This is a genomic window from Citrobacter tructae (assembly GCF_004684345.1).
GTDB lineage: Bacteria > Pseudomonadota > Gammaproteobacteria > Enterobacterales > Enterobacteriaceae > Citrobacter > Citrobacter tructae.
Genome location: NZ_CP038469.1, coordinates 2,178,534 through 2,293,876 on the forward strand (window position 1 = coordinate 2,178,534; position 115,343 = coordinate 2,293,876).

At 52.4% G+C, this 115,343-nt stretch carries 107 protein-coding genes (1 of these 107 only partly in view); 47 read left to right on the plus strand and 60 right to left on the minus strand.

Features of this window, described 5'->3' with window-relative positions:
* The 3 genes in view from E4Z61_RS11310 to decR are tightly spaced (at most 44 nt apart) and all read right to left on the minus strand, a layout consistent with a single transcriptional unit that may run on beyond the window.
* Window positions 1–789: the beginning of a SmdB family multidrug efflux ABC transporter permease/ATP-binding protein gene (locus E4Z61_RS11310; protein WP_135322846.1), read on the minus strand. 990 nt of this gene lie to the left of the window's left edge; 789 of the gene's 1,779 nt are visible here — the first part of the coding sequence; its start codon is at window positions 787–789; its stop codon lies beyond the left edge, outside the window.
* A complete protein-coding gene (locus tag E4Z61_RS11315) occupies window positions 782–2,554 on the minus strand; it encodes a SmdA family multidrug ABC transporter permease/ATP-binding protein (protein ID WP_135322847.1) in 1,773 nt (590 codons plus the stop codon). Before E4Z61_RS11315 ends, E4Z61_RS11310 begins: the two co-directional genes overlap by 8 nt.
* Window positions 2,555–2,598: 44 nt before the next feature.
* Window positions 2,599–3,057 (minus strand): DNA-binding transcriptional regulator DecR, encoded by a 459-nt coding sequence (gene decR / locus E4Z61_RS11320; protein ID WP_167817550.1) that lies wholly within the window; start codon window positions 3,055–3,057, stop codon window positions 2,599–2,601.
* Between the two features lie 112 nt (window positions 3,058–3,169).
* Between decR and E4Z61_RS11325 the strand changes: the two genes are divergently transcribed.
* Entirely contained in the window at window positions 3,170–4,225 is a 1,056-nt protein-coding gene (locus E4Z61_RS11325) for a PLP-dependent cysteine synthase family protein (RefSeq protein WP_135322849.1), read from the plus strand.
* 51 nt (window positions 4,226–4,276) lie between these two features.
* Here E4Z61_RS11325 and cof read toward each other — a convergent pair whose 3' ends face one another.
* The gene (gene cof / locus E4Z61_RS11330; RefSeq protein ID WP_135322850.1) at window positions 4,277–5,095 is read right to left on the minus strand and encodes an HMP-PP phosphatase; all 819 of its coding nucleotides are present in this window, start codon (window positions 5,093–5,095) and stop codon (window positions 4,277–4,279) included.
* A gap of 226 nt (window positions 5,096–5,321) precedes the next feature.
* Between cof and E4Z61_RS11335 the strand changes: the two genes are divergently transcribed.
* Both E4Z61_RS11335 and queC read left to right on the plus strand, forming a co-directional pair.
* Window positions 5,322–7,022 (plus strand): SgrR family transcriptional regulator, encoded by a 1,701-nt coding sequence (locus tag E4Z61_RS11335; protein WP_135322851.1) that lies wholly within the window; start codon window positions 5,322–5,324, stop codon window positions 7,020–7,022.
* Window positions 7,023–7,086: 64 nt separating this feature from the next.
* Complete coding sequence (queC, locus tag E4Z61_RS11340; protein ID WP_135322852.1) at window positions 7,087–7,782, plus strand: 7-cyano-7-deazaguanine synthase QueC; 696 nt, start codon at window positions 7,087–7,089, stop codon at window positions 7,780–7,782.
* Window positions 7,783–7,882: 100 nt separating this feature from the next.
* On the opposite strand, the gene fadM is transcribed toward queC, so the two are convergent.
* The 9 genes from fadM to bolA all read right to left on the minus strand — a co-directional run bounded on the left by fadM (window position 7,883) and on the right by bolA (window position 18,366).
* The gene (fadM, locus tag E4Z61_RS11345) at window positions 7,883–8,281 is read right to left on the minus strand and encodes a long-chain acyl-CoA thioesterase FadM (RefSeq protein WP_016152055.1); all 399 of its coding nucleotides are present in this window, start codon (window positions 8,279–8,281) and stop codon (window positions 7,883–7,885) included.
* Between the two features lie 106 nt (window positions 8,282–8,387).
* Complete coding sequence (locus E4Z61_RS11350) at window positions 8,388–8,762, minus strand: helix-hairpin-helix domain-containing protein (RefSeq protein ID WP_135322853.1); 375 nt, start codon at window positions 8,760–8,762, stop codon at window positions 8,388–8,390.
* Window positions 8,763–8,908: 146 nt separating this feature from the next.
* Window positions 8,909–10,783, minus strand: coding sequence for a peptidylprolyl isomerase (gene ppiD, locus E4Z61_RS11355; protein WP_135322854.1), 1,875 nt, complete (start codon window positions 10,781–10,783; stop codon window positions 8,909–8,911).
* A 203-nt stretch (window positions 10,784–10,986) separates the two neighbouring features.
* Complete coding sequence (gene hupB / locus E4Z61_RS11360) at window positions 10,987–11,259, minus strand: nucleoid-associated protein HU-beta (protein WP_003021629.1); 273 nt, start codon at window positions 11,257–11,259, stop codon at window positions 10,987–10,989.
* Window positions 11,260–11,467: 208 nt separating this feature from the next.
* Complete coding sequence (gene lon, locus E4Z61_RS11365) at window positions 11,468–13,822, minus strand: endopeptidase La (RefSeq protein ID WP_016152052.1); 2,355 nt, start codon at window positions 13,820–13,822, stop codon at window positions 11,468–11,470.
* A 184-nt stretch (window positions 13,823–14,006) separates the two neighbouring features.
* Window positions 14,007–15,281: an ATP-dependent protease ATP-binding subunit ClpX gene (gene clpX / locus E4Z61_RS11370; protein WP_096758063.1), complete on the minus strand. Its 1,275-nt coding sequence runs from the start codon at window positions 15,279–15,281 to the stop codon at window positions 14,007–14,009.
* Between the two features lie 251 nt (window positions 15,282–15,532).
* Window positions 15,533–16,156: an ATP-dependent Clp endopeptidase proteolytic subunit ClpP gene (clpP, locus tag E4Z61_RS11375; RefSeq protein ID WP_096758064.1), complete on the minus strand. Its 624-nt coding sequence runs from the start codon at window positions 16,154–16,156 to the stop codon at window positions 15,533–15,535.
* Between the two features lie 247 nt (window positions 16,157–16,403).
* Window positions 16,404–17,702, minus strand: a complete 1,299-nt coding sequence (gene tig / locus E4Z61_RS11380; RefSeq protein ID WP_135322855.1) for a trigger factor — start codon at window positions 17,700–17,702, stop codon at window positions 16,404–16,406.
* A gap of 346 nt (window positions 17,703–18,048) precedes the next feature.
* Window positions 18,049–18,366 (minus strand): transcriptional regulator BolA, encoded by a 318-nt coding sequence (gene bolA / locus E4Z61_RS11390; RefSeq protein WP_135322857.1) that lies wholly within the window; start codon window positions 18,364–18,366, stop codon window positions 18,049–18,051.
* A gap of 306 nt (window positions 18,367–18,672) precedes the next feature.
* Here bolA and E4Z61_RS11395 point away from each other — a divergent pair, with 306 nt between their 5' ends.
* The 8 genes from E4Z61_RS11395 (at window position 18,673) to E4Z61_RS11435 (ending at window position 27,539) form a co-directional block, all read left to right on the plus strand.
* Entirely contained in the window at window positions 18,673–19,251 is a 579-nt protein-coding gene (locus tag E4Z61_RS11395) for a lipoprotein (protein ID WP_135322858.1), read from the plus strand.
* A 46-nt stretch (window positions 19,252–19,297) separates the two neighbouring features.
* Window positions 19,298–20,773 carry a muropeptide MFS transporter AmpG gene (gene ampG, locus E4Z61_RS11400; RefSeq protein WP_135324926.1) on the plus strand — a complete coding sequence of 492 codons (1,476 nt, stop codon included), beginning with the start codon at window positions 19,298–19,300 and terminating at the stop codon, window positions 20,771–20,773.
* A 459-nt stretch (window positions 20,774–21,232) separates the two neighbouring features.
* Window positions 21,233–22,180 carry a cytochrome o ubiquinol oxidase subunit II gene (gene cyoA / locus E4Z61_RS11410; protein WP_135322859.1) on the plus strand — a complete coding sequence of 316 codons (948 nt, stop codon included), beginning with the start codon at window positions 21,233–21,235 and terminating at the stop codon, window positions 22,178–22,180.
* A gap of 19 nt (window positions 22,181–22,199) precedes the next feature.
* On the plus strand, window positions 22,200–24,191 hold the full coding sequence (gene cyoB / locus E4Z61_RS11415; protein ID WP_135322860.1) for a cytochrome o ubiquinol oxidase subunit I: 1,992 nt from the start codon (window positions 22,200–22,202) through the stop codon (window positions 24,189–24,191).
* Window positions 24,181–24,795, plus strand: coding sequence for a cytochrome o ubiquinol oxidase subunit III (locus tag E4Z61_RS11420; RefSeq protein WP_135322861.1), 615 nt, complete (start codon window positions 24,181–24,183; stop codon window positions 24,793–24,795). Before cyoB ends, E4Z61_RS11420 begins: the two co-directional genes overlap by 11 nt.
* Window positions 24,795–25,124 carry a cytochrome o ubiquinol oxidase subunit IV gene (locus tag E4Z61_RS11425; protein ID WP_135322862.1) on the plus strand — a complete coding sequence of 110 codons (330 nt, stop codon included), beginning with the start codon at window positions 24,795–24,797 and terminating at the stop codon, window positions 25,122–25,124. The genes E4Z61_RS11420 and E4Z61_RS11425 overlap by 1 nt, the downstream gene beginning before the upstream one ends.
* Window positions 25,125–25,135: 11 nt before the next feature.
* On the plus strand, window positions 25,136–26,026 hold the full coding sequence (cyoE, locus tag E4Z61_RS11430) for a heme o synthase (RefSeq protein ID WP_100194043.1): 891 nt from the start codon (window positions 25,136–25,138) through the stop codon (window positions 26,024–26,026).
* A gap of 148 nt (window positions 26,027–26,174) precedes the next feature.
* A complete protein-coding gene (locus E4Z61_RS11435) occupies window positions 26,175–27,539 on the plus strand; it encodes an MFS transporter (RefSeq protein WP_135322863.1) in 1,365 nt (454 codons plus the stop codon).
* A gap of 45 nt (window positions 27,540–27,584) precedes the next feature.
* Here E4Z61_RS11435 and E4Z61_RS11440 read toward each other — a convergent pair whose 3' ends face one another.
* Window positions 27,585–28,076, minus strand: a complete 492-nt coding sequence (locus E4Z61_RS11440; protein WP_096758076.1) for a YajQ family cyclic di-GMP-binding protein — start codon at window positions 28,074–28,076, stop codon at window positions 27,585–27,587.
* Between the two features lie 174 nt (window positions 28,077–28,250).
* Here E4Z61_RS11440 and panE point away from each other — a divergent pair, with 174 nt between their 5' ends.
* From panE to E4Z61_RS11455, 3 genes are read left to right on the plus strand one after another with little or no spacing between them, the layout of a single operon-like run.
* Window positions 28,251–29,162, plus strand: a complete 912-nt coding sequence (gene panE, locus E4Z61_RS11445) for a 2-dehydropantoate 2-reductase (RefSeq protein WP_135322864.1) — start codon at window positions 28,251–28,253, stop codon at window positions 29,160–29,162.
* Window positions 29,125–29,715 (plus strand): protein deglycase YajL, encoded by a 591-nt coding sequence (gene yajL, locus E4Z61_RS11450; RefSeq protein WP_135322865.1) that lies wholly within the window; start codon window positions 29,125–29,127, stop codon window positions 29,713–29,715. The genes panE and yajL overlap by 38 nt, the downstream gene beginning before the upstream one ends.
* A gap of 32 nt (window positions 29,716–29,747) precedes the next feature.
* Window positions 29,748–30,830, plus strand: coding sequence for a polysaccharide deacetylase family protein (locus E4Z61_RS11455; protein ID WP_135322866.1), 1,083 nt, complete (start codon window positions 29,748–29,750; stop codon window positions 30,828–30,830).
* A 47-nt stretch (window positions 30,831–30,877) separates the two neighbouring features.
* Here E4Z61_RS11455 and thiI read toward each other — a convergent pair whose 3' ends face one another.
* Window positions 30,878–32,326: a tRNA uracil 4-sulfurtransferase ThiI gene (gene thiI, locus E4Z61_RS11460; protein WP_135322867.1), complete on the minus strand. Its 1,449-nt coding sequence runs from the start codon at window positions 32,324–32,326 to the stop codon at window positions 30,878–30,880.
* 196 nt (window positions 32,327–32,522) lie between these two features.
* On the opposite strand from thiI, the gene xseB reads away from it, so the two are divergent.
* From xseB to yajO, 4 genes are read left to right on the plus strand one after another with little or no spacing between them, the layout of a single operon-like run.
* Window positions 32,523–32,765 carry an exodeoxyribonuclease VII small subunit gene (gene xseB / locus E4Z61_RS11465; RefSeq protein WP_135322868.1) on the plus strand — a complete coding sequence of 81 codons (243 nt, stop codon included), beginning with the start codon at window positions 32,523–32,525 and terminating at the stop codon, window positions 32,763–32,765.
* Window positions 32,766–33,665, plus strand: a complete 900-nt coding sequence (ispA, locus tag E4Z61_RS11470; protein ID WP_135322869.1) for a (2E,6E)-farnesyl diphosphate synthase — start codon at window positions 32,766–32,768, stop codon at window positions 33,663–33,665.
* A gap of 24 nt (window positions 33,666–33,689) precedes the next feature.
* Complete coding sequence (gene dxs, locus E4Z61_RS11475; RefSeq protein WP_135322870.1) at window positions 33,690–35,552, plus strand: 1-deoxy-D-xylulose-5-phosphate synthase; 1,863 nt, start codon at window positions 33,690–33,692, stop codon at window positions 35,550–35,552.
* A 56-nt stretch (window positions 35,553–35,608) separates the two neighbouring features.
* On the plus strand, window positions 35,609–36,583 hold the full coding sequence (yajO, locus tag E4Z61_RS11480) for a 1-deoxyxylulose-5-phosphate synthase YajO (protein ID WP_135322871.1): 975 nt from the start codon (window positions 35,609–35,611) through the stop codon (window positions 36,581–36,583).
* A 49-nt stretch (window positions 36,584–36,632) separates the two neighbouring features.
* On the opposite strand, the gene pgpA is transcribed toward yajO, so the two are convergent.
* From pgpA to nrdR, 6 genes are all read right to left on the minus strand, one after another.
* Window positions 36,633–37,151, minus strand: a complete 519-nt coding sequence (gene pgpA / locus E4Z61_RS11485) for a phosphatidylglycerophosphatase A (protein ID WP_135322872.1) — start codon at window positions 37,149–37,151, stop codon at window positions 36,633–36,635.
* The gene (thiL, locus tag E4Z61_RS11490; RefSeq protein ID WP_135322873.1) at window positions 37,129–38,106 is read right to left on the minus strand and encodes a thiamine-phosphate kinase; all 978 of its coding nucleotides are present in this window, start codon (window positions 38,104–38,106) and stop codon (window positions 37,129–37,131) included. The genes pgpA and thiL overlap by 23 nt, the downstream gene beginning before the upstream one ends.
* A gap of 77 nt (window positions 38,107–38,183) precedes the next feature.
* Entirely contained in the window at window positions 38,184–38,603 is a 420-nt protein-coding gene (gene nusB, locus E4Z61_RS11495) for a transcription antitermination factor NusB (protein ID WP_096758086.1), read from the minus strand.
* A 19-nt stretch (window positions 38,604–38,622) separates the two neighbouring features.
* Window positions 38,623–39,093: a 6,7-dimethyl-8-ribityllumazine synthase gene (gene ribH / locus E4Z61_RS11500; protein WP_045440500.1), complete on the minus strand. Its 471-nt coding sequence runs from the start codon at window positions 39,091–39,093 to the stop codon at window positions 38,623–38,625.
* Between the two features lie 86 nt (window positions 39,094–39,179).
* A complete protein-coding gene (gene ribD / locus E4Z61_RS11505) occupies window positions 39,180–40,283 on the minus strand; it encodes a bifunctional diaminohydroxyphosphoribosylaminopyrimidine deaminase/5-amino-6-(5-phosphoribosylamino)uracil reductase RibD (RefSeq protein WP_135322874.1) in 1,104 nt (367 codons plus the stop codon).
* A 3-nt stretch (window positions 40,284–40,286) separates the two neighbouring features.
* Window positions 40,287–40,736, minus strand: a complete 450-nt coding sequence (nrdR, locus tag E4Z61_RS11510) for a transcriptional regulator NrdR (protein WP_096758088.1) — start codon at window positions 40,734–40,736, stop codon at window positions 40,287–40,289.
* 152 nt (window positions 40,737–40,888) lie between these two features.
* Here nrdR and E4Z61_RS11515 point away from each other — a divergent pair, with 152 nt between their 5' ends.
* A complete protein-coding gene (locus E4Z61_RS11515) occupies window positions 40,889–41,428 on the plus strand; it encodes a SadB/YajI family lipoprotein (RefSeq protein WP_135322875.1) in 540 nt (179 codons plus the stop codon).
* Between the two features lie 298 nt (window positions 41,429–41,726).
* A complete protein-coding gene (locus E4Z61_RS11520; RefSeq protein WP_003021561.1) occupies window positions 41,727–42,590 on the plus strand; it encodes a nucleoside-specific channel-forming protein Tsx in 864 nt (287 codons plus the stop codon).
* Window positions 42,591–42,635: 45 nt separating this feature from the next.
* Here the strand turns inward: E4Z61_RS11520 and E4Z61_RS11525 are convergent, their stop codons facing one another.
* From E4Z61_RS11525 to queA, 7 genes are all read right to left on the minus strand, one after another.
* A complete protein-coding gene (locus E4Z61_RS11525; protein WP_135322876.1) occupies window positions 42,636–43,328 on the minus strand; it encodes a helix-turn-helix transcriptional regulator in 693 nt (230 codons plus the stop codon).
* 22 nt (window positions 43,329–43,350) lie between these two features.
* Window positions 43,351–43,716 carry a VOC family protein gene (locus E4Z61_RS11530; protein ID WP_135322877.1) on the minus strand — a complete coding sequence of 122 codons (366 nt, stop codon included), beginning with the start codon at window positions 43,714–43,716 and terminating at the stop codon, window positions 43,351–43,353.
* Window positions 43,717–43,861: 145 nt separating this feature from the next.
* The gene (gene secF / locus E4Z61_RS11535) at window positions 43,862–44,833 is read right to left on the minus strand and encodes a protein translocase subunit SecF (RefSeq protein ID WP_135322878.1); all 972 of its coding nucleotides are present in this window, start codon (window positions 44,831–44,833) and stop codon (window positions 43,862–43,864) included.
* Window positions 44,834–44,843: 10 nt separating this feature from the next.
* Window positions 44,844–46,691 carry a protein translocase subunit SecD gene (secD, locus tag E4Z61_RS11540; protein WP_135322879.1) on the minus strand — a complete coding sequence of 616 codons (1,848 nt, stop codon included), beginning with the start codon at window positions 46,689–46,691 and terminating at the stop codon, window positions 44,844–44,846.
* Window positions 46,692–46,718: 27 nt separating this feature from the next.
* Window positions 46,719–47,051, minus strand: a complete 333-nt coding sequence (gene yajC, locus E4Z61_RS11545) for a preprotein translocase subunit YajC (protein WP_052283894.1) — start codon at window positions 47,049–47,051, stop codon at window positions 46,719–46,721.
* A 22-nt stretch (window positions 47,052–47,073) separates the two neighbouring features.
* On the minus strand, window positions 47,074–48,201 hold the full coding sequence (tgt, locus tag E4Z61_RS11550; protein ID WP_135322880.1) for a tRNA guanosine(34) transglycosylase Tgt: 1,128 nt from the start codon (window positions 48,199–48,201) through the stop codon (window positions 47,074–47,076).
* Window positions 48,202–48,254: 53 nt separating this feature from the next.
* Window positions 48,255–49,325, minus strand: a complete 1,071-nt coding sequence (gene queA, locus E4Z61_RS11555; RefSeq protein ID WP_135322881.1) for a tRNA preQ1(34) S-adenosylmethionine ribosyltransferase-isomerase QueA — start codon at window positions 49,323–49,325, stop codon at window positions 48,255–48,257.
* Window positions 49,326–49,415: 90 nt separating this feature from the next.
* On the opposite strand from queA, the gene acpH reads away from it, so the two are divergent.
* From acpH to fba, 7 genes are all read left to right on the plus strand, one after another.
* Window positions 49,416–49,997, plus strand: a complete 582-nt coding sequence (gene acpH / locus E4Z61_RS11560) for an ACP phosphodiesterase (RefSeq protein WP_135322882.1) — start codon at window positions 49,416–49,418, stop codon at window positions 49,995–49,997.
* 167 nt (window positions 49,998–50,164) lie between these two features.
* Window positions 50,165–50,767, plus strand: coding sequence for a peroxiredoxin (locus E4Z61_RS11565; RefSeq protein WP_135322883.1), 603 nt, complete (start codon window positions 50,165–50,167; stop codon window positions 50,765–50,767).
* A gap of 578 nt (window positions 50,768–51,345) precedes the next feature.
* Entirely contained in the window at window positions 51,346–51,789 is a 444-nt protein-coding gene (locus E4Z61_RS11570) for a PTS sugar transporter subunit IIA (protein ID WP_135322884.1), read from the plus strand.
* Window positions 51,790–51,794: 5 nt separating this feature from the next.
* Window positions 51,795–52,082 (plus strand): PTS sugar transporter subunit IIB, encoded by a 288-nt coding sequence (locus tag E4Z61_RS11575; protein ID WP_135322885.1) that lies wholly within the window; start codon window positions 51,795–51,797, stop codon window positions 52,080–52,082.
* A 20-nt stretch (window positions 52,083–52,102) separates the two neighbouring features.
* On the plus strand, window positions 52,103–53,494 hold the full coding sequence (locus E4Z61_RS11580; protein ID WP_135322886.1) for a PTS ascorbate transporter subunit IIC: 1,392 nt from the start codon (window positions 52,103–52,105) through the stop codon (window positions 53,492–53,494).
* Window positions 53,495–53,556: 62 nt separating this feature from the next.
* Window positions 53,557–54,519 carry a carbohydrate kinase family protein gene (locus E4Z61_RS11585; protein WP_135322887.1) on the plus strand — a complete coding sequence of 321 codons (963 nt, stop codon included), beginning with the start codon at window positions 53,557–53,559 and terminating at the stop codon, window positions 54,517–54,519.
* A gap of 30 nt (window positions 54,520–54,549) precedes the next feature.
* Window positions 54,550–55,410 (plus strand): class II fructose-1,6-bisphosphate aldolase, encoded by an 861-nt coding sequence (gene fba / locus E4Z61_RS11590; RefSeq protein WP_135322888.1) that lies wholly within the window; start codon window positions 54,550–54,552, stop codon window positions 55,408–55,410.
* A gap of 91 nt (window positions 55,411–55,501) precedes the next feature.
* Here the strand turns inward: fba and E4Z61_RS11595 are convergent, their stop codons facing one another.
* From E4Z61_RS11595 to E4Z61_RS11605, 3 genes are all read right to left on the minus strand, one after another.
* The gene (locus tag E4Z61_RS11595; protein ID WP_135322889.1) at window positions 55,502–57,370 is read right to left on the minus strand and encodes an amidohydrolase; all 1,869 of its coding nucleotides are present in this window, start codon (window positions 57,368–57,370) and stop codon (window positions 55,502–55,504) included.
* Between the two features lie 21 nt (window positions 57,371–57,391).
* Entirely contained in the window at window positions 57,392–57,937 is a 546-nt protein-coding gene (locus tag E4Z61_RS11600; protein ID WP_135322890.1) for an antibiotic biosynthesis monooxygenase, read from the minus strand.
* Window positions 57,938–58,030: 93 nt separating this feature from the next.
* Window positions 58,031–58,672 carry a hydrolase gene (locus E4Z61_RS11605; RefSeq protein ID WP_135322891.1) on the minus strand — a complete coding sequence of 214 codons (642 nt, stop codon included), beginning with the start codon at window positions 58,670–58,672 and terminating at the stop codon, window positions 58,031–58,033.
* Between the two features lie 273 nt (window positions 58,673–58,945).
* On the opposite strand from E4Z61_RS11605, the gene E4Z61_RS11610 reads away from it, so the two are divergent.
* Window positions 58,946–59,848 carry a LysR family transcriptional regulator gene (locus E4Z61_RS11610; protein ID WP_135322892.1) on the plus strand — a complete coding sequence of 301 codons (903 nt, stop codon included), beginning with the start codon at window positions 58,946–58,948 and terminating at the stop codon, window positions 59,846–59,848.
* Here E4Z61_RS11610 and malZ read toward each other — a convergent pair.
* From malZ to phoB, 5 genes are all read right to left on the minus strand, one after another.
* Window positions 59,842–61,659, minus strand: coding sequence for a maltodextrin glucosidase (gene malZ / locus E4Z61_RS11615; protein WP_135322893.1), 1,818 nt, complete (start codon window positions 61,657–61,659; stop codon window positions 59,842–59,844). The genes E4Z61_RS11610 and malZ overlap by 7 nt on opposite strands.
* Before the next feature lie 139 nt (window positions 61,660–61,798).
* Complete coding sequence (proY, locus tag E4Z61_RS11620) at window positions 61,799–63,172, minus strand: proline-specific permease ProY (RefSeq protein WP_135322894.1); 1,374 nt, start codon at window positions 63,170–63,172, stop codon at window positions 61,799–61,801.
* 81 nt (window positions 63,173–63,253) lie between these two features.
* A complete protein-coding gene (gene brnQ, locus E4Z61_RS11625; RefSeq protein WP_135322895.1) occupies window positions 63,254–64,573 on the minus strand; it encodes a branched-chain amino acid transporter carrier protein BrnQ in 1,320 nt (439 codons plus the stop codon).
* A 405-nt stretch (window positions 64,574–64,978) separates the two neighbouring features.
* A complete protein-coding gene (gene phoR / locus E4Z61_RS11630; RefSeq protein ID WP_135322896.1) occupies window positions 64,979–66,274 on the minus strand; it encodes a phosphate regulon sensor histidine kinase PhoR in 1,296 nt (431 codons plus the stop codon).
* A 50-nt stretch (window positions 66,275–66,324) separates the two neighbouring features.
* Window positions 66,325–67,014 (minus strand): phosphate response regulator transcription factor PhoB, encoded by a 690-nt coding sequence (gene phoB / locus E4Z61_RS11635; protein ID WP_135322897.1) that lies wholly within the window; start codon window positions 67,012–67,014, stop codon window positions 66,325–66,327.
* A 193-nt stretch (window positions 67,015–67,207) separates the two neighbouring features.
* Here phoB and sbcD point away from each other — a divergent pair, with 193 nt between their 5' ends.
* The 3 genes from sbcD to araJ all read left to right on the plus strand — a co-directional run bounded on the left by sbcD (window position 67,208) and on the right by araJ (window position 72,879).
* Window positions 67,208–68,410 (plus strand): exonuclease subunit SbcD, encoded by a 1,203-nt coding sequence (gene sbcD / locus E4Z61_RS11640; RefSeq protein ID WP_135322898.1) that lies wholly within the window; start codon window positions 67,208–67,210, stop codon window positions 68,408–68,410.
* Window positions 68,407–71,550, plus strand: a complete 3,144-nt coding sequence (gene sbcC / locus E4Z61_RS11645; protein ID WP_135322899.1) for an exonuclease subunit SbcC — start codon at window positions 68,407–68,409, stop codon at window positions 71,548–71,550. Before sbcD ends, sbcC begins: the two co-directional genes overlap by 4 nt.
* A gap of 159 nt (window positions 71,551–71,709) precedes the next feature.
* Window positions 71,710–72,879, plus strand: a complete 1,170-nt coding sequence (gene araJ, locus E4Z61_RS11650) for an MFS transporter AraJ (RefSeq protein WP_135322900.1) — start codon at window positions 71,710–71,712, stop codon at window positions 72,877–72,879.
* A gap of 6 nt (window positions 72,880–72,885) precedes the next feature.
* Here araJ and mak read toward each other — a convergent pair whose 3' ends face one another.
* Window positions 72,886–73,794, minus strand: a complete 909-nt coding sequence (gene mak / locus E4Z61_RS11655) for a fructokinase (RefSeq protein ID WP_135322901.1) — start codon at window positions 73,792–73,794, stop codon at window positions 72,886–72,888.
* Window positions 73,795–73,919: 125 nt separating this feature from the next.
* Between mak and rdgC the strand changes: the two genes are divergently transcribed.
* Window positions 73,920–74,831, plus strand: a complete 912-nt coding sequence (gene rdgC / locus E4Z61_RS11660) for a recombination-associated protein RdgC (protein WP_135324928.1) — start codon at window positions 73,920–73,922, stop codon at window positions 74,829–74,831.
* A 92-nt stretch (window positions 74,832–74,923) separates the two neighbouring features.
* Here rdgC and ppnP read toward each other — a convergent pair whose 3' ends face one another.
* The 5 genes from ppnP to E4Z61_RS11685 form a co-directional block, all read right to left on the minus strand.
* Window positions 74,924–75,208, minus strand: coding sequence for a pyrimidine/purine nucleoside phosphorylase (ppnP, locus tag E4Z61_RS11665; RefSeq protein ID WP_135322902.1), 285 nt, complete (start codon window positions 75,206–75,208; stop codon window positions 74,924–74,926).
* Between the two features lie 71 nt (window positions 75,209–75,279).
* Window positions 75,280–75,957, minus strand: a complete 678-nt coding sequence (locus tag E4Z61_RS11670; protein WP_135322903.1) for an AroM family protein — start codon at window positions 75,955–75,957, stop codon at window positions 75,280–75,282.
* A 223-nt stretch (window positions 75,958–76,180) separates the two neighbouring features.
* Window positions 76,181–76,372: a protein YaiA gene (gene yaiA / locus E4Z61_RS11675; RefSeq protein WP_096758106.1), complete on the minus strand. Its 192-nt coding sequence runs from the start codon at window positions 76,370–76,372 to the stop codon at window positions 76,181–76,183.
* A 26-nt stretch (window positions 76,373–76,398) separates the two neighbouring features.
* Entirely contained in the window at window positions 76,399–76,944 is a 546-nt protein-coding gene (aroL, locus tag E4Z61_RS11680; RefSeq protein ID WP_135322904.1) for a shikimate kinase AroL, read from the minus strand.
* A gap of 185 nt (window positions 76,945–77,129) precedes the next feature.
* On the minus strand, window positions 77,130–77,585 hold the full coding sequence (locus tag E4Z61_RS11685) for a YaiI/YqxD family protein (protein ID WP_135322905.1): 456 nt from the start codon (window positions 77,583–77,585) through the stop codon (window positions 77,130–77,132).
* Window positions 77,586–77,734: 149 nt separating this feature from the next.
* Between E4Z61_RS11685 and proC the strand changes: the two genes are divergently transcribed.
* Window positions 77,735–78,544 carry a pyrroline-5-carboxylate reductase gene (proC, locus tag E4Z61_RS11690; RefSeq protein WP_135322906.1) on the plus strand — a complete coding sequence of 270 codons (810 nt, stop codon included), beginning with the start codon at window positions 77,735–77,737 and terminating at the stop codon, window positions 78,542–78,544.
* A gap of 15 nt (window positions 78,545–78,559) precedes the next feature.
* On the opposite strand, the gene adrA is transcribed toward proC, so the two are convergent.
* The 5 genes from adrA to E4Z61_RS11715 all read right to left on the minus strand — a co-directional run bounded on the left by adrA (window position 78,560) and on the right by E4Z61_RS11715 (window position 83,402).
* Window positions 78,560–79,675 carry a diguanylate cyclase AdrA gene (gene adrA, locus E4Z61_RS11695; protein ID WP_135322907.1) on the minus strand — a complete coding sequence of 372 codons (1,116 nt, stop codon included), beginning with the start codon at window positions 79,673–79,675 and terminating at the stop codon, window positions 78,560–78,562.
* A 99-nt stretch (window positions 79,676–79,774) separates the two neighbouring features.
* Window positions 79,775–80,095 carry a phosphate starvation-inducible protein PsiF gene (gene psiF / locus E4Z61_RS11700; RefSeq protein ID WP_135322908.1) on the minus strand — a complete coding sequence of 107 codons (321 nt, stop codon included), beginning with the start codon at window positions 80,093–80,095 and terminating at the stop codon, window positions 79,775–79,777.
* 97 nt (window positions 80,096–80,192) lie between these two features.
* Window positions 80,193–81,608 carry an alkaline phosphatase gene (gene phoA / locus E4Z61_RS11705; RefSeq protein ID WP_135322909.1) on the minus strand — a complete coding sequence of 472 codons (1,416 nt, stop codon included), beginning with the start codon at window positions 81,606–81,608 and terminating at the stop codon, window positions 80,193–80,195.
* A 106-nt stretch (window positions 81,609–81,714) separates the two neighbouring features.
* Window positions 81,715–81,957 carry a sigma-S stabilization anti-adapter protein IraP gene (locus E4Z61_RS11710; protein ID WP_135322910.1) on the minus strand — a complete coding sequence of 81 codons (243 nt, stop codon included), beginning with the start codon at window positions 81,955–81,957 and terminating at the stop codon, window positions 81,715–81,717.
* A 248-nt stretch (window positions 81,958–82,205) separates the two neighbouring features.
* Window positions 82,206–83,402 (minus strand): multidrug efflux MFS transporter, encoded by a 1,197-nt coding sequence (locus tag E4Z61_RS11715; protein ID WP_135322911.1) that lies wholly within the window; start codon window positions 83,400–83,402, stop codon window positions 82,206–82,208.
* Between the two features lie 300 nt (window positions 83,403–83,702).
* Between E4Z61_RS11715 and ddlA the strand changes: the two genes are divergently transcribed.
* A complete protein-coding gene (gene ddlA / locus E4Z61_RS11720; protein WP_135322912.1) occupies window positions 83,703–84,797 on the plus strand; it encodes a D-alanine--D-alanine ligase in 1,095 nt (364 codons plus the stop codon).
* Between the two features lie 35 nt (window positions 84,798–84,832).
* Here ddlA and E4Z61_RS11725 read toward each other — a convergent pair whose 3' ends face one another.
* Window positions 84,833–85,051: a DUF2754 domain-containing protein gene (locus tag E4Z61_RS11725; RefSeq protein WP_135322913.1), complete on the minus strand. Its 219-nt coding sequence runs from the start codon at window positions 85,049–85,051 to the stop codon at window positions 84,833–84,835.
* A 262-nt stretch (window positions 85,052–85,313) separates the two neighbouring features.
* Here E4Z61_RS11725 and E4Z61_RS11730 point away from each other — a divergent pair, with 262 nt between their 5' ends.
* Window positions 85,314–85,637, plus strand: coding sequence for a DUF2755 family protein (locus E4Z61_RS11730; protein WP_135322914.1), 324 nt, complete (start codon window positions 85,314–85,316; stop codon window positions 85,635–85,637).
* Here E4Z61_RS11730 and E4Z61_RS11735 read toward each other — a convergent pair.
* Entirely contained in the window at window positions 85,622–86,725 is a 1,104-nt protein-coding gene (locus E4Z61_RS11735) for a DUF1615 domain-containing protein (protein WP_135322915.1), read from the minus strand. The two genes, E4Z61_RS11730 and E4Z61_RS11735, sit on opposite strands and share 16 nt — an antisense overlap.
* A gap of 14 nt (window positions 86,726–86,739) precedes the next feature.
* Window positions 86,740–87,960 (minus strand): peptide antibiotic transporter SbmA, encoded by a 1,221-nt coding sequence (gene sbmA, locus E4Z61_RS11740; RefSeq protein WP_135322916.1) that lies wholly within the window; start codon window positions 87,958–87,960, stop codon window positions 86,740–86,742.
* Between the two features lie 383 nt (window positions 87,961–88,343).
* Here sbmA and ampH point away from each other — a divergent pair, with 383 nt between their 5' ends.
* Window positions 88,344–89,501 (plus strand): D-alanyl-D-alanine-carboxypeptidase/endopeptidase AmpH, encoded by a 1,158-nt coding sequence (ampH, locus tag E4Z61_RS11745; protein ID WP_135322917.1) that lies wholly within the window; start codon window positions 88,344–88,346, stop codon window positions 89,499–89,501.
* 1 nt (window position 89,502) lies between these two features.
* Here the strand turns inward: ampH and iprA are convergent, their stop codons facing one another.
* Both iprA and ehaB read right to left on the minus strand, forming a co-directional pair.
* Complete coding sequence (gene iprA, locus E4Z61_RS11750) at window positions 89,503–90,126, minus strand: hydrogen peroxide resistance inhibitor IprA (RefSeq protein WP_135322918.1); 624 nt, start codon at window positions 90,124–90,126, stop codon at window positions 89,503–89,505.
* 89 nt (window positions 90,127–90,215) lie between these two features.
* A complete protein-coding gene (gene ehaB, locus E4Z61_RS11755; RefSeq protein WP_135322919.1) occupies window positions 90,216–93,146 on the minus strand; it encodes an autotransporter adhesin EhaB in 2,931 nt (976 codons plus the stop codon).
* Window positions 93,147–93,651: 505 nt separating this feature from the next.
* On the opposite strand from ehaB, the gene hemB reads away from it, so the two are divergent.
* The 11 genes from hemB (at window position 93,652) to fbpC (ending at window position 106,357) form a co-directional block, all read left to right on the plus strand.
* On the plus strand, window positions 93,652–94,626 hold the full coding sequence (gene hemB / locus E4Z61_RS11760) for a porphobilinogen synthase (RefSeq protein WP_135322920.1): 975 nt from the start codon (window positions 93,652–93,654) through the stop codon (window positions 94,624–94,626).
* Window positions 94,627–95,142: 516 nt separating this feature from the next.
* Window positions 95,143–95,784, plus strand: coding sequence for a PIG-L deacetylase family protein (locus E4Z61_RS11765; RefSeq protein ID WP_135322921.1), 642 nt, complete (start codon window positions 95,143–95,145; stop codon window positions 95,782–95,784).
* Between the two features lie 4 nt (window positions 95,785–95,788).
* Window positions 95,789–96,985 carry a glycosyltransferase family 2 protein gene (locus E4Z61_RS11770; RefSeq protein WP_135322922.1) on the plus strand — a complete coding sequence of 399 codons (1,197 nt, stop codon included), beginning with the start codon at window positions 95,789–95,791 and terminating at the stop codon, window positions 96,983–96,985.
* Window positions 96,924–97,553 carry an LbetaH domain-containing protein gene (locus E4Z61_RS11775; RefSeq protein WP_135322923.1) on the plus strand — a complete coding sequence of 210 codons (630 nt, stop codon included), beginning with the start codon at window positions 96,924–96,926 and terminating at the stop codon, window positions 97,551–97,553. Before E4Z61_RS11770 ends, E4Z61_RS11775 begins: the two co-directional genes overlap by 62 nt.
* Window positions 97,550–98,332, plus strand: coding sequence for a YaiO family outer membrane beta-barrel protein (locus E4Z61_RS11780; RefSeq protein ID WP_240703881.1), 783 nt, complete (start codon window positions 97,550–97,552; stop codon window positions 98,330–98,332). The genes E4Z61_RS11775 and E4Z61_RS11780 overlap by 4 nt, the downstream gene beginning before the upstream one ends.
* Before the next feature lie 229 nt (window positions 98,333–98,561).
* Window positions 98,562–99,191, plus strand: coding sequence for a response regulator transcription factor (locus tag E4Z61_RS11785; protein ID WP_135324929.1), 630 nt, complete (start codon window positions 98,562–98,564; stop codon window positions 99,189–99,191).
* On the plus strand, window positions 99,191–100,732 hold the full coding sequence (locus E4Z61_RS11790) for an MASE1 domain-containing sensor histidine kinase (protein ID WP_135322925.1): 1,542 nt from the start codon (window positions 99,191–99,193) through the stop codon (window positions 100,730–100,732). The genes E4Z61_RS11785 and E4Z61_RS11790 overlap by 1 nt, the downstream gene beginning before the upstream one ends.
* A gap of 85 nt (window positions 100,733–100,817) precedes the next feature.
* Window positions 100,818–102,122: an MFS transporter family glucose-6-phosphate receptor UhpC gene (gene uhpC / locus E4Z61_RS11795; RefSeq protein ID WP_135322926.1), complete on the plus strand. Its 1,305-nt coding sequence runs from the start codon at window positions 100,818–100,820 to the stop codon at window positions 102,120–102,122.
* Window positions 102,119–103,150, plus strand: a complete 1,032-nt coding sequence (locus tag E4Z61_RS11800; protein ID WP_135322927.1) for an ABC transporter substrate-binding protein — start codon at window positions 102,119–102,121, stop codon at window positions 103,148–103,150. Before uhpC ends, E4Z61_RS11800 begins: the two co-directional genes overlap by 4 nt.
* Window positions 103,151–103,220: 70 nt before the next feature.
* Window positions 103,221–105,299: an ABC transporter permease gene (locus E4Z61_RS11805; RefSeq protein WP_135322928.1), complete on the plus strand. Its 2,079-nt coding sequence runs from the start codon at window positions 103,221–103,223 to the stop codon at window positions 105,297–105,299.
* Between the two features lie 11 nt (window positions 105,300–105,310).
* Window positions 105,311–106,357, plus strand: a complete 1,047-nt coding sequence (gene fbpC / locus E4Z61_RS11810; protein ID WP_135322929.1) for a ferric ABC transporter ATP-binding protein — start codon at window positions 105,311–105,313, stop codon at window positions 106,355–106,357.
* 33 nt (window positions 106,358–106,390) lie between these two features.
* On the opposite strand, the gene mmuM is transcribed toward fbpC, so the two are convergent.
* The 8 genes from mmuM to E4Z61_RS11850 all read right to left on the minus strand — a co-directional run bounded on the left by mmuM (window position 106,391) and on the right by E4Z61_RS11850 (window position 115,181).
* Window positions 106,391–107,323 (minus strand): homocysteine S-methyltransferase, encoded by a 933-nt coding sequence (gene mmuM, locus E4Z61_RS11815; RefSeq protein WP_135322930.1) that lies wholly within the window; start codon window positions 107,321–107,323, stop codon window positions 106,391–106,393.
* 293 nt (window positions 107,324–107,616) lie between these two features.
* Window positions 107,617–108,831, minus strand: a complete 1,215-nt coding sequence (gene mhpT / locus E4Z61_RS11820) for a 3-(3-hydroxy-phenyl)propionate transporter MhpT (protein WP_135322931.1) — start codon at window positions 108,829–108,831, stop codon at window positions 107,617–107,619.
* A gap of 68 nt (window positions 108,832–108,899) precedes the next feature.
* Window positions 108,900–109,913 (minus strand): 4-hydroxy-2-oxovalerate aldolase, encoded by a 1,014-nt coding sequence (gene mhpE / locus E4Z61_RS11825; protein WP_135322932.1) that lies wholly within the window; start codon window positions 109,911–109,913, stop codon window positions 108,900–108,902.
* The gene (gene mhpF / locus E4Z61_RS11830; protein WP_135322933.1) at window positions 109,910–110,860 is read right to left on the minus strand and encodes an acetaldehyde dehydrogenase; all 951 of its coding nucleotides are present in this window, start codon (window positions 110,858–110,860) and stop codon (window positions 109,910–109,912) included. Before mhpF ends, mhpE begins: the two co-directional genes overlap by 4 nt.
* Window positions 110,857–111,666 (minus strand): 2-keto-4-pentenoate hydratase, encoded by an 810-nt coding sequence (gene mhpD / locus E4Z61_RS11835; protein WP_135322934.1) that lies wholly within the window; start codon window positions 111,664–111,666, stop codon window positions 110,857–110,859. Before mhpD ends, mhpF begins: the two co-directional genes overlap by 4 nt.
* Window positions 111,667–111,675: 9 nt before the next feature.
* Complete coding sequence (gene mhpC, locus E4Z61_RS11840) at window positions 111,676–112,542, minus strand: 2-hydroxy-6-oxonona-2,4-dienedioate hydrolase (protein ID WP_135322935.1); 867 nt, start codon at window positions 112,540–112,542, stop codon at window positions 111,676–111,678.
* Window positions 112,543–112,570: 28 nt separating this feature from the next.
* A complete protein-coding gene (gene mhpB / locus E4Z61_RS11845) occupies window positions 112,571–113,515 on the minus strand; it encodes a 2,3-dihydroxyphenylpropionate/2,3-dihydroxicinnamic acid 1,2-dioxygenase (protein WP_135322936.1) in 945 nt (314 codons plus the stop codon).
* Between the two features lies 1 nt (window position 113,516).
* The gene (locus tag E4Z61_RS11850; RefSeq protein WP_135322937.1) at window positions 113,517–115,181 is read right to left on the minus strand and encodes a bifunctional 3-(3-hydroxy-phenyl)propionate/3-hydroxycinnamic acid hydroxylase; all 1,665 of its coding nucleotides are present in this window, start codon (window positions 115,179–115,181) and stop codon (window positions 113,517–113,519) included.
* Window positions 115,182–115,343: the final 162 nt, after the last annotated feature.

The following is a 115,343-nucleotide window of genomic DNA, read 5'->3' on the forward strand; positions in this document are numbered from 1 at the left end:
GATCAGGGCGGAAAACAGGCTCAGCAGCGGACGCAGTAAAAAACCATCCAGTCGCAGGGTCTGCATGCGTGCCATATAGTGCGAACGGCTGGCCTCGCCCATGCGTTCCCCAAAGCGCGCCTGCTGGCGAAACTGTTGGATTACGCTCATACCGTTAATGACTTCGTTGAAACCATCGTTGATATCGGCCAGATAGGCGCGAACGCGGCGCACAATCGGCGTGCTGTAGCGCTGATAAATTATCATCACCACCATCACCGCCGGGAATATGGCCATTGCCACCAGCGCCATACGCCATTCCAGGCTAAACATCGCCACCAGCATGGCACCAATTAATGCCGCACTGCGCAACACCGTCGCCACGACCGTTACATACAGGTCGCGAATTACTTCGGTATCGTTAGTTACTCGAGAGATAAGCTGCCCGACGGGCTGGGTGTCAAATTCGCTCAGCGGCTGGCGCAGCGCGGCATCCATGACATCCGTACGCAGTTGTTGCACCACGCCGACAGCAGCCTGGTTAAACAACAGCGACTGCGCGTAGTGCAAGCCTGCCGCCAGCAGTTGCAAACCGATATAAGCCGCGACCAGACCGGCCACCATCGCCAGCGGCAGATTGTTTTTCGCCACCATGTTATCGATAAAATAGCTGATCAGCAGCGGGCCACTGACTTCTGCCGCCGCCGCCACCCACAGCATCACCACCGCAATAGCCAGTGGTTTTCGCCACGGTGAGCCATACCGCAACAGCCTTTTCAGGGTCGGCCATAATTGACCAAAACTACGCATTCGCCGCCTCCTTATTTGGCTCCGGGGCATCAGACAGCGCCGCTTCCAGTTGCTGATAGCGATACATATCGCGATACCAGCCGGGTTGCTGAACCAGCGCGTCATGCTCGCCACGCTGAGCAATATGCCCGTGCTGCATGACGATAATTTCGCTGGCTTCCGTCAGCGCCGACAAGCGGTGGGCGCTGATAATAACCGTTCTTCCCTCGCCCCACTGACGCAGGTTGTGCAAAATCTGGTGCTCAGTACGACCATCGACCGCCGACAACGCATCGTCCAGAATCAGAATCTCCGCATTAAGCAGCAGCGCGCGAGCAATAGAAATTCGTTGTTTTTGCCCACCCGAGAGCATCACGCCACGCTCACCCACTTCGGTGTCATAGCCTTGCGGAAGGCGTAAAATATCCTCATGCACGCTGGCGAGCCGCGCCACATGTTCAATTTCCGCCTGCGTGGCCTGCGGACGTCCAAGCGCAATATTGTTGGCAACCGTGTCTGAAAACAGGAACGGCGTCTGGCTAACAACCGCCAGCCGGCTGCGCCAGCTATCAAGCTGCAAACGCGTCAGCGGAATGTTATGAAGGCGCACGTCGCCCTGGGTGATATCAAAGTGACGCTGGATCAGCGACAGAATGGTGCTTTTACCCGCGCCAGTCGGCCCGCAAATGCCCAGCATCTGCCCAGGCTTAAGCTGAAAGTTGACGTTTTCAAGCGTAGGGTGCGTCATCAGCGGGTAACTGAACTGGCGAATCGCGACCGCCAGTTCCCCACGACCTTCCGGCACCGGTTCCGTGCCATCATTGACCACAGGGGCTTCAGCGAGCATGGCGCGGATACGACTGTAAGCGGCACTGCCACGCTCAACGATATTAAACATCCACGCCAGCGCCAGCATCGGCCAAATCATCAGCCCGAGATACATCATAAAGCTGGTCAACTGACCGAGCGTCAGCGAACCGTGAACCACCATCCAACTGCCGCCGCCAATCGCCAGCAGGTTCGCCATGCCAATGGCGATATAAATGGTGGGGTCAAAACGGGCATCAATGCGCGCGACGCGCATATTTTTCTTGCCGGTATCTTTGGCATCTGCAGCAAATAACGCCGACTGCCGGTCCTCCAGGCCAAAAGCTTTAATCATGCGAATGCTGGTCAGGCTCTCCTGGGTACGATCGTTAAGGCTGGAGAACGCCGCCTGCGCCAGCTTAAAGCGATTATGAAGCCGATCGCCGTAACGTTTTATCATCAACGCCATCACCGGCATCGGTAGCAGGGCAAACAGCGTCAGTTGCCAGCTGATTTGCGTAGACATCACGATCAGCACGGCACAGCCCATCACCAGCGAGTCCACCAGCGTCAGCACGCCTTCCCCGGCGGCAAACACCACCCGGTCAACATCGTTGGTGGCGCGCGCCATCAGATCGCCCGTGCGATGGCGCAGATAAAACTCTGGATGTTGACGACTCAGTTGGCGGTAATAATCTTCACGCAGCTCAACCGCCAGTTGGTAGGATGCGCCAAACAACAGCACGCGCCAGACGTAGCGCAGCAAATAGACCACTACCGCAATCAGGGCAATCGTGCCGACCCACATCAACAGCCGTTCGGTGGTGAAGCGCTGAGCCGTCACGCCATCCACAATAATGCCGACCACTTTAGGCGGGATAAGCTGAAGGATAGCGATGATGATAAGCAAGGCCACTGCCCCGAGGTAGCGACGCCACTCCCGGCGAAAATACCAGCTTAATTGAGCAAATAATCGCACGCGTTATATCCTGACATGGTTTCCGGCAATGAGCGCCGGGAGAATTATTCAATAGGTAGAGCAGTTGTGTATTTAATCTGTTCCATCGCAAAGCTTGAGGTGACGTCCGACAGCCCCGGCACGCTGTTCACCAGCCGCTTGTAGAAGTCATCGTAGCGTTTCATATCGGCGACCTGAACCCGCATCAGATAGTCATACTCCCCGGCCATGCGCCAGAATCCCAGTACCTCCGGCATCCCGGTCACTTCGGTAACAAAGCGACAGTACCATTCGCTGCTGTGATGCTGCGTTTTGATCAGTACAAAGGCGGTTAAACCCAGCCCCAACTTTTCGGGATCCAGCAGCGCGACTTTGCCAAGCAGAATGCCATCATCCTCAAGCCGCTTGAGTCGTTTCCAGCAGGGAGTGGTTGTCAGATTAACGGCATCCGCGAGAGCCTGCAAAGAAAGGGTGCAATCCTGTTGCAGCAAGCTGAGCAGCTTGCGGTCAATTTTGTCTAACATATCCACTCCACAGAGAAGAATTTTCTCCCTACATTCTATTTTAAAGGCTAAATGGCAACAATTTTTTCCGTGCTTTTCGCTAATCTGGGCACAAAATGACAAATGGATATTAATGATGAATAGCACCTGGGTTAAAAACGCCATCAATGAAATCAATGCGGATTATCAACGCTCCGCAGACACCCATCTTATCCGCCTGTCACTTCCGGCGTTCCCGGGTATTCAACTGTACCTGAAAGATGAAAGTACACATCCGACCGGCAGCCTGAAGCATCGACTGGCGCGTTCACTGTTCCTGTACGGGCTGTGCAATGGCTGGATCAAAGAAGGCACCACCATTATTGAGTCGTCTTCCGGCTCCACGGCGGTTTCTGAAGCCTATTTCGCCCGACTGCTGGGGCTGCCATTTATCGCCGTCATGCCGTCCTGCACGGCAAAACGCAAAGTTGAGCAGATTGAGTTTTACGGCGGTCGCTGCCATTTCGTGGAAAGCGCCTGCGAAATTTATGCCGCTTCAGAACAGCTGGCATGTGAGCTCAACGGGCATTACATGGACCAGTTCACTTATGCCGAGCGCGCCACTGACTGGCGGGGCAACAACAATATTGCCGACAGTATTTTCCGCCAGATGTCATGCGAGCCAAATCCCGTTCCCCGCCATATTGTGATGAGCGCCGGAACCGGTGGCACGTCAGCAACGATCGGGCGCTACATTCGCTGCCAGGGTTATGACACGCAACTGATGGTCGTTGATCCGGAAAACTCCGTTTTTCTGCCTTACTGGCAGGAGCGAGACGCAACATTACGCAGCCCGGTAGGCAGTAAAATCGAAGGTATCGGTCGTCCGCGCGTCGAGCCATCTTTCATTCCTGACGTGGTTGATGAAATGCTGCGCGTGTCGGATGCCGCCAGCGTCGCCACCGCGCACTGGCTGGAAACGCAGTTGGGCCGCAAAGTCGGCGCCTCAACCGGAACCAATATGTGGGGTACGCTGCAGCTTGCCGCCCGCATGCGCGATGCCGGAGAAACAGGCTCGCTGGTGACGCTGCTGTGTGACAGCGGAGAACGTTACCTGGACACCTACTACAACCCGCAATGGGTTAGCGCACAGATCGGTGATTTAACACCGTGGAATGCAGAACTCGCCAAACTCCTGAATGTCCGTTAAGCGGGTAAAAAAAAGCCAGACCCAAAGGTCTGGCTTGCTGGAAGGGATCTCTCATTCGGGGGAATAAGGTAGATGCGGATTGTCCAGCCAATGCGTCAAAAAGTGAGAGACGGCCTGATTGCGGCAGTGCCCAATTACCGATAAATGAGGCAGCGCGGCAATCAGTTGCGGCATGGCATTACCCATAATCAGACCGCGTCCAACGCTGCCCAGCATCTCGCGATCGTTCATAGCGTCACCAAACGCCATGCACTCGGCCATTGAATAACCTAAGTGATCGCTCAATACCGCCAATGCGGAACCTTTGTTGCAACCCAACGGCAGTACTTCGAGGCAGTCCACGGCGGAAAAACAGAGATTTGCCTGCTCGCCCAGCGCCTCGTTCAATTGAATACGCAAACGGATCAGATCTTCATGATCGCCGCAGAAGCAGATCTTCGTCACCTGATGCGCAGGGATACGTTTCACATCCACTATCTGATAACGAAACCCGCTGTAGACATGTGCCTTGAGGATCGACGGGATCTCCTGGCCGGTGAACCAACCGTTGTCATTAAAAACATGCATGCTGGCCTGGGTATCCCACGCCTGATGCAAGACGATATCTGCAACCTCGGGAGCCAAATCCTGACGATGCAGTACATCGCCCTCCAGCGAGTGAATGCGCGTCCCGTTACCCGTTATTAAAAATGCGTCCAGCGAGATGGCCCCTAATATATGGCGCATTTCCAGCACATGACGACCGGTAGCAAATGTCAGCGTGATGTCGCGTTCACGCAGGCGCGTCAGCGTCGAGAGCGTTTCATCACCTAAATGGTGATTCGGCATCAACAGAGTGCCATCCATATCAAATGCAGCCAGACGAGCCATTTCTTTCTCCACACTGTGACGCGGTTAACTTGTGATTCAGTATCACCTGAGATATACGGAAGTAATAGTGAATAGATAAAACAAATTGTTCCGGGTTTATTACACATAATCATTCAAGTTGCATCGAGGCGGCAAGTGAATGAACACCCAGGAGCATACACTTCAGTATGTGACTGGGGTGAATAAACGCAGCCAACAAAGAGGCAGCTTGAAGGATGAAGTGTATATGAGATTGTTGAATCGCCTGAATCAGTACCAACGCCTCTGGCAGCCCTCGAACGGAGAACCGCAGTCGGTCACCGTCGGCGAACTGGCTGAACGCTGTTTCTGCAGCGAGCGCCATGTGCGAACGCTCCTGCGCCAGGCTCAGGAGGCAGGCTGGCTGGAATGGGAAGCCCGTTCAGGGCGTGGAAAACGGGGACAGCTACGCTTTTTGGTGACGCCCGATTCGTTACGCAACACGATGATGGAGCAAGCACTGCAAAAGGGAGAACAGCTTAGCGTGCTGGAACTGGCGCAGTTGGCACCCGGAGAGTTAAGAACGCTGCTACAGCCATTTATGGGCGGCCAGTGGCAAAACGATACGCCCACCCTGCGTATTCCCTATTACCGCCCACTTGATCCCCTTCGACCCGGCTTTCTCCCTGGTCGCGCCGAGCAGCATCTGGCCGGGCAGATCTTCTCTGGGCTGACCCGCTTTGACAGTACGACTCAACGCCCCTGCGGCGATTTGGCTCACCACTGGGATATTTCCGCCGACGGTCTACGCTGGGATTTCTATATTCGCTCCACGCTGCACTGGCATAATGGTGACGCGCTCAGCACCGCGCAGCTACATCAACGCCTGCAACTGCTGCTGGACCTGCCCGCACTCAATAAGTTGTTTATCAGCGTGAAGTGTATTGAAGTGACACATCCTCAGTGCCTGACTTTTATTTTGCATCGACCCGATTTCTGGCTGGCACATCGCCTGGCAAGTTACAGCAGTCATCTGGCACACCCGGAACAGCCGCTCATCGGCACCGGTCCGTTTCGACTAACGCTGTTTACACCTGACCTGGTACGCATTGAGAGCCACGACCACTATCACCTTAGCCACCCGCTGCTGAAAGCCATTGAATTCTGGATAACACCGCAGCTTTTCGACCGGGATCTGGGTACCAGTTGCCGCCATCCGGTGCAAATTGCGATTGGTAAACCCGAAGAACTGCCCATGCTAAGCCAGGTCAGTAGCGGGATCAGCCTCGGTTTTTGCTATCTCACGCTGAGGAAGAGCGCACGGCTGAACGCGCTACAGGCTCGTCGGTTGGTCAATATCATCCATCGCTCTTCCCTGCTGCAGACGCTTGAGGTAGAAGAAAATCTAATTACTCCGAGCAATGCGCTGCTACCAGGGTGGAGCATTCCGCGATGGGATGACCTGGATGAAGTGACTCTGCCGGAAAAACTGACGCTGGCCTACCACCTGCCAGTAGAACTGCACGTCATGGCTGAACAGCTTCGTCAGACGCTGGCGAAGCTCGGCTGCGAGTTAACGCTGATTTTTCATAATGCCAAGAACTGGGACGGTGATCATCCTCTGGCCCAGGCCGATCTGATGATGGGTGACAGGCTGATTGGCGAGGCGCCAGAATATACGCTTGAACAGTGGTTGCGCTGCGATCAGCTCTGGCCGCACGTTCTGGATGCCCCGGCATTCTCTCATCTGCAGGCCACGCTGGATGCACTACAAATTCAGGCAGATGAGGACCATCGTCACTCGGCGTTACAGCAAGTTTTCGCCAGCCTGATGAATGACGCGACGCTGACGCCGCTGTTTAATTATCATTACCGCATTAGCGCCCCACCGGGCGTTAACGGCGTGCGACTTAATCCCAGAGGCTGGTTTGAGTTCGCCGAAGCCTGGTTGCCACCACCTTCGTCGTGAAGAAGCTGGTCGACGCCACGCCCAGGCGCTACCATAGGGTTTTCGTTATTTGTCAGGAAAAGCCATGAAACGTGCCGTTGTCGTATTTAGTGGAGGTCAGGACTCCACCACCTGTCTGGCGCAAGCGCTGCATCAGTATGATGAAGTCCACTGCGTGACCTTTGATTATGGTCAACGCCATCGCGCTGAGATTGATGTCGCACGTGACCTGGCCTTAAAACTGGGCGCGCGTGCGCACAAGGTTCTCGATGTCACACTGCTTAGCGAACTGGCGGTCAGCAGCCTGACTCGCGATAACATTCCGGTACCGGATTACGAACCAGACGCTAATGGTATTCCCAACACCTTTGTACCCGGGCGTAATATTCTGTTCTTAACACTGGCCGCGATTTACGCGTATCAGGTAAAAGCTGAAGCTGTCATTACTGGCGTTTGCGAAACTGATTTCTCCGGTTATCCGGACTGTCGCGATGAGTTTGTCAAAGCACTGAATCATGCCGTTAATCTGGGTATGGCAAAAGATATCCGCTTTGAAACCCCGCTGATGTGGATTGATAAAGCCGAAACCTGGGCGCTAGCCGACTACTGGGGCAAGCTGGACCTGGTTCGTGAAGAGACGCTGACCTGCTATAACGGTATCAAGGGCGACGGTTGTGGTCAGTGTGCCGCCTGTAACCTGCGCGCCAACGGCCTGAACCATTATCTGGCGGATAAACCGGCGGTCATGGCAGCCATGAAGCAGAAAACCGGGTTAAAGTAGTTTGATGCGTTGTGCCGGATGACAGTGCTTGCACCTTATCCGGCCGACAAAAAACATGCCCGTAGCCCTGATATGCGAAGCGCTATCAGGCAATCTTCGCTTACTTCACCATCTGCTCCAGTTTTTCCCGTAACTCCCCTTCCAACGGCAGTGCTTTTTGCGTTTTCAAATCAATACAGACGAAAGTAATCAACGCATCAGCAACGACCTGCCCTTCCGGCTCCAGTGTGATGGTCTGGTTTAATACGCCGCTTTTGCCATTTAGCTGTTGTACCTGGCTGGTTATGGTCAGCAAATCACTCAGCACAGCAGGACGGCGGTAGTTGATATTAATGTTAACAACCACAAAGGCGATGTTGTGCGCGGTCATCCATTGAAAACTGTCACTGTTTTCCAGGCCATCCCAACGGGCTTCTTCCAGAAACTCAAGATAGCGGGCATTGTTAACATGCTGATAGACATCAAGATGAAAACCACGGACTTTGATTTGTGTTTGCATAGCACAGGAACCTTAGTTTGTTTTTATAGGAATATACTTCAGGGTAGAAAGGTCATAACTGGTATGACCTCTACATTTTGGCAAACTTTCAGCACTCTGCAAGTTATTAAAGTGTTAAAACTGCCAAATTACGCTCTACCAGCGAACTGCCCATTCCCGGTACCTGCTTTAAGTCATCAACGGTTTTAAATGGCCCGTACTCCTCCCGATAGCTGACTATCGCCTGCGCCTTCTTCAGTCCGACACCGTTCATAACTCGCGCTAAATCCTCCGCTGAAGCGGTATTGATGCTTACCCTGGTGCCTTCATCGTCGCTCGCTTTCGTTGGTGCCGTCGCTTTGCTTTGCGCTGCGCCAGAGCTGTCTGCCTTAGTCTGGGCCACCTGGTTTTTGCCGACCGGCTCCGCAGCCAGTGCGCTTTGGCTCATGCCTGCACAGGTTAAAGAAAGGGTGATAAGCAGTGCTTTGATTCCATGTTTCATACTGTTTTCTCCTTGTTTGTTAACAGTGGAATCACGATAACGGGGTGTATAACGGCAGACAAATGGCAAAGTTCAGAAATGGAAAAGGCCGCGAAAGCGGCCTTTGGTGTATACAACTTTTTGCAATTATTTGCGAAGCGTCTCGATTATTGCTGCTGTTCCAGCGCATCACCGATTTTAATTTTTGCCGCTTTACGCAGGTTGCTCATCAGCGCTTCGAAGACAATCTGTGCATTGTTCTGGGTAATACCCTGAACCATTGCTTTCTTCTGCGCTTCAGGCATCGAACCGGCTTTCACCTCGTCCAGCGCCAGCAGAACAACGTTGCCCTGCATGTCGTTTGCCACGCCGTAGCTCGGCTTGTCCTTCGCTGGCAGGCTCAGGCCAAACGCCGCCTGGCTCAGCGGATCCTGACCGGTACGGCTCAGGGTTTTCGCTTCACCAAAGCTCAGACCCGCTGCTTTCATTGCATCAGTGCCTTTACCGGCTTTCAGCTCCGCCAGCAGTTTGTCGGCATCAAGCTTCGCCTGCTGCTCAGCTTTATTGTGCTTAACGAGTGCAGTAACCTGCTCTTTCACTTCAGCCAGAGGCTTAACGGCTTCGGCTTTGTGCTCTGCAATACGCAGCACAAACGCGCGATCGCCATCCACGGTGATGATGTCAGAGTTACTACCAGGCGTACCGTTCTCACCAACCAGACCGCCATTGAAAATGATGTCTGAAACAGGTTTGAAATTCAGCTCTTCCGGCAGGTTGTCACGGCTAAACCAGCCCGTTTCAACTGCTTTCATACCCGCAGCCTGCTCCGCACCTGCGAGGGATTCATTGTCGTTGCTTGCCGCATCGCTGACTTTCTGCTGCAGCGCATAATATGCGTCCAGCGCTTTTTCCTGCTTCACTTTCGCCGCGATATCATCACGCGCTTCGCTCAGCGGTTTAACCTGTGCTGGCTGGACATCATCCAGACGTGCCACGAGGAAACCCACAGAAGACTTGATTACGCCTGACAGCTGGCCTTTTTCTTTCAGGCCCGCATTCTTCAGCTCTTCTGGCGTGGTGGATTCTTCCAGCCATCCCATATCACCGCCGTTACGAGCAGAGATAATGTCGGCGGATTTTTCCTTCGCCAGAGCTGCAAAATCACCGCCTTTGTTTAGCGCATCCAGTACCGCTTTGGCTTCATCTTCCGTTTTGGTCTGGATGATGCTGTAGCGGTTACGCTGCGGTTGAGTGAACTGATCCTGATGCTGGTCATAATAAGACTGAATATCCGCATCGCTGGCCGTTTCCTGCATGGCTGCAGCATCCAGCTTGATGTAGCTCACGCGGAACTGCTCCGGCATCATAAAGTGGTTTTTATTTTGCTCGTAGTAGCTGGCAACTTCCTGCTCGGTCACCGTCTGTTTCGCCGCAAGGGCGTTAACGTCGATTGTCGCTTCACGCACAACACGCTGCTGTGCGACCAGCGCAGCCAGCTCGTCCGTTTCGCCTTTCAGCATGAAGTCAGTCCCGGCAACGCCGTTGATCAATTGCTGGGTAGTGAGCTGGTTACGCAGTGCCTGAGCATACTGGTCCGCAGTCATCCCCATCTGATTAACAATCGCGTTATAGCGGTTGTTATCAAATTTACCGTCAACCTGGAAAGCAGGCGTTGAGAAGATAGCCTGTTTAACCTGCTCATCGCTGATACTGAGTTTCAGATCGCGAGAGTATTGGTCCAGCAGCGCTTCGTCGACCAGACGATTCAGCACCTGCTGGCGCAACGTTTTCATGTAGCCTTCATTCGCCGCCAGCTCAGAGAACTGATCGCCCAGCTGTTGCTGCATGCGATTACGTTCACTGTTAAACGCATTCTCAAACTGCCCACGGCTAATTTCCTGGCCATTCACTTTTGCGGCGTAGTTGTTGCTTCCGCCAATCAGGTAACCACTCACGCCGGTCAAAATGAACGACACGATAATGATACCGAAAATAATCTTGAGCACGAGACTGTTAGCAGCCGTGCGTAAGCTGTCCATCATGGTGTAACCACACTCCGCTGTAGGTGACTGTATACCTCACGCAGCATAGCGTTTCCTGAACGCTGCGCGGAAAGGTCTATTGTGACAAGAAACAGGGGCAATTGTCAGCCCACAACACGTAGAAAGTCCCGGAATCACAAATAAAAAAGGCACATCTGTTGATGCGCCCTTGTACTTAGTCACATCCCCATAGGGGGAATCACTTAGTTTACCGCGTCTTTCAGTGCTTTACCTGCACGGAAACCCGGTACTTTAGCCGCAGCAATGGTGATCTCTTTACCAGTTTGCGGGTTGCGACCAGTACGGGCAGCACGCTCTTTAACGGCAAAAGTACCAAAACCTACCAGCGCTACGTCATCACCTTCTTTCAGGGATTCGGTAACAGAAGCAATAATTGCATCTAACGCACGTCCAGCCGCAGCTTTAGAGATATCAGCCCCTGCAGCAATTTTGTCGATCAGTTGAGATTTATTCACTCTTCTCTTCCTCTTTATAATTTATATCGCACCGGAATCCTTCAAAGTGCGAACGCGCAGCAGTTATATCAGGCCTGCCATGCCCTTACAACACCCGTTAATGATGGCAAGCCTAATCCGTCATCTAAATTAGCTATACAAAAAAAGGCTGGCAAGTCCGAAATGGCCTGCCAGCCCTATTTTTATTAGTGCTCTTTGCGCGAGGTCACTATTTTGCCGTCACAACCTGCATTCCAGACGGTTCGTTTTGCAGCGCAAGAGTAAGAACTTCCTCAATGCGTTTCACCGGATGGATGTCCAGATCGGCGATAACGTTGTCCGGAATCTCTTCCAGGTCACGTTTGTTTTCATCAGGAATTAAGACCGTTTTGATACCGCCACGGTGTGCTGCCAACAGTTTTTCTTTCAAACCACCGATCGGCAGAACCTGACCACGCAGGGTAATTTCGCCGGTCATGGCGACATCCGCACGAACCGGATTCCCGGTCAGACAAGAGACCAGCGCGGTGCACATGGCAATACCCGCGCTCGGGCCGTCTTTTGGCGTCGCCCCTTCCGGTACGTGAACGTGGATGTCGCGTTTTTCGTAAAAATCCGGATTAATACCCAGTTTTTCCGCACGCGCACGCACCACGGTCAGTGCAGCCTGAATGGACTCCTGCATGACTTCGCCCAGAGAGCCGGTGTAGGTCAGCTTACCTTTACCCGGTACGCAGGCGGTTTCGATGGTCAGCAGATCGCCGCCAACTTCCGTCCACGCCAGACCGGTCACCTGACCCACGCGGTTTTCGTTGTCCGCACGGCCATAGTCAAAGCGCTGTACACCCAGGTAGTCATGCAGGTTATCGCCGTTGATCTCAATATGTTTCAGCGACTTATCAAGCAACAGCTGTTTAACCGCTTTGCGGCACAGTTTGGAGATTTCACGCTCCAGGCTACGCACGCCCGCTTCACGGGTGTAGTAACGAATAATGCCCACAATGGCGCTATCGTCGACCGTCAACTCGCCTTTTTTCAGCGCATTACGCTCAATCTGCTTCGGCAGCAGGTGGCGTTTAGCAATGTTCAGCTTTTCATCTTCGGTATAACCAGACAGACGGATCACTTCCATACGATCCAGCAACGGTGCCGGAATGTTCATGGAGTTAGACGTCGCAACAAACATCACGTCGCTGAGATCGTAGTCCACTTCCAGGTAGTGATCGCTGAACGCCACGTTCTGTTCTGGATCCAGCACTTCGAGCAGTGCTGAAGCCGGATCGCCGCGCATGTCGGAAGACATTTTGTCGATCTCATCGAGCAGGAACAGCGGGTTTTTAACGCCCACTTTAGCCATTTTTTGGATCAATTTGCCCGGCATTGAACCGATATAGGTCCGGCGGTGACCACGGATTTCCGCTTCGTCACGTACGCCGCCCAGCGCCATACGGATGTATTTACGTCCGGTGGCTTTGGCGATGGACTGTCCCAGAGAGGTTTTACCCACCCCTGGCGGCCCAACCAGACACAGGATCGGCCCCTTAATTTTGTTAACACGGCTTTGAACCGCAAGATACTCAAGAATGCGATCTTTCACGCGCTCCAGACCATAATGGTCGGTATCAAGGATTTCCTGCGCCTGACGCAGATCTTTTTTGACCTTGCTACGCGCGTTCCACGGCACCTGTACCATCCAGTCGATGTAGCCGCGTACCACGGTGGCTTCAGCCGACATCGGAGACATCATTTTCAGCTTCTGCAGTTCTGCTTCCGCTTTCTCTTTTGCCTCTTTCGGCATTTTCGCCGCGTCGATTTTACGCTTCAGCGCTTCGTTTTCATCCGGCGCATCGTCCATCTCGCCGAGCTCTTTCTGAATAGCTTTCATCTGCTCGTTCAGATAGTACTCACGCTGGGATTTTTCCATCTGCTTTTTCACGCGGTTGCGAATACGCTTCTCAACCTGCAGCAGATCGATTTCAGACTCCATCATCGCCATCAGATATTCCAGACGTTCGTTAACGTCGGACATCTCCAGCACGGACTGTTTGTCCGCCAGCTTCAGCGGCATATGCGCTGCGATGGTGTCCGCCAGACGTGCAGGATCGTCAATGCTATTAAGCGACGTCAGCACTTCTGGTGGGATTTTCTTGTTCAGCTTGATATAGCCTTCGAACTGGCTGATTGCGGTACGCACCAGCACTTCCTGTTCGCGCTCATCAATGGCCGGCGAATCAAGGTACTCTGCTTTCGCAGAGAAATGCTCGCCGTTATCAGACAGCGCAGAAATACGCGCGCGCTGTAACCCCTCGACCAGCACTTTTACGGTGCCGTCAGGCAGTTTCAGCATCTGCAAAATAGAGGCCACGGTCCCGACGGTGAAAAGATCGTTTACACCCGGCTCATCCGTTGACGCTTCTTTCTGTGCGACCAGCATGATTTTTTTATCATGGTCCATGGCCGCTTCCAGACAACGGATAGATTTTTCCCGCCCTACAAATAAGGGTATGACCATGTGCGGATAAACCACCACATCGCGCAACGGCAATACGGGGATTTCAATGCGTTCAGAACGCTCAGGATTCATAGAGCTCTCTCTTAGTTTAGTGTCCGCCAGGTAATCAGATGGTAAAGCTGTGCTTCTTACCACCGTTAACATGTATGTCAGTATATGGGGATGTTTCCCACACATTCAACGCCATGTTTACGGAAAAATAAAAGGGGAGATAAAATCCCCCCTTTTTGATTAACCGATTGTATGAAATGGTTAATTATTCGCCAGACGCCTGCTGCGCTTCCGGCTTACCGTAAATCAGTAATGGCTTGCTCTGACCACCGATAACGGACTCGTCGATGACCACTTTTTCGACGTCTTCCATGGAAGGCAGATCGTACATGGTGTCGAGCAGTGCGGCTTCTACGATAGAACGCAGACCACGCGCACCGGTTTTACGTGCCATCGCTTTCTTGGCGATAGCATCCAGCGCTTCATCACGGAATTCCAGATCCACACCTTCAAGATTGAACAGCGCCTGATACTGCTTGGTCAGGGCATTTTTCGGTTCTTTCAGGATCTGGATCAGTGCGTCTTCGCTCAGCTCGGTCAGCGTTGCCACTACTGGCAGACGACCGATGAACTCAGGGATCAGACCAAATTTGATCAGATCTTCCGGCTCAACCTGCGACAGCAGTTCGCCTTCGCTGGCTTTATCAGACTGGGCTTTTACCGTCGCGCCAAAACCAATGCCGGAGCCGGTTTCAACACGGTTAGCAATCACCTTATCCAGACCGGCAAATGCGCCACCACAGATAAACAGGATCTTAGAGGTATCAACCTGTAAGAACTCCTGCTGCGGATGCTTGCGTCCACCCTGCGGCGGAACAGCGGCAACCGTACCTTCGATCAGTTTCAACAGCGCTTGCTGTACGCCTTCGCCGGAAACATCACGCGTAATCGACGGGTTGTCTGATTTACGTGAGATCTTGTCGATCTCATCAATATAGACAATACCGCGCTGCGCTTTTTGCACGTCGTAATCGCACTTCTGCAACAATTTCTGAATGATATTTTCAACGTCCTCACCCACATAACCCGCTTCGGTCAGGGTGGTGGCGTCGGCCATGGTGAACGGAACGTCCAGCAGGCGCGCCAGCGTTTCAGCCAGCAGCGTTTTACCGGAACCCGTCGGGCCAATCAGCAGGATGTTACTTTTGCCCAACTCAACGCCATTGCTGGTGTCGCCGTTGCGCAGACGTTTGTAATGGTTGTATACCGCGACCGCCAGCACTTTCTTCGCCTGCTCCTGACCGATAACGTAATCGTCCAGGTGGTTGCGAATTTCATGTGGCGTCGGCAGCGCACTGCGTTCACGGTGCGGTGCTACTTCCTTAATCTCTTCGCGAATGATGTCGTTACATAAATCAACACATTCGTCGCAGATATACACGGATGGTCCGGCAATCAGCTTGCGCACTTCATGCTGGCTTTTGCCGCAAAAAGAGCAGTACAACAATTTGCCCGAGCCATCTTTGCGTTTATCTGTCATGGGTCAAAACCTCTTCTTTGTTCTTTGTGCCGCACACGACGACGCAAATGCCATTCTCAGGCGCAAGCCGCTTGTCAGCGTTGTGCCGCCCTTCATTAGTATATACACAAAATCATTCGAGCTACATCGAGGCGGCGACTAAGTGACTCCCCAGGCGCTTACATAAGTAAGTAACTGGGGGGAGCGCTGGCAGCCAACAAATAGGTAGCGTGAAGGATGAAGTGTATAGCGGCACACTTGCGCCCTCGGCATCAATTACGATGGGTCAAAATCGAGTCGACCAGACCATACTCTACTGCTTCAGAAGCAGAGAGGAAGCGATCGCGCTCGGTATCACGTTCAATCTGCTCAAGCGATTGACCCGTATGATGCGCCATGAGTTCATTCATGCGCCCTTTCACTTTAAGAATTTCACGGGCATGAATTTCAATATCCGTTGCCTGGCCCTGGTAACCGCCCAGAGGCTGGTGGATCATGACGCGAGAATTAGGCAGGCAGAAACGTTTATCTTTTGCCCCTGCAGTCAATAAGAACGCGCCCATTGAGCACGCCTGACCCATACAAATGGTGCTGACGTCCGGCTTAATAAACTGCATGGTGTCATAGATAGACATCCCTGCGGTAATCACCCCACCCGGGGAGTTGATGTACAGGTAGATATCTTTTTCCGGGTTTTCCGCTTCCAGGAACAGCATCTGCGCCACGATCAGGTTAGCCATATGGTCTTCGACCTGGCCTGTCAGAAAAATGACGCGTTCCTTAAGTAGACGAGAATAGATATCAAAAGAGCGCTCGCCACGTGAGGTCTGTTCAATGACCATCGGCACCAGCGCCATATGGGGTGCAAAGTTATCTCGTTCGCCGCTGTATGACATTTCCGTCTCCTGGATAAAATTTGAAAAAACCTGCTGTGCTGATTGTAACCTTATGGACGGATTATCAGCTAGTCCCTCTGTAATGGGTACGACATCGCCATAATTCAAGCATAACAATCTTTTGTTGTAACGCTAACACTGAAACGGTGTTTTCGCACTCTTCCCATGCAAAATGCGTGACAAAAAAAAACCCGCCACCGGAAGGTGACGGGCTTATGTGCGAATTTCGTGCTAAAAAAGCAACGAATTACGCCTGCTGGTTCATCAGTTCATTGAAGGTAGTGGCTTTTTCAGACACTTTCGCTTTCGCCAGAACTGCTTCAACAGCCTGCTCTTCCAGAGCGACGTTGCGCATGTTTTCCATCAGCTCTTTGTTTTTGCTGTAGAATTCAACAACTTCTTTCGGATCTTCATAAGCAGAAGCCATCTCTTCGATCAGGCCTTTTACGCGTTCTTCATCAGCTTTCAGCTCGTTGGTACGAATCACTTCGCCCAGCAGCAGACCAACAACAACGCGACGCTTAGCCTGTTCTTCGAACAGTTCACGCGGCAGTTCCAGAGCTTGTTTCTCGTTGCCACCGAAACGCTGTGCAGCCTGACGACGCAGAACATCGATTTCGTTGTCGATCATAGCAACAGGAACGTCGATGTCGTTCGCTTTTACCAGACCTTCGATCGCCTGAGACTTAACGCGGTTACGCACGGCGCCTTTCAGCTCGCGTTCCATGTTTTTACGCACTTCAGCACGCAGACCGGCAACAGAACCATCTTCCACGCCGAAACGCTTGATGAATTCTTCAGTCAATTCTGGCAGTTCGCGTTCTTCAACTTTCTTCAGGTTGATAACGAATTTAGCCGCTTTACCTTTCAGGTTTTCAGCGTGGTAATCTTCCGGGAAGGTTACTTCGATAGTGAACTCTTCGCCAGCTTTGTGACCTTTAACGCCTTCTTCAAAGCCCGGGATCATACGACCCTGGCCCATCGCCAGTACGAAGTCAGACGCTTTGCCGCCTTCGAACTCTTCGCCGTCTACAGAACCAGTGAAGTCGATGGTGACGCGGTCTTCTGCATCAGCAGCGCCGTCTTTGTCTTTCCAGGTAGCCTGCTGCTTGCGCAGGGTATCCAGCATAACGTCAACGTCAGCGTCGGTGACTTCAACAACCGGTTTTTCAACTTCGATTGCGTCCAGACCGGTCAGTTCAACTTCCGGATAAACTTCAAATTCTACCGCGTAGGTGAAATCTTCACCCAGCTTGTATTCGCCCGGAACGTAGGTCGGGGAGCCAGCCGGATTAATTTTTTCTTTGATGATTGCATCAACGAAGTGACGGCTCATCAGGTCACCCAGAACGTCCTGGCGAACAGAAGCGCCATAACGCTGAGCAACAACATTCATCGGTACTTTTCCCTTGCGAAAGCCGTCAATACGCACTTTCTTCGCTACGTTGACCAGCTCGCTTTTCACAGCGGTCTCGATGCTGTCAGCAGCGATAGTAATCGTTACACGGCGGCCAAGGCCTTGAGTGGTTTCAACTGAAACTTGCATCTTGTTACCTCAAAAAATCACAGTGCTCGGTCAACTCTTCTCCGCAAGCACAGGTTGTTGGCTTCGCGGAACCGGGATGTTCTCATAATCAATCACATTCCCTGTCGTCAGAATCATCCCGAAGACATTCCGAAAAATAAGACGCGCATTATAGCGGCATCACTTTTATGAGTCGAGAACGGTTATCGCGCGTTGCTGCGGCTTTTTTCACAATTCCCGGCTAATTTTTGTCTGAATACTGTACGCCTGCCCCAGAATTCAGACAAAACAAAACGGCCCGCAGGCCGTTTTCACATAATCTGTAGCAACATACTGGAAAAGCGCCGGTTGTTGCAAATCCGTTTTTCTACGCGATGCTTCCCGCTCCACGACAGGGAGGCGATGCAAATATCGTGTCCTGCAACGCTTCCCACTCCTTAATGGTGTAGGTATGCAGGGCAAGCGCATGTACGGTTGTGGAGAGTTCCGCCGTTAACGTACTGTAAATCATCCGATGGCGATTAAGAAAACGTTCACCTGTAAAGCGATCGCTGACCAGCACAACCTTAAAGTGGCTTTCAGAACCTGCCGGAACATTGTGACGATAGCTTTCATCCACAACTTCGAGGAACACGGGTTGGAACGCTGCCCTTAATTTTTCTTCTATTTTCTCACGAATCATCATGAAATTTTTCCTCCGACAACGCTGAGATGTCACCCATCCCTTTAAATACTAGCCGCTTTTACCGTTTCCATTACACCTTAGCAACAAAAAATTAGCGTTTATCTGATTTTCTCATTCAAACGAATGAAGTTCACTGGTTCATCTGTTCGTTTTATTGCAAAAAGTCCATTTATAGTCTCACTAAAGTAGATAAACGGACAACACGATGAATTTACATGCGTTACCCACTTCCCCTCATCGTAGGCGATGTTATGATGGCGGGAATTTTCTCTAACCATACAATTTAGATTCGCTGAGACCCCTGGCATGTTTAAAAAAATCCTTTTTCCGTTAGTCGCGCTGTTTATGTTGGCTGGATGTGCAACCCCACCGACCACCATCGACGTTTCCCCGAAAATCACCCTGCCGCAGCAGGACCCAAGTCTGATGGGTGTGACCGTCAGCATTAACGGGGCCGATCAGCGTCAGGATCAGGCACTGGCAAAAGTGACTCGCGACAACCAGCTGGTTACCCTGACCGCTTCCCGCGATCTGCGCTTCCTGCTGCAAGAAGTGCTGGAAAAACAGATGACTGCGCGTGGTTATATGATTGGCCCGAACGGTGCAGTTAACCTGCAAATCATTGTTAGCCAGCTGTATGCTGACGTGTCTCAGGGTAGCGTGCGCTATAACATCGCCACCAAAGCAGACATCGCCATTATTGCAACCGCAGCTAACGGCAGCAAAATGACCAAAAACTACCGCGCAAGCTACTCTGTTGAAGGCGCATTGCAGGCCTCTAACAAAAATATTGCTGATGCCGTAAACAGCGTCCTGACCGATACCATCGCTGATATGTCTCAGGACACCAGCATTCACGATTTCATCAAGCAGAACGCTCGTTAATTTAAGCCCCTGACCCGGCATTGCGCCGGGTCAACTATAAATGCCCATGCCCAGTCACTACTTACGCATTTTTCAACAACCAAAATCAGCGATTCTGCTGATGTTGGGTTTTGCCTCCGGATTACCGCTCGCGCTGACCTCCGGCACGCTTCAGGCGTGGATGACGGTCGAGAACATCGATCTTAAAACCATTGGTTTCTTTTCCCTGGTCGGTCAGGCCTACGTTTTTAAGTTTCTCTGGTCCCCGGTGATGGACCGCTACACGCCACCGTTTTTGGGTCGACGTCGCGGCTGGCTACTCACCACGCAGATTTTTCTGCTCATTTCTATTGCCGCGATGGGTTTTCTTGAGCCCGGCACGCAGCTGCGCTGGATGGCGGCGCTCGCCGTGGTCATCGCCTTTTGCTCAGCGTCGCAGGATATCGTCTTTGACGCCTGGAAGACGGACGTTTTACCCGCCGAAGAACGCGGAACCGGCGCTGCCATCAGCGTACTCGGCTACCGATTAGGGATGCTGGTTTCCGGTGGTCTGGCCCTGTGGATGGCCGATCGCTGGCTGGGCTGGCAAGGCATGTACTGGCTGATGGCAGCCCTGCTGGTGCCGTGTATTATCGCCACCCTGTTAGCCCCCGAACCCACAGATGCTATTCCGGTTCCTAAAACGCTGGAACAAGCGGTTGCCGCACCGCTGCGCGATTTCTTTGGCCGTAACAACGCCTGGCTGATCCTGCTGTTGATTGTGCTGTATAAACTCGGTGATGCCTTCGCCATGAGCCTGACCACCACGTTTTTGATCCGTGGTGTTGGATTTGATGCCGGTGAAGTCGGCGTGGTCAATAAAACGCTGGGGCTACTGGCGACGATTGTTGGCGCACTGTACGGCGGGATCCTGATGCAGCGCCTGTCACTGTTTCGCGCATTGCTGATTTTCGGTATTTTGCAGGGCGCGTCAAACGCAGGTTACTGGCTGCTCTCCATTACCGACAAACATATGTTCAGCATGGGTGCGGCGGTGTTCTTCGAAAATCTGTGCGGTGGTATGGGGACCGCGGCATTTGTCGCCCTGTTGATGACGCTGTGTAATAAATCCTTCTCCGCAACGCAATTTGCCCTGCTTTCCGCGCTTTCGGCTGTTGGACGCGTTTACGTAGGCCCGGTGGCTGGTTGGTTTGTCGAAGCGCACGGCTGGCCCACGTTTTATCTGTTCTCGGTTTTTGCCGCGATCCCTGGCCTTATTCTGTTGCTGGTTTGTCGCCAAACGCTGGAGCATAGCTGGCAAAACGAAAGTTTTATCCCGCGCACAGAGTTTCGCGGCGCGTACAATCTGGCATTAATGACGCTGATAGTGGGTTGCTGTTTGCTGGCGGTCTGGCTGTTATTGCTGACGATGAACGCCCTGGATTACACTAACTTCTCTTTCCTGTCGGAACTGCTTGAAGTGGCAGTCGTGGTCGCCGTCTGCGGTGTGGTATTCGGTGGATTGCTGGATTATTTGGCGCTGCGCAAAACTCGTCTGGCGTAATCTGACCGGTTTATTTGGCCGTTGTAATAACCCTGCGTAATTATAACGGCTAAATAAACAACAATTAATAAAAATATAATTTGTTGTTTTGTGCGCCATAGATTTTGGAAATTATTGACGCCTTTTATAAATTCTATTTTCCTTACTCGATTCAGCCAATACCATTCTATTTCTTGCTCTCTAATTGTCTCTTTATTGATAATCAATTGTTAATTAATTGTTTTATTTTCACATTGGTTATACCAATTGCCCCCCACGTAGCCCCCACGCTCCCGCTTTCGTTATAACGTGATGATGCAACAGGTTCTTAATGTCAATGCTGCGTATATTGCAACATATGTGACATGCACGGCAGAACCCGGTAACACAGATCCAATGATGTTTACAGTAATGTAACCTTCCCGTAAAATGCCCTCACACTTTAAACGCCACCCGGTCCCGTGGAATTGAGGTCGTTAAATGAGACTCAGGAAATACAATAAAAGTTTGGGATGGTTGTCATTAATTGCAGGCACTGCATTACTCAGTGGCTGTAATTCTGCGCTGCTTGACCCTAAAGGACAGATTGGACTGGAACAACGTTCATTGATACTGACGGCATTTGGCCTGATGTTGATTGTCGTTATTCCTGCCATCTTGATGGCTGTTGGTTTTGCCTGGAAGTACCGTGCAAGCAATAAAGATGCAAAGTACAGCCCGAACTGGTCACACTCCAATAAAGTGGAAGCTGTGGTCTGGACGGTGCCGATTCTGATCATCATTTTCCTTGCTGTACTGACCTGGAAAACCACTCACGCACTTGAGCCAAGCAAGCCGCTGGCGCATGACGAGAAGCCCATTACCATCGAAGTGGTTTCCATGGACTGGAAATGGTTCTTCATCTATCCGGAACAAGGTATCGCTACCGTGAATGAAATCGCCTTCCCGGCGAACACTCCGGTTGAATTCAAAGTGACATCAAACTCCGTGATGAACTCTTTCTTCATCCCACGTCTGGGTAGCCAGATTTATGCCATGGCCGGTATGCAGACTCGACTGCATCTGATCGCCAACGAAGTCGGTACTTATGATGGTATCTCCGCAAGCTATAGCGGACCTGGCTTCTCCGGCATGAAGTTCAAGGCTATCGCAACAAAGGACCGCGCCGAATTCGACCAATGGGTTGCTAAAGCTAAACAGTCCACGAACACCATGAGTGATATGGCTGCGTTCGAAAAAGTGGCTGCGCCAAGCGAATACAACCAGGTGGAATACTTCTCCAACGTGAAACCCGATTTGTTTAAAGATGTTATTAACAAATTTATGGCTCACGGTAAGAGCATGGACATGGCCAAACCAGAAGGTGAGCACAGCGCACACGAAGGAATGGAAGGCATGGACATGAGCCACGCGGAATCCGCTCACTAAGGGGCCGAGGAAGAATACGATGTTCGGAAAATTGACACTGGATGCAGTCCCGTTCCATGAACCAATCGTCATGGTTACGATCGCTGCCATTATCATCGGTGGAGCGGCCTTACTGGGCCTTATCACTTACTTCGGTAAGTGGACCTACCTGTGGAAAGAGTGGCTGACTTCGGTTGACCACAAACGCCTTGGCATCATGTATGTCATCGTCGCAATCGTCATGTTGATTCGTGGTTTTGCCGACGCCATCATGATGCGTAGTCAGCAAGCGCTGGCTTCCGCAGGTGAAGCAGGCTTCCTGCCACCGCACCACTACGACCAGATCTTCACGGCTCACGGCGTGATCATGATCTTCTTCGTCGCAATGCCATTTGTTATCGGTCTGATGAACCTGGTGGTTCCACTGCAGATCGGCGCGCGTGACGTTGCCTTCCCATTCCTGAACAACCTGAGCTTCTGGTTCACCGTTGTCGGCGTTATCCTGGTTAACCTGTCTCTGGGCGTAGGTGAGTTCGCACAGACCGGTTGGCTGGCGTACCCGCCGCTCTCGGGAATAGAGTACAGTCCAAGCGTTGGGGTTGATTATTGGATATGGGCGGTGCAGTTGTCCGGTATTGGTACAACCTTAACCGGTATCAACTTCTTTGTGACCATCATTAAGATGCGTGCACCAGGTATGACGATGTTCAAGATGCCGGTATTTACCTGGGCATCTCTGTGCGCCAACATCCTGATTATCGCTTCTTTCCCAATCCTGACGGTTACCGTCGCGTTGCTAACCCTGGATCGCTATCTGGGCACCCATTTCTTTACCAACGATATGGGCGGCAACATGATGATGTACATCAACCTGATTTGGGCCTGGGGCCATCCGGAAGTGTACATTCTGGTTCTGCCGGTCTTCGGGGTGTTCTCCGAAATCGCTGCAACCTTCTCGCGTAAACGCCTGTTTGGCTACACCTCGCTGGTGTGGGCAACCGTGTGTATTACCGTTCTGTCGTTCGTTGTTTGGCTGCACCACTTCTTCACCATGGGTGCAGGCGCTAACGTTAACGCCTTCTTCGGTATTACCACTATGATCATCGCCATCCCGACCGGGGTGAAGATCTTCAACTGGCTGTTCACCATGTACCAAGGCCGTATCGTATTCCACTCAGCGATGCTGTGGACGATTGGCTTTATCGTGACCTTCTCAGTCGGCGGTATGACCGGCGTACTGCTGGCGGTTCCGGGTGCGGACTTCGTGCTGCACAACAGCCTGTTCCTTATTGCCCACTTCCATAACGTTATCATCGGCGGCGTCGTATTTGGTTGCTTCGCTGGTATGACTTACTGGTGGCCAAAAGCGTTTGGCTTCACGCTGAACGAAACGTGGGGCAAACGCGCATTCTGGTTGTGGATCATCGGCTTCTTCGTGGCATTTATGCCGCTGTACGTGCTGGGCTTTATGGGTATGACCCGTCGTCTCAGCCAGCAGATTGACCCGCAGTTCCACCCGATGTTGGTCGTTGCCGCCTGTGGCGCCGCGCTGATTGCACTGGGTATTCTGTGCCAGCTGATTCAGATCTACGTTTCTATTCGCGACCGCGAGCAGAACCGTGACCTGACCGGTGACCCATGGGGTGGCCGTACGCTGGAGTGGGCAACCTCTTCCCCGCCCCCATTCTATAACTTTGCCGTTGTGCCACACGTTCACGAGCGTGATGCCTTCTGGGAAATGAAAGAAAAAGGTGAAGCGTACAAGCAGCCTGCGCACTATGAAGAAATTCATATGCCGAAGAATAGCGGTGCCGGTATCGTCATTACCGCCTTCGCAACACTGTTTGGTTTCGCCATGATCTGGCATATCTGGTGGCTCGCGATCGCAAGCTTCGCTGGCATGATTATCAGCTGGATTGTGAAAAGCTTTGATGAAGACGTGGATTACTACGTGCCGGTCCCGGAAGTCGAAAAACTGGAAAATCAGCATTTCGACGAGATTACTAAGGCAGGGCTGAAAAATGGCAACTGATACTTTAGCGCACGCGAATGCCCACGCGCACGAACACGGGCACCACGATGCAGGCCAGACCAAAATCTTCGGATTTTGGGTCTACCTGATGAGCGACTGCATTCTGTTCTCTATTCTGTTTGCGACCTATGCCGTTCTGGTGAACGGCACCGCGGGTGGCCCAACAGGTAAGGACATTTTTGAGCTGCCGTTCGTACTGGTAGAAACTTTCCTGCTGTTATTCAGCTCCATTACTTACGGCATGGCGGCGATCGCCATGTACAAAGACAACAAGAGCCAGGTAATTTCCTGGCTGGCGTTGACCTTCTTGTTCGGTGCCGGATTCATCGGGATGGAAATCTATGAATTCCATCACCTGATCGTTAACGGTATGGGCCCGGATCGTAGTGGCTTCCTGTCGGCGTTCTTCGCGCTGGTCGGTACGCACGGTCTGCACGTCACCTCCGGTCTTATCTGGATGGCGGTGCTGATGGTGCAAGTTGCCCGTCGCGGCCTGACCAGCACTAACCGTACCCGCATCATGTGCCTGAGCCTGTTCTGGCACTTCCTGGATGTGGTGTGGATCTGCGTGTTTACTGTTGTTTATCTGATGGGGGCGATGTAATGAGTCATTCTAACGTGAGCGGCGGCGCATCCCATGGCAGCGTAAAAACCTACATGACAGGTTTTATCCTGTCGATCATCCTGACGGTCATTCCGTTCTGGATGGTGATGACAGGTTCTGCCTCTCCTGCCGTCATTCTGGGGACCATCCTCGCAATGGCAGTAGTACAGATATTGGTTCACCTGGTGTGCTTCTTGCACATGAATAGCAAATCTGATGAAGGTTGGAACATGACGGCCTTTGTCTTTACTGTGCTAATCATCGCCATTCTGGTTGTGGGCTCCATCTGGATTATGTGGAACCTGAACTACAACATGATGATGCACTAAGAGCGGCGATTATGATGTTTAAGCAATACCTGCAAGTAACGAAACCAGGCATCATCTTTGGCAACCTGATCTCGGTGATTGGTGGATTCCTGCTGGCCTCGAAAGGCAGTATTGATTATCCCCTGTTTATCTACACGTTGGTTGGGGTGTCACTGGTTGTGGCGTCGGGTTGTGTATTTAACAACTACATCGACAGGGATATCGACAGGAAGATGGAGAGGACCAAAAACCGCGTGCTGGTTAAAGGTCTGATTTCCCCTGCGGTCTCGCTGGTATACGCCACCTTGCTGGGTATTGCTGGCTTTATGCTGCTGTGGTTTGGCGCGAACCCTCTGGCCTGCTGGCTGGGGGTAATGGGCTTCGTGGTGTATGTGGGCGTTTATAGCCTGTACATGAAGCGCCATTCCGTATATGGCACGTTGATTGGCTCACTCTCCGGCGCTGCGCCGCCGGTGATTGGCTACTGCGCCGTAACCGGTGTGTTCGACAGCGGTGCGCTGATTCTGCTGGCTATTTTCAGCCTGTGGCAGATGCCGCACTCTTACGCCATTGCGATTTTCCGCTTTAAGGATTATCAGGCTGCCAACATCCCGGTTCTGCCGGTGGTGAAAGGCATTTCGGTGGCGAAGAACCATATCACACTGTACATCGTAGCATTTGCTATCGCGACCCTGATGCTCACTCTCGGTGGCTATGCCGGTTATAAATACCTGATTGTCGCGGCTGCAGTAAGTGTCTGGTGGTTGGGCATGGCGCTGCGCGGTTATAAAGTGGAAGATGACAGAGTCTGGGCGCGCAAGCTGTTCGGTTTCTCCATCATCGCTATTACTGCGCTCTCCGTAATGATGTCCGTCGACTTTATGGTGCCAAACTCGCAGAATCTGCTTACTTACGTCTGGTAAAAATCTGCTCATGCAAAAAGGGTGCTTCGGCACCCTTTTTTTATTCACATCATAAATACGACACAATGTCATATCTGTTAAATAACCACGTATTTACCCTGCCTGCATACCGCTTTACACTAGGCGCGAAATTAACACAGAGGTGGGAATGAACGATTATAAAATGACGCCCGGTGAGTTGCGCGCCACCTGGGGTTTAGGGACCGTATTCTCGTTGCGCATGCTTGGCATGTTTATGGTCCTGCCGGTTCTGACCACATACGGCATGGCACTACAGGGTGCCAGCGAAGCACTGATCGGACTTGCCATCGGCATTTATGGTCTGGCACAGGCCGTCTTTCAAATCCCCTTTGGTCTGCTCTCTGACCGCATTGGCCGTAAGCCGCTTATCGTCGGTGGGCTGGCGGTATTCGTTTTCGGTAGCGTGATTGCCGCGCTATCAGATTCTATTTGGGGAATTATTCTCGGTCGCGCATTGCAAGGTTCCGGGGCGATTGCAGCCGCCGTAATGGCGCTGCTGTCCGACTTAACCCGTGAGCAAAACCGAACTAAAGCGATGGCGTTTATCGGCGTCAGCTTTGGCATCACCTTCGCCATTGCGATGGTGTTGGGGCCAATCGTCACTCATGCGCTGGGGCTACACGCGCTGTTCTGGATGATTGCAGCTCTTGCTACCACGGGTATCGTGCTGACCATTTGGGTCGTTCCCAATAGCACCAACCACGTGCTGAACCGCGAGTCGGGCATGGTGAAGGGCAGCTTCAGCAAAGTTCTGGCTGAGCCCAAACTGCTGAAGCTCAATTTCGGTATCATGTGCCTGCACATTTTATTAATGTCTACCTTCGTCGCGCTGCCAGGCCAGCTTGCAAAAGCGGGTTTCCCTGCTGCCGAGCACTGGAAAATTTACCTGGTGACGATGCTGCTGTCCTTTGTTTCCGTGGTGCCGTTCATCATTTACGCCGAAGTGAAACGTCGGATGAAGCGCGTGTTCCTGTCGTGCGTGGTGCTGATCCTCATCGCAGAGATTGTGCTGTGGAGCGCTGACGTTCATTTCTGGGGACTGATTGCGGGCGTGCAGCTATTCTTCCTCGCCTTTAACCTGATGGAAGCCCTCCTCCCTTCGCTTATCAGCAAAGAATCGCCTGCGGGTTACAAAGGCACAGCGATGGGCGTTTACTCCACCAGCCAGTTTCTTGGCGTAGCGATTGGCGGATCGCTGGGCGGTTGGCTGGTCGAAATGTTTGATGGTCAGACCGTGTTCCTGGCTGGCGCACTGCTGGCGGCAATTTGGTTGTTGGTGGCCAGCACAATGAAAGAACCGCCGTATGTCAGCAGCCTGCGCGTGGAAATCCCACCTGAGATTGCCGCAGATGACACACTGAAACAACGACTGCTGGCAAATGAAGGCGTGAGCGAAGTGTTAATTGTGGCAAAAGAGCATTCTGCCTACGTGAAAATCGACAGCAAAGTGACCAATCGATTTGAAGTTGAGCAGGCAATAAGCCAGGCGTGATGATGAGATTGTCAGATGGCGGTTTGTGCCATCTGACATAACGACTTAGTCGCGGAAGTTCTTAAACTGGAACGGCTGGCCGAGATCACCACCGCGAACCAACGCCATGACGGATTGCAGATCGTCACGCGCCTTGCCGGTAACACGAATTTCTTCGCCCTGAATCTGCGCTTGCACCTTCAGTTTGCTGTCTTTAATCAGCTTGACGATTTTTTTCTGTACCGCGCTTTCAATGCCCTGCTTCAGTTTCGCTTCCACAAACCAGGTTTTCCCGCTGTGGGTGAACGTTTCCGGTACGTCCAACGACGTCCCTTCAATCCCACGCTTCAGCAGCTTGGCGCGCAAAATATCCAACAGCTGATTGACCTGAAAATCAGACTCGCTCAGCACCTTAATGGTCTTATTTGCTTCGTTCAGCTCAAAAGTGGCTTCAACGCCACGAAAATCAAAGCGTGACTCTACTTCACGGCTCGCATTATCGACCGCGTTACGCGCTTCCTGAAGATCAACTTCAGAGACAATATCGAAAGATGGCATCTTTTCCTCTCCCTTCGTTTTTGATGCGAAGCATAATACCTGCAAAGTTACTCAACAGACAGCGCTATACTAGGCTGTATCCCCTAATTGTACGTGGCAAAGGTAGCAGCGAACAATAATGGGATGCAGACGATATGGATTAACACCTGGTGCTGTTGCAGGTGAGGAGGATGAATGAGAATTACCGTACTGGGATGTGGAGCCTTAGGGCAGCTTTGGCTTACAGCGCTGTGTAAACATGGACATGAAGTTCAAGGGTGGCTACGCGTGCCACAACCTTATTGCAGCGTTAATTTGATTGACACGGATGGGTCGGTTTTTAATGAATACCTGACGGCAAACGACCCCGACTTTTTGGCAAAAAGCGATCTGTTGCTGGTGACGCTTAAAGCCTGGCAGGTTTCTGATGCGGTAAAAAGTCTGGCAACCATTCTGCCCAAAACCACCCCAATACTGTTAATTCACAATGGAATGGGCACTATTGATGAACTGCAAAGCATTGCGCAGCCACTTTTAATAGGTACCACCACGCATGCCGCACGCCGTGATGGCAACGTCATTATCCATGTGGCAAAAGGGACAACGCGTATTGGTCCGGCGCGTGAACAGGATGGTGATTTCAGCTATCTGGCTGAGATCCTGCAAGATGTGCTGCCGGACGTTGCCTGGCACGACAACATCCGCGCAGAACTGTGGCGCAAACTGGCGGTCAATTGCGTCATTAACCCGCTTACCGCGCTGTGGAACTGCCAAAACGGTGAGCTACGCCAGCACCCTGAAAAAATAGCGCTAATCTGTCAGGAAGTCGCGGCGGTTATCGAACGCGAAGGCCACCACACATCAGTGGATGATTTACGCTATTATGTCGAGCAAGTGATTGACAGTACGGCGGAAAATATCTCATCGATGCTGCAAGACATTCGTGCCCTGCGCCATACCGAGATCGATTACATTACCGGCTATTTGTTAAAACGCGCCCGCGCGCACGGCATCGCCGTCCCGGAAAATGCCCACCTGTTTGAAATGGTTAAGAGAAAGGAAAGTGAGTATGAGCGCTCAAGCACTGGTATGTCTCGCCCCTGGTAGTGAAGAGACCGAAGCGGTCACTACTATCGATCTACTGGTACGTGGAGGAATTAAGGTCACGACCGCCAGCGTAGCCAGCGATGGCAACCTGACAATTGTGTGCTCGCGCGGCGTAAAACTGCTGGCGGATGCGCCGTTGGTCGAAGTCGCTGATGGCGATTATGACATCATCATCCTGCCCGGCGGTATTAAAGGCGCGGAGTGTTTCCGTGACAGCCCACTGCTGGTTGAGACCGTAAAACAGTTTCACCGCTCTGGACGCATTGTCGCGGCAATTTGCGCCGCTGCCGCCACAGTGCTTGTCCCACATGATATTTTCCCCATCGGCAACATGACCGGTTTCCCGGCGCTGAAAGAGAAGATTCCAGCTGAACAGTGGCAGGATAAGCGCGTCGTGTGGGATCCGCGCGTTAACCTGTTAACCAGCCAGGGACCAGGCACCTCCATCGATTTTGGTTTAAAAATCATCGATCTCCTGGTGAGTCGCGAAAAAGCCCATGAGGTGGCATCACAACTGGTGATGGCTGCGGGAATTTATAACTACTACGAGTAAATCTTCAGGCCACTCTCTGACAAGGAATTATGATGAAAGGATATCTGAACGGAGTGGCTTTACTGCTCCTTTCCAGTTACGCGACAGCAGCCCAGCTTGAAATAAAGAACATTGAGTACCGTTATCCCAACAGCACTGAGATTCAGTATCGTGTGCCTTGGTTTACCTCAGCAGATAACCCGGCTGTCGCTAAACGCATTAACGATTATATTTTCGCAAGCTTCATCAATCAGCTACCGGGTAATAATCCGCAAACTACAGTGAATCAGTTTGCGAAATCAGAGATGAATCCCACTGCAAACCTTGACTACACGGTTGAGTATCGCGACACCAAGGTCCTGAGTCTGAACATGTTTATCGAAGGTTGCGGGGCGTATTGCGAGTCGTACAATGTGCCGCTGAGCTTCGATTTAGACAACGGCGCGGCAATTACCCTCAACGACCTCTTTTCTCGCTCCACGATGGCCGAATTAAACACCCGCATCAGAAAAGATATCCGTGGCCAAATCGACGCCTTTGTTGATGCGCATAAATCGCAGACGCCGGAGCAAATAAAAGACGAGAAAGGTGAAGATTTTAACTATGTAGAATTCTATGCATCGTGCGCAACCTACACCGACGGTTTGTACTACATCGATAAATTCTCACTGCAAAAAGACCATTTGGCGTTCCTGAACGGGCGCTGTAGCAACCACGCCAGCCGTGCACTCGACGAGTTGGGTGATTTCACAACAAAAATCCCAACCGCGGAACTGCGCGATCAGCTCACACCGTACGGCCAGTATTTGGCTGCTGCGAAGAGTACAAAACCGGTTTCGCCAGCACCAGGCATTGACGGCAAGGTGATGTACGGCACGTTGGGAAAAAGCATGCGCATCGTGTTGAAGGTAGACTGCAAATACGGTGATTATTTTGAAGGGGCCTACTTTTACCAAAAATTTGGCGCACCGATTGAATTAACTGGTAAGTGTGACACAGCTGACAATCAACATTATGAACTGAAGACGTCTGCCGCTGAACAAACGCAAGAAAAGATAACGCTGGATTTAAAAGACGGGGTTTATCAGGGCGTCTGGGAATCGAACGGGAAGACACTCCCCGTCCGTTTTGAATAGTCATCTATGCCCGGTAAACAACGCGTCACCGGGCAACCCTCGAACGACTACGGACGATACACCTTCACGTTTTCGAAGCCCTGCTCGCGCAGATAGAGCGCCTGCAGACGACTCATCACGCCACGTTCACACCACAGCAACCAGGTTTTATTCTGGTCCAGATCGCCGAATTTGGTGCTCAGCTTGTAGAACGGCAGAGAAACCACGTCCACACCTTCCACTTTCAGCGGTTTGTCATCCTGTTCATCGACAGAGCGAATATCCAGAATCACATCGTTCGGGCCAAAACCACTTACGGTTTCCACTTCCACCACAGTCTGCTGCGTCTGTTGGGCGATATCACGAATATCGATATTGTTCGCTTCTTCGACCACTTTATCGAGGATTGAGAAATCGAAGTTTTGTTCTTCGGCTTCAATCTTCGCTTTAATCGCTTTCACCGTCGGGCTTTTTGAAATCACGCCGCAGTACTCCGGCATGGTACGGGCAAAGTCTTCGGTACCGATTTCACGAGCCAGATCAATGATGTGCTCTTTGTCGTGCGAGATCAGCGGGCGCAGGATCAGGGTATCAGAAACGTTATCGATCAAACGCAGGTTGGTCAGTGTCTGGCTGGAGACCTGGCCCAGCGCTTCACCGGTTACCAGCGCCTGTACACCGTAGCGCTCAGCAACTTTCGACGCCGCGCGAACCATCATGCGCTTAAGGACAACGCCCATCTGCCCGTCGTCAACTTTCTCGAGGATCTCACCCACCACCGGTTCAAAGTTGATGGCGACAAAACGCACGCGATGCGAACTCCCGAAGCGGTTCCACAAGTAATGCGCCACCTGACGAACGCCGATTTCATGCGCAGCACCGCCGAGGTTAAAGAAGCAGTAATGTACACGGCAGCCGCGACGCATCAGCATATAGCTGGAAACGCCGGAGTCAAAACCACCGGAAATCAATGACAACACGTCTTCCTGCGTGCCAATCGGGTAGCCGCCAATACCTTCGTAGCGGCCTTTCACCAGCAGCAACCGGTCGTTTTCGATTTCAAGATTGACGGTCACATCTGGCTTCGTCAGCTTCACGCGCGCAGATTCAATATGTTGATTCAGCCCACCGCCAACATAACGTTCCACCTCAATGGAGCTAAACTCATGCTTACCGCGACGCTTAACGCGCACGCAGAAGGTTTTGCCTTCCAGCTGATCGCGATACTGCACCAGCGCTTTCTCGAAGATATCGTGCATATCGGTAAACGGCACGTCTTCTACTTCGAGAATATGGTGGATCCCCGGAATACGGGTCAGCGCGTCACGAATATCCAGACGCTGGGTTTCATCTTTAGCGCGAACCTCAACGTGATCCCAGTGACGGACAACGGCAAGGTCTTCATCATAGTGCTTTAAAACGTTACGGATGTTCCCTGTCAGAATTTTTATAAAGCGCAAACGCACAGATTGGCTTTTGATGGTGATTTCTGGGAACAATTTAATGATAAACTTCATGGCGGCAATGGTTCTTAGGCAAGTCTGAACGACTTGTAATGGAAAAAAATACAGCAGCCCATACCCGCGACTGCATCCAGGCGCGCAAGTATATCACCATCACACGGCTACTGTGCACATTGCGCGTTATTTGCTTATCAGTGCGAGTCCGTTACCATAGTCTTGTGCTGCCAATACAGAGAGTCAGACATTCATTATGCCGAAGAAAAATGAAGCGCCCGCCAGCTTTGAAACAGCGCTGAGCGAGCTGGAACAGATTGTTACCCGTCTGGAAAGCGGCGACCTGCCGCTTGAAGAAGCGTTAAACGAGTTCGAACGTGGCGTACAGTTAGCACGTCAGGGACAGGTCAAATTGCAGCAGGCTGAACAGCGCGTACAAATCCTGCTGTCAGATACTGAAGATGCCACCCTCACGCCTTTTACACCGGATAATGAGTAAATGGATTTTACGCAGCAGCTGCAGGCTTGCGTTGAGCAGGCCAACCAGGCACTGAGCCGTTTTATCACGCCATTGCCCTTTCAGAACACTCCCGTGGTCGAGACCATGCAGTATGGCGCATTATTAGGCGGTAAACGTCTGCGCCCGTTCCTGGTTTACGCAACAGGCCAGATGTTTGGCGTCAGCCTGAGCACGCTCGACGCTCCCGCCGCTGCGGTTGAGTGCATCCATGCCTATTCGCTGATGCACGATGATTTACCCGCGATGGACGATGATGACCTGCGACGCGGTCTGCCGACCTGCCACGTTAAGTTTGGCGAGGCAAACGCGATCCTGGCCGGCGATGCGCTGCAAACGCTGGCGTTTTCCATTATCAGCGACGCCCCGATGCCCGAAGTTTCTGACCGAGACCGCATCGCGATGATCTCTGAACTGGCCCAGGCCAGCGGTATTGCCGGTATGTGCGGCGGCCAGGCGCTGGATCTGGCAGCTGAAGGTCATCAGGTAGAGCTGGAGGCGCTGGAACGTATTCATCGTCATAAAACCGGGGCATTGATTCGTGCTGCCGTTCGTCTGGGTGCGTTAAGCGCGGGTGATAAAGGGCGAGAATGCCTGGCAATACTCGATAAATACGCAGAAAGCATCGGTCTGGCGTTCCAGGTTCAGGATGACATCCTGGATGTGGTAGGCGATACTGCAACATTGGGTAAACGTCAGGGTGCTGACCAGCAGCTTGGCAAAAGTACCTATCCTGCACTTCTGGGTCTTGAGCAAGCCCGGAATAAAGCCCGGGATTTAATCGAAGATGCCCGCCAGTCGCTAAGTCTGCTGGCCGCACAGTCACTCGATACCTCGGCACTGGAAGCGCTAGCGGACTACATAATCCAGCGTGATAAATAAACCAACATATCCCATGAGCTTGCGATGAGTTTTGATATAGCCAAATACCCGACCCTGGCGCTGGTCGACTCCACTCAGGAGTTACGCCTGCTGCCAAAAGAGAGCCTGCCAAAGCTTTGCGACGAACTGCGCCGCTATTTGCTCGACAGCGTGAGCCGTTCCAGCGGGCATTTCGCCTCTGGTCTGGGCACGGTGGAACTCACCGTCGCGCTGCACTACGTCTACAATACCCCGTTTGACCAGTTAATCTGGGATGTGGGACATCAGGCTTATCCGCACAAAATCCTGACTGGTCGCCGCGATAAAATCGGCACCATCCGTCAGAAAGGTGGCCTGCATCCGTTCCCTTGGCGCGGAGAGAGTGAGTATGACGTACTAAGCGTCGGACACTCCTCGACCTCCATCAGCGCTGGAATCGGCATTGCGGTTGCTGCCGAGAAAGAAGGCAAAGAACGTCGTACTGTCTGCGTGATTGGCGACGGTGCCATCACCGCTGGCATGGCGTTTGAAGCCATGAACCACGCGGGCGATATTAAACCCGACATGCTGGTTATTCTGAACGACAACGAAATGTCGATTTCAGAAAACGTCGGCGCGCTGAACAACCACCTGGCGCAATTGCTCTCCGGCAAGCTCTATTCATCCCTGCGTGAAGGCGGGAAAAAAGTGTTCTCCGGCGTACCACCGATTAAAGAACTGCTCAAACGCACCGAAGAACACATTAAAGGCATGGTCGTGCCGGGCACGCTGTTTGAAGAACTGGGCTTTAACTACATCGGCCCGGTAGACGGTCACGACGTGCTGGGGCTTATCACCACGCTTAAGAACATGCGTGATCTGAAAGGCCCGCAGTTCCTGCACATCATGACCAAAAAAGGTCGTGGCTACGAGCCAGCGGAAAAAGACCCGATCACATTCCACGCGGTACCAAAATTCGATCCGTCCAGCGGATGTCTACCGAAAAGCAGCGGCGGCCTGCCGAGCTACTCAAAAATCTTCGGTGACTGGCTGTGTGAGACCGCCGCGAAAGACAACAAGCTGATGGCGATCACCCCGGCAATGCGCGAAGGTTCCGGTATGGTGGAGTTCTCACGTAAGTTCCCGGACCGCTACTTCGACGTGGCGATTGCCGAGCAGCATGCAGTGACTTTTGCTGCCGGTCTGGCAATTGGCGGCTATAAGCCGGTCGTTGCCATTTATTCTACCTTCCTGCAACGCGCCTACGATCAGGTGTTGCATGATGTCGCCATCCAGAAACTGCCGGTACTGTTCGCCGTGGATCGGGCGGGGATAGTTGGCGCAGATGGACAAACCCATCAGGGAGCATTCGATCTCTCTTTCCTGCGCTGCATCCCGGAAATGGTCATTATGACCCCGAGCGATGAAAACGAATGCCGCCAGATGCTGTTTACCGGCTATCACTACAACAACGGTCCAACGGTCGTGCGCTATCCGCGTGGTAACGCGGTGGGCGTAGAGCTGACACCGCTGGAACAGCTGCCAATCGGTAAAGGTATCGTAAAGCGTCACGGGGAAAAAGTGGCAATTCTCAACTTCGGCACTCTGATGCCGGAAGCCGCTCAGGTCGCAGAATCGCTGAACGCCACGCTGGTCGATATGCGCTTTGTGAAACCGCTGGATGAAAAGTTGATCCTGGAAATGGCAGCCCAACACGAGGTGCTGGTTACTATTGAAGAGAACGCCATTATGGGCGGTGCAGGCAGTGGTGTAAACGAAGTGCTGATGGCACACCGTAAACCCGTTCCGGTACTGAACATTGGCCTGCCTGATTTCTTTATTCCGCAGGGGACTCAGGACGAAGCTCGCGCCGATCTGGGTCTTGATGCTGCAGGTATAGAGGCCAAAATCAAGGCCTGGCTGGCATAATCCCCTACCCGCTCCTGCTATGCTTAATTAATCACGAGCTAAGCAGGAGTGGATTGATGAAATACAACACATTAGGAAAAACCGACCTACGGGTCTCCCGCCTTTGCCTGGGTTGCATGACGTTTGGCGAGCCCAATCGCGGCAACCACGCCTGGACACTACCTGAAGAAAGCAGTCGCCCGATAATCAAACACGCCCTGGAAGGCGGCATTAACTTTTTCGATACCGCCAACAGCTACTCCGCTGGCAGCAGTGAAGAAATTGTCGGCCGTGCGCTGCGTGATTTCGCCCGCCGTGAAGATATCGTGGTCGCCACGAAAGTGTTTCACCAGGTTGATGATTTAGCTGAAGGATTATCCCGCGCGCAAATCCTGCGCTCGATCGACGACAGCCTCAGACGCCTGGGTATGGACTATGTGGACATCCTGCAAATTCACCGTTGGGATTACAACACGCCGATTGAAGAAACACTGGAAGCCCTCAACGACGTAGTAAAAGCCGGTAAAGCGCGCTATATCGGTGCCTCATCGATGCACGCCTCGCAGTTTGCAGAGGCGCTGGCCTTACAGAAGCAACACGGCTGGGCGCAGTTCGTCAGCATGCAGGATCACTACAACCTTATCTATCGCGAAGAAGAACGCGAAATGCTGCCGCTTTGCTATCAGGAAGGCGTGGCTGTGATCCCATGGAGTCCGCTAGCGCGTGGTCGCCTGACACGCCCCTGGGGAGAAACAACAGCACGTCTGGTATCCGATGAAGTCGGTAAAAATTTGTACAGTGAGAGCGATGAAAACGACGCGCAAATCGCCGCACGGCTGACCGGCGTCAGTGAAGAACTGGGCGTAACGCGTGCGCAGGTGGCGCTGGCATGGCTGCTGAGCAAACCCAGCGTGGCTGCACCGATTATCGGCACATCGCGCGAGGAACAGCTTGATGAGTTGCTCAATGCGGTGGATTTAACACTGAAGCCGGAGCAGATTGCAGAGCTGGAAACACCATACAAACAGCATCCGGTAGTGGGATTTAAATAAGTCTCGGTTGGCCGGATAAGGCGATTACGCCACCATCCGGCAAACCCAATTAAATAATCCCTACCGGCCAGTGATGGCCGATAAAATACAGGATCCCGGCAGAAAGTATCCCGGCCACAATATCGTCGATCATGATCCCCGTACCGCCATGCACGTTACGATCGAACCAACGAATCGGCCACGGTTTCCACATATCCAGAATACGGAAAATCAAAAACCCGGCGGCAACCCACTGCCAGTCGTTAGTCGGTAGCGCCATCAGGGTTATCCACATCCCGACAAACTCGTCCCAGACAATACTACCGTGGTCGTGTACGCCCATATCTTTCGCCGTTTGATGGCACAGATAAACGCCGATACAGATAGACAGCATGACCGCCAGCGAATACAGCTGCCACGGCAAAAACGTCATTAAATACCAAAAAGGGATCGCCGCCAGCGATCCCATCGTGCCTGGAACAATTGGGCTCAGCCCGCTGCCGAATCCGGTGGCCAACAAGTGCCACGGATTGCGCATACTCAAGCGGCTTTTGGCGACATCTTTTTTAAGGCGCGGCAAAATGGTCATATCCTTTCCAGTCGAACGTGACGGGTTTTCCATCGCGCGTAAAGTGAATGCCTTCCACATCCGCGCTCATCTGTCCGATGCAGGTAAACGGTGTGCCGAGATGTCCCAGCGCCACGTCCAGTGCACCACGGTTAATTTCCGGTACGGTAAAGCATAACTCATAATCTTCACCGCCCGAGAGCGCCCAGCGAAGCGCCTGTTCCGGCTCAACGTGTTGGGCAAATACCGTGGAGTAAGGCAGCGCGTCGACGTTAACCCGCGCGCCGCAGCCGCTGGCATTAACGATATGCCCCAGATCGGAAATCAGGCCGTCAGAAATGTCGATAGCCGCACTGGCCAGATCGCGTAGTGCTTGTCCCTGCAAGATACGCGGCGTTGGTCGCAGGTGACGCTGAAGCAAATAGTCAGCGTCTTTTGTATTGGCAACCTGCAATCGGTTTTGCAGAATAGCTAAACCGGCTGCGCTGTCGCCCGGCGTGCCGGTGACGTAAATCCAGTCACCCGGCTTCGCGCCCGAGCGTTTTAAGGCTCGTCCAAGCGGAACATAGCCATGGATACCCAGCGTCATCGACAGCGGCCCACGCGTGGTATCACCGCCAATCAGCTGCATGCCATAGTAATTAAGAAGTTCAAACAGGCCATCGCTGAAGGCTTCAAGCCAGGGTTCATCGACGTCAGGTAACGTAAGTGCCAGCGTCAGCCATGCAGGGTCAGCACCCATCGCCGCCAAATCGCTTAGATTAACCGCCAGCGCTTTCCAGGCCAGGTCTGTTGGATCAATATCAGGAAGGAAGTGATTACCCGCCACCAGCGTATCGGTACTGATCGCCAGCGTTTGTTTTTCAGGGATGTTCAGGAGTGCGCAATCGTCACCAATGCCGGTTTCGACGTCAAGACGAGAGCTTCTAACACGGTCAAAATAACGGGCAATCAGGGAGAATTCGCCGCATGCCATACGTTATGCCTCAGCAGGAAAAAAGAAAAGGCCGGCGACAGCGGAAATATAATTCCGCCATCCTGCCGGCCTGGAGATCACTTTTTGTTGGGGCGAATCGCAGGTGCTGCTTTATCCAGTACGCCGTTGACGAACTTATGGCTATCTTCGGCGCCGAAGGTTTTCGCCAGTTCAATCGCTTCGTTGATGGCCACTTTATACGGCACATCACTACGTTTAGACAGTTCAAACAGTGCAATACGCAGTACGGCTTTTTCTACCTGACCCAGCTCTTCAAGCAGACGAGACAGGTAAGGCTTCATCAGTCCATCCAGGTACGCGCTGTTAGTCGCCACCCCGGACAGCAGTTCACGGAAATACAGAACGTCGACATCTTTTACGTCCTGTTCCGCCAGGAACTGGTATTCAACATCAGAGATGTCGTTCTGGGACAACTGCCAGGAGTAGAGCGCCTGGACGGCACACTCACGGGCGCGGCGACGAGCAGCAGGTTTCACGGATTTCCCCTTACAAAAATCAGGCCTTAATGGCTTTCAATACATTAATCATTTCAAGCGCGGTCAGAGCAGCTTCTGCGCCTTTGTTACCGGCTTTCGTGCCAGCACGTTCGATGGCTTGTTCAATACTTTCGGTGGTCAGAACACCGAAGGCTACCGGAATGCCGCTGTCCTGAGCGACATGCGCCAGGCCATTGCTAGCACCGCCAGCCACATATTCGAAGTGTGCGGTACCGCCACGGATCACCGTGCCTAACGCAATCACCGCGTCATATTTACCGGTTTTTGCCAGTGCGCCAGCCGCCAACGGCAACTCGTACGCGCCTGGAACCCAAACGACGGTAATGTTTTCATCTTTAACCTGACCAATACGCTTCAGGGCGTCGATCGCACCTTCCAGCAGGCTATCATTGATAAAGTTGTTGAAACGCGCAATGGTGATGGCGACGCGAGCGTCCGGAGTAGCAACGTTAGCTTCAATAATGTTCATATTCTTCCTTCGGATTCACTAGACCCCGCAGGGGGGCGGATTTTATCATAATAATCTGTGCGCTGCTTCCCTTTCGAACCGGGAGATCATGCGCTCACTAAATGCAGGCAAACGTCCGGACCTACATGGCGTATCTCGTTGAATTTGAAATGGGGGGCATCGGCCAGTTTCTCAAGGCCCGGCAGCACACATAATCCTCGCGCGTCACTTCCTAACAGTTTAGGCGCAACATAAACGATTAGCTCATCTACCAACCCAGCCTGTAATAACGCGCCAGCAAGTGTTGGGCCAGCTTCAACCCAAATGCTGTTAATTTGCTGCTTGCCCAGCTGCATCATCAACACCACCAGATCCAGATTCCCGTTATGTTCCGGCACCTTCAGACTGCGAACGCCCTCAGGCCAGTTGCGCGAATCGTCGTTGCTGCGGGCAATCCAGGTTTCTCCCGGCTGTTGCACAATACGATGCTCAGGCGTGACCAGGTTTTGGCGATCAAGAACAATGCGGATCGGCTGACGCAGGCTTTCCTGCGGATACAACGCCTGGGTTGATTCATCAAGCTCCGACCAACGGACGTTAAGCTGAGGGTCGTCCGCCAGTACCGTGGCGCTGCTGGTTAATATGGCATGGCTTTGCGCACGCAGGCGCTGAACGTCGCGACGCGCCTGTGGTGACGTTATCCACTGGCTTTCACCGCTGGCCATCGCCGTACGTCCATCAAGCGATGCGCCGAGCTTAAGCTGTAGATACGGAAATCCGGTGCGCATTCGCTTAAGAAAGCCTTTATTCAGCAGCTCAACTTCGCTCATCATCATGCCGTGGCTGACGTCAATGCCCGCCTGCTGTAAACGGTAAAGTCCGCGCCCAGCGACCTGCGGATTAGGATCCTGCATCGCGGCAACAACACGCGTCACGCCTGCGGCAATCAACGCATCGCAGCATGGCGGCGTACGCCCGTGATGACTGCACGGCTCAAGAGTCACGTAGGCGGTGGCGCCTTGCGCTTTATCACCGGCCATACGCAGCGCATGGACCTCGGCATGCGGTTCTCCCGCACGGTGATGATACCCTTCACCGACGATTTCCCCGTCTTTAACAATTACACAGCCCACATTGGGGTTGGGGTGAGTAGTAAAACGTCCGCGCGCAGCAAGTTTCAGCGCGCGCGCCATGTATAACTCATCCTGCATGGCTTAATCCTGTAGGCGAGCGATCTCTTCGCCAAATTCTTTGATATCTTCAAAGCTCCGGTAAACCGAAGCAAAACGGATGTAGGCGACTTTATCGAGCTTTTTCAGTTGCTCCATCACCAGATTACCGATCATTTTACTCGGAACTTCGCGCTCGCCTGTCCCGCGCAGCTGGGATTTTATATGGTTTAACGCCATTTCGACGTCATCTGCGCTGACTGGGCGTTTCTCAAGTGCTCTGAGCATGCCGCTGCGCAGCTTCTCTTCATTAAAGGGTTCACGCACGTCGTTACTTTTCACAACGCGCGGCATAACCAGTTCAGCCACTTCAAAAGTGGTAAAACGTTCGTTACAGACCAGACACTGCCGGCGGCGGCGTACTGAAGAGCCCTCGCCTACAAGACGAGAGTCAATTACCTTAGTGTCTACGGCGAAACAGAATGGGCAATGCATACGGCGTCCTGATCAGGTGGTTAATTGAAATCTATTTTACCCTGAACTGGCGTGACAACAAAGGCGGAGCGCTTTTGAGACAAAGGATCGATGCCTTCGTGCTCTGTGCACACTACCATTATGCTATCGCGACAATGAAGGAAGTAATCACAATGACAAGACGTTACCTAAGAATTCTCCTGGTGGGAAGCCTCTTTAGCCTTAGCGCCTGCGCACAGCAAGCCGAAGTACGTCAAATGCATCAAAGCGTTAACACGCTGAGCAAAGAGATGACGCAGCTCAATCAGGAAACGGTAAAAATAACGCAACAAAATATGTTGAATGCGAAATCCACCCGTGGCGTCTATTTATTACCCGGCTCAAAAACCCCGGCCCGGCTGAACAGCCAGATTGGTACGCTACGCATGTCGCTGGTGAATATTGCACCAAATGCAGACGGCACGCGCCTGACGCTGCGTATTCAGGGGGAATCCGACACGCCGCTACCGGCGTTTAGCGCCACCATAGAGTATGGACAAATTCAGGGCACCACAGACAACTATCAGGAAGTGGGGGTTAAGAATGAATTGATCACCGCCCCGGCAAGTCTTCTTGCCCCCAGCGACATAGACATTCCGCTGCAACTTAATGGTTTTTCGCCTGACCAACTCGGTTTTGTGCGCATCCATGACATCCAGCCTGTGACCCAATAAACTTTTTTGCGGAACGTTTTGTGCGTTCCGCAACACCACCTCCCGTCATTTTGTTACTCCGCTGACATCACCGAGATTTTTAGTAAAACTTGGCAACATTCACCGGAGTCAGTACAATTCGCCGCCTAAAGTACGCAAACGTGAACGCAATCGATTACGTAAATGATAGAACTGTGAAACAAGACATATTTTTGTGAACAATGATTTTTATAATAGGCTCCGAAGAAATACGAAATATTTAGAAACGCAATTTGCGCCTTTTTCACTCCCGAAAGGGATTTCAAACAGTGGCATACATATGAAAAAAACATTACTTGCAGCCGGTGCAGTGCTGGCGCTCTCCTCGTCTTTTACTGCCAACGCAGCAGAAAATGACAAACCGCAATATCTGTCCGACTGGTGGCACCAGAGCGTCAACGTGGTGGGTAGCTACCACACCCGTTTCTCCCCGAAACTGAACAACGACGTGTATCTGGAATACGAAGCGTTTGCCAAAAAAGACTGGTTTGACTTCTATGGCTACATCGATATTCCGAAAACCTTCGACTGGGGTAACGGCAACGATAAAGGTATCTGGTCTGATGGTTCCCCGTTGTTTATGGAAATCGAACCGCGTTTCTCCATCGACAAACTGACCGGCGCTGACCTGAGCTTTGGTCCGTTCAAAGAATGGTATTTCGCCAACAACTACATCTACGATATGGGTGATAACAAAGCCAGCCGCCAGAGCACCTGGTATATGGGTCTGGGTACCGATATCGATACCGGTCTGCCGATGGGTCTGTCCCTGAACGTGTATGCTAAATACCAATGGCAGAACTATGGCGCATCCAACGAAAACGAGTGGGATGGCTACCGTTTCAAAGTGAAATACTTTGTGCCGATCACCCAGGTTTGGGGCGGCCAGCTGACCTACATCGGCTTCACCAACTTCGATTGGGGCTCAGATTTGGGTGATGATCCGAACCGCACCAGCAACTCTATCGCTTCCAGTCACGTTCTCGCGCTGAACTACGATCACTGGCACTACTCCGTAGTCGCGCGTTACTTCCATAACGGCGGCCAATGGAAAGGTGGAGATACTCTGAACTGGGGCGAAGGCGACTTCAGCGCAAAATCTACCGGTTGGGGTGGTTACCTGGTCGTAGGTTACAACTTCTAATCCAGGCGATTTATCGCAGACAAGCCAGCTTAACCGCTGGCTTTTTTATGGTTGGTCTTCACAGCGGACTTTACGTAAAAAGTCACTTAGCGAGCGATCGGCGCGTTCGCGAAATTGCCTGTCGAGTGGGGTGATTTGCAGACAACGATCCACACGAAAACAGCGATAGTCTTCGCGCCTCTCACACCACGCAACCAGCAGCCAGTGCTCACCCCAGAAAAATAACCCCAGCGGCTGAACGTCGCGGCTGGAGAGATTCCCGGATTCATCGCGATAATGCAACGCCAGCGTCTGCTGCGCCGAAACCGCCCGGTGAATGAGATCAAACGCGCTGCGTGAATGTGGCTGGTTGCCAAAATCTGGGGCAAAAATCCGCGTTTGCTCCGCTCTGCGACGGCTCTCTTCTGGCAAGATCGCCAACACTTTTTCCTGCGCGGATTCCAGCTCGCGGGCGAGAGAATCCCCACCCCAAGTTTTCAGCAAACGGATAGCGACGATAAGTGCTTCCGACTCACGATGCGTAAGCATTAGGGGTGGTAGATCAAACCCGGCCAACAAGCAGTATCCACTACCCGCCTCACCTACGACGGGTACGCCGGATAATGATAGATCACAGATATCACGGTAGATCGTACGTGAGGAAACCTCGAGGCGTTCCGCCAGCTGCGCCGCCGTTGTCAGCCGCCTGCCACGCAGGATCTGCACAATCTGGAACAAGCGGTCGGCGCGTCTGGTCATCTTTGCTCTCTCTCAGGAATTATTACGCAGGCTGATGTAAGCCAACACGATTGCCTTCGCTGTCGGTAAATAACGCAATCGTGCCGATATCCTGCCCCAGTTCAAGTGGCCCAAACACACATTCGCCACCCGCCGTTGTGACACGATCGAGCGTCGCCGCCAGGTCGTCCGTATGCAGATAAATAATAGCGCCCTGCTGTGAAGGTGTAATACCGTCAAATTTTGCCAGTGCGCCGCCGGGAGCCGGATCCTGATGCGGGAATACCGCCAGATCGGCACAATCCATCTTCTCCCGGCGCAGCGAAACCTGCATCACCGGCTCATAAAATGCAACGGCACGATCCATTTCCACCACCGGAATTTCAAACCAGTTAATGACATTTTTCATACATCCTCCAGCCTTAATGAGTAAGTTCAGGAGGACTATAAAACAGGGCTACTGACAGCATACTGTCAGTAGTATTGTGACGATATACAGACAAAAAAAATCCCGACCTTGCGATCGGGATTCCAGTTCTTTTGCTCTTCGTCGATTAAGGCAGAATGGACGGTTGATCCGCCCCTTCCTTCTCAACCTTCTGCTGCAGCATGTGTTCGCGCTTCATACCCAGCTTCAGCGCCAGCGCCGATGCCACGTAGATAGACGACGCCGTACCGATGGACACACCAATAAGCATGGTCAACGAGAAGCCTTCCAGTACCGGACCACCGAAGAGGTACAGCATCAGAATAACCACTAATGTCGTACCAGAGGTAATCAACGTACGGTGCAGCGTCTGGGTCAGCGACACGTTAAAGATTTCGTAAGGTGTACCGCGACGGATTTTGCGGAAGTTCTCACGAATACGGTCAGAGACCACGATGCTGTCGTTTAGCGAGTAACCGATTACCGACATCAATGATGCGACGATAGTCAGGTCAATCTCGATATGGAACAACGACAGAACGCCAAGCGTGATGATCACGTCGTGCGCCAGCGAGATGACCACACCCGCCGCCAGTCGCCACTCAAAGCGGAAACCGACGTATACGAGAATAGAGATCAGCGCCACGATCAGCGCCATCGCACCGTTTTGTGCCAGATCGGCACCGACGCTAGGCCCAACGAATTCGATACGCTTCACAGCCGCATGCTGGTTGGTGGCTTCGTTAATGACGCTTAGCACCTTGCTACCCAGCACCTGCCCACCGTTTTCACCTTCGGTTGGCGGCATACGTACCATAATGTCATGGCTGCTACCGAAGTTCTGCAAAAGCGGCTCTACGAAGCCCGCTTTTTCCAGCGCATCGCGCATCACGTCCATTTCCGCCGGTTTTTCCAGCGTGATTTCAATGACCGTACCACCGGTGAAATCGAGACCCCAGTTAAATCCACGTACGCCCATTACGACAATAGCCGCAATCAGCAGGAAACCAGAGATGCCGAAAGCCCAGTAGTCCCAGCGCATAAAGTCGATGACTTTACGGCCGTGGTTCAATTGTTCAACAGTATATTCCTGTGCCACTTCGCACTCCTCAGATTGACAGCTTTTTGACGCGCTTGCCGCCATACAACAGGTTTACGATGGCACGTGTCCCGACGATCGCGGTAAACATCGACGTCGCCACACCTATACCGGTAGTAATCGCGAACCCTTTAATTGCCCCGGTACCGACTGCATACAGGATCAGAACTTTAATCAGCGTCGTAATGTTCGCATCGAAGATGGAACTAAATGCGCCCGCATAACCTTCGTTGATCGCCTGCTGAATCGAACGTCCGTTACTCAACTCTTCTTTGATACGTTCGTTGATCAGTACGTTAGCATCGACCGCTACGGCAAGGGTTAAGACGATCCCCGCTATACCCGGCATACTTAGCGTAGCGCCCGGCAGCAGCGACATGATACCGACAATCAATACCAGGTTCGCAATCAGCGCGCTGGTCGCAATCAGACCAAACTTCTTGTAGAAGAAGATCATGAACAGGATAGAAACCACCAGACCGGCCAGACACGCTTCCAGACCCTGTTTGATGTTTTGCATACCCAGAGTCGGACCGATAGTGCGTTCTTCAACAATCTGAATCGGCGCAATCAATGCACCGGCACGCAGCAGCAGAGAAAGCTGACGCGCTTCATTCGGGTTGTTGATACCGGTGATACGGAAGCTGTTGCCCAAGCGAGACTGGATGTTAGCGATGTTAATCACTTCTTCCTGTTTCACCAGCACGGCACGACCGTTGGCATCTTTCTTACCGCTGTCTTTGTACTCCACGAACAGGGTCGCCATCGGCTTACCGATGTTGTCCTTGGTGAAGTTAGACATGATGTTACCACCTGCGCTATCCAGCGAGATGTTAACCTGCGGCTGATTGTATTCGTCCTGGCTGGAAGTGGAGTCGGTGATATGGTCACCGGTCAGGATCACGCGTTTGTACAGCACAACCGGCTGTCCTTCGCGAGACTGTTTCACTTCTGAATCACCCGGTACACGCCCGGATGCCGCCGCTGACTGGTCCACGTTGGTATTTACCAGACGGAACTCCAGCGTCGCAGTCGCGCCCAGAATCTCTTTCGCACGCGCGGTGTCCTGAATACCTGGCAGTTCGACCACAATACGGTCTGCACCCTGGCGTTGAACCACCGGCTCAGCCACACCCAGTTGGTTAACACGATTACGCAGAATGTTGATGTTCTGCTGTACCGCATATTCACGGGCTTCGCTCAGACGCGCATCAGTCATCACCGCGCGCAGCGCATTGCTGCCCTGGCTTGAGATCACCAGATCCTGATGACGCTTACTCAGGTAAGAGATAGCTTCGTCACGGGCTTTGCCATCACGGAAGGTGATGCTCAGGCCGTAGTTATCTTCTTTACGCACAGTAGTATAAGGAATGCCTTTTTCACGCAGATCGCTGCGCAGGCTATCGATATTTTGTTCCTGCAATTTACTCAGCGCGGTGTCCATATCCACTTCCATCAGGAAGTGAACGCCGCCACGCAGGTCAAGACCGAGTTTCATCGGTTCTGCGTGAATAGCAGACAGCCAGCGAGGTGTTGCCGGAGCAAGGTTAAGCGCCACGACGTATTGATCACCCAGCACGCCCAGCAGCACTTCACGCGCGCGCAATTGGGTATCAGTGGAGTCGAAGCGCGCAAGAATAGCGCCCTCTTCCAGAGCCACAGACTTAGGTGTGATTTTTTCTTCTTGTAACGTTTTCTGGACCTGGATCAGCGTTTGCTCACTGGCGGCGGCACCGCGCACGCCAGTGATTTGAACAGCCGGATCCTCACCATACAGGTTGGGAAGTGCGTAAAGCAGGCCGACGATAATCACGACGACCAGCATGATGTACTTCCACAAAGGATAACGGTTTAACACGGCAGTTCCCTTTGGGAAAACGAAATATTACAGCGCCTTCATGGTGCCTTTCGGCAGAACGGCAGCTACGAAGTCACGTTTGATAACCACTTCAGTGGTGTCGTTCAGTGCGATAGAGATGTAGCCAGTTTCTGCTACTTTAGTCACACGACCAACCAGACCACCGTTCGTCAGGACTTCATCACCTTTGGCAATGGAGCTCATCAGGTTTTTATGTTCTTTGGTACGCTTTTGCTGTGGGCGCAGGATCATGAAATAGAAAATCAGACCAAACACCACCAGCATCAGAATCAGAGACATCGGGCTGCCCTGCGCCGGAGCACCTGTTGCCGCTACCGCATCAGAAATAAAAAAGCTCATTCAAATTCCCTCATTATTAATATTAATCAACGTTCAAAGGTGGAACAGGTCGACCCTGACGTTGGTAAAAATCGGTCACGAAGCTCTCTAATTTACCTTCTTCAATAGCCTTACGTAAACCCGCCATCAAACGCTGGTAGTAACGAAGGTTATGAATGGTATTGAGTCGCGCGCCCAATATTTCGTTGCAACGGTCAAGATGATGCAAGTAAGCGCGTGAATAATTGCGACAGGTGTAGCAATCACACTCGGCATCGAGCGGACTGGTGTCGCTTTTATGCTTCGCATTACGAATTTTTACCACGCCGTCAGTCACAAACAAATGACCATTACGGGCATTTCGCGTTGGCATCACGCAGTCAAACATGTCGATACCGCGACGCACGCCTTCAACCAGATCTTCCGGTTTGCCGACGCCCATCAGGTAACGAGGTTTATCTGCCGGAATTTGCGGGCAAACATGTTCCAGAATACGGTGCATGTCTTCTTTCGGTTCACCCACAGCCAAACCGCCGACAGCGTAGCCATCAAAGCCGATATCTACCAGACCTTTGACGGAGATATCACGTAAATCTTCGTAAACACTGCCCTGAATGATGCCAAAAAGCGCATTTTTGTTGCCGAGGCCATCAAAACGGTCACGGCTACGCTGCGCCCAGCGTAAAGACATTTCCATTGAGCGTTTAGCATAGTCCCAGTCAGCCGGGTATGGTGTACATTCGTCGAAAATCATGACGATATCGGAACCGAGATCGTATTGAATCTCCATCGACTTCTCAGGATCGAGGAAAATCGGATCGCCGTTGATGGGGTTGCGGAAATGCACGCCCTGTTCGGTGATCTTACGGATATCGCCCAGGCTGAATACCTGGAAACCACCAGAATCGGTGAGGATCGGTCCTTTCCACTGCATGAAGTCATGCAAATCGCCATGCAGCTTCATGATTTCCTGACCCGGGCGCAGCCACAGGTGGAAGGTGTTGCCGAGAATAATTTGTGCGCCGGTGGCTTCAACTTCTTCCGGCGTCATGCCTTTCACCGTACCGTAGGTACCCACAGGCATAAAGGCTGGCGTTTCTACTACGCCACGATCAAAAACCAGGCGGCCGCGGCGAGCGCGTCCGTCTGTGGTGTCCAGTTCAAATTTCATTTTAACTCCTGCGTCAGAAAAACAGTCTGACGTTAAACACTCATGCCGGGGATTTACTCCCCGACACGCTCGGAAATAGCTTGCGGATTGTACGTGATAAACATGGCATCCCCGTAACTAAAAAAGCGATATTCCGCTTTTACGGCTTCATGATAGGCGTTCATGGTGTTTTTATAGCCAGCAAACGCGGATACCAGCATAATCAATGTCGATTCAGGCAGATGGAAGTTAGTCACCAGCGCATCAATCACCCGGTATTTATAGCCTGGATAAATGAATATTTGCGTATCACCGAAGAACGGTTCGATCAGATCGTTTCTAGCCGCCTGGGCCGCGCTTTCCAGCGAACGAACTGACGTCGTCCCTACCGCAATAACGCGATTGCCGCGCGCTTTTGCCGCCAGCACTGCATCAACGACATCCTGCGGCACTTCGGCATATTCGGAGTGCATGATGTGATCTTCAATGGTGTCTACGCGCACCGGCTGGAACGTCCCCGCCCCAACGTGCAGCGTCACGAACGCCATCTCAATGCCTTTATCACGCAGTTTTGCCAACAACGGATCGTCAAAGTGCAGACCGGCTGTCGGTGCCGCCACCGCGCCAGGTTTTTCGCTGTAAACGGTCTGGTACAGTTCGCGGTCGGCATCTTCATCAGGACGGTCGATATACGGCGGCAACGGCATATGGCCGATGGCATTGAGGATATCCAGTACGCTACGTTCGTCGTCAAACTCCACTTCGAACAACGCATCATGACGTGCAACCATCGTTGCTTTAATGCTTTCATCGTCGCCAAGCAGCAGTTCAGCACCCGGCTTCGGCGCTTTAGAAGCGCGAATATGTGCCAGGATACGTTTATCATCCAACATACGCTCGACCAGCACTTCAATCTTGCCGCCACTGGCTTTACGACCAAATAGACGGGCTGGGATCACGCGGGTATTGTTAAAGACCAGCAAATCTCCAGGGTTGAGCTTGTCGAGCAAATCGGTGAAAGTACCGTGCGTCAGCGCGCCCGTCGGCCCATCCAGTGACAGCAAGCGGCAACTGCTGCGTTCAGCCTGCGGATAGTGAGCAATCAGGGATTCAGGAAGTTCAAAGGTGAAATCGGTAACGCGCATGACACTGACTCAGACTAAAATAAGAGGCGGGTAGTCTAGTGCCGGGGCGTCCTCCCTGCAACCTTTACCCCTCTGGATGAATATCAAACCATGAATTTTCTCGCTCATCTTCATCTCGCCCACCTTGCCGACAGCTCGCTTTCCGGCAATCTGCTGGCGGATTTTGTCCGGGGCAATCCGGAAACGCACTATTCACCTGACGTAGTGGACGGCATTTTTATGCATCGTCGAATCGACGTCATGACCGACAATCTGCCGGAAGTCCGTGAAGCCAAAGAATGGTTTCGCAGCGAGACGCGCCGCGTCGCACCAATTACGCTGGACGTGATGTGGGATCACTTTTTATCGCGCCACTGGTCAGAAATATCACCCGACTTCCCGCTAGCGGCCTTTGTGAGCTACGCCCATACCCAGGTTGTCACTATCCTGCCAGACTCGCCGCCGCGTTTTGTTAATTTGAACAACTATCTGTGGTCAGAGAAATGGCTGGAACGCTATCAGGATATGGATTTTATCCAGGATGTACTCAATGGCATGGCCAGTCGCCGCCCGCGCCTCGATGCCCTGCGCGACTCATGGTATGACCTGGATAGGCACTACGATGCCCTGGAAGAACGCTTCTGGCGTTTTTATCCGCAAATGATGGAACAGGCCCGCCGTAAAGCACTTTGATGACCTTATAGCTACGTGCCGGATAAGGCGACGCCGCCATCCGGCAAAACATTGATAGCCAAAACCTGTCTTATTGATTGTCAGCGCCTCTTTGTCTTATTCCCGAACACTCTCTATACTGGCCCGCGTTGCGTTCCAAAAACCCCTTAACTTTGCAGGAGAATTATATGGTACTGGTAACTCGTCAGGCTCCGGATTTCACAGCAGCTGCGGTACTGGGTAGCGGTGAGATTGTTGAGAACTTCAACTTCAAACAGCATACCAACGGTAAAACCACCGTTCTTTTCTTCTGGCCGATGGACTTCACCTTCGTTTGCCCGTCTGAACTGATCGCGTTCGACAAGCGTTACGAAGAATTCCAGAAGCGCGGCGTTGAAGTGGTTGGCGTTTCTTTCGACTCTGAGTTTGTCCACAACGCATGGCGTAACACCCCTGTCGACAAAGGCGGCATCGGTGCAGTGAAATACGCAATGGTTGCTGACATCAAACGTGAAATCCAGAAAGCCTACGGCATCGAGCACCCGGAAGCGGGCGTTGCTCTGCGCGGTTCTTTCCTGATCGACGCAAACGGCATTGTTCGCCACCAGGTGGTTAACGATCTGCCGCTGGGTCGTAACATCGACGAAATGCTGCGTATGGTTGACGCGCTGCAGTTCCACGAAGAGCACGGCGATGTTTGCCCGGCACAGTGGGAAAAAGGTAAAGAAGGTATGAACGCGTCTCCGGACGGTGTTGCAAAATACCTGACCGAAAACGTCTCTAGCCTGTAATTGGCATGAATTGAGAAAAGGCTCGCTAATGCGAGCCTTTTTTATGGCTTTATATCATCGTCTTTAGACCTCAAGCCAACAGCGCAAACAAGCCTCTTTATCAGGAATTATCGAGAGCTCTTCGAGGACGAAATTTATGCCGTATTCAATTAGAGTAGATTCTTATTTCTGTATTATTTCCCTTCGCCATACCACTGCTTTCCGTATATAGCAACCGTCAGATTTCTTCTCCATCTCATTGAGAGTTGGGTGTCCCCCCTGAATTTTGCAATCCATATCAAATTTTCATAAAAAAGCCTACTGAGATTTGTGAGCTACGACTCAATTACATGATGTAAATTTTCTGCAATTCTAAATCTCCTTCTCTTATATTTTTTCTATTTTGCGAATGAAAAACATAACATATTGATTAATATGAATTTATTCTCAATCATTTTTATCCGGTGACATCGCTAAAATTTCGACTAGTGTGATCTGTTTCAAAGTTGAAAAATTCAAATGTGATCTGACACATGATTTTCGTCAGTATCTTTATCCATAATTTAATTCACAAATATATCGGCGTTAAGGATGGGATTATGGAAATTATTTTTGACCCTACGCTAATTGCATTAAAACAAAACATTTCAACAGCCGAAGATGCGATCAGATCTGCGGGTTCGCTATTGGTGAAAAAAAATATTTGCCGCGCCGAATACGTAGAAGAAATGATAGAAGTCTACCAAAATTTTGGCCCAGCGATTGTCATCGATTATGGTCTGGCAATGCCTCATGCTCGCCCTGAGAAAGGCGCTTTGCGTACCGGATTTTCCTTAATTACAACCCAACAACCAATTAGTTTTGGTCATGATGAATTTGACCCGGTGAGCGTCATCATTGCTATTGCCGGTGCAGATGCAGATAGCCATATAAAAATGATTCAGGTTATTGCCAGTCTAATTGAGTCAGACATTGTTAATTTCCTTCAACAACATAACGATGTTAACTCAGCATTACATTTTATCCGAAAACAAATGGAGTAGTCATTATGTTAGTTATCAGAACAGTATGTGGTAACGGTATTGGCAGTTCATTAATGGCTGCAAATAACGTGAAGAAAATATGTGAAGAATTAGGAATAAAAGCAGACGTTGCCTCTGTGGATTTTGCTAATGCAGTCGGGGAAAAAGCCCATCTTTATATCACGATAAAAGAATTAGCAACTCAGTTTCCGGCACACTGCAATGTCGCTATTATTCGCAGTTATGTTCATAAAGCAAAAATTGCAGAAGATATTAGCGAAGCACTACAAAAACTTGCTGTTACTCATTCATAATAATTATTGAGGTAACGAACATGCAGGCTATACTCACTTTCTTATCAGAAATATTTAGTCAACCCGCATTTCTGATGGGGATCATCGCATTTGTAGGTTTAGTGGCGCTGCGCTCCCCAGGTAATAAATTACTAACTGGCACATTAAAACCGATATTAGGTTACTTAATGTTAAGTGCTGGCGCTGGCGTAATTGTTGCCAATCTTAATCCTCTTGGCGGTATTATCGAGGCTGGTTTTAATATCCGAGGTGTGATCCCAAATAATGAAGCAATTGTTTCTGTAGCACAAAAACTACTTGGCGTAGAGACAATGAGTATCCTATTGTTGGGTTTCATTTTTAATTTGTTGATCGCCCGTTTCACAAAATATAAGTACATTTTCTTGACTGGGCACCACTCCTTCTTCCTTGCCTGCTTATTTTCTGCGGTACTCCAGGCGGCGGAATTCCGTGGATGGATGCTTATCGTCATCGGCGGATTTTTACTGGGTTCATGGTCCGCTATCTCTCCCGCCATTGGTCAACGCTATACCAAACAGGTCACCGAAGATGGCGGAATTGCCATGGGGCACTTTGGATCACTAGGCTATTATATCTCCGCCTGGATCGCCAGCAAAACAGGTAATCCAGCAAATTCATTCGCTGATACCGAGATTTCAGAAAAATGGGGTTTTCTCCGCGACACCACAGTAACAACCGGTATTGTGATGTTTGTTATCTATTTTATTTGCAGCGCCGTCGCGGGCAACGAATACCTGAGTACAATCACTGACCAAAACATGCTGATTTTCTCTATTCTGACCGGTCTGCAATTTGCAGTGGGTGTTGCCATTGTTTACAACGGCGTACGCCTCATTCTGGGCGATCTGGTACCCGCCTTTCAGGGAATCAGCCAGAAGTTAATACCCAACTCAATTCCTGCCGTTGATTGTGCTGTATTTTTTACCTTTAGCCCTACAGCTGTCGTGGTCGGTTTCATCAGTTCGTTTATTGGCGGTCTGGTCGGCATGTTATTTTTGGGCGCATTCGGTATGGCGCTGATTATTCCAGGCATGGTACCCCACTTTTTCTGCGGCGGTACATCAGGCGTGTTCGCTGACAAACTTGGCGGGAAGCGTGGTTGCGTGATCGCCTCATTTATTGGTGGGATCTTCCTTGCGTTTCTTCCTGCGATGCTGCTACCAGCTTTGGGCAACCTGGGCTTCGAAAACAGCACTTTTGCCGATTTCGACTTTGCCGTATGGGGCATCATCATCGGTAATGCATTTACGCATTTTGGTCAAATTACGGTGTATATGATTTGTGCGGTGCTGCTTATCGCGCTGCTGGTGCCTTTCTGCTTCCGTTCTGTTCGTGTGGTGGGAGATACACTCAGCTATGAGGATCTCATCGCAGGGAAAAAAAATGAATAGGGTTTCATTTTTCCAGACGGGAAGGAAACTTCCCGTTACTGGTGACATTATCAGGAGTTGTTATGGCTATATTGTCCGTAGGGTTTTCATGTTTTGATCAGTTCTTTTTTCTCAATGAATGGCCCCAGGAGAACACGAAGAACTTTAGTCATGATTTTATTGAAAGCGGCGGCGGTCCCGCCGCAAACGCGGCGTGGTTGCTAGGACTATGGGGCGAAGACATTTACTACATAGGGCACTTAAATAAGGATATTTACGGGCAACGAATTATTGATGAGTTTGCCCAAGCGGGCGTCAATACCGATCACATCGTCTTTTCAGATGAAATGATCACCCCGTTAGCCTCAGTACTGGTTAATCGGTTAACAGGATCACGCACTATAATTACCCGTAAAATGCAAACGCTGCCGTCTCTGACCTATGACCAAAAATTAAAACTCGATGATTTAGCTGAAAGACTTATTTCCACAGAAGAGCCTGTCACATTATTAATCGACGGACATGAACCAGAAATAAGTGAGTACTTGTTAAAGAAGCTACCTAACGCTCGCGTGGTAATGGATGGGGGGTCATTGCGTGATAGCAATGTTAAGCTGGCTGCATGGACTGATTATTTCGTAGTCAGTGAACACTTCGCCCGCGACTATATGGGGTTAGCTTCTCTCAGCACTGAAACAGAACTAAAGTCGACCCTTATTGAATTAAATAAAATATGCCGTGGTGAAGCTTTTATTACACTAGGTGAAAAAGGATGTGCTTTTTTAAAAAACGGATTACTGCAAATTGTCCCAACCTGGGTGTGTAATGCAGTAGATACAACCGGTGCGGGTGATGTGTTTCATGGAGCATTTACCTACGGAGTCCATTACTCCTGGCACATTGATAATATTATTTTATTTGCTAGTTTGACCGCGGCCATTTCTATTGAGAAAAAAGGGGTTAGGGAATCAATGCCTGATCTGGCCGTCGTGCATAATTCATTAAATCACTACGAGAGGAATTTAAAGCAATACTTTGGCGATTAATTCTACGTTACTAAATATTCAGAGGTGATTATGTTAGTTTCTATGAAGGACATGCTTCAGCATGCCCTACGGGATGGCTATGCCGTAGGACAATTCAATATTAATAATCTGGAATGGGTCGGGGCAGTATTAAGTACCGCACAACGACTTCGCTCTCCTGTTATTTTAGGCGTTTCCGGTGGCACGGTTAAGCATATGCTGGGATTAAAATGCATCCATGATATTGTGGTTAATGCAATGGATTACCTACAGACAGATATTCCGGTGGCTCTGCATCTTGATCACGGTACAACCCAGGAAGCTTGTGAGGCCGCCATTGAGGCAGGTTTTAGCTCCATTATGTTTGATGGATCTCACCTTCCGTTCAGTGAAAACCTTGCAATCACCCGCAATCTCGTCGATATAGCTCACCGCAAAGGTATTTCAGTCGAAGCCGAACTGGGAACAATTGCTGGCAGCGAAGACGGCATCGTGAACTCAAACGTTATCTATGCAGACCCTCAAGAGTGCGCCACACTGGTGAAAGAAACCCAGGTGGACTGCCTGGCCGCAGCCCTGGGTTCGACGCATGGATTATATAAAGGCAAGGCTAAACTAGGGTTCACTGAAATGAAAGCTATCTCTGAGTTGGTCAAAGTTCCTCTGGTATTGCACGGTGGAACCGGAATTACCGACGAGGACATGCGTAGGGCTATCTCATGCGGTACAGCAAAAATTAACGTCAACACGGAAAATATGTATGCCTGGTGCCAGGCTGTGAAAGCAATATTTGCCGCAGATACGGGTCACGATGTGAATGATCCCCGGAAAGTGATTAACCTGGGGTTGGTGCCTGTACAGGAAATGATTGCCCAGCGAATTCATATTTTTGGTTCGCAGAACAGAGTGTAGATGTCTGTCCGGTATAGCAACCACGAAAAAATACGCTTTTTCGCGCGAATCCCCCCGGATACATTATCTCGGGGGGAATACGGTCATAACACTAGAACGCAAAGCACGAACATCCCAACGCGCCCCAGAACGCCCGGTCATCCGACACCGGAATACCAGATTGACGCGCAATCTCATGCTGGTGTCCATGTACGCCACAGCTTCCGCAACACTGATGCATCTGGACCATTGCGCCCACTTTCGCGGCAATTGGTGGTGCTGAGCGGTAGTGCCCCGGCACGTTCATCACCGGCGACCAGTCAGGTACCACTGGAATAGCAGGGGGCGCCAGCGGTGTGAAATGTCCGGCGGCATAAACGACTTTGCCGTCCACAATCGTCATCACCGACTCAATGCCTTTAATCTTCTCTTCTGGCACGGTGAAATAGTCTTTTGACAACACGACCAGGTCAGCAAGCTGATCTTTAGCAATGCGGCCTTTCTTGCCCTGCTCACTGGAGAACCAGGCACTGCCCGCAGTCCACAGCTCCAGCGCCACGTCGCGCGGTAAACGGTTGTCGTCGTCATACATGGCCATCCCCCCGACAGTGCGTCCGGAGACCAGCCAGTACAATGCCGTCCACGGGTTGTAGCTCGCCACGCGAGTCGCGTCAGTCCCCAAGCCTACCGGTACTTCCGCCGCCAACATTTTCGCCACTGGCGGCGTATGTTTCACCGCGTCTTTGCCATAGCGATCGACAAAATACTCGCCCTGGAACGCCATCCGATGCTGAACCGCAATCCCGCCGCCCAGCGCTTTCACGCGCTCGATATTTCGTTCGGTTATGGTTTCCGCGTGATCGAAGAACCAGTGCAGACCATTGAACGGGATATCGCGATTCACCTTCTCGAACACATCCAGCATGCGGCTGATCGATTCATCATAAGTGGCGTGCAGGCGGAACGGCCAGCGATGTTCCACCAGGTGGCGTACCACGCGCTCCAACTCATCTTCCATACCTTCCGGTAAATCCGGGCGCGGCTGCAGGAAATCTTCGAAATCTGCCGCCGAAAAGACCAGCATTTCACCAGCACCATTAGCGCGGTAGAAGTCGGTCCCCTGTCCTGGCTTGAGCATATCGGTCCAGCGTTCAAAGTCTTCCACTTCCTGCTTCGGACGCTGGGTAAACAGGTTGTAGGCGATGCGCACCGTCATCTGTTTATTGGCGTGCAATTGCTCGATTATCTCGTAATCTTCCGGGTAGTTCTGAAAACCGCCGCCAGCATCAATGGCGCTGGTTAGGCCCAGACGGTTCAGCTCGCGCATAAACTGGCGGGTCGAGTTCACCTGCATTTCCAGCGGCAGTTTTGGTCCTTTCGCCAGCGTCGAGTAAAGGATCATGGCGTTAGGTTTGGCGATCAGCATGCCGGTCGGGTTGCCATTTCCATCACGCACGATCTCACCCCCCGCCGGATCCGGCGTCGCTTTGGTATACCCCACGGCTTTCAGCGCCGCTCGGTTCAGCAACGCCCTGTCGTAGAGATGCAGAACAAAAACGGGCGTGTCCGGTGCGGCTTCGTTGAGTTCTTCCAGGGTCGGCATGCGGCGTTCAGCAAACTGAAATTCGCTCCAGCCGCCCACTACGCGAACCCACTGCGGCGACGGTGTGCGATCAGCTTGCTCTTTGAGCATACGCAGCGCGTCCGCCAGCGACGGAACACCTTCCCAGCGTAGTTCCAGATTGTAATTCAGCCCACCGCGAATCAGGTGCAGGTGTGAATCATTAAGACCCGGGATCACGGTATGACCTTGCAGATCGACAACCTGCGTACCTTCAGCGGCAAGGCTCATAACCCGATCGTGGCTACCTGTCGCCAGGATCTTCCCGTCGTTGATCGCCACCGCCTCCACCTGCGGGCATTGGCTTTCAAGGGTATGAATTTTTCCGTGAGTCAGAATCAGAGTGGCAGTTTGAGACATAACAATCTCCTGAGAAACCGGTCAGGCTTTTTTCAGCCATCCGGCAAACAGACGGGTTACGATGGGCATCCACAGCCAGACCACCAGCGCAACCACACAGGCATCATTAATCAGATGCAAGAGTAACGATCCCTTCAACGAGGGCAGCACCATGCCGGTTAACCACGGCACCAGGTTAGTGCTGGGAAAAATCACCAGCAGAGTGATCAGAAACTGTTTCCAGCGCCTGGGTTGGCGAACATGCACCACTGGCGGCGTAAACCAGAACGCCGCCTCGGTACGAACTTCCGTTTTATCGCCCTCGGCCAGCAGCGGTGCAATCTCCTCAACCAGCGCACGGCGCGTATCGGACTGGGTCCACTGATACAGATGCTCAAGGGTGTCGAAGCGGATAATTATGTTCCACAGATTTTGCCCATCAGTAGGACGAATAACATTCGCCCCCAAATGACCGGGGAACTCTGCGGCTACCGGCATAATTTTGCCCAGCCACTGCTCATACCGCTGCGCCTGCTCAGGCAACAGCGTGTGAGTAATCACCAACGTCACATGTTTGTTCTGCGCCATGAAAGGTTCCTTGCAAAAGAAGAATGGCGGAGTAACCCGCCATAAATGCCAATACACAACCTCATACGAGGCAACATGAAGGATGACGTGTATTTAGGCTTTGCGTTCCGGTGCACCATGCACCAGGGTATAGGCATAATCCACACCCATGCCGTACGCGCCGCTGTGTTCACGCACCAAATCCATCACCGCATCGTAAGTTTCTTTGCGTGACCAGTCGCGCTGGTATTCCAACAGCACCTGCTGCCAGGTAACCGGCACGGCACCCGCCTGCACCATGCGGTCAATAGAACGTTCATGAGCATCAACGGAAGTACCGCCAGAAGTGTCGGTCACCACATACACTTCATAACCCTCTTCCAGCGCCATCAACGCTGGGAAGGTCAGACAAACTTCCGTCCATAATGCAGAGATAATCAGCTTTTTACGCCCGGTCGCTTTCACCGCTTTCACAAACGCGGCATCTTCCCAGGAGTTCATCGACGTGCGTTCAATGGGCTTCACGTCAGGATGCACGGCTAATAATTCCGGCCAGATATAACCACTAAAGCTTTTGGTTTCAACGGATGTATAAATGACGGGCACATTAAATATTTTGCCGGCTTTGGCTAATGCAACAGTATTATTTTTCAGCATCTGGCGATCAATATTTGCCACGCCAAATGACATTTGTGGCTGATGGTCAATAAAAATAAGCGTCGAGTTTTGTGGGTCAATCAGTTCCCGAATAGACATAGCACACCTTCTTAATCAATAAGTTAAAAGGCAACGGTCTGTAACTGCCGTCAGCAGCAGGATCCTGAATCATAAAGCGTATTGAGTATAGCGGGAAATTTCTAACGAGTTATTAAAGAAAACTGACCATCCTGTGAAACTATTAATTCTGTGCTGCGATATATCCTAAACAACATCAAAAAAATACGCATGACTAATCTAATTTATTCACTGGCATTGTTTTTCTCCTTTCGGTACAACAGAGGGGTTTAATTTTCAGGATATTTTCCTCTTATGCGCATCAATCTGGACGTTCTGCTTATCCTCGACGCACTCGACAAACAGGGATCATTTGCTGCTGCGGCTGAATCGCTGTTTAAAACACCTGCGGCACTCAGCTATATGATTCAAAAGCTGGAAAGCGATCTGAATATAGAATTGCTTGACCGTTCCGGGCATCGGGCGAAGTTTACCGATACCGGACTGATGATGCTGGAAAAGGGACGTTTGCTGCTCAGCGCGGCCAAAGACCTCGAAAAACAAGCGTTACAGCTGAGCGCAGGCTGGGAAAAAGAACTGGCGATTGCGCTGGATGCCTCCTTTCCTTTTGCCGCCTTATTACCGGTAATCGATGCTTTTTACGCCCTCAATAAACAAACGCGTCTCAACTTTACCCACCATACGCTGGCGGGTTCGTGGGAAGAACTCACCCACAACGGCGCGGATATTATTCTGGGCGCGATTAATGAACCACCGACGTCCGCCGCCTGGTCTTACAAAATGCTCGGTACGCTGGATAACGTATTTGTTGTCGCGCCTGAGCATCCACTGGCCGCAGCACCGACTGACTTAACGAATGAACAATTGTGCCTGCACCGGGCGGTTGTGATCAGCGACAGCGCCCGCTTTTGTCATCCGTTACAAAGCAACCTGATGGAGGAGCAGGCACAAATTCGCGTCGATGATTTCCACAGTAAGGTGATGTTACTTCGGTCCGGAATAGGCTGCGGATTTCTTCCCCGCCATATTGCCAGCCCATGGCTTGCCACGGGCGAGTTGGTAGAAAAAACGGTGACTTCTTTTCGTCAAAAGGATGTCGCTTATATGGCATGGCGCAATAACAGCGACGGGCTGGCGCAGCGCTGGTGGCGGGAAACGCTGCTGGCAAGCCCGGGGATTACGGATTTATATCAATGACTCATCCACACCGAAGCCGAGATCGCGGGCAGCGTCAGCACATCGCCAACAACCTGACCTTTTCCCTCTTTGTGCTGCCACTGCGCGATATTTAGCAACGGCGACGACGGCAGCACCACCTCACAGGCGTGCCCCCGGTTAATCGCCACCAGGACACGCTGCTGGTTCAGAACCCGCACAAATACTACCACGTTATCCTCGGCGTAAATCACCTGACAACCGCCGTGGCGTAGCGCCTTACTGTGATGACGTAATTTCGCCAGCCGCTGGTACAGTGCCAGCAGTTCGCCATCCTGTTTTTCTTTCTGCCACGGGAACGGCTTGCGGCAAAACGGATCGTTATTCCCATCCAGTCCTACTTCATCACCGTAGTAAATACAGGGAACACCAGGCCAGGTAAACAGCCATACCACTGCCAGCGGCAGGCGCGCAACATCTTTGCCCAACAGCGATTTAAAGCGGGCAGTATCGTGGCTGTCGAGCTGGTTGAACATGCGCAACTGCTGCTGATGCGACAGACCCGCGCGATAGTTATCCATCCACGCCATACAGGTCTGGGCGTCAATAGACTGCGGATCGTAAGAGATATCGGTGTTGGCGAGAAATCCCCAGAGTGGGAAAGTAAAACCGCGATAGTTCATGGCGGCATCTTCAGCATCGGCCTGTAACCACTGGCGCGCATCACCAAAGTGTTCACCCACAACATAAACTTCTGGCTGCGTTTCTTTCGCCGCCTGGGTAATCCCGGCCACATGCTGCAGGTTGTTGCGTGCCCCACCGGCCTCCCCCAGCATGTGCACCACATCAAGCCGCCAGCCATCCATACTCCACGGCGCTTTTAACCAGTGCCGTACAATACTGTCTTCGCCGCGATAAATTTCATTCACCAGGCTTTCCGAGGCAAAGTCCAGCTTGGGCAAACTGGCATAACCCAGCCAGTCCAGCGCAACACCATTGTCAGAAAAATGGTACCAACCCCGCCAGGGCGAGTCCGGATTATGGCACGCCCCGTCTGTTCCCCGATTATGCCTGTCGAACCAGGCGTGCGAATCGCCGCTGTGATTGAATACGCCGTCCAGCACCAGGCGCATTCCCTGTTGCTGCGTGTTATGTCGCAGGCGTAATAGCGCCCTGTCGCCGCCAAATCGCGGGTCAACATGACGATAATCTTCGGTGTCGTATTTATGCACGCTCGGCGCGGTAAAAACCGGGTTCAGGTACAGCGCCGTTACCCCTAAGGTTTTCAGGTACGGCAGTTTCTCGCTGATCCCGTCCAAATCGCCGCCATAAAACGTCGAGCCTCCGGCCTGTGCGGTCAGCGGTTCTTCCCAGTCACGCTGCACAATATCCTGCCCAGCGGCGTGGTGATAGTAGACGTTATCCTGCCCCACATCACGCGACTGGCTGCGCGCAAAGCGGTCCGGGAAAATCTGATAGAAAACCTGGTCAGCCACCCATTGCGGACCGTTGTCCGGCACATCCACGGCAAACTGTTCCAGACGCGCGGGCGGAATGCGGCTGAACCCTTGCGGGGTAAACCACAGCTGGCGATCGAGCCAGAGCAGCTTAAAACCATAGCGTCGACGAGGCTGGCCGCAGGAGAGATCGATTGCCGTGCGCCACGCGGTCACTCCGGGCTGCGGCTGGCTGCGCTGCTTGTGCATGCAGAGCGAGATCTCTTCGTTATCATTTTCCGCACGTAACGTTACTCGCTGGGGCGGATTGTCCCCTGCCAGCCAGAGCGTAATCGTCAGTTTATCTTTGTTTTGCTTAACAAATGGGGCAACCGGAAGGTGCCAGGCGTTCAACATCACGTATCCCCTTTGATGAAAATGAAGTCACCTTGCCATAGGGAAGTTAAGGATCACTCATCATCTTAACGTTTATTGGGGGAGGAGTTCGGGGGAGGAGAAAAATGCCGGGTAACACAATACATTACCCGGCAGAGAATCAATTAACTTCAGCCAGTTGGCGCTCGCGACGGCGTTTGAATACCCAGCCGATCAGCAGCAGGGCAATCCACGCGAAACCGACGTACAGCGAAATACGGGTATCCGGATGGTAGCCGATAAGCCCGATGATAAAGACCAGGAAAATCAGACCAATCACCGTCGTGACCACGCCGCCCGGCACTTTAAACGTCAGTGCGTTAATCTCTTCTGGTGGTAAACGGCGACGGAAGGCAATTTGCGACAACAGGATCATAATCCACACCCACACCGTGGCAAACGTCGCCAGCGAGGCAATAACCAGGAAGATATTCTCCGGCATGATGTAGTTGAGATACACCGCAAACAGTAGCGCGACGGTCATCACCATCACCGTCACCCACGGCACGCCACGACGCGAGGTTTTGGCGAACATTTTCGGTGCGCTTCCCTGCTCCGCCATGCCGTGCAGCATACGGCCCACACCAAAGACGTCAGAGTTGATCGCCGACAGCGAGGCGGTCAGCACCACAAAGTTAAGGATACCTGCTGCAAAGGTAATGCCCATATGCTGGAACGTCAGGACGAACGGGCTACCGTCGGTGCCCACCTGGTTCCACGGATAAATAGACATAATGACGAACAGCGTCCCCACGTAAAACACCAGGATTCGCATCGGCACAGAGTTGATCGCGCGCGGAATGGATTTCTCCGGGTCTTTTGCTTCGCCAGCAGTAATACCGATAATCTCAATCCCGCCGTAGGCAAACATCACCATTTGCAGCGACATGACCATACCCAGCCAGCCGTTACTGAAGAAACCACCGTTGCTCCACAGGTTATGAATACCGGTCGGTTGCCCGCCGTTACCAATGCCCCAAATGATGATGCCGAAACCGGCAACAATCATGATGATGATGGTGGCAACCTTAAAGAACGAGAACCAGAACTCCAGCTCGCCAAACACCTTCACGCTCATCAGGTTGATGGCGCAGATAATCAGCACCACGCTCAGAACCCAGATCCAGTGCGGCACAGCCGGGAACCAGACGCCCATATAAATACCGAAAGCGGTCACGTCGGCAATGGCGACAATCAAGATTTCAAAACAGTAGGTCCAGCCGGTAATGTAGCCTGCCAGCGGTCCGAGGTTTTCCTGCGCATAGCGCGAGAACGAACTGGCTGCCGGGTTATGAACGGACATTTCGCCCAGCGCGCGCATGATAATGTACGCCGCCACGCCACCGATAAGATAGGCCAGCAACACACTCGGCCCCGCCATTTTGATGGCATCAGCTGAGCCATAAAACAATCCGGTACCAATTGCTGAACCTAATGCCATAAAGCGGATGTGCCGGGTGCTCAGCCCACGCTTTAGCTTGTTATTACTTTCCATCGATTCCTAACCTGTTAACACAATAAAAAAACCACGGGGCCATATTAATAGCCCCGTGGTTAAAACTTATTGTCAGTGATATTAGTGTGCGCTGGAGGTCACTTGTCGACCTGCTGCACGGTCCCAAATAACGGCCAGGACCACCATCACGACTGTTGGCATCAACCACGCCAGACCTTGCTCCGCCAGCGGTAAACGCTGGGTCCAGGCCGGTAAGACGTCGCCAATTGCAGAAGCTTTAATGCCATCAAGGATACCAAAAATCAGGCTGATAAACATCGCAGGTGCAATGACGCGGGAAGAATTATGCCACCATGAGCGGGTAAAGCTTAATACAACCAGTGCGATACATGGCGGATAGATAGCCGTCAGAACCGGAATCGAGATCTGAATCAGGTGGCTCAGGCCCAGGTTTGACACCACCATGGAGAAGCCGCCGAGGATAAACACCAGCGTACGATAAGACAGTGGAACGTACTGCGCGAAGAATTCAGCGCACGCACAGGTCAGGCCAACCGCCGTAACCAAACAGGCGATGAAAATAAGCGCCGCCAGCAGGAAGCTCCCAGCGCCACCAAAGGTGTGCTGAACATACGCATGCAGAATCGCCGCGCCGTTAGCAGACTGATCCACCAGAATCGCGCTATCTGAACCCAGACGGAACAGCGCGAGATACAGCAGCGTTAAGCCCACACCTGCCATCAAACCCGCCCAAACGGTGTAACGGGTCAGCAGACGCGCTTCAGTAACGCCACGCGAGCGAGCGGCGTTGACGATAACAATACCAAATACCATCGCGCCCAGCGTATCCATGGTCAGATACCCGTTCACGAAGCCATTAGAAAACGCTGCAGTTTGATAGGCTTCCATCGCATTGCTGATCGGGCCGGCAGGCCAGACAATCGCGGCAACAGACAGCACAATCAGCGCAAGGATTTTCAGCGGGGCGAGGAAATTGCCCACGGTATCCAGCAGTTTGCCCGGATAGAGCGACACCAGGATAACAATCGCGAAATAAACCACGCTGTAGATAAACAGCGGCAGCGCGGAGTCACCGGTCAGCGGGGCAATCCCCACTTCAAAGGAAACTGTCGCGGTACGCGGCGTAGCAAACAGCGGTCCGACGGCCAGATAGCAGACGGTGGCCAGCACTAAACCGGCGACTTTGCCGATCGGGGTGCTCAGGCTGTCTACACCACCACCGACTTTCGCCAGCGCCACAACGGTAAGCACCGGCAGGCCAACAGCGGTAATCAGAAAGCCAAAAGCTGCAGTCCAGACGTGCTCGCCAGCCTGCAAACCAACCATAGGGGGGAAAATAATGTTACCTGCACCAACGAACAGTGCAAATGTCATAAATCCCAGTGCGATGATATCGCGTGATTTTAACTGATGGGTCATAAAGTCTTACTGCCTGTGGATGTGGTGTTGTAAACGTTTAATTTTTGCCTATCCCTGAGGGACGATACAGCGGCATTTTTAATCAATTCCAGCGGGAAATTCTCCCAGCCTGGCGCGGCGAAGAATAGTTTTTCGATTTACCGCGTAAATGCAGTCGGTATGACAGCACATGGTGCGCAATTTAAACGCTTATAACGTTTTAAAGCAAGGTGGGATCCAAAAACCGGAACAATATAGTGATATGAAAAACAGAGCCAGCACAAAACACCATTTCCGGGAAAAAGGTATGGGTAATAGTTCGAACAAAAAACAATCAAACGTCGTAAAATTCAGGATGCATACATTGACCACATAAAAAAACCAGCTTGCGCTGGCTTTTTGGAAAGATAATCTTACGAAGAAGCGTCAATCGTTACTTTTGGCAAGTAAACGTTCCGCAAGCACAAAGCTAAACCGCGTCCCTTTGCCCGGCTGACTTTCAATATTCAATCGGCTGTCGTGATGATTTAAGGCGTGTTTCACAATAGCCAGCCCGAGTCCGCTTCCGCCCGTTTGCCGCGATCGCGCTTTGTCCACGCGATAAAAGCGCTCGGTCAAACGCGGAATGTGCTCCGCAGCAATACCTGGACCGTTGTCCTCAACACAAAACTCCGCCCCCGACGCGACATGCTGCCAGCGCACGGTGATGTGCGTTCCCGCAGGCGTATGGTTCACCGCGTTATACACGAGATTCGAGATAGCGCTACGCAGTTGCTCCTCATTGCCCATTACGCTCAGGCGATTATCCACGTCAAAGGTAAACGTGTGTTTATTCTGACTCAGCGTTTGCGCCTCATGTTCAACCACGCGCAGTATCACCGGCACATCGACTTTTTCATTCAACAGCAGCGCTGGTGCGGCCTCGATTCTCGACAATGTCAGCAGTTGCTTAACCAGCCCTTCCATACGCTGTGTTTGCTCACGCATGGTGTGCAGCGCTTTTTCTCGCGTTGCACCTTCCAGGGGATGTTCCTGCATCATTTCCAGATAGCCTTGCAGCACCGTGATTGGCGTACGCAGCTCATGGCTGGCGTTGGCAAAAAAGTTACGCCTCGCGCCTTCCAGTTGGTGCATCTGGGTGACATCACGCGCCACCATCAACAGTTGCTTGTCGGTATACGGCATCACGCGAATTTCCAGATGTCGTCCGGTATTGAGAACCAAATTGATCGGTCGACTAAAGTCGCGCGTTTTAAGGTACAACGTGAATTCCGGGTAACGCAGCAGGTTAAGAATATTTTGCCCGCTATCGTCCGGCCAACGCAGTCCCAAAACCTGCTGCGCCAGACCGTTACACCAGAAAATACCGCCTTCTTCGGTGGTCAGCACCACCGCATCGGGGAGTGACTCCGCCCCGCTGCGAAAGCGTTTAATCAGATTCCCCAGCTCACGACGGCGTTTTTTGTTACGCAGTTGCATTTGATGCAGGCCATAGAGCAACGGTTCCCAACTGCCACGCCCCGGCGGAGGCGTCATACTCATGTCGACCCATAACCACCAGGATAAACGCAGTAAATTCCAGAAATGCCAGATAAGCAGACCCGTTACCGATGCCAGTAAAAACCAGGGCAGGTAACCCAAAAAAGCACTAAGGATAAAAGCTGGTATGCAGCAAAGTATCAGCTCCAGTACCAGCCTTTTCCATGACAATCGTTCAAGCAAACGTCACACTCCATTTACAGCTTGATCTAATGGGCTATCTCACGTACCCGTCAGAAGCGGGTTGAAAAACGGTATCCCGTCCCACGTACCGTCTGCACCATGCGATCGTGGCCGCTGTGCTCCAGCGCCTTACGCAAGCGACGGATATGCACATCAACCGTCCGGTCCTCCACGTACACATTGGTGCCCCAGACATGATTAAGTAATTGTTCGCGGCTGTAGACGCGCTCGGGATGGGTCATAAAGAAATGCAGCAGTTTGAATTCGGTTGGTCCCATATCCAGCGGAGCCTCCCCGGTCATCACGCGATGCGAGGTGGGATCAAGACTCAGCCCCTGCATCTCAATGACTTCTTCAACCGCCATTGGCGAAATACGACGCAGCACGGCTTTAATACGTGCCACCAGTTCCTTGGGGGAAAACGGCTTGGTGATATAGTCATCCGCGCCGGTTTCCAGCCCACGCACGCGGTCTTCCTCTTCGCCTCTCGCCGTCAGCATCATGACAGGGATATCCCGCGTCATCGCCTCACGCTTGAGGTGTTTAATGAACTGCAGGCCCGATCCGCCGGGAAGCATCCAGTCAAGTAGGATCAGATCCGGCCAGGGTTCATTGAGTTGATTCACCGCACTGTCATAGTCTTCGGCTTCTACAGGTTGGAACCCGTTTTGCTCGAGCACGAAGCAGACCATTTCACGAATTGGAGCTTCATCTTCTACGACCAGAATACGTCTCGCCATGATTTGCCCTGTTTTTAATTTAATCGTTCATACCCTAAATACGCCGCCATTATGCGTCAGATTTATGACATTTTTATGAAAAAGATAATCCAGGTTTAACGAAGGTTGTTGAATTATGACAGCCCGGAAACAAGATATTCGCGCTGTTGCAAGGTTATAATCCCCTTTATCGCTTTTTCGTCATGGAACTCTTATGCGCATCCTTCACACCTCTGACTGGCATCTGGGACAAAACTTCTACAGCAAGAGCCGCGCCGCCGAGCATCAGGCTTTTCTTGACTGGCTGCTGGAAACGGCACAATCCCATCAGGTGGATGCCATTATTGTGGCAGGCGATATTTTTGATACCGGCTCACCACCCAGCTACGCCCGCGAGATTTACAACCGCTTTGTCGTTAATCTGCAGCAAACAGGCTGCCATTTGGTGGTGCTGGCAGGCAATCATGACTCCGTCGCCACGCTTAATGAATCGCGCGATATTTTGGCGTTCCTGAATACCACGGTGGTCGCAAGCGCGGGTCATGCGCCGCAAATACTGAAACACCGCGACGGTACGCCGGGTGCCGTACTGTGCCCAATTCCTTTTTTGCGTCCGCGCGACATCATCACCAGCCAGGCGGGACTGACCGGCAGCGAAAAACAGCAGCATCTGCTGGGGGCAATTACCGACTATTACCAGCAGCAGTACCAGGACGCCTGTAAACTGCGCGGTGAACTGAATCTGCCGATCATTGCGACAGGACATCTGACTACCGTCGGTGCCAGTAAAAGTGACGCGGTACGTGACATTTATATTGGAACGCTGGACGCCTTTCCGGCACAGAATTTCCCACCAGCGGATTACATCGCGCTGGGACATATTCACCGGGCGCAGGTTATCGGCGGGACGGAACATATTCGCTACTGCGGCTCGCCGATTGCCCTCAGTTTTGACGAGTGTGGCAAAAGCAAATGCGTCCATCTGGTGAGCTTCGACGAAGGGAAACTCAGCGCTGTCGAGAACCTCACCGTACCGGTGACGCAGCCGCTTGCGGTATTGAAAGGCGATTTAGCCGCCATTACCGCCCAGCTTGAGCAATGGCGCGGCGTAGAGCAGCAACCGCCCATCTGGTTAGATATCGAAATTACCACCGACGATTACCTGCACGATATGCAGCGTAAAATCCAGGCGCTGACGGAAGACCTGCCAGTAGAAGTCCTGCTGGTGCGTCGTAGCCGCGAGCAGCGCGAACGTATTATGGCCAATGAACGACGCGAAACGTTAAGCGAACTGAGCGTGACAGAAGTGTTTGACCGCCGACTGGCACTGGAAGAACTTGAAGAACCGCAGCGTGAGCGGCTTAATCAGCTGTTTAGCGCCACCTTGCAAACGCTCGCCGGGGAGGCTGAAGCATGAAAATTCTCAGCCTGCGCCTTAAAAACCTCAACTCCCTGAAAGGGGAATGGAAAGTCGATTTCACAGCAGAGCCTTTTGCCAGCAACGGCCTGTTTGCCATCACCGGGCCTACGGGCGCGGGGAAAACCACCCTGCTGGACGCGATTTGCCTCGCGCTGTACCACGAAACGCCGCGACTGAATAACGTGTCACAGTCGCAAAACGACCTGATGACCCGTGACACCGCTGAATGCCTGGCAGAAGTTGAATTCGAAGTTAAAGGCGAAGCCTACCGCGCATTCTGGAGCCAGAACCGGGCGCGCAATCAGCCTGACGGCAACCTGCAGGTCCCGCGCGTAGAACTTGCCCGCTGCACTGACGGAAAAATCCTCGCCGATAAAGTCAAAGACAAGCTGGAAATGACCGCCGCACTCACAGGGCTGGATTACGGACGCTTTACCCGTTCGATGCTGCTGTCGCAGGGGCAATTCGCCGCCTTTCTAAACGCCAAACCGAAGGAGCGTGCCGAGTTGCTGGAAGAGCTGACCGGCACCGAGATCTACGGACAGATTTCGGCGATGGTATTTGAAAAACACAAATCAGCGCGCACGGAACTGGAAAAGTTACAGGCCCAGGCCAGCGGTGTTTCGCTGTTGGCCGCAGAGCAGGTGCAATCCCTCACTGAAAGTTTGCAGGTACTTACTGACGAAGAAAAACAACAACTTGCCAGCCAGCAAACCCAGCAACAACACCTCAACTGGCTAACCCGGCAAAATGAGTTACAGGCAGAAATAAACCGTCACCGGCAGGCATTGCAAGCCGCGCAGCAGGCACAAGAACACGCACAGCCGCAGTTGGCGGCGCTCAGCCAGGCTTTACCGGCCAGGACATTACGCCCGCAGTGGGAACGCATAGGGGAACAATCCACTACCCTGATGCGAATTCACCAGCAGATTGAAGAAGTGAATACTCGCTTACAAGGCAGCTTAACGCTGCGTGGGCGCATCCGCCAGCAGGCGCAAAAACAGTCTGCTACCATGCTTGCCGAGCAGCAAACGCTCAGCAGTTGGCTGAACGAACATGACCGTTTCCGTTTATGGAACAGTGAACTGGCGGGATGGCGCGCGCTGTTAGCCCAACAGTCAGACGCCAAAAACCAGCTACGCCAATGGCAACAGCTACGGGAAAATGACGTCCGCAAGCTGGACGTTCTCCCGCACCCGGCGCTGACTCTTGCGCCAGAGGAAGTCGCAGAAGCGCTGGCGCAACACGCCCGGCACCGACCATTACGCCAGCGTCTGAGCACCCTGCATGGGCAGATTGCACCGAAGCAAAAGCAGCTGGCACAACTACACGCCACACTCCAGCATCGCCAGCAAGAACAGACCCAGCGTAACGCCGCCCTGGCAGAGAAACGCCAGCGGTATAAAGATAAAAATCAGCAGCTTGCTGATGTAAAAACCCTTTGCGAGCAAGAAGCGCGGATTAAAGATCTGGAAAGCCAGCGGGATTTATTGCAGTCAGGGCAACCATGTCCGCTCTGCGGCTCCACCACGCATCCAGCGATTGAGCGCTATCAAACGCTGGAACTGAGCGTAAATCAGGCTCGACGCGAAGCCTTAGAAAAAGAGGTCAAGGCGCTGGCCGATGAAGGCTCCACGCTACGCGGGCAGCTCGAGGCAATAACGCAGCAGCTACAACGCGAAGAAGGCGATGTGCAGAGGCTTTCTCAGGAGGAGCAAGCACTTACTCAAGAATGGCAAACGCTGGCCGCCAGCCTCAACATTACGCTACAGCCCCAGGATGACATCGCCCCCTGGCTTGCCGCCCAGGAAGAGCACGAACAGCAACTTCACCAATTGAGCCTGCGTCATGCCCTGCAGGCGCAAATCACCGCGCATTCAGAACAGATATCCCAACTTCAGCAGCACATTGAGCAACGCCACAACACGTTGCAGGCCGAGCTAACCCGTTATGGCCTGCAGATTCCTGCCGACGGTGAAGAGGCCGCGTGGCTTAGCGAACGCGCAAATGATGCACAAATGTGGCAGCGCCGCCAGACCGAGCTCAGTGATTTGCAGGCACGACTCCAGCAGCTTACACCGTTGCTGGAGACGCTGCCTGAAGGTGCTGCAACATGGGAAAGCAAAGATGATCTGTCGCTGGAAAACTGGCGACAGGTGCACGATGAGTGCCTTTCGTTACAGAGCCAGTGGCAAACATTGCAGCAGCAAGAGGCGCAGGAGGTTCAACGTGCTGCGGAAATACAGGCGCAGTTTGATGCCGCATTGCAGACCAGCATCTTTGACGATCGTGACGCCTTCCTTGCCGCCCTGTTGGATGAAGAGACCTTTAACCGCCTGGAGCAGTTGAAACAGTCGCTGGAAAGTCAGCAGCAGCAGGCGAAGACATTGCTAAGCCAATCAACACAGACACTGACAGCCCATCAGCAACAGCGGCGTGCCAGCATGGATCTCACCCTAACCCCAGAACACCTTCGCGATACGCTGGCTCTGCTGACACAACAACTGCGGGATAACACCACACGTCAGGGAGAAATTCGCCAGCAGCTCAAGCAGGACGCTGAAAACCGTCAGCAACAACAGACGCTGATGCAGGCGATCGAAAAAGTCTCGCAGCAGGTCGAAGACTGGGGCTATCTGAATGCGCTGATTGGCTCGAAAGAGGGGGATAAATTCCGCAAATTTGCCCAAGGGCTAACGCTGGATAACCTGGTCTGGCTGGCCAACAATCAACTGACTCGCCTGCATGGTCGCTATCTGCTGCAGCGAAAAGCCAGCGAAGCGCTGGAGCTAGAAGTTGTTGATACCTGGCAGGCCGACGCCGTTCGCGATACCCGCACGCTGTCCGGCGGCGAAAGCTTCCTTGTGAGCCTTGCACTGGCGCTGGCGCTGTCCGATCTGGTCAGTCACAAAACGCGCATTGACTCCCTGTTCCTCGACGAGGGTTTTGGCACGCTTGATAGCGAAACGCTGGATACCGCGCTGGACGCCCTGGATGCCCTGAACGCGACCGGCAAAACCATCGGGGTTATCAGCCACGTTGAGGCAATGAAAGAGCGCATTCCGGTGCAGATCAAAGTGAAGAAAATCAACGGACTGGGTTATAGCAAACTCGACAGGATGTTTTCGGTGGAATAAGCGTTAGCGCCATCCGGCACCTTATTTAGCACGATCGTGAATACACAAAGACGGATATGAAATGGCGCTTCACTTTGCTTAACCGCAAGCTATTCCCTCATTGGCGGCGACTGTTCGCCGCTGCGACGCTCAACCGGCGTCTTTTTGTTGGCAGGTGGTATGAAAAAAGTCATTTTCTCTTTAGCCCTCGGGACGTTTGGGTTGGGCATGGCCGAGTTTGGCATCATGGGCGTATTAACCGAACTGGCACGAGATGTGGGTATTACAATTCCTGCGGCGGGCCATATGATTTCGTTTTACGCCTTTGGCGTGGTGCTGGGCGCGCCGATTATAGCGATCTTTTCCAGCCGTTTTTCGCTGAAAAATATTCTGCTGTTTCTGGTCACGTTGTGTGTGTTGGGAAACGCCATTTTCACCCTCTCCTCATCCTATCTTATGCTGGCGATCGGCAGGCTGGTTTCCGGTTTTCCACATGGGGCATTTTTTGGTGTCGGGGCAATTATCCTGACTAAACTCGCTCGTCCAGGAAAAGTGACCGCCGCCGTTGCGGGAATGATCAGTGGGATGACCGTCGCCAACCTGGTGGGTATTCCCGTCGGCACCTGGCTGAGTCAAGCATTTAGCTGGCGCTACACCTTCCTGCTGATTGCCATTTTTAACATCGCGGTCATTGTGTCGATTGCTTTCTGGGTGCCCAACATCCGCGACGAAGCTAAAGGCAAATTGCGCGAGCAATTTCAATTTCTGAAAAGCCCGGCACCGTGGCTCATTTTTTCCGCCACCATGTTTGGCAACGCCGGTGTGTTCGCCTGGTTTAGCTATGTGAAGCCATACATGATGTATATCTCTGGTTTTTCCGAAGGGTTGATGACCTTTATCATGATGCTGGCTGGCTTGGGGATGGTGTTGGGCAACCTGCTAAGCGGGCGAATCTCGGGTCGCTATACGCCGCTGCGCATCGCGGTGGTGACCGACTTCGTGATCGTGCTGGCCCTGGTACTGCTGTTTTTCGTCGGCGATATGAAAGCCGCATCGTTGGCCTTCGCCTTTATTTGCTGCGCGGGTCTGTTTGCACTATCGGCCCCGCTACAAATTTTGCTCCTGCAAAATGCGAAAGGCGGCGAACTGCTGGGTGCCGCCGGGGGGCAGATGGCCTTTAACCTCGGTAGCGCGGTCGGTGCATACTGCGGCGGCATGATGCTGACGCTGGGTTTTGCCTACAACTACGTGACTATCCCGGCAGCCCTACTATCGTTTTCCGCGATGTCGTCGCTGCTGCTGTATGGTCGCCTGAAGCGCGGCGTGCAACAAGTTGCACCCGCGACCTAGAAACGATTACCCCTGCGGCCACAGCCAGGCCGCACCGCGTACCCCGCTTGAGTCACCGTGCAACGCCTTGCGTAAAGGCGTTTCACACTCGCCGCCGAAGACGAACTGTTTAATCAATAACGGAACGGTCTGATACAACCGGTCGACATTGCTCATCCCGCCGCCCAACACAATGACGTCCGGATCAAGGATGTTCACCACATGGGCTAACGATTTCGCCAGACGTAACTCATAGCGGCGTAACGCCTGCTCCGCCAGCGCATCCCCTTCGCTCACCAGACGAATTATTTCACTGCCTTTCAGCGGATTACCACTCAGGCGATGATAATCCGTGGCGAATCCCGTCCCGGAGATGAAGGTTTCAATGCAACCCTGCTTACCGCAATAACAAGGCACTTCCTGACGGTAGCGCAGCTCATCGGCATCCATCCACGGCAGCGGATTATGTCCCCACTCGCCCGCTGTACCATTGCCGCCCGCATGTGCCCGCCCGTTGAACGCCACACCGGATCCACAGCCGGTGCCGATAATCACCGCAAACACCGTTTGCGCGCCCGCCGCAGCGCCGTCTACCGCTTCAGAGACTGCCAGGCAGTTAGCATCGTTAGCCAAACGAACCTCACGGTTCAGACGCGCACTTAAGTCTTTGTCAAAAGGCTGACCGTTGAGCCAGGTCGAGTTGGCATTCTTCACCACGCCGGTATAAGGGGAAATCGATCCGGGGATCCCCATACCGACCGTTGCGCTCTGCCCGGTTGCTTGTTCCGCCATTTCCACCAGCGCAGCAATGGTTTCTATGGTTTGCCGATAATCATCACGCGGCGTGGGCAGGCGATGGCGAAAAAGCTGCTCCCCCGCATCGCCAAGCGCGATAACCTCTGTTTTCGTGCCACCTAAATCGATTCCTATACGCACACACTGTTCCTCATTTTTTGGGAATATCAACAGAGTAGAGGCGAGCATGGTGTTAGGCAATGCAAGCCCGCCGACAATTCGTTATTATGCCCGCTGGATTTAACGACAAGGCCGTGGAAATTATCATGCTGTGGTTCAAAAATTTAATGGTTTACCGTCTTAGCCGCGATGTATCTTTGCGTGCCGAAGAGATGGAAAAACAGCTAGCCTCAATGACGTTTACCCCTTGTGGTAGCCAGGATATGGCAAAAATGGGCTGGGTTCCGCCGATGGGATCGCACAGCGATGCATTGACGCATTCCAACAATGGCCAAATTATTATCTGCGCCCGCAAAGAAGAAAAAATTCTGCCGTCTCCGGTAATCAAACAGGCGCTGGAGGCCAAAATATTCAAGCTGGAAGCCGAGCAGGGTCGCAAACTAAAGAAGACCGAGAAAGACTCGCTGAAAGATGAAGTGTTGCACTCATTGCTACCGCGCGCCTTTAGCCGCTTTAGCCAGACAATGATGTGGATCGACACCGTCAATGACCTGATTATGGTCGACTGCGCAAGTGCCAAGAAAGCAGAAGATACGCTGGCACTGCTGCGTAAAAGCCTCGGCTCACTGCCTGTAGTCCCGCTGGCGCTGGAAAACCCGATTGAGCTCACGCTCACCGAGTGGGTCCGTTCCGGTACCGTTGCTCAGGGATTCCAGTTGCTGGATGAAGCCGAACTGAAAGCCATGCTGGAAGACGGCGGCGTGATCCGGGCGAAGAAACAGGACCTGGTGAGCGATGAAATTGCTGTTCACATTGAGGCCGGAAAAGTCGTCACCAAGCTGGCTCTCGACTGGCAGCAGCGCATTCAGTTTCTGATGTGCGACGACGGCTCAATTAAGCGTCTGAAGTTCAGCGATGAACTGCGCGACCAGAACGAAGATATCGACAGAGAAGACTATGGTCAGCGTTTTGATGCCGATTTCATCCTGATGACCGGTGAACTGGCCGCGTTGATTAAAAGCCTGGTGGAAGGATTAGGCGGCGAAGCGCAGCGCTAAGAATCAGTATTGCCGGATACATCGCTTGCGACTTATCCGGCCTACGCGATGTTGTAAGCCTGATAAGCGCATCGCTATCAGGCATTTCACAATTACAGGTAGCGGCAAAGATAGGATGTAGGCTCTGCCACCTGCAAATGAAATTCACTGTGTCCAGGCACGTTAAACACGTCCCCCGCAGCATACACTTTCCACTCGGTTTCGCCCGGCAGCAATACATTCAGCGCCCCACTCACCACCGTCATTTCTTCAGGTGCCGCGGTGCCAAAGGTGTATTCGCCTTCCACCATCACGCCAACGCTGGCGCGGCCAGTACTGCTGCTGGTAAAACCAATCGATTTTACTTTGCCGGAAAAGTATTCGTTACTTTGAAGCATACAACTGGCCCTGTCTCGTTATTAAGTTAACAACCAATATAGGGGCCTGACGTTCCACCTGTCACGCAAAATTACGCGAGCAACTCCGAAGCCAGTCGGGCGATCAGGACATTAGACAGCAGCACCGGAATATCCAGCGATTTTTGCAGTACATCACGATGACGTTGGTTGAAACCCAAACAATCCAGCATGATCACATCAGCGCCTTGTTCAAGGAGATCTTTCCCGGCATCAATCAACTGTTGTTCAGAGCCGTCAATGGGATTCGCCACGGCATAGACCGGCGGCGTTTGTAATACCTGCCATTTTTGCGTCTGGGCTTCCAGCAGCTCAGCAACCGGCACAATCACCCCAACCTGATGCCCTTCCACAATTGATGCCACTAAGGGGGGAATAATACGTAAGGGTTCCAGCAGGATGCTATTGCGGGCCGTCAGGCGGGCAATTGAGGCGGTGCTCATCAGCAAAATAACGTCAAACCCCTGGTTGTCCAGCACTTCAACGATGCTTTGCAGTGCGCGTTCCACTTTCTGGCGTGAGACATGAGCAAGTTGTCGGTCACTGAGCAGAGTTAATAACAACTCGTCACCCGGCGAGACCGCGTACTCGATCATCACATCTTCCCGCTGCATCTGCCCCAGCAGGCTATGGTGGGTAATGTGTTGCTCATCGATATATTCCGTCAGGAGCGGTAATACCTCACACATCGGCACAACGCCAATCGTGAGGATAGCCAACGACGTACTCATGTGTTGCTCCACCATCTTCTTACTTTGCGGTAAAATCCCGGACAAATACCGAGCGCTGACCTGCGTTATAAATGCTCAAAAGCGTAGCAGCAGATCAGCGATGCATTGTGTAAAGATTCCCAATCGCTCCAGTACTTTATTGTTATCGTTTAGTTTTCAATTTTCGCACTATCTGGTGACGTGCGAAAAATGTGATACAGATACAGACAGACAGCGTCTAACCTCAGGTTTTCTGCGGATCCTCATAGCGTTTTTTGGCATCCATCGCTTCCTGTGCGGACGGATGCTCGCTAATCAACGAATTAGGTTTAGGATGGTCAGCACGGAGTTGATACCAAGTTACTGTCTGGCCTGGAGTACCTTTTTCAACAGTAACAATCGTCGCTTTTCGTGGATAAGGGGGGTTTGTCGGCATAGCGCTTCCTTTTGAGGGGATGAGCGTTAAGTATAGACTCCACCCTGCAACCGTGGCGCGGCCTGCGACATTATCGCCAGAATATCGGCCACAACCTGTGAGGGTTCGTTGGTTGCATCAACGATAAAATGCGCCGCTGCGCGATACAACACATCGCGCTGTTCGAGGACTTCCTGCACCTCTTCGGTCAACGGTTTGCCAGTTAGGGTCGGGCGCAATCCCTCTTCAGGTGCTGCCTCCAGGCGATTCACCAGCACCGATACCGGTGCGCTTAAATAGATGACCATGCCGCTATTTCGCATGTAGTGACGATTATATTCGGTAAGAATAATGCCACCGCCAGTCGCAATAACCGTTGAGGGGGCAGTCACAGCCTGCAGAGCCGTCGTCTCCTGGGCGCGAAATCCTTCCCACCCCTCTCTTTCAACGATTTCGGCGACGGTCATTTGCACATGTGATTGCAGCCAGCGATCGGTATCAACAAACTGGAAGTCGATAGCTTTCGCCAGCGCCATACCGGTTGTCGTCTTACCACACCCCCGAGGGCCAACAAGAAAAAGAGGTTGCGTCATCGCAGAAATTCCCCAGAGAGCCGCCCACAAGCGGGATCTGATGCTGTTAAAGTTATAATCATACCATCAAACTAGTACATCGCCAAAACGTAAAGAATAAGTTCCACTTAAGACTAAGAAGCCCACCAATCCCTACTATAACAAGATTTCACAGCGATGAAAGTGTAAAAAATAGATTACAGTTGTTATTTTCTGCGTTGAACTTCCAGCCACCACTTATCCAGTTCAGCGGCAAAATGCTGCCTGTCGCGCGGCGAAAGAGTGTCAGGGCCTCCGGTCTGGATCCCACTGGCGCGTAACGTATCCATAAAATCACGCATTGTCAGACGTTCACGGATCGTGGATTCGGTATAGCGTTCGCCACGTGGATTGAGCGCAGCAGCCCCTTTTTCGATGACTTCAGAGGCCAGCGGGATATCCGCAGTAATCACCAAATCTCCGGCGCTACACTGGCGCACAATCTCGTTATCGGCGACATCAAACCCGGCAGGGACGCGTAATGTACGGATAAAAGGCGAAGGTGGCACGCGCAAACTCTGATTAGCAACCAAAATCAGCGGCATCTGCATACGCTCAGAGGCCCGGTACAAAATATCTTTAATCACATTCGGACACGCATCCGCATCCACCCATATTGTCATAACACCTCCTGTTTCCTGTGCAATCGCACATTGTCTCGTGCTTTTACTTTTCGGCAAAGTGCTGTTTCTCCTTCTGAACACATTCATTCCGCGCTAAGCTTAGCTTTCCCAGGTAAAACAATGAATATCACGCATAGGGAGTGACAAAGATGGACAAGAAAATTGGTTTTATCGGCTGCGGCAATATGGGCAAAGCCATTCTTGGCGGCATGATCGCCAGCGGCCAGGTTCTCCCCGGACAAATCTGGGTTTATACCCCCTCTCCTGATAAAGTCGCTTCGCTGCACGACCAGTACGGCATTAATGCGGCACAATCGGCACAAGAAGTCGCACAAATTGCAGATATTGTCTTTGGCGCCGTGAAGCCTGGCATCATGGTTAAGGTGCTGAGCGAAATCACCTCCAGCCTGAACAAAGATTCACTGGTCGTCTCTATTGCCGCAGGCGTCACGCTCGATCAGCTTGCTCGCGCGCTAGGCCATGACCGTAAAATTATCCGCGCGATGCCCAACACGCCGTCCCTGGTCAATGCCGGCATGACCTCCATAACGCCAAACGCGTTGGTGACGCCGGAAGATACGGCTGACGTATTAAATATCTTCCGCTGCTTTGGTGAAGCTGAAGTGATTGCAGAATCGATGATTCACCCGGTCGTCGGCGTCAGCGGATCCGCACCGGCATACGTGTTTATGTTTATCGAAGCCATGGCCGATGCAGCCGTTCAGGGGGGAATGCCCCGCGCTCAGGCGTATAAATTCGCCGCGCAGGCGGTGATGGGGTCCGCGAAAATGGTACTCGAAACGGGGAAACACCCCGGAGAGCTGAAAGATATGGTGTGCTCGCCTGGCGGAACAACCATTGAGGCGGTGCGCGTCCTGGAAGCGCGAGGCTTCCGTTCTTCAGTCATTGAAGCAATGGTTAAGTGCATGGAGCAATCGGAAAAACTCAGCAGATCCTGAGTGAGCAACCGGACGTCAGGCCGCCGCTTCAGTGCGGTTACGTCCGGAATTCTTTGCTTTGTAAAGAGCCATATCCGCTGATTTTAACCATTCTCGATAGTGTTCCGTTTCTGAGGTCAGGGGGGCGACGCCTACGCTGATACGCAGGGCAACCTGCGGGGCACAGGACAATCGCAATAGGCTGAGTCGTTCGTGGACACGCGACATTGCGGCGATGGCGCTGGCCGCCGGAGTGCCGCACATAATCACGGCAAACTCATCGCCACCAAAGCGCCCTATCACATCGCTGCCGCGCAATGTCATTTGCAGCTGGCGCGTCAGTGCCACAATGGCTTCATCGCCAACATCATGGCCCCAGGTATCGTTGATACTCTTGAAATGGTCGATATCGATAATCAGTAACGTCGCGTCACGCTGATGACGACGGCAATTATCAAATTCATTACGCAGTAAAAGCTCCCAATGGCGTCGGTTATACACACCAGTCATTCCATCCCGCGTACTCATCACCTGTAACCGACGCTTGTGCTCTGCCAGCTTGATGACCGTCTGGTAGCTCACCCAGGCAAACAGCAGCGGATATAACACCAGAACCGGCAGAGACAGCAGCACGCTCACCTGAGTACTGCTAAGCGCCACGGGGATATCCGTAAGCTGCAAGGTGACCAGACATGAAACGACCGTCAACACCAGACCCGCGAGGAACAATCGAATCCCCCCCGCCCCCATCAGGTTAATACAGATAATCATCAGCATCGCCGTTGACGGCAACAGGTTTGCCCCCATCAGCCCTATCCACATTCCCGCCAGGATCGCATCAGCTTTTAAGTTGGTGAATTCGCTATGCAGCGGGTCGTCTGCTTTACCGGCCAGCTGCCATGCCAGATGCGGCCAGACAAAGGCCCATCCCACCAGCAAAAGCCACCAGCCTCCGGTAATTGGCTGTGACACTAAGACCGATGCGATGGGGAAAAACATCCCTCCCAGTCCTATCGCGCGCGGCAACCTGATCCGTCGGGCAAATCGCAGTCCGGAGCGCTGATGGTCATTCTGATGAAGGGATAAAAACGCTTCATTCGGGACAACCTGTTTTTGATAGAAATTTTCATCATTCATCGTATTTGGGAATATTCTGAAACAAATTTCCCAAATTATAGAAAGGGGGTAGAGCGCGGGAGTATGATATTTCGGGTGAGCGAATTTCGCGGCTCACCCTTATGTACTACGCAATTACGCCGCTTTTTTCAGGCAGGCACTCATAAATTTGTTGCGATCGTCGCCTTTCAGCGACTGCTCCGTCGCCTGAACGTTACATTCACGCATTTTCTGCTGCTGTGGCGTCAGACTCTTTTCTTCGGGGGCAGATTTACTGTTTTTCAGGCAGTCACTCATATAAGTCTTACGCGCATCCCCTTTTAAGGTCTGCGCTGTCGCCTGCTGATTACAGGTGGTCATCCGTTGTTGTTGTGGGGTTAGCGTTTTCTCGGCAGCGCCGACAGTAGTTAAAAAAATCAGACCAAAAAGCAACGTCATTAATAATGTAATTTTCATAGCACCATCCTTTTCTGAACGACGAGACACAGATAAGTCTGGCTGCTAACGACAAAAAAACCACCCGACCGCAAAAGTATTGCCGCCGGGCGTGTACTTATTTCAGTCCTAACGCCGATTTCATGGTGTAAAACAGATCGGTTTGGTCGGTAAGGCCAACCACATTTGCCGCATGTGGCCCATAGGCAGCAATACGCAACTGGCTGCCCGTATGCTCCTGAGATTCCTCTTCAGAGTTACCGTAGCTGATGACCATCACCGCGCCATCTTTCGTGTTCAGCGCCTGAGTCAGGCCTGGTGCTTTGGTATCAGGCGCCACAATCTGACTGGAATGCGCGTGATCGGCAGTCACCACCACCAGCGTATTGCCATCTTTCTTCGCAAAAGCCAGCGCACGCTGTACTGCTTCGTCCAGATCGACCGTTTCACCTATCTGTCCGCACGGGTTAGCGGCGTGATCCTGTTTATCGATTGACGCGCCTTCCACCTGCAGGAAGAAACCTTTTTCGTTTTTGCTTAACAGTTCAATTGCTTTATCCGTCATCTGTGCCAACGTCGGCACCGTGTCATTACGTTTGACGTTTGGCGTACAGGTCACAACCGGTTTATCAATGTTGCCGTGATAAGAGGCTTTCGGTCCTTCCCAACGCACCGGCATGTTGCCCTCTGAGAACAGCCCCAGCAGCGGTTTATCCTGATTCGCCTCGCCGATCGCCGCAAGCGTTGCGGCGTCACTCACCAGCTGATAGCCGCGAGCCTGTGCTTGCTCACGCAACGTTTTACCCTGCCATTCACCTGCCGCCGCAGTTTCAGCAAAGGTTTTTGCCCCACCCCCTAGCGTGACGTCGGCACGGGCATTCAACAATTGTTCGGTGATTGACCCTTTGCCGCCTTTTTCCAGCGCATTAGTCGGACATTTTTCACGCGTCACGCTCGGGCCGTAGCACTTTCGGGAGGTCACATGCGCGACCAGCGCGGCAGGAGTAGCATCCTGTAATTCTGCAGTGGAAACGTTGCCGGTCGCCAGACCTGCGGCTTTTGCCATTTCCAGAATCGTGGCGTGATCTTTTTCATGGATATCAACGCCCAGCGCACCATTATAGGATTTGACCCCGGTGGTCCACGCCGTCGCCGATGCCGCAGAATCGGTCACATAATCGGGCTTACCCGTTTTCTTATCCAGCGAATAATGAGTGTATTGTCCGGTCAGGGGCAAGGCATCAATCCCTTTAAAAAAGCCGCCCGCACCTTCGGCATAATTTCGCGCTGCGGTAATTTCTGAGTCACCCATACCATCGCCGATCAGCAAAATAATATTTTTAGCAGGTTTATCAATCAGTGAATCACGCAAAGCAGCCGTTTGATCGCTGGTTAATCGACGAGCGCCACCCGGAGTGGTGATATCGCCCTGAGCGGCACGATTATCCAGAACCGGCATAGCAGATGATTCTGCATAAATAACCGGGGTAAACAGCAAAGGTAACAGGGCAATAGCGATAGCGCTTTGTTTCACTTTATTTTCTCCATGTATAAATACGGTAAAATTAAAACAAAGCGACTATAAGTATTTGATGTGACACTTTTATGATGATTTATCGTCGAGAGGATCCACAGACACCTCAATACGCTCCAGGCACCCTCTCACCAGCGTCATGCAGGTTTGCTAAACAGGCTGGCATGCGGCTTACTCCCGCCAGTGCGCCCTCAAGATGACGAATCAGTATTTGCTGCTCATGCTTCGCCATCGTATGCAGCATTTCCATGATGACGCGCTCTAAGGTTTCTACCTGAGCGGCCAGATCCTCGGACTCTTCTTCTTTTTGGGCGAGCTTAAGTAATAACTCAGTGACGAGATTTTTCATTTGCGTATTCCCTTAACAAAATATGGGTCACGGTAGCATTATGGCTCCCAACTGCCTAGGGGATGAAAGTTGTATTTTTAGCAGAAATAAAACGTTTTGCGAAAACAATCACACCGCAAAATAAGATGAATTTGGTATTACGACAGAATTATTCAATATAAAAGGGTGAGAAGCTTAATAATCACCCAGAAATATAATACAAACTTATGGATTAACACCGCCAACAGCCACCGGTGTTAATCCGCCATTCAACGCGTGCGACGCCGACGTCGCAACGCGACAGCCAACTGCCAGATGTTAATTAGTACAATGCTCGCGGTCGCGATAAACACCCAGCGAAAACCTGCCATTGCCGACACAGTAGCGCCCATTAACGGCCCGGCAACGTTGCCAAGATACATAAACGACTGGTTATACCCGAAAATACGTCCGGTAATCTGGTCGCTGGAGTATTTCACCAGCAGAGTCTGCACAGCGGGGAGCATTGCGCCATCGGCAAAGCCGAGCAGGAAACGCAATACCCCTAACTGCAACGGCGTTGTGACCCAAGACATGGCAAAAAATAACACCACCGCGAAGATTAACGTCGCCATGAGGATCCGCTCAGTGCCAATTCTGTCGCCCAGCTTTCCAAGCCGGGGCGCTGAAATAAGGGCTGATATACCGGGAACCGAGGCAATCAGCCCGCTGAGAAAGGCAATATTACTGCTGTCTGGTACCATCGATTTGATAAACAACGCCAGAATAGGACCGATAGAGCCATTACACAGCTGAATAACCATAGTGGTAAAGAACAGGCTGATCACCAATGCAGGATAAGGCAGCGAGGCGAAAACAGCCTTACCGCTTAAGCGTTCACTTTTTTTAATCGTCGGGCGTACGCCCTCTTTGATTAAGAACAGTGTGACCAGGAAACTGACCACCAGTAGCGCGGCGGTAATACAAAATACCGCGCGTAAGCCCACGTGATCGGCAATAAAGCCGCCCATCAACGGCCCGCCAATGACGCCGCTAATTTGTGCCGTAGAGAGCGTACTCAGCGCCCAGCCGCTGCGATCGCGCGGGACTTGCGACGCCACCAATGCCATCGCATTAGGGATGTATCCCGACGTTAACCCCATCACACCGCGCAGCAAGAAAAGCTGCCAGACGTTGGTCGCAAAGGCCTGCAGTAAAATCGCAATCGCCATCCCCAGCGAGGCTCGCAACAGCATCAGCTTACGCCCTTTGCGGTCGGCTAAACTGCCCCACATCGGCGAAACAATGGCAGAAATCAGAAACGTAATGCTAAACGTTAAGCCAGACCACATCGACAGAGCTTCATGCGAGGTCACCCCTAGCTGGGAGACGTAGAGCGGTAAGAAAGGCAGGATTTGGCTGATCGCCAGGCCGGTAAAAAAGCATCCGAACCAAACGGAAATAAGATTAACTTTCCAGGATTCCATATGGACTCATAACGGTAAGTAGCTGAAAACTGCGAGCAGCTTAACAAATTTGACGTGCAAACGAGGGTGTTGATGTGCGATACCTCACAGTTTAGTATTTTATCTCCCCGCTCATCATATTTGTGATATTCATCACACATATCCCTTATTTATTACAGGGGATTATGCTTACCTCTGCACCTCTGGGTTAAAGCGTATTGTTCCCCTGCGCTTTGCGAAAACATTCTGCCAGAAGCCGAGGAATCCTGCGTTTTGTCGTGGTAATGTATGTGCTTTGCATTCATGGAATGGGTTTTTAAGATGGCAAAGTTGCGGGTAGGAATCGTATTTGGTGGTAAATCAGCAGAACATGAAGTGTCATTGCAATCGGCAAAAAATATTGTCGATGCCATCGACAAGGCTCGCTTTGATGTTGTGCTGTTAGGTATTGATAAACAAGGGCAATGGCACGTCAGTGATGCCAGTAACTACCTGCTTAATGCCAACGACCCGGCACATATTGCGTTGCGTCCTTCAACAACCAGCCTGGCGCAAGTACCGGGAAAACAAGAACACCAGTTGATTGACGCGCACAGTGGTCAGCCGCTGCCAACCGTCGATGTTATTTTCCCTATTGTACACGGTACGCTGGGCGAAGATGGTTCTCTGCAAGGCATGCTGCGCGTGGCGAATCTACCGTTTGTTGGGTCCGACGTACTGGGCTCGGCAGCGTGCATGGATAAAGATGTGACCAAACGCCTACTGCGCGATGCCGGATTAAACATCGCGCCATTTATTACGCTCACCCGCGCTAACCGCAATAGCATCAGCTTCTCAGAGGTTGAATCCCGTCTGGGCCTGCCGCTGTTCGTCAAGCCGGCTAATCAGGGATCGTCCGTTGGCGTCAGCAAAGTCACCAACGAAGCCCAGTACAATCAGGCCGTGGCGCTGGCGTTTGAGTTTGATCATAAAGTGGTAGTGGAACAAGGGATCAACGGGCGTGAGATCGAATGCGCGGTGCTGGGTAACGATCATCCGCAGGCCAGCACCTGCGGCGAGATTGTTCTGAACAGTGATTTTTACGCCTATGACACCAAGTACATTGACGACAACGGTGCCAAAGTGGTGGTCCCTGCAGACATTTCCCCGCTGATTAACGACAAGATCCGCGAGATTGCGATCCAGGCTTATCAAACGCTGGGCTGCGCTGGCATGGCGCGTGTGGATGTGTTCTTAACCGCAGAAAATGAAGTGGTGATCAATGAGATCAACACGCTGCCGGGCTTCACCAATATCAGTATGTATCCAAAACTGTGGCAGGCGAGCGGCTTAGGCTATACCGATCTGATCACCCGTCTGATCGAACTGGCGCTGGAGCGTCACGCTGCAGACAGCGCGCTGAAAACCAGCATGTAAAACCAGCATGTAAAACCCGCCAGGATGCTCAATCGCTATTGGGCATCCTGCGCTTCATCATCTTCCACGCGGCGACGAATAATTAATCCTGCAAGCCAAAAGCTAATCACCCAGGTGACCAGCCCTACCGCATAGGTTTGCCATCCCTTCGCTTCAAAGCCCAGTAATCCCACCACACCGTTGAGAATAAAAATAAGCCCAATGGCAAACGCATAATAATGCCAATCGCGGCGAAGTTTTACAGGCAGGTTCATAGCAGCTCCGAAAGAATCACAACATAAAGCAGCATCCTCGCACATTTCTCTGTGGCGGTCTGTGGCGTATGCGGAATTTCTTAAATGTAATAAAATTTCACTTAAAGTTGCGTATTTGTGATGGGAAACATAAAACCAGAATCCAGGAATAATCCCTGGTCGAAATTACCATCATTCTGATATTGACAATCCCGATCACCTGTCAGACTCACTGTCAGTTACTGGCATTTTGTCAAGAGCAGGTTGTTTCTGGAGGTCTTTCATGGCTGATTTTACGCTGTCAAAATTCCCGTTTAAGGGCAAGCATCGGGATCCCTCCTCCCTGACTGGCAACATTGTCTATGCCATCTTTGTGCTGTTTTGTTTTTGGGTCGGGGCGCAGGTGTTAACCCTGCTGGCTCACGCACCCGGTATTTATGAACAGCTGATGCAACTGCAAATGCAAGAGAGCGGACGCCCGCGGATCGAAATTGGCTTAGGCGTCGGCACGATTTTTGGTTTGATACCCTTCCTGGCAGGCGGTCTGATTCTTGGCACCATCGCGGCAATATTGAGCTGGCGCCAACGCCATCATAAAGATGGCTGATTCATACATTTTGCCCGCCGCTCGTCCACCCGTTTCGCAAACCATGCGGTGGTCAGATTACGGGTAATCTTCGGACTCTCGAGCTGAATGCCCGGCAGCATTTCGCGGGGTAACGTTCTACCTGTCTTCGCTTCTGCCAGCTTATACACGTTCTCGTACAGCGCCGTCTCTTCAAATGCGAGGCTGTCCCCTTTTTGCAGTTGACGGTGGATATCACTCTCGCTCATCCCCAGCTTTCCGGCCAGCTTACGTACCGCCAGCTCTGTTTTCCCCGGCTCGTTGCTGTCATAACGAATCAAATCACCGTCCAGCGCCAGCTTCACACCGCTAGCTTTACTGACAGCGTTCTGGAACGCCGCATTACGGCTGGCGTACCAGCCGGCATTAAAATCGGCGAAACGGAAGATAGGTGCGCTGTAGTTCGCCGGATAATTCAACAAGTGATACGTCCCGAACCACAGCCCTCCGCGGCGGGTAAACACTTCCTGACGTACCGTCCCCGCCATTTTCCACGGATAGCCTGCGGTATGCTGTTCTGCAAACGCAATGCTGACCTGCATTGGGCCGCCGGTATGCACCGGATTAAGCGAACCGAACAACGTCTGTCCCATCGGCACCATATTGATAAAATCATCAAAAATAGCGCTCAGCTGCTTTTCCGTCTTTACCGAATCCAGACGCTCGCTGTAGCTTTTCCCCGTCGGGGAGTTAATCTTCAGCGCGGTGTGCACCACAAACAGCGGAATATGCATACGCTCAGCGCGACGGTCGATCTCTTTCCAGGCAATTTTACTTAAACCAGGAACGACCGGATCGGCCTGATAGTTAGACTCCTGCTGCGCCACCGCCAGCACCGAACAGACGTTCTCGACCGTCGGTGCCAGCTTCTGGCTTTCAAACGTCTTCGCCAGATCCTGCGCCCAGGCGTCTCTGTCCTTCACGCTGGACGGCATTTTCTGGCGTACCACGCTCGCCACATCGACGGCTTTCTCCCCTTTTTTTAACGGCTGTGAAGGTTGGCTACTACATCCCACCAGCGCCAACGCCGCCAGACAAGACCAGGGATAAAGACGGGAAACCGTCGACATAACATCTCCTTTTGTTAGCTAAGAGTATGGGTAACTGCCTGAATCTCCTGGCCATCCAGCTCACGTTCGAAGCTGCGCAGACGCTTATAGATAGACATCAATTCAACTAACGTCGTCCAGGAGTTAATCAGATACTGGAACGATCCGCGCACCTGACCAAACACGTTGGTGATTTGCGTCATCAGACCGAGCGTAATCGTACCGGCAACAATTGACGGAAACAGCAGGAACAACCCGAAAACATTATCCACCTGCAGGTACAGAATACGGGCAATATTAAAGTACATGTAGTGAAAATAGAGGCGGAAGTAGTTCTGGCGTACCGCGTGAAACAGTTCACGCACCGTCGGCGGCGTCGCGCGATTCGCATCATCTTCGCCGTATACCAGTTCTTTACGATAGGCGGCTTCCACTCGCTGGTTTTTAAACTCCAGCCCAGGAAGTTTGATCCCGACGACCGCCAGCAGCCCGGTTCCCATCAACGACCAGACAATGGCAGCAATCACCAGGCCATAAGGAATATGTCCGACAATCGGCAGGTCGGGGACATGCGCAGACAGCGTGACCAGCACCGGTAAGAAGGCAATCAGCGTCATAATCGCGTTGATAAAACTGACGCCCATATCTTCCAGCGTGGAGGCAAAACGCATGGTGTCTTCCTGCACACGCTGCGCGGCACCTTCGATATGACGCAGATGCTGCCAGTGCGCCATATAATGTTCGTTCATCGCGGTGCGCCAGCGGAACACATAATGGCTGACGAAGAAATTATTCATCACACCAATCACTACGGCAATCAGCGCAATGCCGAGAAAGATGCCCACTTCATGATAGAACTGCTCAATCTTCACCTTATGAGGCGCGCTCAATGCGGTTTGAATCAGGTCGTAGAACGGCGCATACCAGGCGTTGACAGCGACCCCGACTTCAACCAGAAACCAGGTTACGAAGATAATCAGCGACGTGCCCAATATGGACCAGTACTGCCAGCGGTGTGGGCAGTAGATAAACCAGAACACGGCGAACAGGCCGACGCAGAGAGTGTAATACGCGTAAAAGATCAGGTAATCCAGCGACCAGAATCGGGCGGCGCTGATAGGAACATCACCCGATGCGCCGGTGATATGTGCAACCCAGGCTCCCCCACCTGCCTGCCAGAATACGACGGCGACCAGTGCCCAAATAAATGCCGAAATAAAGAACGGTCCCGGCTTTGGGAAAAAAGACTTAAACATAGTGCTCTCCTGCTAACTTCTTATCGTTATGACGACTGCTGTGCATTTGCCAGCGTTCAAACGATGGCAAGACGGCTAACGCCCAATAAACACATGCTGAAACCGACAATTGTGACCAGAACCGACGCGCTTAGTTCGCTATCAACCCTGAAGAATTGTTTCTATGGTTTTCATGCCAAACAGCGTTCCGGCATATTCAGATTATCGCAGCGCGAGATCACAAAAGCGAACATCCACTCTGGGGGAAAAGGTAACGTTTACTCATCGTTACGTTTTTCACACTATCATTGGCGTAATAGCGCTTTGCAATATGCCGTTGAGTAGTATAAATACGCATACGCACGTCATCCTTTTTTACTTCCTCTAACTCATGGACACCACCGTTGAAACGTAGTCTGCTTTTTTCTGCCGCGCTGTGTGCGGCGTCATTGACATCTGTCCAGGCCGCACAGCCTATAACCGCTCCAGTCTTCGCCTCTGATATCGTCGATCGTTATGCCGATCATATCTACTACGGCAGCGGGGCTACAGGGATGGCGCTCGTGGTAATTGATGGTAATCAGCGTGTGTTTCGCAGCTTTGGCGAAACGCGTCCCGGCAATAATGTTCATCCGCAGCTGGATTCGGTGATCCGCATCGCCTCGATTACCAAATTAATGACCAGCGAGATGCTGGTGAAATTACTCGATCAGGGCACGGTAAAACTGAACGACCCATTGAGTAAATATGCGCCACCCGGTGCACGGGTCCCGACATATCAGGGCACGCCAATCACGCTGGTGAATCTGGCGACTCATACCAGCGCCCTGCCACGCGAGCAGCCTGGCGGCGCGGCAAAACGCCCGGTATTCGTCTGGCCAACGCGCGAGCAGCGCTGGAGTTACCTCTCAACCGCCACGCTGAAAGCCGCCCCCGGATCGCAGGCATCTTACTCGAATCTGGCGTTTGACCTGCTGGCTGATGCGCTGGCCTCCGCATCCGGTAAGCCTTATCCGCAGCTGTTTGAAGAGAAAATCACCCGACCGCTCGGGATGAAAGACACTACATTCACCCCCTCCCCCGATCAGTGCAAGCGACTGATGATCGCCGAAAAAGGGGCCAGCCCGTGTAACAATACGCTGGCTGCAATGGGCAGCGGCGGCGTCTATTCAACGCCTGGCGATATGATGCGCTGGATGCAGCAGTACCTCTCATCTGACTTTTATCAGCGTAGTCAGCAGGCAGACCGGATGCAGACGCTGATTTATCAGCGCGCGCAGTTAACTAAAGTGATTGGCATGGACGTGCCAGGCAAAGCCGATGCGCTTGGCCTGGGCTGGGTCTATATGGCACCGAAGAATGGCCGACCGGGAATTATTCAAAAAACCGGCGGTGGCGGTGGATTCATCACCTATATGGCGATGATCCCGCAGAAAAACGTTGGGGCCTTTATCGTGGTAACCCGTTCTCCACTGACCCGATTTACTAATATGAGCGACGGTATCAACGATCTGGTCGCTGAATTAAGTGGAAACAAACCACAGGTCGTTCCCGCATCCTGATTTAGTACTCAGAAGGCAAATGGTTAACGCTTACCAGTTTGCCTTTATTCATTTCAATGTAACCACCTTTACGCAGTGCCGCGAGGACTTCAGCGACAACAGAGCGTGAAATTCGTGTGCGCTGGTGAATATAATTCATAACGCCGATACGCAAGCGTAGCGTTTCGTCCCACTCAATCATGGTTATCAGCGTAGCACGGATTTGCTTGTATGAATTATGTCCAATCAACTGCAAATCACGTAATTCCAGTATTTTATTTTGCCAGGCTAGCCAACAAAAAGCTTCCCGCCACAGTTGATATTGTTCAATTATATTAATCGTTTGAGATGCTGGAAGATGATATCCATAACAGTTACTTTCTGTCATTAATTTGTATTGCACATCATTTTTCATTACACCGTCAGCAAGTCCCATGATAAAAGGAGCCTGTGCAATACCCACTAATATATTCTCATCTCGCCGCAAGGAAATTACACCATTTAAAATAACAAAGGTGTCATCATGATTTACATCACTAGAATATATGATTTGCTTTTCATTTTCACAGTCAAAATAAGTTCCATATGTAGACAAACATTTATCTAACTTACCAAATTCCTGAAGTGGCTTATTCATAGATAACATTTTCGCACTCCTTGCAATAAATGCCCGTCAAATCCGTGACGGGCATTTTTCTGGATTAAATTATCTTGACTTTCTCTGTAAGAAAATTCTTACCAAGTATATTTAACACCTACATTCGCAGACCAGTCTTGATCTACATCACCGCCGCCGAGGTAGTTAGCATCGGTATATGCGCTGAAGTTTTTGGTAAAGCTGAACTGAGTACCCAGTCCAACACGTACCGCAGAACCTTCTACGCCGTTGTCGATGGAATCACCGTTTACGTCAGAATCGTTGTTAGAGTTGTCGTAAACGTAGGCCAGTTTGAAGTACGGGGTCAGCGCCTGGTCGTCGCTGTAGGCGAAGGTATAACCTGCATCTACACCGAGTTCATAGCGCATGCTGTCATAAGACTGACCGTCAACTTTCATGTCGTTGCTCAGCTTATAGTCATCACCAGACTGGAACAGACCAGATACGCTACCGTAAGGCGTTACGTAACCGGCATCACCCAGTTTCAGGTCATAACCCAATTTCAAGCCAAAGCCCCAGGCATCAGAAGAGGTGCTGCCATCAACATACTGACCGTTGCTCATGTTGGCAGACAGATCGTTATTGAAGTGAGAGTAGCTTAAGTTACCGTCAACAAAGATGTTGTTGGCAAAGTGAGCAGAAGAGTAGATGTAGGCAGTCTGGCTGTCCTGGTCCACCTGACCAGTACGGTCGCTCATATCACCTTTAGCGAAGCCTGCTGCGGCACCGACAATCCACTTAGCGTTATTACCGTCAATTTTGGAATCAACACCGACCATGATACCACTGACATCTTGATCGTAGTTAATGCTGCCATTGTCAGCATCGAAGCTGCCGCCAAAATAGCTAACCCAAGCGCCACCGTTATCTGCCAGGCCATGACGTGCGTTGGTCAGACGAGTACCCACGGTGTCTTGTTCCAGGTTCCAGATATTGGTGTTAGCAGACGGGATGCTCAGCGCCATATTCGCGTAATCGGTCAGCTCCATCTGCTGCAAAACAACGGTGTTACCCTGCTGCTGTGCCTGATAGGTGTAAGCACCCAAGTCAGCTTTGTTAGCTGCAGAGAAGGTTGCAGTGCTGTTCGTGTCGTTAACGTAAACCAGTTCTTTACCTTTGTAATCAGTAATAGAACCCTTACCTGTCGCGTTATCGATACGAACTTTATAGTTACCGGTTGCCGCCGCTACGTGGTCACCGTAGTTATCAACTTCAGACTGATCGCCTGAGGTGTCAGAATCACCGTTACCGTTGATAGTCAGATGACCATCAGAGTTCATCGCGATCACGCCATAACCGTAGTTAGCTTGGGTAATATCGTTGGTACGATCGTTGGTCAGGTCAGCATTCAGTACATAGTTAGTGCTGTTGATGTCGAAAACACCCGCATTAACATGGTTGTAAGCATCGGTATAGCTAGTCAGATTCAGCGTATCAACCTGCAGCGCATCGCCCGTGCTGTTGCCAACATCCAGAACACCGTTGTTGGTAACGTTGATGGTGTTTGCATACAGCGCAGCTGTATACACACCCCAGCCAGCAGCAACATCATCAGCAATCGTGACTGTACTGTTGTCGATAGACAGCGTATCAGTCGCAACATGACCATCTTCGTTGATGTTCAATGCTGAAGCACCGGTCAGAGAGATGGAGTCAGAAATCAGGGTAGAATCACCCACATTCACGACGGAACCGCTGTTGATGCTCAGGGTGTCAATCAGAGAGGTTTTGGTGGTATCCCACTGTGAAGCGCCGTTCAGCGTCACGTTGAACAGACCGCTCTGGTAGACAGCATTGCCAACCACATGACCGGTTTCGTCATAAGAGGTCGTATCGCTGTCGATGCCGTAGGTCGAATCAGGCCACAGGCTGTTAGCGGTGATATCGATCAGTGTTGCGGTAGCTTCAGTTCCTGCGGCATAGCTGTCGTAAACACCATCACCATCCGCATCAACCTGCTGCACGGACATTGCCGCACCAACCCACTTGCTGCCGTTGTTCAGGGTCAGATCCAGACGGTCAGTACCATCCCAGCCGTTGGTATCCAGGTCGGCATCGGTATCACGATAAGTGTCTGCACCGTTCGGGAAGAAGTTCTCATCGAAGTTGCTGGAGAACAACACGTCGCCCATCAACGTTGAATTGTTGAAGGTTGCCGTGGTCTGCATAGCGTTGTCAGCGTTCGGATTTGCAATAACAGCTAATGCGATATCATCAGCGTTCCAGTCATTGCCGTTGTAATCGCTGGCATTGCTGGTGTTACCAAACCAGCCGGCAGTACCTTCATCAGACCATGAACCAGAGGTCAGGGTAGAATCGGTAACAGCGATAGTGTTGTTAAACACTTCGCCGCTGTTTACACCAGTGCTGACGGTATTATCGTCAATATCTTCCCACTCATACCCCTGAGTCAGCGTAATACCCGCAACGTGAGAGTTGTTGGAGATAGACAGATCAACTTCTTGATCCAAGGTGATAGCCGTACCCAAGTTGAAAACATTTACAACATGTGAGTCAACAGCGTCATTATAATAGTAGGTACCGTTGTAGGTATAATGTTCGTAGTTGTCATCGATAGTTGAGTTGATGACGTTCATCGCCAGACGGTCGTAGTAATAATCGATACCGCTACGGTTAGTACAATCCGGCGTCATACATTCGGACGTTACCATACCGTGAATAGTACTGTTTTTAATCGTCAGGCTGTTGTTATTGCTGTTAGTTGACAGTCCATCATCCAGGTAATAAGTAGAAATAACGCCGTTTACAGTAGCATTATTAATTACCGGATAAATATCACCGTTATAAATACTATCAGTATCGTAATTATTCCAACCGACATATCCATCATAGTAAACACCATCAACATAAGATGCGTCATTATAATGGGTGAACGTGGTATAGGTGGTTCCAGAGATATCAGTTGAAGCATTCGCCTGAGAAGTGATTGCCAATGTGCAGGCTAATGCTAATTGTGAGACTACAAGTTTCTTTTTCCAAGTGTGCATTTGTCATCCCTCCTCAGGGACGTAATATAGTTGATCCATCAATTATTAATGCATAGAAAACATTTTTATGTTCCGCAGAAACGATTATGCGACGTCACAGACGAAAGGTTCAATTAGTCTTTACCTTAAGTCCGAAAACGGACAATAAATAAAACAACCAAACACACACTATAAAAAATACAGAATAACGTTCAATTTCATCACATTAAAAGAAACCAGAACATTAAACCCATAAGGTTGATCTATCATTTAAAATGAAAACAAAAAACATGGGAATAAATCCCATTAAAAGATTCAAAACTTAACCAAACATTAAATAAAACTTAAGCCACATCAAAACCAATCGATATCTAAAATGACAAACATCACAAAAATATAAATAACATATATTCAAGATGGCATAATAAGAGCTAAACATCACCCACATAAGGCCAACTTTCGTAAAACACCCACACACAGGATGAGGTATACTGCTGCCTTCAATTCCACAAACATCAGGCATACCATGACAGACCTAATCCAACGCCCTCGCCGCCTGCGCAAATCACCTGCGCTGCGCGCTATGTTTGAAGAGACAACACTCAGCTTAAATGACCTGGTGTTGCCGATCTTTGTTGAAGAAGAACTCGACGATTACAAAGCCATCGAGGCCATGCCCGGCGTGATGCGCATTCCGGAAAAACACCTGGCACGCGAGATTGAACGCATTGCCAATGCCGGCATCCGCTCGGTGATGACCTTTGGTATTTCCCACCACACGGATGACACCGGCAGCGATGCCTGGAAAGAAGACGGGCTGGTGGCGCGTATGTCCCGCATCTGTAAGCAAACCGTACCGGAAATGATCGTCATGTCCGATACCTGCTTCTGTGAATACACTTCGCACGGTCACTGTGGGGTATTATGCGATCACGGCGTGGATAACGATTTAACCCTTACCAACCTCGGCAAGCAGGCGGTGGTAGCTGCCGCTGCGGGCGCAGATTTCATCGCCCCTTCCGCTGCAATGGACGGCCAGGTACAGGCTATTCGCCAGGCGCTGGACGCTGCGGGCTTCACCGATACCGCCATCATGTCCTACTCCACCAAGTTTGCCTCATCGTTCTACGGCCCGTTCCGTGAAGCAGCGGGTACTGCGCTAAAAGGCGATCGTAAAACTTATCAGATGAACCCGATGAACCGTCGCGAAGCTATTCGTGAATCGCTGCTGGATGAAGCACAGGGCGCAGACTGCCTGATGGTGAAACCGGCTGGCGCGTACCTGGATATTCTGCGTGATATTCGCGAACGCACCGAACTGCCGATTGGCGCTTATCAGGTCAGCGGTGAATACGCGATGATTAAGTTCGCAGCGATGGCGGGTGCTATAGATGAAGAGAAAGTGGTGCTGGAAAGCTTAGGTTCAATCAAACGCGCTGGCGCGGATCTGATCTTCAGCTACTTCGCACTGGATCTGGCTGAGAAAAGAATCCTGCGCTAACGTTGTTGTTCCATGCCGGATGGCGTAAACCATCCGGCCTGTTATCGCCAGCCTAAAGACTCTAACGAGTACCAGCGCTCAGCGTCTTGCTGTTTATGATTCATTCTGAAAGTAATACCCCCTCTGGAATTCATCATTACAACCAATATAAATTATTTGTAAATGAAGACTAAATTGACATATGTATTCCATTTTTATATTTGAAGGTATAGTTATAGTGCAATTTAATAATCTCATCATCTAATTTTAAAAAATCAATCACCCAGAAAAATAAAACCAATAAAAATAAGAAATGCATTCACTTTATTTATTGATTAATAAAACATATCCTAACCTTCAATAAATATTGTTTCTTTTGACTCATCAAGTTACATGTTGTAATATCTTTATTGCGACAAACACACTAACCCCTCCTGTCTTTCCAACAAGAGCTTTTAATATCTGCAAAACAGATATTGTGTTTATATTCATTGAATACCCGGATAACACTTTCATAGAAAAGTGAAGGATTTGATCATGATTACATTATACCAAAAAGGGATATTAGCAATAGGTGCGCATCCGGACGATATTGAACTCGGATGTGGTGCCTCGTTATCCCGCTTAATAAAAGAAGGCTATCACGTTACTGCCGTCGTCATGACCGCAGGGGCTGAAGGGTGCGTTTTAAAAGCCGACCGACACGCAGAATCTCAATCGGCATTAACATCATTAGGCTGCCACCAGGTTTTTCATTTTCATTTTGAGGACACACGAACACCGTACTTTGTTGATACGATGATCAAATCACTTGAAGACGTCATCACAAATCACATTCCCACACGAATCAATATCGTGCGAGCTTATACTATGCATGATTCTGACCGGCATCAGGATCATCGTGCGGTACATAAGGCTTCTATCGTTGCCTGCCGAAATATTCCCCAGGTTCTTGGTTATGAAACCCCCAGTACCTGGCTGACGTTTGTTCCCCAGGTCTTTGAAAACGTCAGTGAGAACTGTTTTATTCAAAAACTTCGTGCGCTTTCATTTCATCAAAGCCAGCAGCAACGTGATTATATGCGTACAGAACGTCTGCGTACCGTAGCCCAATTCAGAGGACAACAGGCCGGATGTGAATTATCTGAAGGTTTTGTTGTTCACAAAATGATTCTCTAATTATATGAAAACACTAATTTTTATTATGATGAGCCTGTGTATATTACTCTGGCTCCTCACAACCTTAAAACGAAAACCTAGTTTACGTAAAGACAGTATTGACGCCATTATTCCGGCCTATAACGAAGGCCCTTGTCTGGCACAATCGCTGGAAAATTTGTTATTAAATCCCTATTTTCATCGCGTCATATGTGTAAACGATGGCTCCACGGATGATACCGAAGCCATTATGCATAAGGTGAAAGAAAAATGGGGCGATCGCCTGATTACCGTGACGCAAAAGAATACCGGAAAAGGTGGCGCCTTAATGAATGGATTAAATTATGCCACCTGTGAGCAGGTTTTTTTAAGCGATGCTGACACCTATGTCCCTCCTGATGGTGACGGTATGGGATTCATGTTAGCGGAAATAGAAAATGGCGCCGATGCCGTTGGCGGAATCCCCTCAACACATCTGTCTGGTGCTGGGTTGCTGCCACATATCCGTGCAACGGTAAAACTTCCAATGATCATCATGAAGCGGACATTACAGCAGTTGCTCGGCGGCGCGCCTTTTATTATCAGCGGAGCCTGCGGCATGTTTCGTACTGACGTGCTGCGCAAATTTGGCTTTTCCGATCGAACCAAAGTGGAGGATCTGGATTTAACCTGGACCCTGGTCGCAAATGGTTATTGTATCCGTCAGGTAAACCGTTGCATTGTTTATCCTCAGGAGTGCAATACCCTGGGCGATGAATGGAAACGATGGCGGCGCTGGATCGTGGGCTATGCCGTTTGCATGCGTCTGCATAAGTCACTCATCCTCAGCAGATTCGGCATCTTCAGCATACTCCCAATGGTGCTGGTCGTGTTGTTTGGCGTAGCAACCTACTTCATTACATGGCAGGACATCACGCTCACTATTGGCCCGCATGCGATTGTGCTTTCCTTGTTTCCCATTATTTGGGTTGGAGTGGTTTGCTCAATTGGAGCATTTAGTGCCTGGTATCACCGATGCTGGAAACTTATTTTCCTTGCGCCTTTTTCTGTTTTTTATGTACTTCTGGCTTATTTAATTTGGATTGTATATGGATTTATTGCCTTTTTTACTGGACGTGAACCCCTACGTGACAAACCCACACGCTATACCGCGGTGGTGGATGCGCCAAACAATTACGCCCACCCAGCTACCCACGGTGGTGAAGAACTATCTAAAGCTTAGCGAACAGCATAATAAGTCAGTATCCATTGCACCTGGCGTTGTTATTGATGAAAGCGCGGGAGCCGTGACGATCGGTGCTGGCAGTAAAATTTGTCATGGTGCAGTTATTCAGGGGCCAGTCGTAATTGGAGCAGATTGCATTATTGGCAATTACGCCTTTATTCGACCTGGTTGCTTAATTGGCAATCAAGTACGTATTGGCTATGGCACCGAAATCAAAAACGCAGTATTGGAATCGACGGCCACCATCGGTCCCCAATGCTTTATTTCTGATTCGGTTATTGGCAAAGGCGCTTACCTGGGCGCGCAGGTAAGAACCAGCAATCATCGCCTCGATGGTAAAACCGTGCATGTCAGGCTGGACGATGAAGACATTGATACCGGCTGCGAAAAATTAGGGTGTTATATCGGTCCCGGCGCGCGGCTTGGTGTTCAGGTCATTATTTTACCAGGCCGATATATCGCAGCTGAAAGCACGATTGGCCCACGGATAACCATCGAGCAAAACCTGCCAAAAGGTAAATACATCCTCAAACAAGAGATCTCCTGTCTCGTAGGTGAAGAATAATGAAAAGGACTTTATTTGTATCGTTGATACTCGGCACGGCTTCTCTCCCGGCAAAAGCAACCGACCTGAAGCTGACAGCCGGATACGATTTTACTGATTATTCGGCAGGGCATGGCACCCGTAACGTCATGTTCAGCGAATTAAAGACGCAGATTGACAATGGTGCCGCGATTTTCAATATTTCCGAAGGCAGACGCGATTACGACAACGGTGAATCATGGAACGCGTTACGTGGCCGCGCGACCGTTTGGTATAACTGGAATCAGTGGTTATCAACAAAAACGGGTCTGGCAATTGCCGAAAACACCCCCGTTTTTGCCAGACGCGATGCTCAGCAGGATATCAGCGTAAAAGTTCTGCCTAAAACCGTGTTTACCTTTGGTTATCGCTATGCCAACTACTTTGATGATACGGACGTCAATGCTTTTTCAGGCGGAATATCGCTGTATACCGGACCGTTTATCACCTCATGGCGTTATACGCATTACGATACCGAAGATGCAGGGGGAAGCTATAGCCACATCGTTTCACTGCGTCTGAACGACCTGAACGGTAAAGGAAATACGCAGCTCTGGCTAAGCCGCGGAACGGGAGCATATACCTATGACTGGTCACCTGACACCAAAAAAGGCACGTTAAAAAGCATCAGCCTGCGTCGCAATCAGCCGCTGACCGAGCAATTAACTCTCGGTCTTACACTCGGCAAACAATGGTATGACACGCCGGTTGATAGCTATCACAGCCAGCAAATTCTCGCCGATCTCACCTGGCTGTTTTAAATCTCTCCCCCACGATGGGGGAGAATCAACCCCCAATGAAATAGCCATTCTCTCAGCCCTCACGCCGCCATCCGGTAATCAATGCCTGATGCGCTACGCTTATCCGCTCTACAACACCCGGCAAATTATTGCGATTTTGTTACATTCGTTACATATCCGCGCCACGGTGATTGCCAGCGCGGCGCTGGCAGGCATCATAGACGCCATTGTCAGGCAAGAGAGTAATATCATGATTCATGTTGTGCTGGTGGATGACCATGTGGTGGTGCGTTCCGGCTTTGCGCAATTACTCAGTCTCGAAGAAGATCTCGACGTTATCGGTCAGTACAGCAGTGCAGCAGAGGCCTGGCCCGCATTACTGCGCGACAACGTCAGCGTGGCGGTGATGGACATCGCCATGCCGGATGAAAACGGTCTGAGCCTGTTAAAACGCCTGCGGGCACAGAAGCCCAACTTTCGCGCCATTATTCTCAGTATTTATGACTCCCCCACGTTCGTGCAAAGCGCGCTGGATGCCGGCGCCAGCGGCTATCTGACTAAACGCTGCGGACCGGAGGAACTGGTGCAGGCAGTGCGTTCGGTAGGATTGGGCGGGCATTACCTGTGCTCCGACGCGCTGCGGGCGTTACGCGGTGGCGAACAACCCGCGCAGGTACTGGAAGTACTGACCCCTCGTGAGCGCGAAGTGTTTGATCTACTGGTTAAAGGCGACAGCGTGAAAGAGGTAGCCTTCAAGCTCGATCTCAGCCACAAAACGGTCCACGTCCACCGCGCGAACGTGCTGGGCAAACTGCAATGCCACAGCACCATCGATCTGGTGCATTTTGCGCTCGACCACCAATTGCTGACGGGGCATTGATGTCGCGCTCGACTCGCCATTGGGTGATCTCCCTGTTTATCCTGCTGGCCTGGGGTTCGGGCTGGTTGATGTTATGGACGCTGGGATTTTACCTGACCCACAACGGTCAACAGGCGGCGTTATTTCTGCCACACGGCGTCTATCTCGCGTTGCTGATCCTGCTTTCACGCCGCTACTGGCCCGCACTGATTCTGCCACCGGTGCTGATGCTGTTCTGGCTACACAGCGAACAATTATTAAACAGCTACATTCTGCTGGCAGCACCGCTGATAAGTCTGGTACCCGCAAGTATCGGCCAGTCATACTGGCACCGCTTCCCGCTCTACTGGCAGCGATTAACGCTATTGCTGGCCGCTGTGACCATCACCTCGCTGCTCAATACCGCCCTGCTATCACCCTTTATTCAAAGTCCGGCAACGTTGATTGGCCTGGCGTCGTTTACCGGTGGCGTGCTGTTGACGCCATTTGTTTATCTGATCTACGAATTTCTGCGCCAGCAGCACCGCTATCATTTGCTTGGACTGGACACCAGCAATCCGCCGCTGCGCACCTCGCTTATCATCTGGTGTAGCCTGTTTTTTATCATCGGTATCGGCACACAGATGGTACTGTCACCGGACATCGAGCGCCTGCTGCTGATCGTAGTATTCTTGCCGAACGTGGTGATGGCGTGGAAATTTGGCTGGCAGGGCGGCGTGTTGTCCGGACTGCTTGGCAGTATGATGATCACCATCGCCCGTCAGGTAGGTGTGGGGTTCAGCAATTTGCTAGAGCTGGAGATTTTCCTCGCGACCCAGGCACTACTGGGCATTGGTCTTGGGATCGCAATCAGCCGTCAGCAGCATTTAGCGCAGAACCTGCATCATTATCGCCAGCGTCTGGAAGCCGAGCTAACGGCGCGACGTGCGCTGACCGAACAGTTGATCCGCACTGAAGAAAATACGCGTAAGAGCCTGGCGCGGGAGCTTCATGACGAAATTGGTCAGAACATTACCGCCATTCAGATCCACTCGCAGTTGGTCAAGCGGGCGCAGGATCCACAGCAAACGCTGGATGCGGCGAATCAGATCAACGACCTTGCACGACGCATTCATCACTCCACCCGCCAGTTGCTGCGCCAGCTACGTCCTCCCGCGCTTGATGAACTCTCCTTTAAAGAGGCACTCCATCATCTGGTGAATGAATTTGCCTTTGCCGAACGGGGCATTCGCTGCCGGTTTGACTACCAGCTTGAAAATACGCCAGACAATGAAACCGTCCGCTTTACGCTGTACCGCCTGCTGCAGGAGTTGCTCAACAACGTCTGTAAACATGCCAATGCCAGCGAGGTGACGATTACCCTACGCCAGCGGGAACAGCGCTTGTATCTGCACGTTGAAGACAACGGTGTAGGTATTCTTCCTGAAAAAATTCCCGGCTTCGGTATCCAGGGGATGCGTGAGCGGGTGAGCGCCCTCGGCGGTGAGCTAACGCTCGAATCGAACAACGGCACGCGGGTAATTGTTAACTTGCCCACAAATTTGCAACAAACCAGCCGGTAACCAGGAAAAAGTCTTAGTCACTGCGGACTTTCTCTCATCCCCTTTCGATTTCACTTTCCTATAGTCAGCACAAACGGAGACTGCCATGCACGCACGCCCAGCCAGCGAAACAGACCAACACTACCGGGCGCTACGTCCCCGGCTGCTGATGTGCATGGTGATTGGCTACGCCGCGTTCTACCTGACGCGCAAAAGCGTTAACTACGTACTTCCGGCATTGCAAACGGATCTGGGGCTGGATAAAGGCGATATCGGCCTGCTGGGGTCACTGTTTTATCTGACCTACGGCTTGTCCAAGTTTACCGCCGGGCTGTGGCATGACAGCCACGGGCAACGTGCATTTATGGGGATTGGCCTGTTTGCCACCGGCGTCTTAAACGTGGTGTTCGCCTTTGGTGAATCCCTGACGTTGCTACTGGTGGTCTGGTCGTTAAACGGATTTTTTCAGGGCTGGGGCTGGCCGCCCTGCGCCCGACTGCTGACCCACTGGTACTCGCGCAACGAACGCGGATTCTGGTGGGGCTGCTGGAATATGTCGATCAACATCGGTGGAGCAATTATCCCGCTGATTAGCGCCTTTGCCGCCCACTGGTGGGGTTGGCAGGCGGCGATGCTGGCACCGGGGATTATCAGCATGGCATTAGGCATCTGGCTCACTCTGCAACTGAAAGGCACGCCCCAGGAAGAGGGATTGCCCACGGTTGGGGAATGGCGGCACGATCCGCTGGAGCTGCGTCAGGAGCAGCAAAGCCCGCCGATGGGACTGTGGCAAATGTTACGCACGACGATGCTGAAGAACCCGATGATCTGGCTGTTGGGTGTCTCATATGTACTGGTCTATTTGATCCGCATTGCGCTCAATGACTGGGGCAACATCTGGCTGACCGAAAGCCACGGCGTCAACCTGCTCAGCGCCAATGCCACGGTAATGCTGTTTGAAGTCGGTGGTTTGCTCGGCGCGCTGTTTGCCGGATGGGGGTCAGATTTGCTGTTCAGCGGCCAGCGCGCACCGATGATTTTGCTGTTCACGCTCGGGCTGATGGTTTCTGTCGCCGCCCTGTGGCTGGCACCGGTTCACCACTACGCACTGCTGGCGGCCTGTTTCTTTACCGTGGGCTTCTTTGTTTTTGGCCCACAAATGTTGATTGGCCTGGCAGCCGTCGAATGCGGACACAAAGCGGCGGCAGGCTCAATCACCGGTTTTCTCGGGCTGTTTGCCTATCTCGGGGCCGCGCTGGCGGGTTGGCCGCTGTCGCTGGTCATTGAACGTTACGGCTGGTCGGGAATGTTCAGTTTGCTCTCGGTTGCCGCTGTTTTTATGGGTTTATTGCTGATGCCGCTGCTTATTGCAGGCATTACCCCTTCTCTCAGTCAAAGGATAAAACAATGAAACTGACGCTTACCTCTACCCTGATTGCCTCCGGCATTGCGCTGGCGGCGTTAAGCAGCGTGGCACAGGCAGAAGGTCGTCTGGTGGTTTATTGCAGCGCCACCAACGAGATGTGCGAAACCGAAACCAAAGCCTTCGGCGAAAAATATGATGTGAAGACCTCATTTATTCGCAACGGCTCGGGCAGTACGCTGGCGAAAGTGGATGCCGAGAAGAAAAACCCGCAGGCGGATGTCTGGTACGGCGGTACGCTGGACCCGCAGTCTCAGGCCGGTGAAATGGGTCTGCTGCAGCCGTATAAATCACCGAACCTCACGCAAATTATGGAGAACTTCCGCGATCCGGCCAAAGTGAAAGGTAACCTATCCTCGGCGGTTTACGTTGGTATTCTGGGCTTTGGCGTCAATACCCAGCGCCTGAAAGAGAAAAACCTGCCAGTACCAAAATGCTGGAAAGATCTGACCAAACCGGAATACAAAGGTGAAATCCAGATTGCTGACCCGCAGAGTTCAGGCACCGCCTACACCGCGCTGGCGACCTTCGCCCAGCTTTGGGGGGAAGATCAGGCCTTTGATTACCTGAAACAGCTCAACGCTAACGTCTCTCAGTACACCAAATCCGGCATTGCCCCAGCGCGTAACGCCGCCCGTGGCGAAACGGCGATCGGTATTGGCTTCCTGCACGACTACTCGCTGGAAAAAGAACAGGGCGCGCCGCTGGAGCTTATCTCCCCTTGCGAAGGCACCGGCTATGAAATTGGCGGCGTCAGCATCCTGAAAGGCGCGCGCAACCTCGACAACGCCAAACTGTTCGTTGACTGGGTGTTGTCGAAAGACGCCCAGGAACTGGCGTGGAAGAAAGGCAAGTCCTACCAGATCCTGACCAACACCACCGCCGAGACCTCCCCTAACTCGCTGAAGCTCGATGACCTGAAGCTTATCAATTACGACATGGATAAGTACGGCTCTACCGACGTACGTAAGGCTCTGATCAATAAGTGGGTCAGCGAAGTGAAGATGGGTAAATAAGCCTACATTTTGCGGTTAATGCCCGGTGGCGCTCACGCTTACCGGGCCTACATACAACACCGGAACGCTTATGTCACACACACTAGCACTCCATCCCGTGAAAAAACGGGATGCGATTTTTCTTTGGGTTGTGCTCGGCTGGCTGGCGTTTGCTCTGCTGCCGAGCTGGAGCCTGGACTATGGTCTGCTGGAGTCCACGCGCGACGAAATACTCGCCGCCTACAGCTGGTCACATTTCAACGTTAGCTGGCTGTGGTATCTGCTGCCGAGCCTGCTGCTGGTTCGCCCGTTCCATGAAGCTAAACGCGAACAGCGTAGCCGCCATTATCTCGACGCAGGCTGGGCGTTTTTCTGTATGGCGTTTATCGTCGCCAGCGCCACCCTTGAAGGTCGCGGCTTAGGCTATGCCACCATCGTACTGTTTGTGGCCCTGGGCGCGATCATGACGCTGGCACTTACCCGCCTCGAATGGCTGGGCGGCGACCGTTTCGTTATCGGCTCGCTCACCGCCATTGTCGCGCTGATCGGTATTTTTATCGTCTGGCCAAGCATCGCTATTTTCATTCCGATGTTCACCAACGACGCCGGGGAGTTTGCCCCGCTGGCGTTTATGAATGTGCTGTCGCAGGCGCATATCATTCAGGTGATCCTCAACTCGATTATGCTGTCGATTGCCGTCGGCGTCGGCTGTACCTTTTTCGGCCTGGTACTGGCGATTTACACCACCCGTATCGCTCAACGCAGCGCCATCATTGGCCGTATTTTCTCAATACTGCCGATCGTTACCCCGCCGTTTGTCGTGGGTTTGGGCGTAACCTTAATGATGGGACGCTCCGGCTACATCACCGAATTGATGGTGGACTGGTTTGGTTTAACCAACACCAACTGGTTGTACGGCTTTACCGGCATCTGGCTGGCGCAGGTGCTGGCCTTCACTCCGATGGCGTTTATGATCCTCGACGGTGCGATCAAAACGATTCATCCGTCGCTGGAAGAGGCGTCGTACACCCTGCGCGCCAGTCGCTGGCAGACCTTTAACGGCGTATTTGTCCCGCTGCTGAAACCGGCGCTGGCCAACGCCTTTTTGATTGTCGTGGTGCAATCGCTGGCCGACTTCAGTAACCCACTGGTCCTCGGCGGTAACTTCGACGTGCTGGCGACGCAAATCTACTTCTACATCACCGGTTCACAGCTCGATTACCAGGCCGCCAGTACGCTGGGCGCATTCCTGCTGTTGTTCTCACTGCTGGTGTTCTGCGTGCAGTATATGTGGATCGGTAAACGTTCTTACGTCACCGTTTCCGGTAAATCGTATCGCGGCGACGTACAGCCACTGCCGGTGACGCTGGTGTGGAGCGTGGTTGCACTGCTGTCAGTGTGGATTACCTTTAATGCTCTGCTCTACGGCAGCATTTTCTATGGCAGTTTCACCGTTAACTGGGGCGTGGACTACACCCTGACGTTGGCAAACTTTACCAAACTGTTCGGCCAGGGGATGAGCGACGGCGCGTGGCCTTCTCTGCTCGACACCCTGCTTTACGCAGGTATTGCTGCACCGATTACCGCCATCTTCGGCCTGCTGATCGCCTGGGTCGTGGTCCGTCAGCAGTTCAAAGGCAAAAAGACTATCGAGTTCACCACCATGCTGTGCTTTGCCGTCCCCGGCACCGTGGCAGGTGTCTCCTATATTCTCGCCTTTAACAGCGCCCCGGTGTACCTCACCGGGACTGCGGCCATCGTGATTATCTCGATGGTGATGCGTAACGTACCGGTCGGCATCCGCGCGGGTATCGCAGGACTCGGACAGATCGACAAATCACTCGATGAAGCCTCGCTCAGCCTACGTGCCGGTTCGCTGCGAACCATCACGCACATCCTGTTGCCGCTGCTGCGCCCGGCCATTCTCTCGGCGCTGATCTACAGCTTTGTGCGCGCCATTACAACTGTCAGCGCCATTGTGTTCCTCGTCACGCCAGACACCCGCGTAGCAACAGCCTACATTCTGAACCGCGTGGAAGACGGCGAATACGGCGTGGCGATTGCCTACGGTTCAATTCTGATCGTGGTGATGCTGGCGATTATTTTCATCTTTGACTGGCTGATCGGTGAATCACGTACCTCCCGTTCAAAAGCCAAAAACCAGGCGTAATGGAGCGCACTATGACCCAGAAAAATTTCGTTGAACTGCGCAACGTCACCAAACGTTTTGGCAGCAACACGGTTATCGACAATATCAACCTCACCATCCCGCAGGGGCAAATGGTCACGCTGCTCGGTCCTTCCGGTTGCGGCAAGACCACCATTTTGCGTCTGGTCGCCGGACTGGAAAAACCGAGCGAAGGGCAGATTTATATTGATGGCGAAGATGTCACCCACCGCTCAATTCAGCAGCGCGATATCTGTATGGTGTTTCAGTCTTACGCCCTGTTCCCGCATATGTCGCTGGGCGAAAACGTCGGCTACGGCCTGAAAATGCTCGGCGTGTCGCGCGCAGAGGTGAAAGCCCGCGTGAAAGAGGCGCTGGCAATGGTAGATCTGGAAGGCTTCGAAGAGCGCTATGTCGATCAGATCTCCGGTGGGCAGCAGCAGCGCGTGGCGCTGGCCCGTGCGCTGATCCTCAAGCCGAAAGTACTGCTGTTCGATGAGCCGCTGAGTAACCTCGATGCCAACCTGCGTCGTAGCATGCGCGACAAGATCCGCGAGCTGCAAAAGCAGTTTGATATTACCTCGCTGTACGTGACCCACGATCAGAGTGAAGCCTTTGCAGTTTCCGATACCGTGCTGGTGATGAACAAGGGACACATCATGCAGATCGGCTCACCGCAGGATCTCTATCGCCAGCCCGCCTCGCGCTTTATGGCGAGCTTTATGGGCGATGCGAACCTGTTTCCGGCCACCTTCAGCGACAAATACGTCGATATATACGGCTATCACCTGCCATGCCCGCTGCACTTTGGTACACAAGGCGAAGGCATGGTCGGTGTGCGCCCGGAAGCGATCACGCTCAGCGATCGCGGTGAAGAGAGCCAGCGCTGTGTGATTCGCCACGTTGCGTATATGGGCCCGCAATATGAGGTCACGGTGGAGTGGCACGGACAGGAGATTTTATTGCAGGTCAACGCCACACGCCTGCAGCCGGACGTCGGCGAGCAGTATTATCTCGAAATCCACCCGTACGGCATGTTTGTCCTGGCGGATGCGGCATAACGTTATGCCGGGCTTTACAACCCGGCGAAAGAATCAACATTGCACCTTCAATGCGGCAATATCCTCCGGCGTGGTGCGACAGCACCCGCCAATCAACCGGGCACCAGCGGCCTGCCACTGCGGCAGATAATCCGCCAGCTGCGCACAATGCTCACCGTGATGATGCCAGGTTTTGCTCTCAGCATCGTAATGTTCACCCGAGTTGGGATACACCACCAGCGGCAGCGCCGTTAAGCCGTGCAAATGCTGTAACGCGGCGGTGGTGTTTTCCAGCGCAATGCAATTTATACCCAGCGCCACCACCTGCGGATAACCCGCCAGCAACGCGACCACGTCACGCAGCGGTGTACCGTCGCTCAGGTGCTCGCTGTCGCGCAGGGTAAATGAGAACCACGCACGGGCGCGCGGATACGCGGTCAACAGCGCAGCCAGCGCGCCAATCTCGGCAAAATTCGGCAGTGTTTCGCAGGCCAGCAAATCGGCCCCGGCATCCAGTAACGCTTCTACGCGCGGGCGATGAAACGCCTGGAAGGCCTCGACGCTGCACTGATAATCGCCACGATATTCAGAGCCATCCGCCAGATACGCGCCGTAAGGCCCGACGGATCCCGCCACCAGCAACGTGCCCGCCTGCGGGTTCTCTGCCAGATACGCTTCACGTGCTTTACGCGCCAGCTCCACGCTTTTACCAATCAGCGCTTTCGACTGCGCTTCATTCAGACCACGCGCGGCAAAACCTGCCGGTGTCGCCTGATAGCTAGCGGTGATCGCGCACTGCGCCCCCGCCCGGTAATAATCAAGATGGACTTCGCGGATAAGCTCCGGGTTTTCGACCAACACTTTGGCTGACCACAGGTTATCGGCTAAGTTACACCCCCGCGCTTCCAGTTCCGTCGCCAGTGCGCCATCCAGCAACAGAACATCCTGTTTATCGAGGAGGGCACGTAACGGATTATGTTGCGACATGTTCTGGCTCCTGTTTTCACGGACGTAAACCACCACCATAACACAGCCGTACAGACGGGGATCCGCGCCCACCCGCAATTATGGATACGCCTCAACCCTGCACCAAACGCAGATGTGCGCGTCGGGTGCTTAACACCGGGTGAGGGTTAATAATCAGATACAAAAAGGGCCGCCAGCTCATAACGCCTCCATTGCCAGGGTTTATGTCAACTCTGGCAACGAAGTCAGCCAATGGCGTTCACCCGGAAGTGGGAACCGCGTGTCGCCCCTCATGCGTCTGGATGATCACAGAGTCAGGAGCCGCTGGCTTGAGCCCGCATCTGTGATTTTCGACTCATCAGAAAAAACACCGCCAGACCGGCCAGCAGAATGCCCGGCGCAGAAGCCGCCATTACGCCTACCGTTCCGGTGCCGAGGGCTAACATCTTCCCCGCCAGCAGCGGGCCGCTCATCGCGCCTAAGCGCCCAACTGCGACGGCTGTACCCACACCTGTCGCGCGGATCTGCGTGCTGTAAAACAGCGGCGCCAACGCATACAGCACGCTTTGCCCGCCGGTGGCAAACATCCCCGCCACAAATCCCGCCATCAGCATGCCACTCAATGATGACACCGTACCCAGTGCCAACAGCGAAGCCAGCATCCCGGTGTAGATCAGAAGCGACATCACCACCGGACGCAGTTTGTCCATCAACGCCCCGAGGATTAAGGTGCCGCTGGCCGCGCCGATTTGCAGAGCAAACATCACGCCCGCCGCCTGCGAGGGCTGAAAGCCCTGCTCCACCAGCAGCATCGGCAGCCAGTTGATCAGCATATACACCACCAGCAGGGTGAAGAAATAGCACAGCCACAGCAGCAACGTGGCTGTCGCGGTGGTTGGCGCAAACAGGGCGCGCAGCGGCGCGGCAGCCACCTGCGTTTGCTGGGCATAAACCTGCGATTCCGGCAGCCAGCGCATCAATAGTGGCACCAGCAGCAGTGGGATCACCCCACCCACCCAAAATACCGTTTGCCAGGCAGAGGCCAGACCGCTAAACCCGAGCGCCGCCGCCAGCGCTGCGCCAATCGGTACTCCGCAGTACATCAGACTCACCGCCGTACCGCGAAAACGTGGGCCAGCCGCTTCGGAGGTCAGCGCAATCAGATTTGGCAACGCCGCGCCCAACCCGATGCCGGTCATCAGGCGGGCAAATACCAGCGACGAGAAGTCCCAGGAAATTGCCGTCGCCAGCGAAAACAGGCCGAACAGCGCCACGGAACCAATGAGAATGCGTTTACGCCCATAGCGATCAGCCAGCATGCCGCCCACCAGCGCGCCGGGCAGCAGCCCGAGAATGCCCGCACTGAAGATCCAGCCCATCTGCATTTTATCCAGTGTAAACGCGTGGGCGATACCGACGGCAGCAATACCCGCGGCCTGTAAATCCAACCCTTCCATAAGGGCGACTAAAAAACACAGCCCGACGGTCAGCGTCAGGCGGGATGAGGATGCGGGGGTACGGGTAGTCATAAAATGTACCTCTGAGGTCACGATGCAGGTGAATCGCGGCTGATACGTTGCCAGCCGCGTAATCATTTTTATTTGCTGTTGCGCAGATCCAGCGCCACGTCGACGATCATATCTTCCTGGCCACCCACCATCCGGCGTTTGCCCAGTTCAACCAGAATATCCACCGCGCTCAGGCCATAACGCGCCGCCGCCACTTCACAATGACGCAGGAAGCTGGAATACACACCGGCATAGCCCAGCGCCAGCGTTTCGCGATCTACCCGCACTGGACGGTCCTGTAACGGACGGACTAAATCATCGGCGGCATCCATCAGCGCATAGAGATCGGTGCCGTGTTGCCAGCCAAGCTTATCCGCAGCGGCGATAAACACTTCCAGCGGTGCGTTGCCCGCGCCTGCCCCCATACCCGCCAGGCTGGCGTCGATGCGGTCACAGCCCTCTTCTACCGCAGCAAGGGAGTTCGCCACGCCGAGGCTCAGGTTGTGGTGCGCATGCATCCCGGTTTCTGTTTCCGGCTTCAGCACCGCTTTCAGGGCGCGGAAGCGGTCGCGGATATCAGTCATGTTCATCGCCCCGCCGGAATCAACCACGTAGATACAGGTCGCACCGTAGTTTTCCATCAGTTTCGCCTGCTGAGCAAGGTTTTCCGGCGTGGTCATATGACTCATCATCAGAAAGCCGACGGTGTCCATACCTAACTCGCGCGCATACTGAATATGCTGGGCTGACACATCCGCTTCGGTGCAGTGGGTCGCCACGCGCACCACCCGCGCTCCGGCCTGATAGGCATTTTTCAGGTCATGAATAGTGCCGATACCGGGCAGCAACAGCGTGGCGATCTTAGCGTGCTTCACCACGTCCGCTGCTGCTTCAATCCACTCCAGGTCGCTGTGTGCACCAAAGCCGTAGTTAAAACTGGAACCCTGTAGACCGTCGCCGTGCGCCACTTCAATGGAATCAACCTGCGCGTCGTCCAGCGCTTTGGCAATCTGGCGCACGTTTTCCAGCGAATATTGATGACGAATGGCGTGCATGCCGTCACGCAGGGTCACGTCAGAGATATAGAGTTTTTTACCGTTCATGCTGCTTCTCCTGCCTTGCGTGCCAGCGACTGCGCCATCTTCTCGGCGGTCGCCAGCGCGCTGGAGGTCATAATGTCGAGGTTGCCCGCGTAGGCTGGCAGATAGTGCGCTGCGCCTTCCACTTCCAGATAGACTGCGGTTTTCAGCCCGGAAAACTGACCGATGCCCGGCAGATTGACCGGTTTATCCTGCGGGATGACTTCAAACTGCACGCGCTGTTTCAGGCGATAGCCCGGCACGTACGCCTGCACCGCCGCCGCCATCTCCTTGATCGACGCCTCGATTTCCACCTGGGAAGCCGCTTCGCTCAGCACATACACCGTGTCGCGCATCATCAGCGGCGGCTCAGCTGGATTAAGTACGATAATGGCCTTGCCTTTTACCGCGCCGCCGACCACTTCAATGGCCTTCGAGGTGGTTTCAGTAAACTCATCAATATTGGCGCGCGTGCCGGGCCCCGCAGATTTACTGGCGATCGAGGCGATAATCTCCGCGTAATGGACTTTTGCCACACGGGAAACTGCCGCCACCATCGGGATAGTCGCCTGCCCGCCGCAGGTCACCATATTGACGTTCTGCTGATCAACGTTCGCGTCCAGGTTCACCACCGGCACGCAGTACGGGCCAATTGCCGCTGGCGTCAGGTCGATCAGGCGGATCCCCGGTTTAACGGCACGCAGCGCCGCGTCGTTTTTCACATGCGCGCCCGCGCTGGTGGCATCAAACACGATGTCGATGTCAGCAAATTCCGGCATGGCTATTAACCCCGTCACCCCTTCATGGGTAGTGGCGACGCCCATACGATTGGCGCGCGCCAGTCCATCGGATTGCGGGTCAATACCGACCATTACCGCCATTTCCAGTTGCTTGCCGTGACGCAGAATTTTAATCATCAAATCAGTGCCGATGTTGCCGGAGCCGATAATGGCGACTTTACGCTTACTCATGACTGACTTCCTTTTGTAACCGCCGCAGAAAACGTGGCGGCAACTGAACCAATACCCTCGATATGGGCCTCAAAACGATCGCCCGCATTCACCGCCACCATCGGACCTAACGCGCCGGTAAGAATGATGTCTCCGGCGCGCAACGGTTCGTCGAGACTGGCCATTTTGCGCGCCAGCCAGACGGCGGCGTTGATTGGATGTCCCAGGCATTCGCTGCCGCGCCCGCTGGACACCTCTTCGTTATTGCGCGTCATTTTCATCGCGCAGTTTTTTAGATCTAACCCTGCCAGACGCTGTGCCGGGCCGCCGACCACATACACGCCGCAGGAAGCGTTATCCGCCACGGTATCAACAAACTTGATTGACCAGTCGCGGATACGGCTGCCGACCACTTCCAGCGCGGGCAGTACCCATTCGATGGCGTTGACTAACTCGTCAAAAGTGGTGTCGGCATTGGGCAGATCGCGGTTCAGCACCAGCGCAATCTCCGCTTCAATACGTGGTTGCAGCACGCGCTCAAACACAATGGTGTCGTTATCGCCGTAGCACATGTCGGCAAACAGCGTACCGAAGTCCGGCTGATCAACACCCAACTGTTGCTGCACTTTCGGATGCGTCAGCCCCACTTTGCGACCGACCACGCGACGCCCACGCGCCACGTCATACTGCACGTTGATGTGCTGAATGGCGTAGGCCGCTTCGGCGTTGTCCACGCCGATCAATTCACGCAGCGGGGCGATTGCTTCTCCCTTTTCCTCTGCCAGGCGTAAATCGGCAGCTAACTGCTCAAGATTAAGATTCATCATGTCCGTTCCTTAAGGGCGTGCGAGGAAGTTCAACACCAGTTGGTTAAAGGCGTCGGCATGTTCCCACTGCGCCCAGTGCCCGCAGTCGCGATAGATGTGCAGTTCAGAACCGGCAATTCCGGAGAGCAGGCGCAGACCGGCGTCCATCGGCACAAAGCGGTCGTTGCGCCCCCAGACAATCAAGGTCTGGGCTTTGATTTCCGCTAGGCGCGGGCCGAAGTCCGGGAACTGTTTCGGGTTGGCTTCCAGGCTCTGAACAAAGTTTTCCAGGTGATCACGGCGTGACAGCATGGTATTCAGCCGTGCTTCAAACAGCGCTTCGGTGAGATCGCTGGTGTCGAAGACAAAGATCTCCATCATCAGCTTCAGGTTCTCGATGGTCGGCTCGCGGTACAGCTGATTCAGTCGCTTGATGCCTTCGGTCGGCATCGGTGTGAACAGGCTCATACCGCCCGTCCCGCCGCCCATCAGCACCAGCTTGCCCACACGCTCCGGCCAGCTCAGAGTGAATGCTACGGAACTGTGGCCACCCATCGAGTTGCCCAACAGGTGGATTTTCTGAATATCCAGTTGATCGACCACGTTTTTTAAAATGCGGGCGTTAAGATCGGATCGTGAACCACGGTTAACGATCCCATCGCTTTTGCCCCAGCCTGGACAATCCAACAGGATCACCCGGTATCCAGCCTCCACCAGCGGATCGATATTGCGACTGAAGTTCGCCCAGCCCGTCGCGCCCGGACCTGAGCCGTGCAGCAGCACGACGGTCTCTTCGCCCTGCCCACAGTCGTTGAAATGCACACGTAGGGTTTCGCCTGCTTCCTGCACCTCAAGAAAACGGCTGGTGGCGGCTTCGGTTTGCGGTTGGTAAGTCATGATATTCTCCTGCATGTTCAGTTCTGTTTCAGTTCTGTGTAGTGGCGCTCAGGGAGCCGAATCCGGCGATCCACTCCGGGATCGGGCGATAATAACGGCCTTCACTGCGCCAGCTACCAAAGGCAGAAATGGCGGCAAAGGCAGCAACCCAAGTTTTCACTTCGTGCGTTGATTTGCCCGCCATCGCGGACAGCTCTTCATTACTGACGTCGTCCAGTTCCTGCAAACGCCCCTGTTCGAGCAGGGTCATAAAGCGGTTATCCCAGACGGGATTGAGCGGATGTAGCGAATTCTGATCGACAACAAACTTCTCGGCGGCGCTGATCACCCGCTGCTGGCGCAGTTCACGCTCGTTTTCAGGTAACTGTTTGCCGCTACCGAGCAGGCGGTCACGCATGTGAGCATCGGCCTTCGCCAGCTCCGGTACTGGCGGCTGGTGCGACAGCCCGCCGGAGCCTAAAAACAGCACGCGCTTATTCAGCGAGCTGGCGAAACGGCCAATCGCTTCGCCGAGCATGCGGGTACGCTGAAAGCCCGGCAGCGGCGTGGCGACGCCGTTAATAAACACCGGCAACACTGGCACCTTGTCCAGACCGCCAAGCAAAAACTCCAGCGGCTGCGCGAAGCCGTGATCAACCTGCATGTTGTAGGATACGGCGAGATCGATACCGCTTTTCATTACCGCGTGGGCGCAGGCTTCAGCGAGATCTGTCGGCACCGGCAGTTCCCCCGCCGCGCTGCCGAAATCACCGATCGCCGTGGCCCCCACGCCTAAACAGAACGGCGGCATCACGTCATAGAAAAACCCGTTGTAGTGATCAGGAGCAAACAGCACCACCAGTTCAGGGTCGAACGCCGCAATACGTGCCCGGGCGCTGGCGATCACGCCGTTGACCTCGTCGAGAACGGCCTGCGCCGGGTCGACGTAACCCACCAGCGGCGAATGGGAAAGACAGTGAAGATAAGCGTGCATATCAGGCTACCTTTTCAACGGGAACAGAGGCATTGGCGCGGGTGAGCGTCATCACTGACGCCAGTTTATTCAGGGTGCTGCCCAGAGTTTGCGGAATGGCGATGGCGGCCACAAAGCGGTCCGGGCGCATCACCACCAGCGAGGCGTTGTGTTGGGCAAACCACGCGCGCAGACGGTTTTGTGTATCGCCGATGCGAGTCACGCCGTCATAGTTATCCTGCTCGGTATTAATCTGGGTATCCGGCACCACCTGGATAAACCGCGTGCCAAGCGCGCGCCACTGCTGGATTTGCGCCTCGCTCATGCCCCACAGCGGATTACAGCCCCAGCCAATCACCGCAAAATTCGGCCCGATGACGTTATCGAGCAGCGTCACGTCACCCATTTCCACCGTCACTTTCGGCTGGATAAACATCTTGCCGACGGGCGAGGTTTTCGCGTTGCCTTCATGTACCAGCGCCCCGGTGTGGTACTGCGGCATCGGTTTAAAGCGCATTTCAAGGAAGTAGCGCTTGATCGGCGGAATGTAGTTCAGCAGCCAGGAAACCCCGTCGCGCACCGCGCCGTGCCAGCGTTTCGGCGGTGCCAGCACATTGCCTGCGGTCACGGAGAGATCAATCATCGCTTTGGCGTGGTCGCGGCGTTCCTGCTGGTAGGTATCCAGCAGCGCATCACCGGCTTTACCGTTGATCACCAACGCCAGCTTCCACGCCAGGTTGAAGGCATCACGCATGCCGCTGTTGTAACCCTGCCCCTGCCATACCGGCATAATGTGCGCCGCGTCGCCCGCCAACAGCACGCGATCAATGCGAAAACGTTCGGCCAGACGGGCGTTATGGGTATACACGCGCTGGCGGATCAGCTCGACGTTGTCCGGGTTCGGCAGCACTTTACTCAGCAACTGGCGCATATTTTGCGGCTCACTGAGTTGCGCTTCGGTTTCCCCTGGCATCACCATAAATTCAAAACGGCGCACCGCGTGCGGCAGCGCGGCGGAGACATACGGACGCACCGGATCGCAGCACAGATACACATGCGGGGTACTGAGCGGATCGTTGGCGATATCCACCACAATCCACTGATTTGGCGCGGTTTTGCCTTCGAACGGCACATTCAGCGAGCGTCTGACATTGCTGCCGCCGCCGTCACAGGCCACCAGCCATTGGGCCTTCACCGTTTCACGTTGGCCGTCCGGCGCTTTCAGATTCAGCGTCACTTCACCGTTTTGCTGGCTGAAGGCTTCCAGTTCGCGGGAGAACAGGCAGCGCACGTTAGGAAAACGCGACAGCCCTTCCAGCATCACTGCGTCCACCTGTGGCTGAATAAACGCGTTACGGCGCGACCAGCCAAATTCATCGGTCATCGGCTGGATATCGGCAAAGCAGCGGCCTTTCGGGGTAAGAAAGCGCATCGCGTGCCACGGTGTGGTGTGCGGCAAAACATTCTCGACCAGACCGACGGACTGCATGGTGCGTAGCGCTTCATCGTCAATACCGATGGCGCGGGGATAGTCGATCAGCGTGTCGAGCTTCTCCACCACCAGCACCTCAATGCCCATCTGGCCGAGATAGTTCGCCATCATCAGCCCCACCGGACCGGCACCGGCAATGGCCACCTGCACGGTGTGCTGAACGGCGGGTTGGATATCCGGGTTTATTGTTGTCATTTCAGAACCTCACGACTCGGACAAAACGCAATTGCAGACCCTGGTGAGGCGCAACCTGTTTTGTTAAAAAAATGTGAATGTTTTTTATTGTGCGGTCAGTATAGGAGTGCGTTTTTACGCTACAATCAAAACATGCCTGGATGTGCACTAAGTGCACAGCGT

Excerpts from the sequence above, each read along its gene's own strand:
- E4Z61_RS11435 (WP_135322863.1), top strand. The coding sequence starts at position 26,175 with ATGAACGATTATAAAATGACGCCCGGTGAGTTGCGCGCCACCTGGGGT.
- E4Z61_RS11785 (WP_135324929.1), top strand. The coding sequence starts at position 98,562 with ATGATTCATGTTGTGCTGGTGGATGACCATGTGGTGGTGCGTTCCGGC.
- malZ (WP_135322893.1), bottom strand. The coding sequence starts at position 61,659 with ATGTTGAACGCCTGGCACCTTCCGGTTGCCCCATTTGTTAAGCAAAAC.
- clpP (WP_096758064.1), bottom strand. The coding sequence starts at position 16,156 with ATGTCATACAGCGGCGAACGAGATAACTTTGCACCCCATATGGCGCTG.
- mhpT (WP_135322931.1), bottom strand. The coding sequence starts at position 108,831 with ATGACTACCCGTACCCCCGCATCCTCATCCCGCCTGACGCTGACCGTC.
- E4Z61_RS11515 (WP_135322875.1), top strand. The coding sequence starts at position 40,889 with ATGACAAGACGTTACCTAAGAATTCTCCTGGTGGGAAGCCTCTTTAGC.
- cyoA (WP_135322859.1), top strand. The coding sequence starts at position 21,233 with ATGAGACTCAGGAAATACAATAAAAGTTTGGGATGGTTGTCATTAATT.
- E4Z61_RS11440 (WP_096758076.1), bottom strand. The coding sequence starts at position 28,076 with ATGCCATCTTTCGATATTGTCTCTGAAGTTGATCTTCAGGAAGCGCGT.
- hemB (WP_135322920.1), top strand. The coding sequence starts at position 93,652 with ATGACAGACCTAATCCAACGCCCTCGCCGCCTGCGCAAATCACCTGCG.
- mhpB (WP_135322936.1), bottom strand. The coding sequence starts at position 113,515 with ATGCACGCTTATCTTCACTGTCTTTCCCATTCGCCGCTGGTGGGTTAC.
- mhpE (WP_135322932.1), bottom strand. The coding sequence starts at position 109,913 with ATGAACGGTAAAAAACTCTATATCTCTGACGTGACCCTGCGTGACGGC.
- sbcD (WP_135322898.1), top strand. The coding sequence starts at position 67,208 with ATGCGCATCCTTCACACCTCTGACTGGCATCTGGGACAAAACTTCTAC.
- E4Z61_RS11600 (WP_135322890.1), bottom strand. The coding sequence starts at position 57,937 with ATGGCGCAGAACAAACATGTGACGTTGGTGATTACTCACACGCTGTTG.
- ribH (WP_045440500.1), bottom strand. The coding sequence starts at position 39,093 with ATGAACATTATTGAAGCTAACGTTGCTACTCCGGACGCTCGCGTCGCC.
- ampG (WP_135324926.1), top strand. The coding sequence starts at position 19,298 with ATGCCCAGTCACTACTTACGCATTTTTCAACAACCAAAATCAGCGATT.
- thiI (WP_135322867.1), bottom strand. The coding sequence starts at position 32,326 with ATGAAGTTTATCATTAAATTGTTCCCAGAAATCACCATCAAAAGCCAA.
- E4Z61_RS11525 (WP_135322876.1), bottom strand. The coding sequence starts at position 43,328 with ATGACCAGACGCGCCGACCGCTTGTTCCAGATTGTGCAGATCCTGCGT.
- E4Z61_RS11395 (WP_135322858.1), top strand. The coding sequence starts at position 18,673 with ATGTTTAAAAAAATCCTTTTTCCGTTAGTCGCGCTGTTTATGTTGGCT.
- E4Z61_RS11730 (WP_135322914.1), top strand. The coding sequence starts at position 85,314 with ATGGCTGATTTTACGCTGTCAAAATTCCCGTTTAAGGGCAAGCATCGG.
- E4Z61_RS11335 (WP_135322851.1), top strand. The coding sequence starts at position 5,322 with ATGAGATTGTTGAATCGCCTGAATCAGTACCAACGCCTCTGGCAGCCC.
- sbmA (WP_135322916.1), bottom strand. The coding sequence starts at position 87,960 with ATGTTTAAGTCTTTTTTCCCAAAGCCGGGACCGTTCTTTATTTCGGCA.
- acpH (WP_135322882.1), top strand. The coding sequence starts at position 49,416 with ATGAATTTTCTCGCTCATCTTCATCTCGCCCACCTTGCCGACAGCTCG.
- E4Z61_RS11800 (WP_135322927.1), top strand. The coding sequence starts at position 102,119 with ATGAAACTGACGCTTACCTCTACCCTGATTGCCTCCGGCATTGCGCTG.
- E4Z61_RS11595 (WP_135322889.1), bottom strand. The coding sequence starts at position 57,370 with ATGTCTCAAACTGCCACTCTGATTCTGACTCACGGAAAAATTCATACC.
- ispA (WP_135322869.1), top strand. The coding sequence starts at position 32,766 with ATGGATTTTACGCAGCAGCTGCAGGCTTGCGTTGAGCAGGCCAACCAG.
- iprA (WP_135322918.1), bottom strand. The coding sequence starts at position 90,126 with ATGTTATCTATGAATAAGCCACTTCAGGAATTTGGTAAGTTAGATAAA.
- yajO (WP_135322871.1), top strand. The coding sequence starts at position 35,609 with ATGAAATACAACACATTAGGAAAAACCGACCTACGGGTCTCCCGCCTT.
- proC (WP_135322906.1), top strand. The coding sequence starts at position 77,735 with ATGGACAAGAAAATTGGTTTTATCGGCTGCGGCAATATGGGCAAAGCC.
- xseB (WP_135322868.1), top strand. The coding sequence starts at position 32,523 with ATGCCGAAGAAAAATGAAGCGCCCGCCAGCTTTGAAACAGCGCTGAGC.
- E4Z61_RS11685 (WP_135322905.1), bottom strand. The coding sequence starts at position 77,585 with ATGACAATATGGGTGGATGCGGATGCGTGTCCGAATGTGATTAAAGAT.
- nrdR (WP_096758088.1), bottom strand. The coding sequence starts at position 40,736 with ATGCATTGCCCATTCTGTTTCGCCGTAGACACTAAGGTAATTGACTCT.
- araJ (WP_135322900.1), top strand. The coding sequence starts at position 71,710 with ATGAAAAAAGTCATTTTCTCTTTAGCCCTCGGGACGTTTGGGTTGGGC.
- E4Z61_RS11715 (WP_135322911.1), bottom strand. The coding sequence starts at position 83,402 with ATGGAATCCTGGAAAGTTAATCTTATTTCCGTTTGGTTCGGATGCTTT.
- psiF (WP_135322908.1), bottom strand. The coding sequence starts at position 80,095 with ATGAAAATTACATTATTAATGACGTTGCTTTTTGGTCTGATTTTTTTA.
- ehaB (WP_135322919.1), bottom strand. The coding sequence starts at position 93,146 with ATGCACACTTGGAAAAAGAAACTTGTAGTCTCACAATTAGCATTAGCC.
- proY (WP_135322894.1), bottom strand. The coding sequence starts at position 63,172 with ATGGAAAGTAATAACAAGCTAAAGCGTGGGCTGAGCACCCGGCACATC.
- E4Z61_RS11580 (WP_135322886.1), top strand. The coding sequence starts at position 52,103 with ATGCAGGCTATACTCACTTTCTTATCAGAAATATTTAGTCAACCCGCA.
- E4Z61_RS11725 (WP_135322913.1), bottom strand. The coding sequence starts at position 85,051 with ATGAACCTGCCTGTAAAACTTCGCCGCGATTGGCATTATTATGCGTTT.
- E4Z61_RS11710 (WP_135322910.1), bottom strand. The coding sequence starts at position 81,957 with ATGAAAAATCTCGTCACTGAGTTATTACTTAAGCTCGCCCAAAAAGAA.
- pgpA (WP_135322872.1), bottom strand. The coding sequence starts at position 37,151 with ATGACCATTTTGCCGCGCCTTAAAAAAGATGTCGCCAAAAGCCGCTTG.
- E4Z61_RS11325 (WP_135322849.1), top strand. The coding sequence starts at position 3,170 with ATGATGAATAGCACCTGGGTTAAAAACGCCATCAATGAAATCAATGCG.
- mmuM (WP_135322930.1), bottom strand. The coding sequence starts at position 107,323 with ATGTCGCAACATAATCCGTTACGTGCCCTCCTCGATAAACAGGATGTT.
- E4Z61_RS11765 (WP_135322921.1), top strand. The coding sequence starts at position 95,143 with ATGATTACATTATACCAAAAAGGGATATTAGCAATAGGTGCGCATCCG.
- cyoE (WP_100194043.1), top strand. The coding sequence starts at position 25,136 with ATGATGTTTAAGCAATACCTGCAAGTAACGAAACCAGGCATCATCTTT.
- E4Z61_RS11420 (WP_135322861.1), top strand. The coding sequence starts at position 24,181 with ATGGCAACTGATACTTTAGCGCACGCGAATGCCCACGCGCACGAACAC.
- E4Z61_RS11805 (WP_135322928.1), top strand. The coding sequence starts at position 103,221 with ATGTCACACACACTAGCACTCCATCCCGTGAAAAAACGGGATGCGATT.
- fadM (WP_016152055.1), bottom strand. The coding sequence starts at position 8,281 with ATGCAAACACAAATCAAAGTCCGTGGTTTTCATCTTGATGTCTATCAG.
- yaiA (WP_096758106.1), bottom strand. The coding sequence starts at position 76,372 with ATGCCGACAAACCCCCCTTATCCACGAAAAGCGACGATTGTTACTGTT.
- cof (WP_135322850.1), bottom strand. The coding sequence starts at position 5,095 with ATGGCTCGTCTGGCTGCATTTGATATGGATGGCACTCTGTTGATGCCG.
- E4Z61_RS11605 (WP_135322891.1), bottom strand. The coding sequence starts at position 58,672 with ATGTCTATTCGGGAACTGATTGACCCACAAAACTCGACGCTTATTTTT.
- clpX (WP_096758063.1), bottom strand. The coding sequence starts at position 15,281 with ATGACAGATAAACGCAAAGATGGCTCGGGCAAATTGTTGTACTGCTCT.
- uhpC (WP_135322926.1), top strand. The coding sequence starts at position 100,818 with ATGCACGCACGCCCAGCCAGCGAAACAGACCAACACTACCGGGCGCTA.
- phoB (WP_135322897.1), bottom strand. The coding sequence starts at position 67,014 with ATGGCGAGACGTATTCTGGTCGTAGAAGATGAAGCTCCAATTCGTGAA.
- cyoB (WP_135322860.1), top strand. The coding sequence starts at position 22,200 with ATGTTCGGAAAATTGACACTGGATGCAGTCCCGTTCCATGAACCAATC.
- yajL (WP_135322865.1), top strand. The coding sequence starts at position 29,125 with ATGAGCGCTCAAGCACTGGTATGTCTCGCCCCTGGTAGTGAAGAGACC.
- ppiD (WP_135322854.1), bottom strand. The coding sequence starts at position 10,783 with ATGATGGACAGCTTACGCACGGCTGCTAACAGTCTCGTGCTCAAGATT.
- E4Z61_RS11670 (WP_135322903.1), bottom strand. The coding sequence starts at position 75,957 with ATGAGTACGTCGTTGGCTATCCTCACGATTGGCGTTGTGCCGATGTGT.
- E4Z61_RS11425 (WP_135322862.1), top strand. The coding sequence starts at position 24,795 with ATGAGTCATTCTAACGTGAGCGGCGGCGCATCCCATGGCAGCGTAAAA.
- E4Z61_RS11565 (WP_135322883.1), top strand. The coding sequence starts at position 50,165 with ATGGTACTGGTAACTCGTCAGGCTCCGGATTTCACAGCAGCTGCGGTA.
- sbcC (WP_135322899.1), top strand. The coding sequence starts at position 68,407 with ATGAAAATTCTCAGCCTGCGCCTTAAAAACCTCAACTCCCTGAAAGGG.
- decR (WP_167817550.1), bottom strand. The coding sequence starts at position 3,057 with ATGTTAGACAAAATTGACCGCAAGCTGCTCAGCTTGCTGCAACAGGAT.
- fba (WP_135322888.1), top strand. The coding sequence starts at position 54,550 with ATGTTAGTTTCTATGAAGGACATGCTTCAGCATGCCCTACGGGATGGC.
- E4Z61_RS11520 (WP_003021561.1), top strand. The coding sequence starts at position 41,727 with ATGAAAAAAACATTACTTGCAGCCGGTGCAGTGCTGGCGCTCTCCTCG.
- queA (WP_135322881.1), bottom strand. The coding sequence starts at position 49,325 with ATGCGCGTTACCGATTTCACCTTTGAACTTCCTGAATCCCTGATTGCT.
- thiL (WP_135322873.1), bottom strand. The coding sequence starts at position 38,106 with ATGGCATGCGGCGAATTCTCCCTGATTGCCCGTTATTTTGACCGTGTT.
- E4Z61_RS11790 (WP_135322925.1), top strand. The coding sequence starts at position 99,191 with ATGTCGCGCTCGACTCGCCATTGGGTGATCTCCCTGTTTATCCTGCTG.
- rdgC (WP_135324928.1), top strand. The coding sequence starts at position 73,920 with ATGCTGTGGTTCAAAAATTTAATGGTTTACCGTCTTAGCCGCGATGTA.
- E4Z61_RS11575 (WP_135322885.1), top strand. The coding sequence starts at position 51,795 with ATGTTAGTTATCAGAACAGTATGTGGTAACGGTATTGGCAGTTCATTA.
- lon (WP_016152052.1), bottom strand. The coding sequence starts at position 13,822 with ATGAATCCTGAGCGTTCTGAACGCATTGAAATCCCCGTATTGCCGTTG.
- ribD (WP_135322874.1), bottom strand. The coding sequence starts at position 40,283 with ATGCAGGATGAGTTATACATGGCGCGCGCGCTGAAACTTGCTGCGCGC.
- queC (WP_135322852.1), top strand. The coding sequence starts at position 7,087 with ATGAAACGTGCCGTTGTCGTATTTAGTGGAGGTCAGGACTCCACCACC.
- E4Z61_RS11350 (WP_135322853.1), bottom strand. The coding sequence starts at position 8,762 with ATGAAACATGGAATCAAAGCACTGCTTATCACCCTTTCTTTAACCTGT.
- ddlA (WP_135322912.1), top strand. The coding sequence starts at position 83,703 with ATGGCAAAGTTGCGGGTAGGAATCGTATTTGGTGGTAAATCAGCAGAA.
- E4Z61_RS11455 (WP_135322866.1), top strand. The coding sequence starts at position 29,748 with ATGAAAGGATATCTGAACGGAGTGGCTTTACTGCTCCTTTCCAGTTAC.
- yajC (WP_052283894.1), bottom strand. The coding sequence starts at position 47,051 with ATGAGCTTTTTTATTTCTGATGCGGTAGCGGCAACAGGTGCTCCGGCG.
- E4Z61_RS11570 (WP_135322884.1), top strand. The coding sequence starts at position 51,346 with ATGGAAATTATTTTTGACCCTACGCTAATTGCATTAAAACAAAACATT.
- dxs (WP_135322870.1), top strand. The coding sequence starts at position 33,690 with ATGAGTTTTGATATAGCCAAATACCCGACCCTGGCGCTGGTCGACTCC.
- tgt (WP_135322880.1), bottom strand. The coding sequence starts at position 48,201 with ATGAAATTTGAACTGGACACCACAGACGGACGCGCTCGCCGCGGCCGC.
- mhpF (WP_135322933.1), bottom strand. The coding sequence starts at position 110,860 with ATGAGTAAGCGTAAAGTCGCCATTATCGGCTCCGGCAACATCGGCACT.
- brnQ (WP_135322895.1), bottom strand. The coding sequence starts at position 64,573 with ATGACCCATCAGTTAAAATCACGCGATATCATCGCACTGGGATTTATG.
- E4Z61_RS11585 (WP_135322887.1), top strand. The coding sequence starts at position 53,557 with ATGGCTATATTGTCCGTAGGGTTTTCATGTTTTGATCAGTTCTTTTTT.
- aroL (WP_135322904.1), bottom strand. The coding sequence starts at position 76,944 with ATGACGCAACCTCTTTTTCTTGTTGGCCCTCGGGGGTGTGGTAAGACG.
- E4Z61_RS11850 (WP_135322937.1), bottom strand. The coding sequence starts at position 115,181 with ATGACAACAATAAACCCGGATATCCAACCCGCCGTTCAGCACACCGTG.
- bolA (WP_135322857.1), bottom strand. The coding sequence starts at position 18,366 with ATGATGATTCGTGAGAAAATAGAAGAAAAATTAAGGGCAGCGTTCCAA.
- tig (WP_135322855.1), bottom strand. The coding sequence starts at position 17,702 with ATGCAAGTTTCAGTTGAAACCACTCAAGGCCTTGGCCGCCGTGTAACG.
- ppnP (WP_135322902.1), bottom strand. The coding sequence starts at position 75,208 with ATGCTTCAAAGTAACGAATACTTTTCCGGCAAAGTAAAATCGATTGGT.
- E4Z61_RS11610 (WP_135322892.1), top strand. The coding sequence starts at position 58,946 with ATGCGCATCAATCTGGACGTTCTGCTTATCCTCGACGCACTCGACAAA.
- mhpC (WP_135322935.1), bottom strand. The coding sequence starts at position 112,542 with ATGACTTACCAACCGCAAACCGAAGCCGCCACCAGCCGTTTTCTTGAG.
- mhpD (WP_135322934.1), bottom strand. The coding sequence starts at position 111,666 with ATGATGAATCTTAATCTTGAGCAGTTAGCTGCCGATTTACGCCTGGCA.
- E4Z61_RS11735 (WP_135322915.1), bottom strand. The coding sequence starts at position 86,725 with ATGTCGACGGTTTCCCGTCTTTATCCCTGGTCTTGTCTGGCGGCGTTG.
- panE (WP_135322864.1), top strand. The coding sequence starts at position 28,251 with ATGAGAATTACCGTACTGGGATGTGGAGCCTTAGGGCAGCTTTGGCTT.
- E4Z61_RS11775 (WP_135322923.1), top strand. The coding sequence starts at position 96,924 with ATGCGCCAAACAATTACGCCCACCCAGCTACCCACGGTGGTGAAGAAC.
- E4Z61_RS11530 (WP_135322877.1), bottom strand. The coding sequence starts at position 43,716 with ATGAAAAATGTCATTAACTGGTTTGAAATTCCGGTGGTGGAAATGGAT.
- fbpC (WP_135322929.1), top strand. The coding sequence starts at position 105,311 with ATGACCCAGAAAAATTTCGTTGAACTGCGCAACGTCACCAAACGTTTT.
- E4Z61_RS11770 (WP_135322922.1), top strand. The coding sequence starts at position 95,789 with ATGAAAACACTAATTTTTATTATGATGAGCCTGTGTATATTACTCTGG.